Origin of the sequence: Providencia sp. PROV188 (assembly GCF_027595165.1) — a bacterium.
Taxonomy (GTDB): Bacteria; Pseudomonadota; Gammaproteobacteria; order Enterobacterales; family Enterobacteriaceae; genus Providencia; species Providencia lanzhouensis.
This window is the reverse complement of sequence record NZ_CP097292.1, coordinates 1-115,343: the sequence shown is the minus strand read 5'-3', so window position 1 is coordinate 115,343 and position 115,343 is coordinate 1. Positions and strand designations below refer to the sequence as shown.

The 115,343-nt window shown below is 38.9% G+C and carries 87 protein-coding genes and 8 pseudogenes (1 of these 95 running past the window's edge); 66 read left to right on the top strand and 29 right to left on the bottom strand.

Features of this window, described 5'->3' with window-relative positions:
* The 11 genes from traC to M5X66_RS18315 form a co-directional block, all read left to right on the top strand.
* Positions 1 to 2,416: the 3' portion of a type IV secretion system protein TraC gene (traC, locus tag M5X66_RS18365; protein WP_270104043.1), read on the top strand. 296 nt of this gene lie to the left of the window's left edge; the window shows 2,416 of its 2,712 coding nt (coding positions 297-2,712); its start codon lies off the left edge, out of view; the stop codon is at positions 2,414 to 2,416.
* Positions 2,392 to 2,817 carry a type-F conjugative transfer system protein TrbI gene (trbI, locus tag M5X66_RS18360; protein ID WP_051422748.1) on the top strand — a complete coding sequence of 142 codons (426 nt, stop codon included), beginning with the start codon at positions 2,392 to 2,394 and terminating at the stop codon, positions 2,815 to 2,817. The genes traC and trbI overlap by 25 nt, the downstream gene beginning before the upstream one ends.
* A gap of 8 nt (positions 2,818 to 2,825) precedes the next feature.
* Positions 2,826 to 3,458 carry a type-F conjugative transfer system protein TraW gene (gene traW, locus M5X66_RS18355; protein WP_036954356.1) on the top strand — a complete coding sequence of 211 codons (633 nt, stop codon included), beginning with the start codon at positions 2,826 to 2,828 and terminating at the stop codon, positions 3,456 to 3,458.
* The gene (gene traU / locus M5X66_RS18350) at positions 3,458 to 4,444 is read left to right on the top strand and encodes a conjugal transfer pilus assembly protein TraU (RefSeq protein WP_154599523.1); all 987 of its coding nucleotides are present in this window, start codon (positions 3,458 to 3,460) and stop codon (positions 4,442 to 4,444) included. The genes traW and traU overlap by 1 nt, the downstream gene beginning before the upstream one ends.
* A gap of 15 nt (positions 4,445 to 4,459) precedes the next feature.
* The gene (gene trbC / locus M5X66_RS18345) at positions 4,460 to 5,194 is read left to right on the top strand and encodes a type-F conjugative transfer system pilin assembly protein TrbC (RefSeq protein WP_051422746.1); all 735 of its coding nucleotides are present in this window, start codon (positions 4,460 to 4,462) and stop codon (positions 5,192 to 5,194) included.
* A complete protein-coding gene (locus M5X66_RS18340; RefSeq protein ID WP_036954350.1) occupies positions 5,191 to 7,032 on the top strand; it encodes a conjugal transfer protein TraN in 1,842 nt (613 codons plus the stop codon). Before trbC ends, M5X66_RS18340 begins: the two co-directional genes overlap by 4 nt.
* Positions 7,032 to 7,817, top strand: a complete 786-nt coding sequence (gene traF, locus M5X66_RS18335; protein ID WP_036954346.1) for a type-F conjugative transfer system pilin assembly protein TraF — start codon at positions 7,032 to 7,034, stop codon at positions 7,815 to 7,817. Before M5X66_RS18340 ends, traF begins: the two co-directional genes overlap by 1 nt.
* Before the next feature lie 10 nt (positions 7,818 to 7,827).
* Complete coding sequence (locus M5X66_RS18330) at positions 7,828 to 8,130, top strand: hypothetical protein (RefSeq protein ID WP_036954342.1); 303 nt, start codon at positions 7,828 to 7,830, stop codon at positions 8,128 to 8,130.
* On the top strand, positions 8,127 to 8,663 hold the full coding sequence (gene trbB, locus M5X66_RS18325; RefSeq protein WP_036954339.1) for a type-F conjugative transfer system pilin assembly thiol-disulfide isomerase TrbB: 537 nt from the start codon (positions 8,127 to 8,129) through the stop codon (positions 8,661 to 8,663). Before M5X66_RS18330 ends, trbB begins: the two co-directional genes overlap by 4 nt.
* A gap of 79 nt (positions 8,664 to 8,742) precedes the next feature.
* Complete coding sequence (locus M5X66_RS18320; protein WP_036954335.1) at positions 8,743 to 9,021, top strand: type II toxin-antitoxin system RelE/ParE family toxin; 279 nt, start codon at positions 8,743 to 8,745, stop codon at positions 9,019 to 9,021.
* The gene (locus tag M5X66_RS18315) at positions 9,021 to 9,335 is read left to right on the top strand and encodes a HigA family addiction module antitoxin (RefSeq protein ID WP_036954329.1); all 315 of its coding nucleotides are present in this window, start codon (positions 9,021 to 9,023) and stop codon (positions 9,333 to 9,335) included. The genes M5X66_RS18320 and M5X66_RS18315 overlap by 1 nt, the downstream gene beginning before the upstream one ends.
* Positions 9,336 to 9,532: 197 nt before the next feature.
* On the opposite strand, the pseudogene M5X66_RS18310 reads toward M5X66_RS18315, so the two are convergent.
* Positions 9,533 to 9,885: pseudogene (locus tag M5X66_RS18310) on the bottom strand (transposase); the annotation flags it as partial.
* Between the two features lie 411 nt (positions 9,886 to 10,296).
* Here M5X66_RS18310 and traH point away from each other — a divergent pair.
* From traH to M5X66_RS18255, 11 genes are all read left to right on the top strand, one after another.
* Positions 10,297 to 11,673, top strand: coding sequence for a conjugal transfer pilus assembly protein TraH (gene traH / locus M5X66_RS18305; protein ID WP_036954325.1), 1,377 nt, complete (start codon positions 10,297 to 10,299; stop codon positions 11,671 to 11,673).
* A 5-nt stretch (positions 11,674 to 11,678) separates the two neighbouring features.
* On the top strand, positions 11,679 to 14,570 hold the full coding sequence (gene traG, locus M5X66_RS18300; protein ID WP_270104042.1) for a conjugal transfer mating-pair stabilization protein TraG: 2,892 nt from the start codon (positions 11,679 to 11,681) through the stop codon (positions 14,568 to 14,570).
* Between the two features lie 41 nt (positions 14,571 to 14,611).
* The gene (locus tag M5X66_RS18295) at positions 14,612 to 15,109 is read left to right on the top strand and encodes a hypothetical protein (protein WP_036954320.1); all 498 of its coding nucleotides are present in this window, start codon (positions 14,612 to 14,614) and stop codon (positions 15,107 to 15,109) included.
* An 87-nt stretch (positions 15,110 to 15,196) separates the two neighbouring features.
* Positions 15,197 to 15,403, top strand: coding sequence for a TraR/DksA C4-type zinc finger protein (locus M5X66_RS18290; RefSeq protein ID WP_036954316.1), 207 nt, complete (start codon positions 15,197 to 15,199; stop codon positions 15,401 to 15,403).
* A gap of 57 nt (positions 15,404 to 15,460) precedes the next feature.
* Entirely contained in the window at positions 15,461 to 15,853 is a 393-nt protein-coding gene (locus M5X66_RS18285; protein WP_036954313.1) for a hypothetical protein, read from the top strand.
* 63 nt (positions 15,854 to 15,916) lie between these two features.
* Positions 15,917 to 18,157, top strand: coding sequence for a type IV conjugative transfer system coupling protein TraD (gene traD, locus M5X66_RS18280; RefSeq protein WP_051422742.1), 2,241 nt, complete (start codon positions 15,917 to 15,919; stop codon positions 18,155 to 18,157).
* A complete protein-coding gene (gene traI / locus M5X66_RS18275; RefSeq protein WP_270104041.1) occupies positions 18,157 to 23,283 on the top strand; it encodes a conjugative transfer relaxase/helicase TraI in 5,127 nt (1,708 codons plus the stop codon). The genes traD and traI overlap by 1 nt, the downstream gene beginning before the upstream one ends.
* 408 nt (positions 23,284 to 23,691) lie before the next feature.
* The gene (locus M5X66_RS18270; protein ID WP_270104040.1) at positions 23,692 to 24,630 is read left to right on the top strand and encodes a RepA family replication protein; all 939 of its coding nucleotides are present in this window, start codon (positions 23,692 to 23,694) and stop codon (positions 24,628 to 24,630) included.
* 706 nt (positions 24,631 to 25,336) lie between these two features.
* Positions 25,337 to 25,906: a ProQ/FINO family protein gene (locus tag M5X66_RS18265; protein WP_051422737.1), complete on the top strand. Its 570-nt coding sequence runs from the start codon at positions 25,337 to 25,339 to the stop codon at positions 25,904 to 25,906.
* Complete coding sequence (locus M5X66_RS18260; protein WP_051422736.1) at positions 25,903 to 26,523, top strand: DUF2913 family protein; 621 nt, start codon at positions 25,903 to 25,905, stop codon at positions 26,521 to 26,523. The genes M5X66_RS18265 and M5X66_RS18260 overlap by 4 nt, the downstream gene beginning before the upstream one ends.
* 548 nt (positions 26,524 to 27,071) lie before the next feature.
* Positions 27,072 to 28,019, top strand: a complete 948-nt coding sequence (locus tag M5X66_RS18255; protein ID WP_036954304.1) for an Rpn family recombination-promoting nuclease/putative transposase — start codon at positions 27,072 to 27,074, stop codon at positions 28,017 to 28,019.
* 2 nt (positions 28,020 to 28,021) lie between these two features.
* Here M5X66_RS18255 and M5X66_RS18820 read toward each other — a convergent pair whose 3' ends face one another.
* Both M5X66_RS18820 and M5X66_RS18245 read right to left on the bottom strand, forming a co-directional pair.
* The gene (locus M5X66_RS18820; RefSeq protein ID WP_036954300.1) at positions 28,022 to 28,216 is read right to left on the bottom strand and encodes a hypothetical protein; all 195 of its coding nucleotides are present in this window, start codon (positions 28,214 to 28,216) and stop codon (positions 28,022 to 28,024) included.
* 83 nt (positions 28,217 to 28,299) lie between these two features.
* Positions 28,300 to 29,505: an IS91 family transposase gene (locus M5X66_RS18245; protein WP_230086699.1), complete on the bottom strand. Its 1,206-nt coding sequence runs from the start codon at positions 29,503 to 29,505 to the stop codon at positions 28,300 to 28,302.
* Positions 29,506 to 29,590: 85 nt separating this feature from the next.
* On the opposite strand from M5X66_RS18245, the gene M5X66_RS18895 reads away from it, so the two are divergent.
* The 7 genes and pseudogenes from M5X66_RS18895 to M5X66_RS18215 all read left to right on the top strand — a co-directional run bounded on the left by M5X66_RS18895 (position 29,591) and on the right by M5X66_RS18215 (position 36,667).
* Positions 29,591 to 29,872 (top strand): DUF6216 family protein, encoded by a 282-nt coding sequence (locus tag M5X66_RS18895; protein ID WP_222859988.1) that lies wholly within the window; start codon positions 29,591 to 29,593, stop codon positions 29,870 to 29,872.
* Positions 29,842 to 30,318, top strand: coding sequence for a DUF6216 family protein (locus M5X66_RS18240; RefSeq protein ID WP_222859989.1), 477 nt, complete (start codon positions 29,842 to 29,844; stop codon positions 30,316 to 30,318). Before M5X66_RS18895 ends, M5X66_RS18240 begins: the two co-directional genes overlap by 31 nt.
* Positions 30,319 to 30,585: 267 nt before the next feature.
* A pseudogene (locus M5X66_RS18235) lies at positions 30,586 to 31,178 on the top strand (Fic/DOC family protein).
* A gap of 573 nt (positions 31,179 to 31,751) precedes the next feature.
* Complete coding sequence (locus tag M5X66_RS18230; protein ID WP_051420265.1) at positions 31,752 to 32,477, top strand: tyrosine-type recombinase/integrase; 726 nt, start codon at positions 31,752 to 31,754, stop codon at positions 32,475 to 32,477.
* A gap of 862 nt (positions 32,478 to 33,339) precedes the next feature.
* Positions 33,340 to 34,554 (top strand): AAA family ATPase, encoded by a 1,215-nt coding sequence (locus M5X66_RS18225; protein WP_222859990.1) that lies wholly within the window; start codon positions 33,340 to 33,342, stop codon positions 34,552 to 34,554.
* Complete coding sequence (locus M5X66_RS18220) at positions 34,544 to 35,518, top strand: ParB family protein (RefSeq protein WP_036954288.1); 975 nt, start codon at positions 34,544 to 34,546, stop codon at positions 35,516 to 35,518. Before M5X66_RS18225 ends, M5X66_RS18220 begins: the two co-directional genes overlap by 11 nt.
* A gap of 210 nt (positions 35,519 to 35,728) precedes the next feature.
* Positions 35,729 to 36,667 (top strand): RepA family replication protein, encoded by a 939-nt coding sequence (locus M5X66_RS18215; protein WP_051422734.1) that lies wholly within the window; start codon positions 35,729 to 35,731, stop codon positions 36,665 to 36,667.
* 1,675 nt (positions 36,668 to 38,342) lie between these two features.
* Here the strand turns inward: M5X66_RS18215 and M5X66_RS18210 are convergent.
* From M5X66_RS18210 to sicP, 10 genes are all read right to left on the bottom strand, one after another.
* The gene (locus M5X66_RS18210; RefSeq protein ID WP_036954285.1) at positions 38,343 to 39,059 is read right to left on the bottom strand and encodes an ADP-ribosyltransferase; all 717 of its coding nucleotides are present in this window, start codon (positions 39,057 to 39,059) and stop codon (positions 38,343 to 38,345) included.
* Positions 39,060 to 39,945: 886 nt separating this feature from the next.
* Positions 39,946 to 41,019, bottom strand: coding sequence for a DUF3491 domain-containing protein (locus M5X66_RS18205; protein ID WP_036954281.1), 1,074 nt, complete (start codon positions 41,017 to 41,019; stop codon positions 39,946 to 39,948).
* A 63-nt stretch (positions 41,020 to 41,082) separates the two neighbouring features.
* Positions 41,083 to 41,340, bottom strand: coding sequence for a hypothetical protein (locus M5X66_RS18200; protein WP_148444773.1), 258 nt, complete (start codon positions 41,338 to 41,340; stop codon positions 41,083 to 41,085).
* 344 nt (positions 41,341 to 41,684) lie between these two features.
* On the bottom strand, positions 41,685 to 43,061 hold the full coding sequence (locus M5X66_RS18195; protein WP_230086698.1) for a hydrogenase: 1,377 nt from the start codon (positions 43,059 to 43,061) through the stop codon (positions 41,685 to 41,687).
* A 17-nt stretch (positions 43,062 to 43,078) separates the two neighbouring features.
* The gene (locus M5X66_RS18815; protein ID WP_230480614.1) at positions 43,079 to 43,573 is read right to left on the bottom strand and encodes a TcdA/TcdB catalytic glycosyltransferase domain-containing protein; all 495 of its coding nucleotides are present in this window, start codon (positions 43,571 to 43,573) and stop codon (positions 43,079 to 43,081) included.
* Positions 43,549 to 44,319 (bottom strand): TcdA/TcdB catalytic glycosyltransferase domain-containing protein, encoded by a 771-nt coding sequence (locus M5X66_RS18810; protein WP_336432857.1) that lies wholly within the window; start codon positions 44,317 to 44,319, stop codon positions 43,549 to 43,551. Before M5X66_RS18810 ends, M5X66_RS18815 begins: the two co-directional genes overlap by 25 nt.
* A 153-nt stretch (positions 44,320 to 44,472) precedes the next feature.
* Positions 44,473 to 44,802 (bottom strand): hypothetical protein, encoded by a 330-nt coding sequence (locus M5X66_RS18185; protein WP_036954271.1) that lies wholly within the window; start codon positions 44,800 to 44,802, stop codon positions 44,473 to 44,475.
* Between the two features lie 930 nt (positions 44,803 to 45,732).
* Positions 45,733 to 46,875 (bottom strand): EspG domain-containing protein, encoded by a 1,143-nt coding sequence (locus tag M5X66_RS18180; protein ID WP_036954268.1) that lies wholly within the window; start codon positions 46,873 to 46,875, stop codon positions 45,733 to 45,735.
* 94 nt (positions 46,876 to 46,969) lie between these two features.
* Positions 46,970 to 48,661, bottom strand: coding sequence for a type III secretion system effector BopA family protein (locus M5X66_RS18175; protein ID WP_036954265.1), 1,692 nt, complete (start codon positions 48,659 to 48,661; stop codon positions 46,970 to 46,972).
* Between the two features lie 29 nt (positions 48,662 to 48,690).
* Positions 48,691 to 49,062, bottom strand: coding sequence for a chaperone SicP (sicP, locus tag M5X66_RS18170; RefSeq protein ID WP_036954261.1), 372 nt, complete (start codon positions 49,060 to 49,062; stop codon positions 48,691 to 48,693).
* 642 nt (positions 49,063 to 49,704) lie between these two features.
* Between sicP and M5X66_RS18160 the strand changes: the two are divergent.
* Positions 49,705 to 49,885: pseudogene (locus M5X66_RS18160) on the top strand (IS3 family transposase); the annotation flags it as partial.
* A gap of 85 nt (positions 49,886 to 49,970) precedes the next feature.
* Positions 49,971 to 50,765: a hypothetical protein gene (locus M5X66_RS18155; protein ID WP_080684238.1), complete on the top strand. Its 795-nt coding sequence runs from the start codon at positions 49,971 to 49,973 to the stop codon at positions 50,763 to 50,765.
* 667 nt (positions 50,766 to 51,432) lie between these two features.
* On the opposite strand, the pseudogene M5X66_RS18890 reads toward M5X66_RS18155, so the two are convergent.
* Both M5X66_RS18890 and M5X66_RS18150 read right to left on the bottom strand, forming a co-directional pair.
* A pseudogene (locus M5X66_RS18890) lies at positions 51,433 to 51,550 on the bottom strand (IS3 family transposase); the annotation flags it as partial.
* A gap of 49 nt (positions 51,551 to 51,599) precedes the next feature.
* Positions 51,600 to 52,716, bottom strand: a pseudogene (locus tag M5X66_RS18150) (IS3 family transposase).
* A 569-nt stretch (positions 52,717 to 53,285) separates the two neighbouring features.
* Between M5X66_RS18150 and invF the strand changes: the two are divergent.
* From invF to M5X66_RS18055, 19 genes are all read left to right on the top strand, one after another.
* Entirely contained in the window at positions 53,286 to 54,047 is a 762-nt protein-coding gene (gene invF / locus M5X66_RS18145) for an AraC family transcriptional regulator InvF (RefSeq protein ID WP_154635822.1), read from the top strand.
* Positions 54,037 to 55,764, top strand: a complete 1,728-nt coding sequence (gene sctC, locus M5X66_RS18140; protein WP_036954466.1) for a type III secretion system outer membrane ring subunit SctC — start codon at positions 54,037 to 54,039, stop codon at positions 55,762 to 55,764. Before invF ends, sctC begins: the two co-directional genes overlap by 11 nt.
* Positions 55,754 to 56,863 carry a YopN/LcrE/InvE/MxiC type III secretion system gatekeeper gene (locus tag M5X66_RS18135; RefSeq protein ID WP_036954254.1) on the top strand — a complete coding sequence of 370 codons (1,110 nt, stop codon included), beginning with the start codon at positions 55,754 to 55,756 and terminating at the stop codon, positions 56,861 to 56,863. Before sctC ends, M5X66_RS18135 begins: the two co-directional genes overlap by 11 nt.
* A gap of 34 nt (positions 56,864 to 56,897) precedes the next feature.
* Positions 56,898 to 58,994, top strand: coding sequence for an EscV/YscV/HrcV family type III secretion system export apparatus protein (locus tag M5X66_RS18130; RefSeq protein WP_036954252.1), 2,097 nt, complete (start codon positions 56,898 to 56,900; stop codon positions 58,992 to 58,994).
* A 17-nt stretch (positions 58,995 to 59,011) separates the two neighbouring features.
* Entirely contained in the window at positions 59,012 to 59,419 is a 408-nt protein-coding gene (spaK, locus tag M5X66_RS18125) for an SPI-1 type III secretion system chaperone SpaK (protein ID WP_154635821.1), read from the top strand.
* A complete protein-coding gene (sctN, locus tag M5X66_RS18120) occupies positions 59,416 to 60,702 on the top strand; it encodes a type III secretion system ATPase SctN (RefSeq protein WP_154635820.1) in 1,287 nt (428 codons plus the stop codon). The genes spaK and sctN overlap by 4 nt, the downstream gene beginning before the upstream one ends.
* Positions 60,689 to 61,144 carry an SPI-1 type III secretion system protein SpaM gene (spaM, locus tag M5X66_RS18115; protein ID WP_154635819.1) on the top strand — a complete coding sequence of 152 codons (456 nt, stop codon included), beginning with the start codon at positions 60,689 to 60,691 and terminating at the stop codon, positions 61,142 to 61,144. The genes sctN and spaM overlap by 14 nt, the downstream gene beginning before the upstream one ends.
* Positions 61,132 to 62,007, top strand: a complete 876-nt coding sequence (locus M5X66_RS18110; protein ID WP_154635818.1) for a SpaN/EivJ family type III secretion system needle length determinant — start codon at positions 61,132 to 61,134, stop codon at positions 62,005 to 62,007. The genes spaM and M5X66_RS18110 overlap by 13 nt, the downstream gene beginning before the upstream one ends.
* The gene (locus M5X66_RS18105; protein ID WP_154635817.1) at positions 62,007 to 62,912 is read left to right on the top strand and encodes a YscQ/HrcQ family type III secretion apparatus protein; all 906 of its coding nucleotides are present in this window, start codon (positions 62,007 to 62,009) and stop codon (positions 62,910 to 62,912) included. The genes M5X66_RS18110 and M5X66_RS18105 overlap by 1 nt, the downstream gene beginning before the upstream one ends.
* 2 nt (positions 62,913 to 62,914) lie before the next feature.
* Positions 62,915 to 63,583, top strand: coding sequence for an EscR/YscR/HrcR family type III secretion system export apparatus protein (locus M5X66_RS18100; protein WP_036954242.1), 669 nt, complete (start codon positions 62,915 to 62,917; stop codon positions 63,581 to 63,583).
* A gap of 32 nt (positions 63,584 to 63,615) precedes the next feature.
* Positions 63,616 to 63,876, top strand: a complete 261-nt coding sequence (locus M5X66_RS18095; RefSeq protein WP_154635816.1) for an EscS/YscS/HrcS family type III secretion system export apparatus protein — start codon at positions 63,616 to 63,618, stop codon at positions 63,874 to 63,876.
* A gap of 3 nt (positions 63,877 to 63,879) precedes the next feature.
* On the top strand, positions 63,880 to 64,653 hold the full coding sequence (gene sctT / locus M5X66_RS18090; protein WP_154635815.1) for a type III secretion system export apparatus subunit SctT: 774 nt from the start codon (positions 63,880 to 63,882) through the stop codon (positions 64,651 to 64,653).
* A 4-nt stretch (positions 64,654 to 64,657) separates the two neighbouring features.
* A complete protein-coding gene (locus tag M5X66_RS18085) occupies positions 64,658 to 65,716 on the top strand; it encodes an EscU/YscU/HrcU family type III secretion system export apparatus switch protein (protein WP_036954235.1) in 1,059 nt (352 codons plus the stop codon).
* 142 nt (positions 65,717 to 65,858) lie between these two features.
* Positions 65,859 to 66,359, top strand: a complete 501-nt coding sequence (gene sicA, locus M5X66_RS18080) for a type III secretion system translocator chaperone SicA (RefSeq protein ID WP_154635814.1) — start codon at positions 65,859 to 65,861, stop codon at positions 66,357 to 66,359.
* A gap of 2 nt (positions 66,360 to 66,361) precedes the next feature.
* On the top strand, positions 66,362 to 68,140 hold the full coding sequence (gene sctE / locus M5X66_RS18075) for a type III secretion system translocon subunit SctE (protein WP_154635813.1): 1,779 nt from the start codon (positions 66,362 to 66,364) through the stop codon (positions 68,138 to 68,140).
* A 24-nt stretch (positions 68,141 to 68,164) separates the two neighbouring features.
* Positions 68,165 to 69,397 (top strand): IpaC/SipC family type III secretion system effector, encoded by a 1,233-nt coding sequence (locus tag M5X66_RS18070; protein ID WP_154635812.1) that lies wholly within the window; start codon positions 68,165 to 68,167, stop codon positions 69,395 to 69,397.
* Positions 69,398 to 69,490: 93 nt separating this feature from the next.
* Positions 69,491 to 70,564, top strand: a complete 1,074-nt coding sequence (gene sctA / locus M5X66_RS18065) for a type III secretion system needle tip protein SctA (RefSeq protein ID WP_154635811.1) — start codon at positions 69,491 to 69,493, stop codon at positions 70,562 to 70,564.
* Positions 70,565 to 70,584: 20 nt separating this feature from the next.
* Entirely contained in the window at positions 70,585 to 77,010 is a 6,426-nt protein-coding gene (locus M5X66_RS18060) for a hypothetical protein (RefSeq protein WP_270104059.1), read from the top strand.
* 96 nt (positions 77,011 to 77,106) lie between these two features.
* A complete protein-coding gene (locus M5X66_RS18055) occupies positions 77,107 to 77,361 on the top strand; it encodes an acyl carrier protein (RefSeq protein ID WP_154635913.1) in 255 nt (84 codons plus the stop codon).
* A 36-nt stretch (positions 77,362 to 77,397) separates the two neighbouring features.
* On the opposite strand, the gene M5X66_RS18050 is transcribed toward M5X66_RS18055, so the two are convergent.
* Complete coding sequence (locus M5X66_RS18050) at positions 77,398 to 77,907, bottom strand: hypothetical protein (RefSeq protein WP_154635912.1); 510 nt, start codon at positions 77,905 to 77,907, stop codon at positions 77,398 to 77,400.
* A gap of 424 nt (positions 77,908 to 78,331) precedes the next feature.
* Here M5X66_RS18050 and M5X66_RS18045 point away from each other — a divergent pair, with 424 nt between their 5' ends.
* The 11 genes from M5X66_RS18045 (at position 78,332) to M5X66_RS17995 (ending at position 86,658) form a co-directional block, all read left to right on the top strand.
* A complete protein-coding gene (locus M5X66_RS18045; RefSeq protein ID WP_154635911.1) occupies positions 78,332 to 80,020 on the top strand; it encodes a HilA/EilA family virulence transcriptional regulator in 1,689 nt (562 codons plus the stop codon).
* On the top strand, positions 80,021 to 80,476 hold the full coding sequence (gene iagB, locus M5X66_RS18040; RefSeq protein ID WP_270104058.1) for a type III secretion system invasion protein IagB: 456 nt from the start codon (positions 80,021 to 80,023) through the stop codon (positions 80,474 to 80,476).
* Between the two features lie 78 nt (positions 80,477 to 80,554).
* Positions 80,555 to 81,172 carry a hypothetical protein gene (locus M5X66_RS18035; protein ID WP_270104057.1) on the top strand — a complete coding sequence of 206 codons (618 nt, stop codon included), beginning with the start codon at positions 80,555 to 80,557 and terminating at the stop codon, positions 81,170 to 81,172.
* A gap of 415 nt (positions 81,173 to 81,587) precedes the next feature.
* On the top strand, positions 81,588 to 82,793 hold the full coding sequence (locus M5X66_RS18030) for a PrgH/EprH family type III secretion apparatus protein (RefSeq protein ID WP_154635909.1): 1,206 nt from the start codon (positions 81,588 to 81,590) through the stop codon (positions 82,791 to 82,793).
* 19 nt (positions 82,794 to 82,812) lie between these two features.
* Positions 82,813 to 83,061 (top strand): type III secretion system needle complex protein, encoded by a 249-nt coding sequence (locus M5X66_RS18025; RefSeq protein WP_154635908.1) that lies wholly within the window; start codon positions 82,813 to 82,815, stop codon positions 83,059 to 83,061.
* 25 nt (positions 83,062 to 83,086) lie between these two features.
* Positions 83,087 to 83,398 carry a type III secretion system inner rod subunit SctI gene (gene sctI / locus M5X66_RS18020; RefSeq protein WP_154635907.1) on the top strand — a complete coding sequence of 104 codons (312 nt, stop codon included), beginning with the start codon at positions 83,087 to 83,089 and terminating at the stop codon, positions 83,396 to 83,398.
* Positions 83,395 to 84,144: an EscJ/YscJ/HrcJ family type III secretion inner membrane ring protein gene (locus tag M5X66_RS18015; protein ID WP_154635906.1), complete on the top strand. Its 750-nt coding sequence runs from the start codon at positions 83,395 to 83,397 to the stop codon at positions 84,142 to 84,144. The genes sctI and M5X66_RS18015 overlap by 4 nt, the downstream gene beginning before the upstream one ends.
* Positions 84,137 to 84,739, top strand: coding sequence for a type III secretion apparatus protein OrgA/MxiK (locus M5X66_RS18010; protein ID WP_195848309.1), 603 nt, complete (start codon positions 84,137 to 84,139; stop codon positions 84,737 to 84,739). The genes M5X66_RS18015 and M5X66_RS18010 overlap by 8 nt, the downstream gene beginning before the upstream one ends.
* A complete protein-coding gene (locus M5X66_RS18005) occupies positions 84,696 to 85,385 on the top strand; it encodes a hypothetical protein (RefSeq protein WP_154635905.1) in 690 nt (229 codons plus the stop codon). The genes M5X66_RS18010 and M5X66_RS18005 overlap by 44 nt, the downstream gene beginning before the upstream one ends.
* The gene (locus tag M5X66_RS18000; RefSeq protein WP_154635904.1) at positions 85,382 to 85,819 is read left to right on the top strand and encodes a hypothetical protein; all 438 of its coding nucleotides are present in this window, start codon (positions 85,382 to 85,384) and stop codon (positions 85,817 to 85,819) included. The genes M5X66_RS18005 and M5X66_RS18000 overlap by 4 nt, the downstream gene beginning before the upstream one ends.
* A gap of 350 nt (positions 85,820 to 86,169) precedes the next feature.
* The gene (locus M5X66_RS17995) at positions 86,170 to 86,658 is read left to right on the top strand and encodes a hypothetical protein (RefSeq protein ID WP_270104056.1); all 489 of its coding nucleotides are present in this window, start codon (positions 86,170 to 86,172) and stop codon (positions 86,656 to 86,658) included.
* A 156-nt stretch (positions 86,659 to 86,814) separates the two neighbouring features.
* Here M5X66_RS17995 and M5X66_RS18885 read toward each other — a convergent pair whose 3' ends face one another.
* The 7 genes from M5X66_RS18885 to M5X66_RS17965 form a co-directional block, all read right to left on the bottom strand.
* Positions 86,815 to 87,204, bottom strand: coding sequence for a cycle-inhibiting factor (locus M5X66_RS18885; protein ID WP_412033818.1), 390 nt, complete (start codon positions 87,202 to 87,204; stop codon positions 86,815 to 86,817).
* A protein-coding gene (locus M5X66_RS17990; protein WP_442959379.1) for an IS3 family transposase occupies positions 87,200 to 88,308 on the bottom strand; the annotation gives its coding sequence in 2 pieces (ribosomal slippage) (positions 87,200 to 88,056 and positions 88,056 to 88,308; 1,110 coding nt in all). The genes M5X66_RS18885 and M5X66_RS17990 overlap by 5 nt, the downstream gene beginning before the upstream one ends.
* 35 nt (positions 88,309 to 88,343) lie before the next feature.
* The gene (locus M5X66_RS17985; RefSeq protein ID WP_154635916.1) at positions 88,344 to 88,850 is read right to left on the bottom strand and encodes a hypothetical protein; all 507 of its coding nucleotides are present in this window, start codon (positions 88,848 to 88,850) and stop codon (positions 88,344 to 88,346) included.
* A 606-nt stretch (positions 88,851 to 89,456) separates the two neighbouring features.
* On the bottom strand, positions 89,457 to 89,765 hold the full coding sequence (locus M5X66_RS17980; protein ID WP_036950977.1) for a hypothetical protein: 309 nt from the start codon (positions 89,763 to 89,765) through the stop codon (positions 89,457 to 89,459).
* Between the two features lie 371 nt (positions 89,766 to 90,136).
* Positions 90,137 to 90,949, bottom strand: a complete 813-nt coding sequence (locus M5X66_RS18800) for a prepilin peptidase (protein ID WP_270104054.1) — start codon at positions 90,947 to 90,949, stop codon at positions 90,137 to 90,139.
* A gap of 338 nt (positions 90,950 to 91,287) precedes the next feature.
* Positions 91,288 to 92,691, bottom strand: coding sequence for a cytochrome c peroxidase (locus M5X66_RS17970; RefSeq protein WP_154635915.1), 1,404 nt, complete (start codon positions 92,689 to 92,691; stop codon positions 91,288 to 91,290).
* Between the two features lie 734 nt (positions 92,692 to 93,425).
* Positions 93,426 to 93,944: a cytochrome b gene (locus M5X66_RS17965; RefSeq protein ID WP_036950982.1), complete on the bottom strand. Its 519-nt coding sequence runs from the start codon at positions 93,942 to 93,944 to the stop codon at positions 93,426 to 93,428.
* 364 nt (positions 93,945 to 94,308) lie between these two features.
* Between M5X66_RS17965 and M5X66_RS17960 the strand changes: the two genes are divergently transcribed.
* A protein-coding gene (locus tag M5X66_RS17960; protein WP_410431369.1) for an IS3 family transposase occupies positions 94,309 to 95,417 on the top strand; the annotation gives its coding sequence in 2 pieces (ribosomal slippage) (positions 94,309 to 94,561 and positions 94,561 to 95,417; 1,110 coding nt in all).
* Positions 95,418 to 95,631: 214 nt separating this feature from the next.
* Here the strand turns inward: M5X66_RS17960 and M5X66_RS17955 are convergent.
* Positions 95,632 to 104,574, bottom strand: a complete 8,943-nt coding sequence (locus tag M5X66_RS17955; protein ID WP_080675625.1) for a TcdA/TcdB catalytic glycosyltransferase domain-containing protein — start codon at positions 104,572 to 104,574, stop codon at positions 95,632 to 95,634.
* Between the two features lie 1,124 nt (positions 104,575 to 105,698).
* Here M5X66_RS17955 and M5X66_RS18880 point away from each other — a divergent pair.
* Positions 105,699 to 105,921: pseudogene (locus tag M5X66_RS18880) on the top strand (IS3 family transposase); the annotation flags it as partial.
* A 727-nt stretch (positions 105,922 to 106,648) separates the two neighbouring features.
* Here M5X66_RS18880 and M5X66_RS18620 read toward each other — a convergent pair.
* A pseudogene (locus M5X66_RS18620) lies at positions 106,649 to 106,954 on the bottom strand (RNA-guided endonuclease InsQ/TnpB family protein); the annotation flags it as partial.
* 119 nt (positions 106,955 to 107,073) lie between these two features.
* On the opposite strand from M5X66_RS18620, the pseudogene tnpA reads away from it, so the two are divergent.
* Positions 107,074 to 107,463, top strand: a pseudogene (tnpA, locus tag M5X66_RS17950) (IS200/IS605 family transposase).
* A gap of 868 nt (positions 107,464 to 108,331) precedes the next feature.
* Here the strand turns inward: tnpA and M5X66_RS17945 are convergent.
* Positions 108,332 to 109,180 (bottom strand): hypothetical protein, encoded by an 849-nt coding sequence (locus tag M5X66_RS17945; RefSeq protein ID WP_036950991.1) that lies wholly within the window; start codon positions 109,178 to 109,180, stop codon positions 108,332 to 108,334.
* Positions 109,181 to 109,606: 426 nt separating this feature from the next.
* Positions 109,607 to 110,989, bottom strand: coding sequence for a hypothetical protein (locus M5X66_RS17940; RefSeq protein WP_270104053.1), 1,383 nt, complete (start codon positions 110,987 to 110,989; stop codon positions 109,607 to 109,609).
* Positions 110,990 to 111,005: 16 nt separating this feature from the next.
* On the opposite strand from M5X66_RS17940, the gene M5X66_RS17935 reads away from it, so the two are divergent.
* The gene (locus tag M5X66_RS17935; RefSeq protein ID WP_154635827.1) at positions 111,006 to 111,464 is read left to right on the top strand and encodes a hypothetical protein; all 459 of its coding nucleotides are present in this window, start codon (positions 111,006 to 111,008) and stop codon (positions 111,462 to 111,464) included.
* Between the two features lie 927 nt (positions 111,465 to 112,391).
* On the opposite strand, the gene M5X66_RS17930 is transcribed toward M5X66_RS17935, so the two are convergent.
* Both M5X66_RS17930 and M5X66_RS17925 read right to left on the bottom strand, forming a co-directional pair.
* The gene (locus M5X66_RS17930) at positions 112,392 to 113,414 is read right to left on the bottom strand and encodes a ParB family protein (protein WP_036954454.1); all 1,023 of its coding nucleotides are present in this window, start codon (positions 113,412 to 113,414) and stop codon (positions 112,392 to 112,394) included.
* A 5-nt stretch (positions 113,415 to 113,419) separates the two neighbouring features.
* Positions 113,420 to 114,664 (bottom strand): ParA family protein, encoded by a 1,245-nt coding sequence (locus tag M5X66_RS17925; protein ID WP_270104052.1) that lies wholly within the window; start codon positions 114,662 to 114,664, stop codon positions 113,420 to 113,422.
* A gap of 332 nt (positions 114,665 to 114,996) precedes the next feature.
* Between M5X66_RS17925 and M5X66_RS17920 the strand changes: the two genes are divergently transcribed.
* The gene (locus M5X66_RS17920; protein WP_262362068.1) at positions 114,997 to 115,131 is read left to right on the top strand and encodes a DinB/UmuC family translesion DNA polymerase; all 135 of its coding nucleotides are present in this window, start codon (positions 114,997 to 114,999) and stop codon (positions 115,129 to 115,131) included.
* Positions 115,132 to 115,343: the final 212 nt, after the last annotated feature.

Here is a 115,343-nt window from a genome sequence, read left to right as displayed (position 1 = left end):
GGCCAACGATAAAATAGTGGACGCGTTGGATTACTTTTTACGTAACAAGCTACCGCGCAAAATCCCGCTCACGGTGTTATTGCTGGGCAGTAAATGTGTGAGCAATCTTCTCGATTACGGGCTGAAGGACTTTGGGTGGCAGGGGGAGATGGCCTCTCAATTTAACCATATCACTCGCGCTTTCTATGAACGCGGTGCATTGCAAGGCTTTAATAATAAACTCGATTTGCCGTTATCGTTGCGTAATTATCGTTTGTTTATTATCTACGCGGAAGAGCACAAAAAAGCCGACGCCATTACCTTGCAAAAGGTCAATCAAACCCTGAGTGTGGTACAGCAATCACTGGCGGCGGCGGAACTGTATGCCAATCAGTTGAATGAAAAACAGTTACTGCAAGTGGTTCGTGAACTCAGTAACTTTAAGCATGACCAGATTGCCTTGCCGAGTGCCGAGGTTGACCCTTACGAATCCTTGAATGAGCAATGTGCAGACCGCTCTCTGACGTTGGAAATTCGACCCGATGCCATTCATCAGACACTATCGACCGCGCGAGGGCAAAAGAGTAAAACGCGCATTTTAAACTACATGCTGGAGAAAAACCCGACCCAGTTTGCCTTGTGGCAAGCGGGGGATAATCTTAGCAATTTGCTTGACCCCGCATCCACCGTTGCATGTCCCTTTGCCATCAGCATGACGGTGTATGTGGAAGATTTGGTCAAAACCCAGAATGAGGCAAAGAGTAAATTTGTCGCCAATAACGGGCGGGCCAACTCCAAGTACGTGAACTGGGTGCCAGGGGTGAAGAAAAAAGCCAAAGAGTGGGGGGAGTTACGTGAAGGATTGGACGCCAATCAAATTGCCTTAGCGCGTTTCAGTTACGGTATCACCTTATTTTGTGAGGATGATGATGACAAAGCGCTGAAAGCCGAAATGGCGTTAATGAACACCTACACTACCAATAAGTTAACCTTGTGTCCCCCGACGTTCATGCAACTGCGTAATTACCTCGCCATGTTCCCCTTTGTGATGCAAGAGGGGTTATGGGGGGACATGGTGCGCTCCGGTGGCACCTTGCGGGCGAAGACTTTTAATGTGGCCAATTTAATGCCCGTGGTGGCCGATAACCGAATTTGTCAAAGTGGTTTACCCATACCGTCGTACCGCCATCAGTTGTCCTACTTGGATATCTTTGATCAAACGTCGGGTCTCGGTAATGACAACTACAACATGGCGGTGTGCGGAACGTCGGGAGGCGGTAAATCGTTTTTAATTCAAGCGATGATCCGCCAAGTGTTGGACAGTGGGGGTTGGGCGTATGTGCTGGACATGGGGGATTCGTACAAAGAGTTATGCCGCAGTTTAGGTGGGGTCTATGTTGATGCTCGAGATCTGAAATTCAACCCGTTTGCTGGCGTGGTCAATATTAAGGAAGCGGCCGAAAGTATCCGTGACTTGTTATTAGTGCTCACCAACCCGTCAGGGGATATGGATGACACCTCTAAATCCATCTTACTGAATGCGGTGCAAGAGGTGTGGGAAGGTAAAGCGCCGAGTGGTCACAAAGGCAATGAGGTGCTGATTGATGATGTTCAAGCGTATCTTAAGGCCCAAATCGATGGCGCTTACTTTGATCCACAAAGTACGGTGCGCAATAAAATGCAAGAAATTGTGGTCTCCTTGCAGAAATACACCACCCAAGGGATTTACGGTGAGTATTTCAACAGTGATAAACCCGCACTGAATGAGCAGGTACGTTTTACGGTACTGGAAATGGGCGGCTTACAAAACAAGCCTGACCTGCTTGCCGCAGTCATGTTCTCGATGATGATCTTCATTGAACAGCGTATGTACCTTTCTCCGCGTAACGTGAAAAAAGTCGCCATTATCGATGAAGGCTGGAAATTGCTGGATAACAAAAGCAGCTTTGTCGGTGACTTTATTGAAGGCGGTTATCGTACCGCCCGTAAATACTACGGCGCGTACATTACCATCTCGCAAGGGATTGAAGACTTTGATGGGGACATGGCCAGTGCTGCTGCTAAGGCGGCGTGGAGTAACTCATCGTTCAAAATTATCTTGCGGCAAAACATGGAAGCCTTTCGAAAATACAACCAGAAAAACCCTGACCAGTTCAGCCCCGTGGAGCGTGCGGTAATCGAAGGTTTCCCGTCCGCCAAAGATGCGCATTTCAGTGCCTTTATGTTGCGAATTTCGGGACGTTCGTCGTATCACCGGCTCATTACCGACCCGATTAGTCGTGCCTTGTTCTCCACCGACGGTAAAGACTTTGAATTCCGTGAAGAAAAAGCCGCTGAAGGCTTGAGTCAACAAGCATCCTTATTGGCATTAGCTAATCATAAATTCCCGCAAGAAATGGAGAGGTTATCTCAATGGCAAATTCAAACACGGCATTAATCGAAAAGCCCGCCACGGCAATTTCACCTCGCCGCAAGCGTCGTCAACGCGAATGCCTAAAAGCGGTGTGCTTTTTTATGTTAATTGGACTGGGGCTCAGTGTCGCGGTGTCGGTGTTCGTGATGCGTACCTTATCCCCCGTCACGGTCACGTTCGATATGACCGATACCGTCAACCAATATCAGCAGCAAATGGCCCAGCAATTTAATGCCGAAAACCCGCTGAGTGAACAACAAATCGCGCAAGCGACACAGCGATTTCAGGTGGCGTTAAGTGAAAGCCTGTCTGAATACCAAGTGCAGCACCGCGCCCTGATTTTAGTGACGCCCGCCGTGGTGATGGGCGCGGACGATATTACCGTCGATATTCAGGCGGCGATAGCCAGCAAAATGGCGCAATAGGGGGGGGCATGAAGCGATTACGGCAATTCTCTCTTGCGCTCTTGCTGTGCGTTCCTTGCATTGGGGGGGCAAAGGATTTAGGCGTATGGGGTGATGTGTATCCCGTGCAAGAACAAAGTATGTTGTCGTTTATTCAAGGTCGCCTCAAGCAGTTGGAAGCGACAGGGGAAATGGCTCAAATGCAACACGATTTTAAGGAACGGGTGATTGAAAACACCTTGCGACCGCCCCCGGTTGAGGGATTATTGACAGACACACAGCCACATACCCTGTGGTATGACCCCACTTTTACGGTGCAAGGGGATTATGCCGATCACCAAGGAACCGTATTTGCCCGTCAGGGTGACCGGATTAATCCGCTAAGTCATGTCGGACTGGGGCAAACGCTTTATTTTCTCGATGCCGATGATCCACGCCAAGTGGCCTGGATGAAGGCACAAACCCCACCGACGCTGCGCTACAAAGTCATTCTGACGAACGGCAACATCAAAACCGCGACACAACAGCTCAATACGCGCATTTACTTTGACCAAGCGGGCAGCTTAACGCAGCAACTTGGTATCCGGTACATTCCTGCCGTGGTCACACAGGAAGGCGATAAGCTGAGAATTGTCTCTGCACCGATGCAGGAGGGGCGTTAATGAAAGCTTGGTTAACCAGTTTATGTTTATTCGGGAGTATTTTCCTGTCTCCCCCCGTGAAGGCAGATGCATTGTGTGAGGGGAATTTTGTCAATCCGATCACCGATATTTGTTGGGATTGTCTTTTTCCGATGACCATAGGGAAAGTGCCTGTGTTTCCAGGCATTGCCCCTGACACTGAAAATCCGTCCATGCCGATTCAAATTTGCCCGATGGGCATACTGTATCGCGTGGGATTGGCGATTGGCTATTGGGAGCCGTTTGCCATGACCGATGTGACACGGTCACCGTATTGCATGGTGAATCTGGGGGGCTTTAACCTCAATGTGGGGAAAGCGGGAGGTGGAAAAGGGACACAAGATGAGCCTGCAACCCAAGGGGCATTCTACCATGTGCATTGGTACAAATACCCGCTGACATATTGGTTGAATATCATCACGTCGGTGGGTTGCTTAGAGCGAGGTGATATGGATATCGCCTATTTATCGGAGCTAGACCCCTTGTGGAATGACAGCTCGTTATCCTCCATCATTGCCCCTGAAGCTTTTGTGTTTGCAAATCCCATCGCGCAAGGTGCGTGTGCGGCGGATGCGATTGCCAGCATTGGCAGTAAGCCGCTCAATGCCCTTTTTTGGTGTGCCGGCTCTCAGGGCAGTATGTATCCGTTTACGGGCTATACCTCGAATCAATTTAGTCCACAGGCCGCCTCCGTTTTATTGTCTGAACGCATGGCGTTCAAACTGCATCGGCAAGGGTTGGTGATGAACAGTGTCGGGAAAAATCAGGAAGTGTGTTACACGTACCCTTCTCCGATTATTCCCAAAGACCGCTATCGGTATCAAATGGTGAATATGCATCCTGATACCGCGCAGTGCCACCCGTTTGGTCGCTCGGTGATGCGTTGGCAAGCTGGCTATGCATCGCCCAACAGTCGCCAAAACTTTGGGTATCTCATCTGGCGTAAACGTAACTGCGTTTTCCTCTAACGCGAGGTTCTTATCATGAAATCCCTTTTATTTTTGTTCGCAAGCGTTCTGCTTGCGCCGACTTGTCATGCCTTAACGGATGACCAACAGTTCTTAGAATCTTTACGAGACCAAAGCGTGAGTGCGCTTGAAGGCGCTAGCGTATCACCGGATGATCAGGCGTTTTTAGAGACGTTGCGTGCGCAACCGTCTTCGGTGGTTGCACCGCAGAGTGAGCCTCAGCGACTGGATTTACCGTCGCCATCGATACCCACGCCACCGCCTGCGGCACAAGTTAACGGGATATCGGCAAAGAACCAAGCCTGGATCAACGACATTCTGGCGAAACAAAAACAGTCGCAACAAGAGGCTCAAAACGAGGCACAAGTAAAAGCGCAACAAGACAGTCCGTTTGTGTATTTTGTCTCGTTTTCCATTCCTGAAGCGGCACTCAAACAGATGTTACCGGAAGCCAATCGACTGAATATTCCCAGTGTCATTAATGGCTTAATCGATAATGACTTTCGAAAAACGGCCAGTACGGTGTTTGAATTGACCAAAGACAGCGGGGATGGCGGGGTGCAGATTGACCCTAACGTTTTTGCTCAGTATGGCATTACGCAAGTGCCTGCACTGGTGCTTCGGTGTGAGCAAGGGTTTGATGTGCTGTATGGCAACGTGCACCTTCGCACCGCGATTGAACGTATGGCGTCATCGGGCGATTGCCAGCAAGTGGCACAACAGTGGCTTCACGCCCAGGAGACGCCATGAATCTACGATTGATAGTACTCAGTTGCTTATTATTGACTGCCCTCAGTCCCGCTGCGGATGACTATAACGCGGGCTCGCAATTTGCCAGTGGGCTGAAAAATCAAGGGGCAAACACCCTCAGCAACACTAAACCGAATGAGATTATCCCCAATTATACCCCGAACCCGTCAGAGAGTGGGTATTACGGGGGCGTGACCTCGGGAGCCGCGTCGGGGTTGGAAAACGCGGGCATGAAAGCCATGACGGGATCGGATGCCGGTAAAACCACCACGGAAGTGATGAAACATCGCCCGCCTGACAAGTTGGATTTGGAGGCACCCTTTTTGAAAGCAGGGTTAGACATGCGCGATAAAGCCGAGTCGGAAAGTGGTCACATTACCGTGCCGTGTCAGGATGTGACGGTGGATAAAACGGAAATCACCACCCATCAATGCGAGCGTGTCCCCGCTGCCAGTTTAGCTTGTACGCGTACGGCCAAAATTACGTGGGAAGAGGTAGAAAGGTGGGAGACGCGTACCGTGACAATTTTGCCTCATCAATTTGTGTTTCGAAAAGGTGGAGGTAGTCGAAACAGCTATTTTACCTTTGAATTTCGTTCTCCGATAAGCGGGGTTATCCAAACAGGGACACTCAATATTTGGGTTCAAGATGGGACGTTGTTTAACCGGATAGGGGAGTTTATGAAGACGTCCATCAAGTTCTGGAAAAGTGAAATCAAAACACTGAATGCGCACGGAATAGAGCTGCAGGAAAATACGGTGGTGTCGAGCGGGCAATTTTCGGGGAGCGGTGCGTGGGCGGGTAAAATTACCGATGCAATAGTGGGCCGTTTTCAAGGTAGATCGGCAACGTTAACATTGACCTTGACGGTATTGGTGAAGACAAAAGTTCCATCGCCAAAAATTGAATGGGTAGAGCATTGCCCGTTTGATAAGTCTGAAGAAGTCAAAATTGAGAGCCAATGTACTGAAAAAGGCGGTACAAAAACGGTCACGGTGGGCGGTAAACAGTACGATGTGTACAGTGAGTGTTGGCAATACACCGATTATTACGCCAAGCAAGCGGCTGACAGAGGCAGTTGCGGGGAGTATATGGACAATCCGGCGTGTACAGTGGTCAAAACGGTGTGTACGGAATCAGTCGCTGGAACGTGTTTGCGTGAACAGGCGGTCTTTTCCTGTCAAAAAGGGTTGAGTGGTACGGGGAAAATGTGCGGCGTCGAACTCGTTTGTGCCAGTGGTGAGTGTGACCAAATTAAGAACGACAAGGCCAACAGCTTTCAAAAAGCGGTGTCGGCGTTAGCCGCGGTGGCCGCCGCCGGTGAAGATGTGGCCGAACTCAATGATGTGAATGTGAGAGCCTTTACCGGAAAGCGGACCACTTGCCGCAAAGCGGCGGCAGGATTTAATAACTGCTGTAAAAGTGGCGGGTGGGGAAGCGATGTCGGTTTGGCACATTGTGACAGCGAAGAAAAGGCGCTCGGTAAAGCCAAGCAGAGAAAGCTCACTGTGTATGTCGGGTCGTATTGTTCCAATAACGTATTGGGCGTGTGTCTTCAGAAAAAAGAAGCCTACTGTTTGTTTGATAGTAAGCTGGCCAAAATTGTGCAAGAGCAAGGGCGGGCGGGGCAGCTGCGTATTGGTTTCGGCAGTGCCAAAAACAGCGATTGTCGGGGCATTACCGTCGATGAATTGCAAGCGATTAATTTTGACCGTCTGAACTTTGCTGATTTTTATGCGGACTTGGAATCCGGCTCAACCATTCCGGCCGACCAAGAATTGATTGACCGTGTGAAAGACCAGATAGCCAATAGTCTTCAAGGGCAAGGAGGTCAATGATGAAATGGACAATCTGTTATCTCACGCTGGGATTATGGGTGTCATTTCCGATAGTCGCGGCTGAAGTATCCACACAGACTCATACCTATGTGGATGAACCGATTGTCGGGTGGCACTGGTATAACGAGCCTCAACCGGAAGACGAGGACGAGGAGCCGCCACCCGAGCAAATCCCAGTTGCCAGTTTGTCGCCGACTTTGCAGAAAAAAGTGATGCAAGCGTTGACCCAAGAGGCGTTAGATACAGCCATCATGCAGCCGTCAGCGGAAAATGCCGCGAAATACATGGCGCTACAGCGTTTTTGGTTAGACCAGTCTGGGTTGTTTGAGCGTTCAGTGAAAAAAGCGCTGCTACACACGCCTTCCCTGGATTACAACTTAGAGCACAGTCATTACAACAGTACCGTGCCGTTACAGCTGTCACAGTTACAAGGAAAAGAGCGGGCGGCCATTACCCAACTGTCTGCACAATACGGTTTATTTCTGTTCTATCGCGGTAATGATCCTTTGGACAATCAACTCGCCAGCGTGGTTGATCAGTTTGCAAAACAGCACGATATCACGCTCATTCCGGTGTCGGTTGACGGCGTTCGCAGTCAATATTTACCACAAACACGACCCGATACGGGGCAGGTTGCCAAAATGGGGATAACCCATTTTCCGGCGTTATTCTTGGTTGACCCGAAAAGTGAGCAATATCAACCGTTGGCGTATGGGTTTATGACACAAGATGCGTTGACCCGCCGGTTCTTAGAGATTGCCACTGACTTTACCCCTAATTATTAAGGAACACACAATGACTCAACCCACGTTTAAAGAACGCCTTATTGAGAACAGCTTAATTTATATCGGCATAACATTAATTTTTGCCTCCCTCATTTTTTACGGGTTGCTGCAGTATTTAGTGGCGATGCGCCAAGCCCTATTCAGTGAATCGACATTACAAACCCTGCAATTGATACAAGAAACGGGCATGGTGTTCATTTTTGCCTTGGGGGCGGCGTGCAGTTTGGCAGGCATGGTGTATGCCGTGGTGAAAGCCTGGCAGCGAATTAAAGCGCCCTCTGACTTTTCCGATGATGAGGTAAAACATTCATGAGAAAAGCCTTTCTATTAATCAGCTTATTGTGCTCAGCTGTCGTCAATGCCAGTGTGTTAGATGAGATTAAGGAACTTGAAGCCCATAAAGGTAGTAAGGTGATTGAGCAACCCTCTGTTATATCAGAAACGCCTGAACCTGTTGTTCCCATTACGCCAGAGGCGCGACCTTACCAACTCCCGAATGGCAAAGTGGTCAATTTGAATGATTATACCTTAGTACTGTTTATGCAATCACAATGTCCTTATTGCCACCAGTTTGACCCGCAGTTTGCCTTATTGTCTGCTCAAATGGGATTTAAGGTATTTCCTTATACTTTAGACGGACAGGGGGATATGGCCTTTCCCAATGCGATACCAGCCCCGCCAGAAGTGGTTCAAACATTTTTTGGAGGCGGATTGCAGGTGTTGACGCCGTCGGTTTTTTTAGTGGAGGTCAATACGTTAAAAACCTACCCACTGTTACAAGGACTCACGGATATGCAGGATGTAGTAAACCGTGTAAACAGTAACTTAATGTTAGCCACACAATGAATAAGGGAAAGTTGAAGGGTATTGCATGCCGTGTAATGCTAATGTAATATATTACACATTGTGTAATGTGGTGAATTCAATGATTAAATCGTTTAAACATAAAGGGTTGAAACAACTTTTTGAAAAGGGGAACACATCCGGTGTTCCAGCTCAAGATGCTGAACGGATCAACGACCGTTTACAAGCAATAGACACCGCTAACGATATTCGTGAATTAGACCGCCAAATTTACAAATTGCACCCACTGAAAGGTGACAGAGAAGGTTATTGGTCAATCACAGTGCGAGCGAATTGGCGCATTACTTTTCAATTCATCAATGGTGATGCTTACATCTTAAATTATGAGGATTATCACTAATGAGACAGTTTAAAATATCTCACCCAGGTGAAATTATTGCACGAGATTTGGCTGATATGGGGATCAGTGGTCGACGTTTTGCATTAAATATTGGTGTAACGCCAGCAACAGTTTCCCGTTTTTTATCAGGTAAAACGGCATTGACTCCCGCATTGGCAATCCGTATTGCTGCGGCATTAGGTAGTACGCCTGAATTTTGGTTACGTTTACAAAGTGCTTATGATTTACGCCAATTAGAAAATAAAATTGATACGTCCGATATTATCTTGTATGAAGAACCATCAGATAGCTCCGAAGGCATATCGAAACATTAAGGACGACCATAATAGCGTCGTTGTTCTCTTCTTTTTAATCTTTATTAATTAACCCACAATTCAATATAGTATGACAGGCTCCTTGTTTAATGAGCCTGTCAATAAATTCGTCTACATATTGGCAGTACAACAAAAAAGATATCTATTGACTGCTCCCCGCCCTAAAGGACGAGGATTCCCAATTCACAGAGTCCAATTTAAGCCGCGCTAAGCGATTTAGGAACCACTGACTCTCCAAGGGCTAACACTGCTAGACCAGCAGCTTTTATATTTCTGGCAGCGTTAAGATTTCGATTATATTCAGCCTCACACTCACGTTGCAGGACAATTTGTGCAAGTTATCCATTCGGCAATCAGCAATTTTTGCGTGGAGTTTTGCGAGTTTTAGTTTTACTTTAGCGCGGTTACTTGAGCTTTTTTTCTTTTTGCTCAATCTCCGCTGTAGCAGGGCTAAACGTTTTACATATTTCGCAGTGTGGCGGGGATTGCTAATTTTTAATCCGGTATCAATGACGAACAAATCTTTTAAATCAATATCAATGCCTTCTGTCTTTGTATCCTGTCAAGGACATGGTTGCCCTGTAGACTACTGGAAGCCCTATATTGCATTTATGTCTACAACAGAATACGCAGCGAGACTTGAAAAACTATTGCGGGAGGATATGGAGTCACCGTTACCCAAGCTTAATTAGGGATGGATGATTTTTCCGCTATCGAAACAATGATCATTGCGGAGTTTGGAACGATTATACCAATCAATTAATTCTTTTTTATTCGTTATCTCACGTTTTATCTCACTTTACTATTTCAATGCCAATACGCTAGCACCTAGCGGGTAATGGCGCTCAATGAGGTTTCATCATAATGACGTATTTATTCAACCGATTTCCTTTGCGGAAAGCGGCGATGCATTTTGCCTGTTTGGCGTGTTGGTGTCGGGTTCAACCAGGAGGTATTCGCGATGCGTAATCAGATGGTTGTCGGACTTTGTGTGTCACTGCTTGTTAATCCAATGACGATGGCCAGCGTGAACAGTGACATGAATAGTTTCTTTAATAAGTTAGGCTTTGAAGGGAATGCGACTGCAGCGCAGGCATGGCAAGGGCAAGCTGCAGGGTATGCCACAGGCGGAAACTTATTTCTGCGTAGCCAAGTGAAACAGTTACAAATTGCGTCATTTACACCGCCGTCAATTAATGCCGGTTGTGGCGGTATTGATGCTTACTTAGGGTCGTTCTCCCATATCAACAGTGAACAGCTCCAGCAATTTGTGAAGCAGTTAATGACGAACGGGGCGGGCTATTTCTTTGACTTAGCGCTGCAAACCACTGTACCCGAGTTGAAGTCAGCGAAAGATTTTTTGCAAAAAATGGCGTCCGATATTAACAGTACCAACATTTCATCGTGTCAGGCGGCACAAGGCATTATTGGCGGTCTATGGCCGACCAATACCGTGCAATCACAGAAAATTTGTCAAGATATTGCGGGCGAAACCAACATGTTTGCGGACTGGGCCGCTTCGCGCCAAGGTTGTACGGTTGGCGGTAAGATGAATGATGCGCTTAACCGCGCGCCGGAGAACATGAAAGACCAGGTCATGAAAAACAAAAATCTCATGTGGGAGATTTTAACCAAAAATGATTTTTTGAAAAATGACACGGAACTCAAAGAGTTGGTCATGAACTTAACCGGCACGTTGATTTTTGATGCGAAAGGCAATGTGAAGGCCCTAATCCCGAAAGTGAATCGCCAAGACATTATTAAAGCGTTGATGGAAGGGGGAACCATTACGTTAGAGGGATGCGTGTCGACCGTCGATTGTTTAGATATTCGCACGAAAAAAATCACCATTGACGCTAAAAATGGACTCAATGCGATGACGAAAACGATGGTTGAACAAATCCAAGGCAAGTTAAGCAGTGATACAGCGTTGTCAGCCAAAGAAAAAGGCTTTATTCAAAGTACCTCTATCCCCATTTTACGTTACCTCGTTGACCCAATGCAGCTCAATATTAAAGCCAGTTTATTGCCTGCACTCGCGGACTACATCGCTTACGACATTTTACTGCAGTATCTGCAGGAGCTCATCGACCAAGCGAAAGTCGCCATGGGTAGCCGTAACTACCCGGAAGAGCCGTTAAAAATCTTGCGTGAAAACGTGTCAGAAGCCTCACGCCAACTGGAGGCCCTACAGCAGATGGTCAATACCAAAGCCAATGTGTTGATTGAACTGGAGCGACAAATGAGTTTTTTACGTCAGCAAACCTCCAGTCAGTTGCAAGAGCGTTTTCAGCAGAACTACCGTTTCCACATCGTTAACCCAGAGCAAAAAGGATAGTTCCTATGGCCACCATTGATACAGTGTATGTCTTGGGCGGCGGTGAATACATGATGAATGTGTTCAATGGTGTTGCTGCCCTCATCGGTTCAGATAGTTGGACTTCTATGTACCGCATTGCGTTGACCTTATCCGGTGTTGCGGTGTTGGTCTCCTTTATGAAAGCTCATGACCCCAAAGAGTTACTCAAATTTGTGGCGATGATGGTGTTGATGTCGAGTATTTTATTGGTGCCAAAACACACGGTACATATTATTGACCGCGCCAATCCGACCGGAGTGTATTTGGTGGATAATGTCCCTGTGGGGTTGGCTGTACCTGCACGGTTTATTACGTCCATCGGCACCAGTTTAACGGAGGCGTATGAAACGGTATTTCATACGCCGGATGCCCTGACCTACAGTAAAACAGGAATGCTATTTGGTGCGGATTTGGTGGGGAACGTCAGCGATATTCTGTCCGTGGATGGCGATTTGGCTGAGTTGATGGGGCTTTACACCAAAAACTGCGTGATAGGCGATATTTTAATTAATCATAAGTATTCCTTCCAAGAGCTGATGAACAGCCGTGACCCCTATACCTTGATTTTTCAAAAGCCCAGCCCGCTTCGCGGCATTATTGTACCCAATGGTAACAGTGCGGCAGTGGGCGCCAATGGCGCAGCGCAAAGCGGTTTTTGGACCTGCGAGGATATGGCGCGGCGTGTCTTGATGCCGAAGCTGAATTTAGACACCACCACGGGCGGAAAAACCTGGAATTATACGGTAAAACAAATCTTTGGTGGCCGACCGGATGCGAATGTGCTGTATGCGTCGATGTTGGGAGACAGCTACAACTTTTATTACCAGGGCGGTGAAACTGCGAGTCAACTCATGCGTTCTTCTGTGGTAATGAATGCGCTAAAACAAGGTATCAGTGGCTACAGTGCGCAAAGTGGGGATACGGCCAGTTTGGTGAATTTGGCGTCAACATCATCGTACAACAAAATGCGGCTCAGTTGGGCGACGTCATCACAGGTCGCGGTGGCGTTTGTGCCAATACTCAACACCATTTTATTATCGTTGGTCATTGCGCTATTCCCTATTTTTATCTTATTGGCTGTCATTCATACGCTAACAGGGCGAATGTTGTTTAATTACATTATGTCGATTATCTACCTGCAATCTTGGCCACCGATGTTTGCCATATTGAACTACGCGACCAGCTTTTATTTGCGGGGCAAAACGGGCGGTATGGATTTTAATTTGGCAAACCAAGCCAGTATTCAGCAAATGCACAGTGACATTGGACTCATTGCCGGTTGGTTGTCCATTTCTATCCCGTTTATTGCCCTGGCAATAGTTAAAGGGTTAGGCCCTGCAATTGCACAAGCGGGGAACTACTTGGGGACGGCAATTAACAGCTCGGCGACCGCGACGTCGTCACAAGCGGCGGACGGCAACTGGTCATTCAATAATATGCAAACCGGTAATGTGTCTGGGAATAAATGGGACACCAATGCCAGCTTCCGTGACGGTCAAATGACGCGACAGTTATCGAGCGGGGCAACCAGCACGTTAACCAGTAACGGGCAAGAAGTGGTCGATACCAGCGGAGCAATGTCGCGCATGGCCGTGTCGATTAAGGGCAGTGATGCGATGGTGAGCTCACTCCAGCAAAGTGCGCGTCATGCCAAAGCGACGGCGGCAGCATCAATGAGCGCCTATCAAAGTTCGGTCAACTCGGCTTGGAATCAGGCTAGCCAATTTAGCAAACAGTATGGCAACAGCGCCACGGATTCGACGACAACGGACTCAGGTGTCAGTAGTTCGCAAACGGAAGGGTTCAAAAAGCTCATTAATGCCACGGAAACGCGGGCGAAAAATGACAATATCTCGAATGAAGAAGCTTTCTCGAAACTGGTTAGTGAGAATTTGGATGTGTCCAGCACAATAGGCGGAAAAGCCGAGGGCGGATTCTCTCTCCCTGTCATTGGGGGCGCTCAAGCATACACTGATGGTAATACCCGAGATACCGACAGTACACAAAGCAGTGTTCAAGAACGTGGCGCAAGACATAAGGATGCTCGAAGCGAAGCCAGTTCACAAACGACGCGTGACTTTAATGAAGCGTTGGACATGATCAACAACAGTAAACTGTCTGAAGGGACGAATCGACACGATAATCAGGCAAATTCTGAGGTGGAGCAATTTGGTGCGACATTAAATATTGCGAAGAATCAGTATGAACAGTATTCCCGCAGTACTACAGAAAGCCAAGAGTACAGCGATATGGCCAGCTTTGCACAAAACAACAGTGCGCAGATTGACCGTAACTTAGACCAAGAATTTGCTAGCTACGTGAGGCAAAAGGCCCCGAGTGACGCGGATGAAATTCTGGGTAACACCAGTGATATGCGGGTTGCAAAAGAGCGTGACGCCTTGGCACAATCGTTCGTTAAAGAACGGTTATTGCCGCAGTTGGAAAGCGATTATGCTCAAAATCGTGAGAAAATTGATGCCAAAGACGCGTCAATGTCGACAGGCCATATTCCATCATCCAGTGATTTAATCTCGGAATATCAGTCGAATGATAACCGCATTAAAACCATGAGTACGGATGCGGACATAAAACATGACACAGCTCAAACTGTGCAATCAAAAGAAGCGTTAAATAAAGAGAATATTGCTAATATTAAAGATAAGATTGAAAAAGGAAAAAATGATGTAAATCAGCGTAGAGATGATTTGGAAAATAATTATCATGATGAGATTAGAAAACAAGAAACAAAAATGATAGAGGAACAAGATAAAAAGAAAAAAGCAGGACTTATGGTCGATGATAGTCCAGTGGAAAAAAAGCCTGGCTCCAATGGCATTATGGATCCTAATGATTATTATAAAAAGAATAGTGATTGATAATATGGGTAAAATTAAAATGTATTAAATAAGGAATTAATATGTTGAGAAATTTCTTTGTGATTGCATTAACTTTTGTTTCATTTTTTTCCTATTCGGAAGTTAATGTTATAGGGTTAACAATTAATCAGGATACCAAAAGAACGGTTTCCGAAAAATACACAATAAAAAACAATGAATCTCAGTGGAGATGGGATTTAATTCCAAGTGAAATATTGATTGATGAAATTAAAAAAGCTGATGTTTCATTTGATGGAGAGACTCTAAAAGGTGTGTGGTTAACATTACCTAAAGATAAATTTGGTTTTTTTTATGAAATCCTCCGAAGTAAATATCCATTAGATGATGAAAGTATACCATTTGTAGGTGATAAATATGCCATTTTTGAAAAAGATAATGTTCTTATTTGGATTCAAGCAAAGCATATGTCATTTGATATGAGTGTTGTATATATGGATAAAAAATTCAAAGAAAAACTAGATAAGGATATTAACGAAACAAAACAAAAACATAAAAATAAAGTTATGAACCAATTATAAAACTAACGCGCTTCGCTTGTTAACATTCCGTTCCCCCAAATAATGAATTTTTCAGGGGAACGGAACGTTTCTTCTCAAGAGGTTCCCATGGCTGATGAAATTGATATCTCTCAAGCTGAGAGTGATTTTTTGCTGTCTTTACGACTGAGTCAACGTGCTCAGTATCAAGGTCAAAGTGCTGAGGCCTGTATGGAATGTGGTGAGCGTATTCCACTTGCTCGACGAATTGCACTACCAGGTGTGAAACACTGTGTTGGCTGTATTGAACGACAAGAGCTGTCTCGCACAAAATAATCAATAATTGAATTAATCCTGCCTAAGTTATACATCGACTTATAATTTGAGGTTTATATGAAAAAAACAACACGGAATAAAGTAGGGGTTGCTTTATCTTTATTTTTGGCGACCCAATTTTCTTTTGCTTCCACGTTGAGTGGAAAAAATGACGGATCGTTATGTTATCTTGCTCAACGAGATGTGATAGTTGGCTGTAGCCAATATGTTGTTGGTTATCAAAATCCGAGTCAATCCAATCAAAAAAACGTGAGTCAATATTTAAATCACATGGGTATTCTCTCTCCTAATTTAGATGTCATTCTTAACGAACTCAATAAAATGGATTCAAAAAAGATAAGGGTCGATATTTCTGAATATATTAAAATGAACAATTTGAGTCGAGCGCAAGGGATCATATTTTGCGCGCTTAAATCTAAACAGTCAGTCGATGATATATTAATGCAATAAAATCGATTTATTCATCTCTTCTTATTTATTCTCTATTCGTTATTTCGACGGAGTATTCTTATTATGAGTTCAACCAAGCATATTACGCAGGGTGGGCAGGTCTTTAGCTATATGCTGGGCATGTTCATGCAAGTGAATAAGCGAATATCCTTTTGGCTTATTCTATTCTTCTTACTTATTTTCCCTGTTATTTTTTATTTTAAAGTTCCCATTCAAGAAATGAAAAATGGGGGATTATATTGGTGGCTCTATTTTATGTCTGGCGGGGAACAAGCCCTTTATCGTGTGCCACCTATTTATGACGTCAGTTTTGATGGACAACTCTATCGTTTTACCTCCGAGGCCATTCTCAAAGACGATTACATGATCTATGCCGGGAATATTGTCTTACAAGAATTGGGCTTATCTGTTTTATGGGCCATTATTTTCGTCATTGGTTTGGCGTTTATTGTCTACCGTTTTTTACATCGTTTGGGGCAGCGCCAAGCTCATAATGATGTTATCGGCGGGCGAACCCTGACCGACGATGTTAAAGCGGTCCGAAATATGCTGCATGCCCGACGCGAAGCTTCGCCGATCACGTTTGATGGATTACCACTGAAACTGAACAGTGAAGTGCAAAATATCTTAATGCACGGCACACCCGGTTCAGGAAAATCCAATGCCATTAATAAGCTGTTAATTCAACTGCGTAAACGCGGTGACATGGTGATTGTGTTTGATAAAGGTTGTTCGTTGGTCAAAAAGCACTACAACGAAAATATCGACAAATTGCTCAATCCCCTGGATGACCGCTGTGAAAATTGGGATCTGTGGCGTGAATGCTTAACGACACCCGATTTTGACAGTATGGCGAATACACTCATCCCTCAAAGCACCTCCGAAGATCCCTTCTGGACTGGGTCTGCGCGAACCATTTTTACCGCCGTCGCCGCTAAGTTAGGGGGGGATTCGAATCGCAGTTATAACAAATTATTACGGACTTTATTAGCCATTGATTTAAAAACGTTACGTGCGTATGTGGCAGGCACGGAAGCCAGTAACTTGATGGAAGAGAAGGTCGAGAAAACCGCCATTTCTATCCGAGGTGTGTTGACGAACTACGTCAAAGCCCTGCGCTACCTTCAAGGGATTGAACGTAATGGCAAACAACCGTTTGCTATCCGTGAGTGGATGAAAAGTGTTAATGAGAAAAAAGAACGTCACGGGTGGCTGTGGATCACCAGTAATGCCCGTCAACATGAATCCTTAAAACCGCTGATTTCCATGTGGTTAGCCCAAGCCGCTAACTGTCTATTAGAAATGGGGGAAAACCCAGAGCGGCGAGTGTGGTTCATTTATGACGAGCTGGCCTCTTTGCATAAGTTGCCGGAGTTACCGCAAGTATTGTCAGAGGCCCGTAAGTTTGGTGGGTGTTTTACGCTGGGTTTTCAGAATAAACCGCAGTTGGACTACACCTACGGTCGGGATTATGCCGATGCCATGATGGATTTGCTCAATACCCGTTTTTTCTTTCGTTCACCGGATGAAAGTGTCGCGAAATGGGTGCGAGATCAACTCGGGCAAGAGCGGATCAGGCGATTTAATGAGCAATACAGCTACGGCAAAGAGACGGTGCGGGATGGGGTCTCGTTCAGTAAACAACAAGAAGACAGTGACTTAGTTAACTACTCAGATGTTCAGTCTTTACCCGATCTGACGTGTTATTTGACATTACCCGGTCAATACCCCGTTGTCAGGCAAGCCATGAGTTATGAAAAAATTAAGCCAGTCGCCGCTGAATTTACTCCGCGTAACATCAATGACAGTTTAGACCAAGAAATTGAAACGGAAATTGAGTTGCGACTGAAGCACGACACTTTACCCGCCAATGTGGGACGTTTTATTGATGGTCTCATTAGCGGCAAACCCGTTGACATTCCTACCGAAGTGAGTGCTACCACGACGGTAGAAAATGCGGTGTTGAACGACAGGATGCCTGAAGAGCTTTTACCCGCCATGCCCTCAGTCTCAGACACGTCATCGCCCAAAGTGGACTCCAGCGAGACACAAACCGATCCATTGACCAATATAAATAGCACGAGTGGTAGAGAGGTGGTGATGGAGGGACTCACTGTGAATACTGAAACGGGTGAGGTTTTAGGTGCCGCCGTCGAATCAGAAGAAAACCCCCAAGACCTGTATGAAAGCTATACGCGCATGCGACAGGAAGAAAAGGAAATTTTGGGGGATCCCCATGTAAAAAATGTGAGTTCTTCACCTGATTTAGAGCGTGAACACGATAACGGTTGGGGGAAATGGTAATGATGACAGTTGCACCGATTGCCAATAATGCGGCAAATTATTATACCCATGAAGACAATTATTATTTCCTTGGCAACCTTGAAGCCCGTTGGATGGGCGAAGGTGCGAAATCGCTTGGACTGGAAGGCGAAGTTACTAAAGACCAACTGGGGGAAATCCTGGAGGGGCGCTTACCCAATGGCCAAAGTCTAGAGCGCAGGGAAAACGGTAAAAACGTCCACCGCGAAGGGCAAGATTTAACGTTTTCGGCACCCAAAAGTGTTTCTGTATTAGGGTTAGTGCTAGGTGATAAGCGCATGATTGACGCGCACAATCATGCGGTCGAGGTTGCCCTAAAGGAAGTGGAGAGCCTCGCGTCAACGCGGGTGATGGTTGAAGGCAAAACCTCGCTGGAAATGACCAAAAACTTGGTTATCGTGGCATTTAACCATGATACATCCCGCGAGCACGACCCTTTAGTCCATACGCATGCCCTTGTGATGAACATGACCAAACACAATGGCGAGTGGCGCACGTTATCCAGTGATACACAGCAAAAAAGCGGCTTCAGTGAGGCTGTTTATGCATTGCAAGTGTCATTAGGGCAAATCTACCGCCATGCTTTACGTGAGCGCGTAGAAAGCTTTGGTATGCAAACTCATGAAACAGGAAAAAATGGGTTATGGGAAATCGTGGGTGTGCCCGTTGTGCCTTTTTCTCAACGCCATGCTCAAATTATGGATGCGGTGGGGCATGAAGCCTCACTCAAATCCCGTGATGTAGCGGCGCTCGATACTCGTCAAGCTAAAACAACCCCTGAAAAAAGTGAGTTATTAACCGACTGGTTTGACCGCTTGGATAAAAATGGCTTTGGTCCTGAAGAACGTAAAAAGTTTTATGCCGACGCAGAGCAGCGCATGGCTAAAGGGGATACGGGTTCCATGCCTCGGGAGATCCTGCCGGATATCACACGCGCTGTCACCGATGCCATCGCGCTACTCAGTGATAAGCAGCTCAGTATGAACTACAGCCAAGTGCTCGCTAAATCGCTTGGGGGATTGGAAGCTCGTGCGGGCATGATAGCGCAGGTGCGTGAGGCTATCGATGTGGCGATTGAACAGCGTCAACTTATCCCACTGGATGAGAAAAAAGGACTATTTACCTCGTCTATTCATTTGATGGACGAGCTGAAGCTACAACAAATTGCTACCGACATGAAGCAACATAACCGTACCATCAGTTTTCAGGCGCGGACAGAAACCCTCGCACCAGTCATGGAAAAAGTGGCAGATACGTTACCCAGTATTGCAATTGTCGCTAGTCAAGGACTCGGTAAAGCGCAACGAGACGGGGTATTAGACGGTGTCACGATGGCTCAATCACAGGGGCGTGACGTAGCGGTGATGACCCTTGATACGACTAGTCGTCAAGCCTTTGCCAATGATAAGCGTTTTGCTTATGTGCCGAAAATGACCCTGAGTGACAGTCAACCGCTTAAACCCAACAGTACCTTGTTGGTTGCCAATGCGGAAAAACTGTCATTGAAATCCGCCTTATCCCTACTTGAAAGCGCCCAATCTGCCAATGTGCAAGTGCTCATGATGGACAGTGGTGGGCGCAAAGGCACGGGAAACGTATTGGCGACGTTGCAAGATGCAGGAGTGCCACGTTTTCAAGGTGAGGCTTCAGCTGTCTTAACGGTGAAAACGGCACATATTCCCGATAAAAATCATCGTTATGCGGCACTGGCGGCGGATTATGCACAGCTGCACAGTGACATGAAACCCGTGGTCGCACAGGTCAGTGGCGTTCGTGAGCAAAAAATTGTCACCGACACCGTTCGGCAAACGCTCACCGAGCACGGCATGCTCAGTGAAAAAACGGTGACGGTGACACAGCTTAAGCCCGTGTGGCTCGACAGCTATTCACGCAAGCAAATCGACAGCTACCGTGAAGGCATGGTGATGGAGCGTTGGAATGCGGACAAAAAAGAGGTTGAACGCTACACCATTGACCGTGTGACGCCTGAAACCCGTTCGGTCACGTTGCTCGATGACCAAGGGCAAAAACAGGTGATGAAGCCACAGCAATTTGATGGCCAATGGAGTGCCTATCAGCGCCAAACGATGGACATCAAGCAAGGCGAGCGGTTAACGATACTGGCGAAGCAAAATAAACTCTCTGCACGTGACGCTGTCACGGTTTCCGGTTTTATGCCAAACGCCATCATGATTAATTTCAATGGGAAAACGCATCGTATTGATGTACGGGAGGGTGTCAAAGCCGATTATGGTTATGTTACCGCCCCAGGGCAACAGGCTAACGATACAGGGACGGTGTTATTGGCCGCATCTGCACGGGATACACAGCCGACCTTACTCAATACGGCGGCACGCAGTGGTGAGCATATTACCGTGTATACGCCACTGGATAAGATGGAAACCGAGCGTCGTTTATCGCGTTCTCCAGTCTATCAGCAAGCGCGTCAATTGGTTGGAGTAGAGGGGCAGGATGCGAAAGCCATTGAGCAAGCCGCTGATAATGCGGCACACGCGCTATGGTCTAAACCCGAAAAAGCCTTGCAACAAGGGATGGGGCTAGCGCAAGAGAGCCAGGTTTTTTTCTCGCGTATCGATGCGATTGCCAAAGCGTTGCCGTTACACGCCTCGCTCGACAGTCAATCGGTGGGAAACGCTTTTGACCGCTTAGTTTCCCAAAAAGCCATCATCCCCGTGAGCAGTGGCAAGGGGGCAGCCCAACAACATTATGTGGCCGCCAGTACGTGGGAGATGGAAAAACAAATTCTCACAACGATTTTAGCGGGTAAAGGTACACAAACACCGTTGATGGCGTCTGTGCCAGAGGCGCAACTGGACGGATTAACCTCGGGACAAAAAGCGGCAACTGAGCTGATTTTAGGCAGTCGTGACCAATTTGTCGGCATCCAAGGCTATGCTGGGGTAGGGAAAACCACGCAATTTACTGCCGTTCTCAAGGCGTTGGATACCCTCCCAGCAGCACAGCGACCGGAAGTGATAGGTCTTGCGCCTACTCACCGTGCCGTTGGGGAAATGGCCGATGTTGGTGTGAAATCGCAAACCTTGCATGCCTTTTTGATGGATGCGAATCAACGCCAACAACAAGGCGAAACGCTCGATTTTAAAAATACGCTATTTTTAGTCGATGAAAGCTCTATGGTCGGCAACCGAAATTTAAGTGAAGTTTTGCAGATCATCGCGCATGGAGGGGGGCGAGGCGTGCTCAGTGGGGATACGGCCCAGCTATTATCGGTGGACAGTGGAACGCCCTTTGCGCTTGCGCAAGAACGCTCAGTCCTTGATACCGCCATTATGAAAGAAATTGTTCGGCAAAGACCCGAACTTCGTCCGACCATTGAAGCCATTATAGCAGGCAATATTCAAACTGCTATTGACACGATGAATCGGGTGACACCGGATGTGGTTTCCCGTCGAGCGGGGGCGGAATTACCCGAACAGTCGGTGATAAATTCAGGTGACAAGGTCATTACACATATTCTCGATGACTATCGCGGGCGAACGGCTGAAGCGCAAAAAGAGACACTGATTGTGGTGCAAACCAACCGTGATAAAGATGAACTTAATCGCGGTATTCATCAAATCCTAGTCGAACAAGGGCAACTGCAAGGCGGGAGAAACGTACCAATCTTGGTGCGTGAAAGCACCCGCACCGAAGCCTTGCTCTCAACGGTTGGGATGGCGGCACATGTCGGTAAGATTGCGCTGATTCAAGAGCAGTATTATCGGATTGCGGTGACGGAGACGGGAGTGAGTGAGGGGGTTGTGACCCTGGTTGATGAAGAAGGTAAAGGGCATTTACTCTCGGCTTTTGAAAGTAGCTTACGGGATATCGGTATTTACCGCCAAGAAAGCCGTCATATCGCGGTTGGCGAGAAAATTAGCTTTACCCGTACCGACAAAGAGCGCGGACGCGTGATGAACAGTGACTGGACGGTCAGTGAAGTCAGCGAAAATGGGAAAATCACGATCACCAAGGGCGATGAGTCACGCGAGCTTGACCCGAATAGGGCATTGACTGACCAACACGTGGATTACGGCTATGCCGGTACGGCTCATAAAGCGCAAGGGACCAGCAGTCAGTTTGTCATCGTCCTTGGTGGCGTGGCAGGAGACCGACGCTCTCTGGCGACCTTGCGCGATGCATACGTGGCGTTATCTCGTACGAAAGCGCATGTGCAAACCTACAGTGATGATTTGGATAAATGGACCAAAGCCATCGAGAACCCAGGGAACCGGCAGACGGCGCATGATGTGCTATTGGCTGAACAAGACCGCGCCGCCAAAGTCGGTAATCAACTGTTTGACCATGCGAAACCGCTTAATGAGACAGCGATTGGTCGTGCATTAAGCCGCCAAATGGGATTGGGTGACACCCATGAAGGGAAGTTTGTTTACCCGTCCACTAAGTATCCCGAACCGCATGTCGCGTGGCCGGCTTACGATGTCCACGGTAAAGCTCAAGGTACGATGTTACAAGCGATTGAACTTGACGGTGATAAATTGCAAGGACTTCGAGCTGAAGGGCGTTTACTGGGGAGCGAACAGGCACAATTTATCGTGGTGAAACCCAGTCAAAACGGGAAAACCGTGATTGTGAACAGTTTGGATTCAGCCTTTGGGGCGATGGCGCAACAACCCGAACAAGGTGTAGTCGTACAACTCTATCCCGATGAACGTTTACACACGGCCATGATTGAGAAAATCACGCAAGGGGAAGTGGATAACGCCTATGCGAATCCGAATGCCACGCAAACCGATAAAGCAAACAGTGACCCGAAATCCCTGCAAACCCCCGAGGAGCAGGCGATGGATAAAGCCTTAAAAGAGGCTGAAGCTGCCCTGCGTCAACAAACCAGTAGTGAGTCTAAAACCCCTGAGCTTAACGAGGAGGAATTGAAACTGGTGATGGCTCAAGAGCGTGACAGCTTACTCAAAGGCGAACATGACTTCATGGAGGCGAAAGAGCGTGTCATTGAAAAGGCTGTACAGTTTGAGCGCCAACATCAGCAACAACAACGAGAGGCATTGCGTCAGCAAGAGCGTGAAATCGTGATGGAAAAATCTCGTGATCGTGAGTTTGGTGATTAAGTCTCTGTTATTTCTGTTTTAACCCGCATTGTCGGCGATTTCCGCCAGTTTCTTTTAGTTTTCTCTCGCGTCGAACCTCAAGTTTTATCATAAATTATTGTGAATAAATCGCGTCTTGACGTGAAGACGTTGCTTGGATGCGCATAGAATGCTAGATTAGCCGACAATTGATGTGGATTTTGTGGTCGCCACGCCGAAAGGTGGCAAGAGATGGGATGTAACACACAAAAATGTGCTGTGAACCCAAATAGAAAACCCCTGTAATCTTCTTCATTCTTGGCGGGACGAAAAGATTATCAGGGGTCATCAGAGTAATTCCGCAAGGGGTATGTTGTACTCCTTGAGGGGAGTATAGAATTATGCGCAACAAAATTCAACTCCTTCCGTACAACATAAGTGCGGAGAAACATGAATAATGCTACCTCAAATTCGGCAGTCCCTTGTTCCGTCGGTAAAATTCATCGGCATTATGCACCCAAATTTTTAGGGCAATTACCGAAATTAGTGCCGGTGCGTCGCTTTGCAGCCGCGTTAAAATGCCACGACTGGAACCGAAACCCCCATATTTACCAACTGCGTTATAGTCGAAAGCAGCGGATATCCGTGCGTTCAGAGCGTCGGGAAACCTTTGACGCGTTAGCGATGGCCATGATTGCCTATGCCGATTATAACCCTGAAAGCGACGCGCTGTTTGAAGTGATGTGCTCCGTGGAGAAGTTAGCGGAATTGTGCGGTCAACTGTATCGCTATGACAGTGGTCGTAAAAGTTACGATCCGATATTGCATGCGCTGCGTGACTGGGAACACGCTAACCTCATTGTGATTGACCGCGATTTTGATATCGAGGCCAAACAATACAAAGCGATGCGCATTTGGATTCGTCCGGAGTTTTTCCATGGACTCGGGTTTTCTGCATCGGAACTGCGCGAAGTCGTATCCAGCTTTAGCCGCTGGATGGAAAAACAGGGATTAAAAGAGAGCTACCAAAAACGCTACGCCCAACATGTTTTGCGGCTTGCCCGCGCGAACGTGGTGTCACTCGACACTAAGCATAAACTTCGCAACCTGCTCAACAAGCTCAAAACGCTCGTGGTTGGGAAAGATGAAGCGCTCAAACAAGAGAAGAAACATTTAGCCAAAGCCCTAAAGGAAAAGAAAGCGTTAGCCAAAAGTTTGGAAGCGCCAGAAAGCGCCGAACATGCTGCATGGCGTCGTTTCGAATCATGGAAGGTGACGCAGCCTATTGCGGCGGTCATGGCCTTTGAGCGGAAAATGAAAGCCTTGTATCCAAGTATTCAAGGGCAGGCTATCTATCTGCATTACTTGGAACACCTGCCGGACTCCTAATTCACCCCTTTAAATTTACCGCCTTGACTGGCGGTGGTCTCGTTCGCCCCAAATCTGTAGAGCTTGTTTTTTGAACAGAAAATTCGTTGATTCAATCTCTGCATTCATCTCAACGATGATAGCTCGACTATTTTTGTGTGATATTTACCCTATTAACTTCGAATGCATTTATTCTCTGCAATTAACTTCGAATCAGTTTGGTGTTTTATCGTTAAATTCGTTTTTAGATTCTGAACTAAACGTCCTTTTAAATAAAAGGAGTTGCGGCTCTGCTTTTTCAAGCCGCACACTCTAAAGAGACAAACCCAATAAAGCCTTCGCTTACACGCCATACATGGCGGTCGCTCAGATAATGGTGTCAGCATAGTGCCATTGCCCCCGTAAAGCTGGCCTATGGCCACCTTAACGCGCAGCTACAGCCGTTCATCGAGGCTACGCCTCTCGCCCGTCTCACTGCGTTTTCCAAAGGGTCAAATAAACAAAATAACGGTGTTAATTTTAATTGGCTCAACCAGGACGAGGGGCGGATTGGGGCATTAAACAGTGCGTAACCGCTAACGCGGGTCTCGACGGCCCTGACCTTAATCTGTTCTCTGTCACTCTATTTGCCGTCTACAGCCCTTCGGGCTGGGTGATTTTGGTGAAATTTCATGATAATCTGCTAGTAATACATTGATGATAAAAGCGATTTTGGTGTGAGGTTGAAATGGAACGCAAAACACTGACGTTAAAACGTCCGACGATAGAAAAAGAGTCGGAAAGTACTGAACTGGTTATTCAACGTCGCCGTAAACAGGTCGTGGTCAATACACAGCGTAAACCCCATAAACCCGCCAAAACAGTGCAACCGCAACCGTCTAAAAAAGTGCCCCCTCCGCCGGCGAAAAAACAGAAAGCGGTTGTCATCCGGTTAGAAAAAAAAGTGATCCCGCCGACGCCGCCAAAAAAACATCTCCCTTTAGAGGAAGCTATTTCGAATCTCTCAGCCTATTGGCCACAGCTTTTTCCCAATGGACAACTTCGACCGATGGCGGTTGGCACACGTGAAGCCTTATTTGCGGATAAAAAAGCTCGTGAGTTGCCGATTTCAACTAAAAAGCTGAAACGCAGCCTTGCGACCATTAGCCACAGTGTGAAATACCGCACCACGATTATGCCTGGCGCGGCACGTTATGATAAAGACGGTCAACCGAATGGCACTGTCACCGAGTTGGATGTCGCCGATACGTTGAAACGTATTCAAAAACTGGCTAAACAACAATCACGAATCGTATGACCAAGACTTCTAATTCCCCGATTACCGTTGAAGAAAAGAATCGTTGGCTGGGTAAATTAGCCTTTGCCGCTTTAGTCGCGCTTAAACTGGCCCAATGGGATGGAAAAGCGGCTCGAAACGCCCAATCTGAAAATCTTTTTCTGCTTCGTTGGCTACAAACAGCCCTGAAACAAAAACGGTTTCATCGCTGTGTCGTCCATGATTTTGAATGGCTTATCAACCTTGGTCAACAACGGTTAATGACCTCAAAACTGAAATCGCGGTTAGAATATCTGTGGCGTTCGTGTTGTTGTGATATTGCCTGCCAAAGTGATTTATTTCGCTTAACCTACGCGACTGAGCTGCTCAAAGATTTAGGGTGGAATAGTGTAGTACTCAGTGATGACCGTTGGCAAAAACTGATCACGAAAAAACCGATGCTAACCGGAACCACCACCTTCTATGTCACTCAGACTGCCTTAACCGCAGGGTTTAGTGATGATGGAAAACAGGTTAACTCGGTGAATTTTTGGGTGCTGGGTGATAAAGAACAATTTAGCGAGGTCATCAAACAACACCATCTTTGCGGCCAGTTCGATGAAAATTTACCACACTATACGTTGTTGCTATCTCGGTAGAAAATGAATGTTAGCTCCGATAATGTACATCCGTCAGAGGAGTTAAGTGTGTTTATTATTTTGATGACGACGCAAGTTATTGTGTTTTGCTTGATGTTATTTGTGTATCTGCATTCACGTCTTCATGGCGGGTCGGATAAATATCTAAACACGTTGGTCTTTTGTTTTATTTTATTAACCGTGACACTGATTATCATGCAATCGCCAGCTCCCCGATTATGGAATGAAATGTAAAGCCAGTCTGCTGAATGGTTTATCACTTAGACATGAATAAGTGTCAATTTTGTTGAATCACCTGACCGTTTGGTGAATAAGGTTAACATTTTACGTGATTTGATTGACATGATGACCTGGACGAAAAGGAATGTGATTTATTATTTATCGTCCATGAACTTACTAATTCATTGAAATCGTATGATTAAATTCATTAAATGTATGGGCGAAAAGGCAAATTGGGCTTAACGTGAACATTGAGCGTCGAAAAACGGACTGAAAATCGATTCTGCGTTATGATGTACAGTCTTTAGTGAGGAGTGAGTGATAGAATAATGAAACCTAAGCACACGCCGACGGCACATGATGCGGCTTTTAAAGGGTTTATGACGCAGGTTGACAGCGCAAAAGATTTTTTTGACATTCATCTGCCTGAGCATATTAAAGCGTTATGCGATTTCAGTACGCTGGCACTCACAAATTCCTCGTTTATAGACAAACAGCTGCGATCTCGATTATCCGATGTGCTCTATTCGGTGCAAACCACCGAAGGTGAAGGGTATATTTACCTTCTCGTCGAGCACCAGTCGACGCCCGATAAACTAATGGCCTGGAGACTTATGCACTATGCTTTCTTAGCCATGAACCAACATCTTCAGCAAGGGCATAAAACGTTACCGTTAGTAGTGCCGGTGCTGTTTTATCATGGTGGTCGTTCACCCTACCCCTATTCTCAATTGTGGACCGATTGCTTTCCGTTACCAGATATGGCCAATGAATTGTATACCCAACCTTTCCCGTTGGTTGATGTGACGGTGATTGATGATAATGAGTTGGTCAATCATCGTAAAGTGGCCGTGATGGAGCTGGCGATGAAGCACAAATATTTGCGGGATGAATTTGATAAGGTTATCCCCCTATTGGCACAAGCGCTCAATCAACAGTATAATGATGATAACGACATCGTCACTATCCTCAATTATCTGTTCATTGCACTGGACTCCCCCAACTTTGAACATATTGTCCAGCAATTGAGTGAACAGGCAGATAAGCATCAGGAGGTTATTGTGAATATAGCACAACGCTTACAAGATAAAGGCCGTCAAGAAGGCCTGCAGCAAGGCATTGAGCTTGGTATCGAGAAAGGTAGAGAAGAAGAACGACTGCTTGCACATCAGCGTCAACTGGATATGGCGCGTAACTTGCTCAAGAACGGTGTTAGCCTTGATCTTATCATTGAGAGTACCGGTTTAAGCCGCGAAGAGCTCATTTCCCTGCAGTAGTCTCACCCTATTTCCTTTGTCATTTTTGTGCTTAACGCAAACGTCGCTAGCTCAATGAGTTTAGCGATGTTTTGCGCTTTTTCATAACGTTTGTAACTTCGCACGCTCACGCCTAGTTCTTCAGCCGCACGTTCATGGTTAGGAGACTGAATGTCACTTTTGCCTAACCATTGCCCGCTATGCAGATGACAGATCATCTATTTTATCGATAAGTTATTCCCTGTATTTTCATTATTTGGATGTTTAGTATACGATTAACTGAATTTTAAGCGGAACATCCCTATGCCGCTTGTTGTAACCATCGCTCAGTTTTAAATTGTTGACGACGCATGTCTAATAACGCTTCGGCTCGAAGCCCCGCCTCTGCACAATTAAAAACCATTCGGCTCCCACACAACACACATTGGTATGGATCCACATTCGTAAATTGCTTCATCAGTGATGCAAAGCCCGGTTTTTGTGGCTTAGCTTTCACTATCATCCCCTGCGCTTCATACACTTTCGGTAATAAAGCCCCCCGCTTTCGATAGGCCAGAAAGCCGTAATATCGGACCATTTTAAAATGGCGAGACTGGATATGACTGATATAACGCCATAGCATCTCTTCCTGACTCAGTCGTTGTGTGCGATGGCGCCCAGTTCGGTGGTCAAAATAATGATGAACGACCGCCCCCCGGTGTAATGACGTAATTTTGAAGCGGCTATCGGCGGTCGTTTCAGGTAACGGCCAAGATAATTGACGTTTTGGCGGGGGTTTCGAGTTTTTTTTAGCGAAGTGAATTTTCCAGCGTCGCTGGTACTGAGCTTCAATAAATTGGCACCATTCGCGGTAATCACGGATGTGCTCGAAGCCAGTCATTGGTAAATTCAATGTTGCGTAGTTTTCCCGTAATAAGGTAATGATGGCCTGACGCCAGTAACGCTCAACGATTTTCTTTTTGAAGAAAATGGGGCGCCAGATGCCGTGTTTGAGGCAGAGTCCCCCGCGAGTCACCGATAAATGAATGTGAGGATGTTGGTTGAGTTGACGACCGTAAGTATGAAGGGCGACAAACAAGCCGATTTCGATACCGAGTTTTTTTGCCCATTTCAACAGGGTATTGGCGGCGCAGGCGAAAAGTTGGTTGAGTAGTGGCCAGTTGTTGGTAAAAGCCGGCCAGAGTTTGTCGGGCATGGTGAAGGTAATATGTTGCCATTCACAGTCGGGGAGAATGTGTTGTTGCTCGGCAATCCATTGTTCTGTGGCCTTCATGCCACAGGCACTACATCCTTTACTTTTGCAGCTTTGGCAGAAATATTTTGTATGAGAGCAGGCAGGCGAAGCGCAACAATAACGGTGAACGCCCATAGCCCCTGTCCCGCAAGCGAGCATCCGTTCGATGACGAGCTTAGTCCACTCGGGAACGGCATGACCGTTTTTAATGAGTAATTGATCCCAGCCATCATCAATCTGAAAGAGAAGTTTTGCGGGTCGTGGTATGTGCATTGAGGGATTATAGCGAGTGAAGTTGTTTGAATAAAGTGCTACTGTGACAGAGTCTTAGCTCCCGCCATAGGCGGGCAACTGTTCTATTTGGTTTATAAAAAACAAAGCAAAATCAGGTTTTTCGATATCAGATAGATTTTTTAGATTTTGGACTGGACATAACGTTGAAAGTAATGATGATTTATTATCTGATATAAAAGAAGTTGAAAAATTCAATTATGATTATAATATGAATGCAATATCGAAAAGGCAAAAATATAAATTTGAATCGTGGGTTAAAATATATGAATTAGACTTTAAAGTTATTTCAAAGCTAAGGTTTTGTTTTTCTATTGAATATCTAAAGGTAAAAAAATACACATTCTGATCCCATTCAGTATATTTTTTCTATTAATTATAATAGCGTTTTTTTCTACGAGCACTACAATAGCAGTAAAACCAGCTGGGTTGATCAAGTTTGATGACACTGGGTGCTTTTGGTTTAATAGCCATGAGGCGGTAGAATATAATTTTATCAAAAATGATGCTAAGGATTGGCACATTACCAAAGAACAATGTGATAAAGATGAATTTTCAGTGAGGTTTTCAAAAAAATCAGTAGATTTAGTTTTTGATGCTTTTAATGATAAGGCTTCTATAGATTACATTAATAATTTAATAAAAAAACAAAGATGGTTTTTTGGTTTTATCAGTGCATTTTTATCTTTAGTACTCTTTTATTTATTTTCAAAAATAATTACAATATTAATAAGTTATGATGCAAGAAAAATGATTTATTTGAAAATGAATAAATATAGAAAAAATAGAAATTAAATTATCTATAATTATTCTTAATGAAAAATATAGGGCGAAAGATTTTCTAGGGTTAGAGATAAAGCGATGACTATTTTATGTTATACTTACTTTATCTTATAATTCTAAGGAATATTTTGAAGAGGTGAGCGATGAGAACGACGACATTTGTGACTAAAGCTAAGTTTTCTACGTCTTTGGAAAACTATCGAGTGAGCCTTTCATATGAAGGTATTGTTTTGAAAAATAAGGAAAAAAAACTTTCCATTTCAGAGCTAAAACGCAAATATGCGCGATAAATATGGCATAGGCCAGGATTCCTATTGTTATCTTGGCACAGATATTCTTATCAATGTTCTAAATATACAAGATATAGAGCTTCTTGAAGAAGCTGAAATTGCTTTTACAACTGCGCGATTCCTTTCATATCAAAGTGAACTATCGCTCCTTTCACAATTCGATTTTTCTCATTTAAAGTTTTTGCATTTTTATCTCTTTCAAGACCTATATGCGTGGGCAGGTAAGGTTAGGGATATCGATATTTCAAAGGGTAATACCCGTTTTTGTACTTTTTCAAGAATTGAACCTGAAGCAATAAAGCTTTTTAATACCATCCCAAATTTAGAATGCCATTCAAATCTTGCTGATTTAATTAAAGATTTAGCCCATTTATTTTGTGAGCTTAATCTACTTCATCCTTTTCGAGAAAGAAATGGGCGGACATTACGTTTCTTTTTTGAAGAAATGCTTTTTGTTTAGGCTATGACATAAAGTGGTCTGCCATTTCTCAACAGCACTGGATAGATGCAAATATTGCGGGTGTTTATCTTGATCTTAAGCCATTGATTGCGATTTTTACTTCGGCGGTAAATCCTCGGTAGCGATATCAATCGTTCTTTCATGTTTTTCCTGTCAATCATCTCAACCGGTCTTTTTCTTCGACTACAATCAGGCTGTTCACAAGTTAACACCTCAATTTCTTCAAAAGAAGTCTTACATAGCTAAATCTTCCTATAATCGATTTTAAGCCATTTTTGCCATTATTTAATGAAATACATTAGAGGTGGTTAGATATCCTCTCTTAATAAGTCCTGTGAAGTCTATTTTTTAATCAATTATTCGTATTTTTTATTATTGCGCTTTACCGTCATTCTCCGCAAATAACGTGTTTCGCATATTTTCCCTTATTTAGTGTAATCGTTGTAAGGATCTTCACTATATCTTGTTTATTTGAATGGGCGATATTTTCCATGTTGTGTAACTTATTGCGGTTTAAGGGAAAAAAGACAATAATACCTAAATTCAGCAGAGGCAAAAATCGGCCCAAAAGATGAAAGGATCTGATGAGCGTCAGGCGCGAGTGCGCGATCTTTTGTTACCGCGTCTCATTTGGTTTTAATGGGTGATAATATTAATTGTAATTATTAGAGTGGTGATTATTAAGGTGATGTATTATGTCTGCTTTTTTTCCTGTCAGTCCTGAAAGTGGTAAATCAATTTTGCAGCGCCAATCTCAAGCCCTTTTACAAAAGGGGCATTTAGAGCGTGCGCGGCAATTACGAAATTTGGCGATTGCGGCAGAGCTCGATTGCCCTAAATATTTATTGGCACCAGAAATCAATCAACTGTTGCAATTTATTCCGGATCTGCATCAGCGTACGTTAATTGAGACTTTATGGAATACGGGAGCGCGCATTCATGAAGCATTGGCATTGACGAAAGGGGATTTTTATCTTGATGAGGACACGCCATTTGTGGTGTTACGTACGTTAAAACAACGTGAACCCAAAAATATCATTACAAAAAATAAAGTCAAACCACGAGCTAAACGCGTGGTGGCTTTGTTTGATCCCGACTATGTGCAGTTAATGAAAAGCTATTTTGCGACGATGAGGTTAAAAAACCAAAGCCAGATTTGGCCGATCCAAAGTGATAATACGGTTCGTAATTGGTTGCGCGCTGCGGTTGAGCAGGCGGAAGCCAAGGGGATTTCGTATGTTGTTGAGCCGATCACGTGCAAAACCTTTCGACACAGTTTTGCTATGCACCTTATTTTTAATGGGGTCCCCCTTAAAGTTATTCAGGCGTATTTGGGGCATAAAAAATCCAGCTCAACGGATGTTTACACCAAAATTTTCACCTTGGATGCAATGCTGCATTTTGATATTTCATTTAGGTAGATAAGATCAAGAAGACGTTAAGTGTTTATCATGATGGTGATTTCAAGTTGAAATTAATCCATGTTTAATCATTAACCTCTTTTAATTCAGTTGGTTACTGAATTTATTAAATGGTGAAATTACTGATGTCATGTGTCCGTTTTTAGTTTAACTGTCTTCTATCTTCTATCTTCTATCTTCTATCTTCTATCTTCTATCTTCTATCTTCTATCTTCTATCTTCTATCTTCTCTCGGTCCTCCTGTGACCTGATCATATTCTTCTCAGCGTTTATCCGGTTTTTGGGAGTATTACTATTACGCGCCTATTTTGTGACAAGGATGCCTATATTCCATTTTTATCTGAATTTATTTTTTAGTGACAACAAAAATTAATTTTGTTAAACGGAGGGGAGGAGAGGGGAGCGAATGATTCATCGAGATGTGCGGTGGCTAGTCTCAATATTACAGTATGTCAATTTTTTTAGAACCATTTTTTTTTACTTTAGATTTCCTGAAAAGAGATAACCTACCTGTTAAAATAAAAAAATATATTTATTCTCGTCATGAAATGCCTTTCTCTGCGTGACTTCTTATTCATCAATAGATATTAATATAATTATTTGCCTATTGTTTTTTAAGGTAGAATAATCGAAAAGAAAACATTTAATCTTTCAATTGACTGATGATTATTTCATTCTTAAATATTGGTGATTTCAACGTGAAACCCAAGGTGAACGATCTTATTTCTCCTTAAAAATCAACTATGTATGTTGTTTTTGTGCGGTGGTGAATAAATTTTTCATAAATAATGTTTACAAGGCGTTCAGTATGTAGGAATATTAGGTTAAATCTAAAATGCTGCATAAAAAGGAACTCTAGGTGATTAAGCAAAATAATCAATTTAATAAAATTGCTGGCCGTTCTATAAAATTACTGCAGTCTTTAACTACTCAGATCCAATCTCAAAAAGAAGAGTTGAATGAAACGACATATTATCAAGTATTCTCCAAAGCGGCAGTCGCTAAATTACCAAAATTGACTCGTGCCAGCGTCGATTATGCGGTGAATGAGATGGAGGCGCTTGGCTATGAGTTTGAAAAAAGACAGGCGGGGACATCATCGAAATATGCGATGACTATCCAAAATATTGTTGATATTTATCACCATCGTGGGATCCCAAAATATCGAGACCGATATTCCGAAGCGTTTACTTTTTTTATTGGTAATTTAAAGGGGGGGGTATCGAAAACGGTAAGTACGGTATCTCTTGCGCATGCATTGAGAACACATCCGCATCTTATATTTGAAGATTTAAGGATCCTTGTTATCGATCTCGATCCTCAAGCATCAGCAACGATGTTTTTAGACCATATGCAGTCCATTGGCTCTGTTGAAACAACGGCCGCTCAGGCTATGCTTCAAAATGTGACTCGAGACGAGTTGCTTAGTGAGTTTATCTTACCGTCTGTGGTTCAAGGTGTTGATGTCATACCTGCATCGATTGAAGATGCCTTTATTGCTTCACAGTGGGAAATTTTATGTGCGGAATATTTACCCAATCATAATTTCTATACGGTTCTTCGCGATAACATTATCAATAAAATTAAGCATGACTATGATTTTATTTTTATTGATAGTGGACCTCATTTAGATGCATTTTTATCGAATGCGATTGCTGCAGCTGATATTTTAATGACGCCAGTACCTCCTGCACAAGTTGATTTTCATTCTACGCTGAAATATTTAACGCGTTTACCTGAGCTTATCGACTTAATCCAGTCTACAGGCGAGAATGTTAAATTGATTAGTAATATTGGGTTTATGTCTAAACTTGCAAGTAAAACAGATCACAAACTATGTCATAGTTTAGCGAAGGAAATTTTTGGTGGTGATATGCTCGATGTTGCATTGCCTCGCTTGGATGGATTTGAACGTTGTGGAGAATCATTTGATACCGTGATTTCTGCAAATCCTGCAACGTATATAGGAAGTGCTGAGGCTTTAAAAAATGCTAAAAGCGCAGCGGAAGATTTCGCAAAAGCGGTCTTTGATCGTGTAGAGTTTCTTCGAATAAATCGAGGTTATTATGCAAGCTAAAAGAAAAACAATTGGCAGAACGTTAAGTGCGACTTCATTTTCTCATTTAGCAAATAACCAAGAGCATACTCAGCGATTTATTCTTAAATCAGGAAAGTCTGCTGTTTTCCATTTGGAACACATTGCTGCAGATGAGATAGAAGAAAAAACATTTGTTCGATTTGCTGTTAACGGTCGAGATCAACGTGCATTGACGCCGGAATCATTAATTGATATCACTCGCACAATTAAATTACAGCAATTTTTCCCGGTTATCGGTTTCAGAGCAAATGGAAAAATTGAAATATTAGATGGTTCGAGACGAAGAGCTGCTGCGCTAATTTGTCATGTTGGACTCATGATCCTTGTTACTGAATCCGAAATTAGCAGTGAGGATGCAAGACAATTAGCGGCGGATATTCAAACTGCGAAAGAACATAATTTAAGAGAAGTCGGTTTACGTTTATTACAATTACGAGAAAAAGGCTATTCTCAAAAAGATATCGCAAAAATTGAAAATCTATCAGAATCAAAAGTAACGCGAGCAATACAGGCGGCTTCCGCGCCGGATGATCTGGTTGCATTGTTCCCCGTTCAAGCAGAATTGAATTACAGTGATTATAAGTTACTATTAAACATCGAGCAGATCATTCAAACCCACAATTTACTCAGAAATGACATATTCGAATATGTCAATGAGCATGTTGCTCACCTAATTAGCACTAATCAGATAGCCTCTGATGAGCTAAAAAAAGAAATTTTATATGCACTAAAAGATATTACTGATAATTTGAGTGCCAAAAATCAACACAACCTTGCAACAGTCAGTCCGCTATGGGCTTTTGAAGATAAAAACACATATGCGAGAAAACGAATGAAAGGGCGAGGGTTTAGTTATGAATTTAATCGCGTCCCTAAAGAGTTACAAGAGCTACTTGATTCTAAAATTAATGAAATTCTGACAAGTTTTTATGAAAACATGTGAATAGCATGATACATCTGGGGCTAGAGATGAATTATTTTATCTCTGGAAATGCAAAACCCCCTGCTATCTTTTCTAATCTTGGCGGATGCGAAAGATAAACAGGGGGGTAACTGGCAATTCTGTTAGGATATTGTTGAGTTCCTATCAGGGAGTATAGAATTATGTGTAAAAAAATTCAACTCCTTCCGTACAACATAAGTACGGAACCTTATGGCTAATGCTGAAACCTTACCCACAACATCTTGTTTTCCAAGAAAAGTTCATCGTCATTATGTACCAAAATTTTTAGGTCAATTACCGAAATTGGTGCCTGTGCGTCGCTTTGCTGCGGCGTTAAAATGTCACGATTGGAACCGAAACCCGTATATTTACCAACTGCGTTACGCCCGAAAGCAGAGGATCTCCGTGCGTTCAGAGCGTCGAGAAACTTTTGATACTCTCGCGATGGCGATGATTGCGTATGCGGATTATAACCCGGAAAGTGACACCCTCTTTGAAGTGATGTGCTCGGTGGAAAAGTTGGCTGAGCTGTGTGGTCAACTGTACCGCTATGAAAGTGGTCGTAAAAGTTACGATCCCATATTGCATGCGCTGCGTGATTGGGAACACGCCAATCTGATTATCATTGACCGCGATTTTGATGTTGAAGCGAAACAATACAAAGCGATGCGTATCTGGATACGCCCTGAGTTTTTTCATGGGCTAGGTTTTTCGAAACAGGAATTGCGTGATGTTGTGACCAGTTTCAGCCGTTGGATGGAAAAACGTGGCTTAAAAGAAAGCTACCAAAAGCGCTATGCACAACATGTGTTACGTCTCGCTCGAGCGAATGTGGCATCGCTGGATGATAAACATAAACTTCGAAAACTGCTCAACAATCTGAAAACATTAGTGATTGGGGAGGATGAGACGCTAAAACAAGAGAAGAAACATTTAGTCAAGGCTTTGAAGGAAAAGAAAGCGTTAGCCCAAAGCTTGCGCGTACCTGAAAGTTCAGAGCGGGCGGCATGGCGTCGTTTTGAAGCCTGGAAGGCGACTCAGCCATTAGCGGTTGTAATGGCCTTTGAGCGTAAAATGAAAACCTTGTATCCAAGTGTTCAAGGGCAAGCACTCTATTTGCATTACCTTGAGCACCTGCCTGACTCTTAATCCTGTTATTTTAAATAACCGCCTTGACTGGCGGTAGTTTCGTTTGCCCTAAACTTGGATAGCCTGTTTTTTTAGCGAAAAATGCTTATCCCAGTCCCTCCGTTCTTTGCTGCGAGGGGGGGGGACGAACATGTTCGTTCTTTATTTAGACTATTAACTTCGAATGATTTTATTCTCATCAATTAACTTCGAATCGTATTGGCGTTTTAGCGTTAAATTCGTTCTTAGGTTCTGAACTAAACGACCTTATAAATAAGGAGTTGCGGCTCTGCTTTTTCAAGCCGCCACTCTAAAGAGATAAAAACAATAAAGCCTTCGCTTACACGCCATAAATGGCAGTCGCTCAGAAGAAGGTGAAAAGACCGTGCGATTGCCCCCGTAAAGCTGACCTTCGGTCACCTTAACGCGCAGCTACAGCCGTTCATCGAGGCTACGCCTCTCGCCCGTCTCACTGCGTTTTTCAAAGGGACAAAAAACTATACAATTGTTTTAATTCCTCTAGGCTTAACCAGGGCGGGGGAGGGATTGGGGTATTTATCCGTCCGCCACCGCTAGCGCGGGTCTCGACGGCCCTCACCTAATGGTATTCTCTGAAACAGCTTTTGCCGTCTACAGCCCTACGGGCGGGTGATTTCGGTGAAATTTCGTGATAATCTGGTATTAATACATTGAGAAGAAACATAATCTGGAAGTCCGCATTATATGGAATGTAAACATAGACCTGAAAACAACTGACTCAGAAAAAAATTGAAAAAATCCATCGCAGGTAATTTATTCTCGTCGTAAATCTGTGGTGGTCAATACCCAGCACAAACCGAATCTCCTCTCAAAAGTACCACCATTCGATTTTCCCTAAATCAAATATTGTCTTGCTTCCATAAGCCACCGTGTAACATACCGGATCACGATTATGCTAAGGGCGACAGTTAAGCGGATGATTTAATTACAAATTCAATGTGACTGACACGTTAAAACACCGTTCAAAAATGGGCTAAACAATAACGAACAATATGATAACAACTTCATATCCTCATTTTGATTTAAGAAAAAATCATTGGTTCGGTACATTCTGTTTGCTGACGTAGTAGCTCTTAAACTGGCGTAGAGAGGATAAGGCGGCTCTAAACGTCCAATCGGAGAATCTATTTACAAACCACGCTGAAACAAAAACATTTTCAACGGGGGGATGTTGAGTGACTTATTTACTTTGGTTAAACATCGAATGATTGACGTGCCTGTTGCAATGATATTGTGCACCAACATGATTTGTTTTGTTTCACTTCCGAGACTGAACAGCTCAAAGATTTAGGGTTTCCTTGACACTTTATTTATTAGAGGTACACAATTTCTAGTACTAAGTAAAGAATGGCAATCTGGATTATGGTAATAAATAACTATATCGGGGCTTTCTTATTTCTGGCTCTCACTAAATGCTTGAAGCAAAGAGGAGCAAGCATCCACAGCAAAATTGTCGTAATTGTTATATGAGTACATTAGTCAATTTATATGCATCAACGTATCACGCTAATTTTTTCTTTAGGGGGCTCATAGAGGATATTAAGAAGTGTAATTTTACAAGAGTCATTTTGTATGTAAGGCAAGCCCACCCCATTTCTTTCTCAAACTCTTGCTGATACCAGACCGACAGTCGTCCACACTAAAAAGTAATATTGATTTAACGGGATTGATTTGCTAAATCTAGTGCATCAACTAAAAGAGGGATATGCCCGCAGCCTTCTGATACCGAGGCTTCTTCTAACACTCGGTACTCTCGTTTTTGAACCGTATGACGCAGCAATAAACGCATTGCCGTGTTTTTGGGATACAGAACTTCAGCTTCAATTGTATCTTTGTTCACAGGTACCATATCAAAACCTGAACACCCAAATATGACGCTCCAAAGAGAATATTTATTCTCTTCTGCAAATTCACGTGCGATATTGGGATCTCGTGAGGTAGATAAATAAGCTGGATCCTGCCCAACTTTGCCCTCAGCAATCGAACCCAATGCATCTGTTACTTGTGAGCCTCTATAGGTTTTTGTCAAAATATTCAATGAGGATTTTGCCAGCGCTTTTGATAAAGCAATATCAAGTAATTGTTCCGCAGACGTCATAGTTTGCCCTGACCTTAATTTACGATTCAGTGGTTTATACGCCTCTCCTGAATAAAGTTTCACTGCTACTATCTCTGCAGTAGAAAGAAGGCTAACGGACTGACTGCTAGTTGTTATATTTTTAATGGCTAAAGCTAATGGGAAGTGGTTCTTTAATTGATCAAGTAACTCCTCTTCAGATAAGGATGTCCACACAGATTGAATCCGATTTGTACTCGATTCATCATTAGTTCCTGGAACATTCCCTGTCAAGCTAATCCCACTACCAATATTCATCTCAATCACCTATTGACTCAAATTGTTCATCATTATGCAAAAAGGAAAACAATGGTGAAATTATTCTACCGCAAAAGTGCAAAGGGATATCATATGCACACTAAACAATGAAAATGTTATAGTTACCCTTGAGGCGATGGATGAGCACAGTGAACTACTCAGCAATCTCATACATCTTAAAAGTATGTCGTTTCCTGTCAATCATTCCTCTTTGCTTTATCGTTCGCTAATTAATCTGTATCTTATTCTTTCTCATTGATTCTGCTATTTAAGCCGCATGAAGGTATAAGTTTCATGCGGCTTAGCGTGTTTAAAGGGATTTAAAAAGCATTTTCAGCCCCATCAATGCATTAACAATTTACAGTTCGAACTTAGTGTTTAATTACATTCAAATATTAATACATTTCCTTGAGATGTACTTACTAATTTATAAATATCCAATAATGTTAAATATGTTGAGTTAGAGAACTCTAGTCTTGATAAAGACGAATCCAATTTAGATGAGTCAGAACTCAACAACGTATACTCTTTTTGATGACTCCCTTTATGTACAGTAATTATTAATTTACTTCCTGAAACTTTAGCATATACAGCTATTTTTTCACCACTCACTGGAACTAATAATGGAGATATATCTATATGTTCTATTTTAGATGCTGAATTTTTTAAAATGATGGTTGTTGGTTCGCTGTTAATAGCATTTTATATATAGTGAACCCCTGATTCACCATATGTTATACTAGAATAATTTGTTGGAACATTAAATGAAATATCAGGTTTATTGATAATGCACTCAATATTTTTATTAGTTACAAATATTTTCATTAATTAATCAAAGAAAATGCAAGTGTTTTTTTGCAATATGATTCATAGAGAGAGTTGATAATTAACTCATAATCCAACTCATTGTTTTTATGATGTTTTTCCAGGATTTCATATTCGCACTTTCCAATGTGAAAGTTTTTTTATCTTCCGTTAGTTTTAAATTCAATCCATCTTCAGTTGAAAATACTAATTTATTAACATACTCTGAAATATCACCATCTTTATGTGCATGAATTTCGATTCTTTTTGCATCTAGATTTCTATTTTTATCAAAAAACAGATAAATACTATCATCATTATATGTTATATGGTCTATATCATTGATTCCACCTTTGTATTTAAAATATTGCATGCCAGAATTAGGTGATAAATGTATACTTGTTCTATATACTTTAGTTTTTGTATCTGGGACAGGTATTTCAACAACATTATTGCCTCCCCCTAGATGAACAGTTCCACCAATAGCCCCAAGAGTGAAATGGTTATCATATTGATTTCCTATAAAGGTATCGTATCCATAGTCAGAACCTATTAAAGTATTAATGTTATTCTGTATCAAATCCATCATTTTTGAGGAATGATGGGTAAGATATGGCAGTAACGAACGCACTACAGTTTGTCGGCTATTTTGATTTAGATTAACGTGAACAGAAAATCCTTGTCCAAGATTTTTAAATGATAAAATGTTTTGAGTATGAGGTTGACCTTGAAAGTCTACGTTTCCTATACCATTTGTTTGTAAAATCATACCATTTTTTCCTCCTTTCAAAGTAAACCAAGATTCTTTCATCGCATGTAAAATATCTTGATTTTTAAGTAAAAATAGTTCTTTTTCTAATGGAGGAATAGCAAATGTAGTAAAGTTATCCGAACAAGTTATGATTGTTGATTTATGATCCTTATGCATTAATACATGATCTGTTCTCGCTAACTCTTTATAGGTTCCGTCATTCATTCTTTTAGCTTCTGTATAAGCTATAATACGAGCACTATATCCGAGAATCACTGTTGTATAATCCCCTTTAGGGATCACTGGAAATGTTGGCTGCCACAAACGATTCGCATACCCTTTAGCTAATTGATACTCATGCTTTGCGTTATCATTACAAATAACTTTATCTATGCTTCCAACCAAATGAATTTCTGGGATATCGAGTGTACTTGTGCAAGCTTTTGCATACCCACTACTCTCTTTAACTTATTGATCACTCAAATGTGCATGATTGCCAAAGTCTCTCCCATCATTGTAAGAGCGATAGGCATTGAATGTAGGTGGAGAGACACTCAAATCAATAGTTACTCCGCCTAACAATTTATTAGGTGATAAATCAAGTAATTTTTTTTCTGGCTTTGCTAAGATAGTTAATTTGGAAGACTCGTTTAAATAATGCTCTAAAGACAACCACGCCTTTCTTCTCATATCAATATGATGATTATGTCTTAATAGATTTTTCACTTCCTGTTGAAAAAATAAATAGGAATTGTAGACAATGCTAACGGGGGAAAAACGGTACCTAATAAGGCCAAAGAGGTATAAGTAGTTGCAAAACCAATGTCAATACCAGCCAAGAGTCGTTCCTTACTGCTGATATTTGGATTTAAGTAAGTTTGGACAGCATCTCCTAATGACCATAGGTTAAGAGCAGTATCAAGGAGTGGTAGCTTTATCACGGTTGCAGCTTTGGTCAATAAACTTCCTGTTGCACCTCCAAACTTTGTAGCTATCCTTTTGAGGAATTATTCCATCCATTCTATAATGAGAAAATAATGAACCACTCTTATATTTATTGGGGTCAAATTTTATTTTTTTATTTTATTTTGTTTTTTTATTGGTTTAGGTTTTGACTCAAATATTTCAACGTTTAATATATCTTGTAATGACTTATCTTTATGGCTTATTTTATACTTTGCCAATGCATCACCATTTATAGAAATAACGCGATTAAACATTAATTCATTATTTTTACTATCTATTTTTAGTTTGTATTTATTCCCTTTGTCTAAACCTTCTTTGTTAAATACACTTAGGAAGTATTCTCTAAATTTATTTTCATCTGAAAACTCAACAACGCCTCCATTTGCATCATAAAATCCATGGATACGAATATCTCCGTTATTAATAGACCATGCAGCCATAGCATGACCGGGAGCCTCCAATTTTAGCAGAACGGGTTCAGTACTCTTGTTATTCAACATACTTAGAACTTCGTTTAAAGGTATATTTTCTTTTTTATTCTTCCACACAATATTGTATGTTGAATGCATGGGGTTTTTGGCATGCAATTTAGATAACGTCAATAGTAATTGCTTAGCATTTGCTATCTCTATTTCAGTATAATGAATCGGCTCACTTAATACTGACGCCGCTGAATATAAATTCTCAAATAATTTTCCAGGCGCTTTTTGTTGATTGGTACTCTGTAAATGTTTTTCTGCCAGAATTAACATCGACAATGGGTCACATCGACCACCAAACCCATCTCCAGATAGATTTAATATTAATAATTGAGGCATCAATTTTTCTGTTGCGAATTTATCAATATTACCACTTGATGTAACTTTATCGAAAAGTTGATGATATTTTTCTAGCATAGGTTGAAACGTTATAGATAAAGCTCGACGTTCAACTTCATACGCTAATTCTCCCATTTGTTTATCATTAAGTTGCGATCTGTTTTTTTTCATGAGCTCAACAATTTCTTTTATATTCATTTCACTTTTGAATCCAGTAATGTTGCGGATTGCATCTGCATCGCTATATCCTTGTAGAAAATCATTGGAGGTCCTAATATCTTTGACGACTGGTCCTGTTGTATCAGCTTTAAGTAGCTCTCCATATTCTTTAAGATATTTCTCTATTTTTTTTAACTCTTCTTTTTTTCTGTTTTTTTGATTATTGCTATCTAATCCTGATACAAATAATTTTGCTTCAACCTTTTCACGTCCACGCAATGGTTCGTGGTGTTTAGTATTATCTTGGTTGTAGTAATAACGTTGTTCTCCTATTCCTTCAAATCTTAATTGTTCTCTTATTCCAAGAAGTTCTCGATATGTTTTTTCTTGATCTGAAATAATAAAATCCAGAACTTTGCTTCCTTTATGAGTAACAAGGAAGTTATTATTACCTCTTTCATTCCAACCTTTTCTATTCCCCCACCATTGATGGCGTTTAGACATAAGAAGTGAATCTCGTATTACTTTAGTTTGTACTGGAGAAAATATTTTTTTTCTTTCTTTATCTCATTGAGAATAAGCTCTAATCGTTGTTTATCTTCTATAGATAATTGATTTTTAGTTCCAGCACTTGGTTCTTCACTCACTAATGATAGTAGTTCATCAGTCATTGCACGACGAAGTGGTTCCTGTTCTAAAAAGTCAAAGTTTTTACTATTATCTTGAAGGATCTGATAAACGTTTGACGTATAGGCAGGGGCTATATCATAATCTGAATAAATGCCACCATGATTTTTTAATATGATTGCGCGTAACATGTCAGTTGCTGCTGCATAGTTTCCTCTAAGAATAAGCTCTCTTTGGTAGTATTGTTTGCTATGCACTTGTTTCATTTCTGGTAATTCTGTTACGCTATTTATATTTAATTTATCTGGTCCGAAAATAGCAATTAATTTATTCTTTGTTTCTTCTAGCTTATCTTTATTATATTTTAATTTTTTTTCAAAGGATTGAATTTTTTCCTCATCATAGTGCAGACCTCTTTTAAAAAAGAGATGCGGTTATTATCATTAAATGTTAGCAATCCCTTTGTATATGCATAATTCATTACAGCGTCTTGAAGTTGTAATGTTGATTTAAATAGATAATGTTCAAAATTATCTTTTAATTTTATATTGAATTCCGGCGTTAAATCAGTTGTTGTTTGTAATGTTTTCAACTCTTTTTCGGTTAATAGGTTAATCACCTCACTTTTAGCATTTTCAAAAGCTATTTCTTTAATCTCTTTATTAAACAAATAAGCAAGCATAGCATTTGGGTCTATCCATAAATTAAAAGTAAACTCAGGATATGCATTTTTATATGCGTGTGCATATTTTGTAATACTTTCAGGTGGAGCACCAGCAACCCAAACTACATGAATGAGTTTTTCTATTTCAACTTTATGGGACATATATTCATTTTGAATCTCATGGATTAAGTTTAAAATATTACTTCTTTCATTTGAATAGTTTTCACCATTACTTTTTTCATTTAATTTCTCATGGAGTTTCTCAAGCAAATTAGCTTGTTCTTTTAATAATTCTATTCCTTTTCTACTGTTTTTTTCACTTAAACTATTATAGTTATTTATGCTTTCTTTTAATGGTTTAAGCAATAAATGGTATGGTTTTTTTGGGGGGTGACTATTACGAAATACTTTATCTTCAATATTATCTTTAGATAAAGAATATTTTACATTATTGTTATTATTTGTTTCCACGTTATTTTTTTCAATATTATCAAGGCTTCTTTTTTTTACTTTTACATATTGAACTGATGAAATAGATGTTTTTGAGCTTTGTTCATTATAAGGATAATGTACGTCTACCGAAAATGGTAGACTAGATGCTTGAGGAATAACTGATGTGAATTTTTATTGATTGCTATCACTCAAGGATATTTGAGAAGAATCACCAGACATTAATAATCCTATACGATGTATAATCGCTGATTTCCAATTTCCAGTGGTCGAAACAGGAGGCGGGCTTGAAGGGTTAATTGTTTTTCTTATTTCCTCTTGAATTAATTTACCAATGGCTATGACTTCATCAGTTGAAGTATTTTTAACCTTTGTTATTCTATTGATGAACGGTTCATGTGTTATTTTTTCCTCGTTGTTTCTATTAATAGAATTAGGTATATTTGTTTTTTCTACTGGATTTCTTTCTTGTTGTGAGGGAAGGGGGATTGTATTAACTCTCATATATTACCTTGACTAAATTCAGTATGATTTTTATATTGATAATTCAATCAATATAAAGAATAGAGATTTGGTGTATGTGTTTGATATTATTTAACTTTTGTCTGAAATGGTATTTTTAGATGATAATGACAGTACCCATTAATATGTTAACTAGTTTGTATCCTCAGCTCTTATTTATAAATAGTGAATATAAAATAATCCGTTATAGTATCGATGATTTAATTTTATCCTCTAAGCTAATAACTAAGGAGGATATAGTTTTCTATATTCAAAAGTATCTTGTCAATAATTGAAAACTATATTATTAATTACTCAAAATATGAGGGAAAGTGCCCGGAATTAATATTAGGCTTACTTTTCTGAATTAAGCTGAAAAAATCTATGCCTATGAAGATGCTTGGTGTACGTATATCAATGAGAAATTTAACCAATCAATGAAAGAAATGGATATTATGTATGCAGGATTATTATTGAGATTATTAATTTTATAAATTGCGTGGGATTTAGTGGAGCAATCTCATGTATGCATGTACCAAAGATAGTGTGCTTTTTCTGTACTTTTTTATTGGGTTAGAATGACAATAGTATGACAAAATTGAGGTTTTCCCCCTTCTCTTACGTGTTCTTTGTATTGACATAACTAGCTTCTAAGCATTGACCTGTCACTGATATCAAGTTTGCCAGTGAACTTCATTCATGTATATATGTCTCATTGAGGAGTATTTGAACCGTATTAAATTTGAATTCAGGAGCATAAACAGGTTTTGATGTTTTAGCTTTTAGACTCTCTATCCCATGTAATTGATAATTCAATTCATGGGCGGAGCATAGCATGATTAACTTTAAACACTAGAGTATAAAAAAAGCACCCTTCAAATTAGACTAAAAGAGTCCAACGTTTAGGGAGCACTTCACTTTAGGGGGAGGGGGTTAATCTGTAAATATAGTTGAACCACTATATTCAGGATGAATACAAGCCTGCATCGAGGAAATATCGCATAGCATATTATTAGGTATAGTATATTCTGTTCGACAAATTAATAACCCGAGTTTATTTGGATGGTTTGGTGACATTGTGGGTAAGCCTGTATTATTGGTGATAAGGAAAGACCCATCTTGACTCGTTGTAGAAATGTTTACACTCATACATGAATTAGGTAAATTCATTCCATGTTCAGCCGAATGCATAAGTGCCTTATTAACCTGTTCTTGATTTAAGACTAAAACGGGCAATGGATATAACTGAAAGAAAGCGGAACACAGTGCTGTAATCCCTGATGAACATGTAAGCAGCTCATACAGATTATTGGTTTGTTGGTCGGTTCCATCACATAGATTTACAACTCGCATAGCTTCACTGGGCGTTAATGCACTTACTATATCGTTTGATTTTTTAGAGTCTAGCTTTAAAATTTGTGATAATTCGTTCTGGGCTTCAGTTGGAAGTGCCATTCCATCGACATGAATACTTACATTCCCGAATGCTCGATGGGCATCGATAAATACACTATTAAATGGTGATGTGCCTGCGAGCAGATCTCTTTCTGAAGAGTGAGGCGTCACAATTGAGGTTGAATGTTGAGTAGCTATTTTGAGTAAATTTCTCATAGAGTTTGGATTTGTTATTTCCATATCATGAGGTGCATGGTGTTTCATAAGATAAGGCTTATGAATACTAAATGGTAAATTGTGTTTTATTATTTCGGATTTTTCTCCATCAAAATGATGGACTTCTTCTTTGCCCGAACCATAGATTATACTTGCAGTGATATCTTCTCCGGGGCTAAGAGATATAGATAGTTTTGTTAAATCTTCAAATGTACCCTCTACTCGTGCTTTTTCACTTGCCATCGGCTGAACAGGGGTCATTTTACTTATTATATCTCTGGCTTGAGCTTGCTGTTCTTGTGAGTACTTAGGAAACCATATACCAAAAGACAGAATTTGTAGTGCTTTTTCTGCAAAAGTCATACTAGACCATGATTTTTTACCATTACTAGATGTAATCGTTGCCGCGTCTAAGATAGTTTGTGGAGTTAAATTGTTCGTGGTATTTATGCTTGTTATATTCATCGTTTAGTTCACTTTGCTCTTCTATTTTTTGAATAAAAGCACCTATCCAAATAGGTGCTTTTTAGCTAAATTTAACTTTTTTATTTAAAATATTTTATAATAGAGTGCTTACGAAATTTTTCGAAACTAACATATGTTCTAATTGGCGCAGTTGCAGCTGTTGGGGTCTGTCTTCTACCATTTTTTTGTTACGAGTCTCCCTTAAGTCTGTAATGATTTTCTCACTAGATAAGCTTGGATTTTTGATTAATTCCATTGCTGTAATTAACGTTCCTGTACGACCAACCCCGCCAAAACAGTGAACCATTGGTACGCTTGTAGTTGCTCTCGTATTTTCATAAATAGGTTCAATTGCATTGGACGTTTCTAGAGTTATTTGCGCTAATTCCAGTAATTGAGATGTACTTTGTAGAGCCTGATGATCTTTCCAACTTTGAACATGCATGACGGGGAGAGTATAGGCATCAGTCTCAGAGCTTATTTTTAAGTGATAATTATCAATTTCAACTCCACTTGGCGTTAGAACACCAGCTTCTTGGGTTACTTGAATATTTATAGAGCCAACGGTACCCGGTTGCCTGAAGTAATCAGGGAGTTTTTTAGCTCTTATTTGATCATCCCCAGTTAATATAACGAGGCAGGAAGGCTTTTGTTCGAGTATCATTCGCAGATGTGATTCTATACCACTTAGCGTTCCTTTTGGGTATGAGCAAGCTATAGCGACAGGAACTCCACCTGTTGACATAAGATTAGCCGGCATAGGGGTTTTATCCTGTAAATGAATTTGGGTATTAGGATTCACAGGAATATTACCGAATCGAGGCAAGTTTAATTTCGGTAGTTCTATCTTAACCGGACGACCACTTTGATGAGCTAGCAGTTTTTCTTTTAATGCCATCACATCTTTTGTTATTCCTTGGATTCGTTCTGCCGCTAATGATAGGTCATTATGAGAGGCTGAATTTACCCATGCTTCTACGGAACTACCAGTAGTTCCCCATTGAGAAAAAGGACTATTACCAACTAAAACACTTTTTAGTGTATTCTGAAACTCCTCCATTCCAGGAATACCGGACAAGTTAGATAAATTGGTTAGTAATGTTTGTAATGTTCTCAATGCCCCGCTACCTTCTGATAGTTTAGAATACTTTGTTTGTAATTCTTGACCTGAGAGCTTTTGTAATTCTTCTATTCGAGTCAAGCTAGTTAAGGCTGATGCAAGAGCGGCTTGTTGTATGTTTTTTGCCAGCGCTTCAACGGTATTATAATCTGGCGGGATCGTACCTTCAGTAACAATAATACTTGCTTTTAGATTATTTTTATTGGAGCCTGCAGAGATAAAGTTACTCATTGTTAAAGCTTGTTGAGCAACATTCGGACCATATTTTTGCTCTAATTCGTGGACAAATGACTCTTTAGCTTGCATCATTTGCGCTGCAGGAAGAAGAATTGTTTGAATTTTACGTTGTGTTAAAGGTGTATCACCAGAACTTAAGTTATAAGCTGAAATAACTTTATCCGCAGTGTTGGCACCATAGGAATTTGATAAAGCCTCTGCAAATACCGCTACGGTGGCTTGATTTGCTGTTTTGATATTTTCAATATGGGTTTTTACTGCACTTATGTTTTTAAAGAGTGGAAATTGACCTAAGAAACTTAAAATTCGACCACAAAATCCTTCACTTGCAGTGGTAATGGTTGATTCGTTGGAGGTGTTACTGATAACTAGACGAGCATCTTGACTTCCAGATACTTGCGAAAAATGGGATAAACTAATATGTTGCATAAAACATCCTCGCAATTAATGTTGATTACTTAGGTTAATCTTTCTTTAAAATCATCTAACTTATTTACAAATGATTCTATTTTATTAAGGATATTATCCTCACTTAAATTTGTAATTGAATCTAAATAAAGTAGAGCTTCTGATGTGGGTTCATAGCCGATTGTTCCCAAATTTTTTTCGGCAAGAACCCTATTTAAAATCATGAGATCGCACCAAAGACTGCAATTTTCTTGCTTTATCTTTGATATCAATCCATTTAATAACCAATAATGTTCATTAGCCTGTATAGATACTAATAAGTCATCATCAAGCAATAACATACATTGTTTATTATCATCAAAGGATAGTGGGATACCTAATTTATTACCGATAGAATTTAAAATATTTTGGTGTGATTTCATTTTTATACCTTTAATATTATCTGGTTATAGTATAATACTGGCAGGAATGTATTTTAATTGTTATCCGATGAACTCTTTTGCTTATCCTGCATATGTTTTTTGTTGGAGTGCTTTCTATGTTATTGTGAAATCTGTTTTAATAGTCTTTTAATGTTATTTTCATAAAAAATCTATTCTACTTTTGTTTTTATTTTAAATGTTATTATGTGTGTTTTAATTTTTTATTTCGCTTGGATTGTTATCTTGCTATTTATATTTAAATATATAAGGTTGAAATCTTTGATTCTAGATATTTTTGATTCAGATTGGTAGTGGAAATAAAATTTTAATTTTAAAATGGTATTTTATTGTGATATAACGTTATTTTTTTGCTATAAAAGTGATTATTTATCATTTTTATTTCGATAATTTAAAATTTAGTTTATATAGTTTTTAATTATGAATTAAATTCATAAATTTTATATATGATTCATGTATTGAGTGATAAATAATATCAAAAAATGCTCATCCTACCTGTTTGGTGTTATTACAATAGGTTGTCTTCATGCTTTTTATCAGATGTACCGTAAAACCATGTTCTTCAGGACGGGGATATAAGGCGTGATTTTCCAACTAACTTAGTGTGTACTGTTGTTCAATGTATTGCCGTTTGTAGGTGAGCGTTGTTTTGTAAAGGCTTAACAAGAAATCATCCGCTACATTATTGGATATTATAGCCAGTTCAGGTTGCATCAGAATAACAGCAGGGTAACGCCCAGTGAGTCAGAACGATTGTATTGGGAAATCTCTAAAAACCGTGGTCAATTTTAGTTTAGCACTATAGAGGGTAAATATTGTTGGAATAAAGTATTAGAATAAGGTAAGGATACGCTTTATTCATTGATGATAAGGATTATAGGGGGAAGTGGTTGATATGTGATTTAATTGTTTGTTTTTTGTTATCTGCATTGGTGGAGGCATTATCAATTTTTTTTGTGCGCTGGTATTATTTACATTTTGATTTTTTTATTTTAGATTTACGCATGTTTTTATATGGAGTTGTGAGGGTATTGATTATGTTTAGTTCTATTGGGCAGTCAACATGTAGAATGGTTAATAATCCGTGCATTAGAGCAGCAGCAGAGATCTCTTTTAAGCAGGAAAGAAATAGCGGGGGAATGTTGGACCGATTATTCGGAGTGAGAAGAGAGTCGCTATCTGTTCAGGTAAATAATCGGATTACATGTATAAGTTTAACAAAGGTAAATAAAGAAGTCGATAAGGCCATCTTACGTTCTGGTGTATATAAGCCTTCTTGGGTCTGTCAAGAAACAGTAACTCATCTATCTGCTGAGGTTAATAAAACTATTGATCGTATCTGTCACCAACAAGCGAAAAATATAAGTAACATTCAAAAAGATCGTATTTTTGCTCACCTCTCGAATAGATTGGGCTCTGGGGTTAAATTAGATTCTAGGTGTACACAGAGTTCAATTGGGCACATATTAAGAAATAACTCATATGTTACTAATAAGCTTGAGAATTTAGTATCTAGTAGAGATATGAGTAGCCACGAAAAAAATGAAATAAAAAATATTGTTACAAGTAAATTAACTGATATTGTCTTTGAAGATAAATTCGGAGGGGTGAGTGTAGAACAGTTAAGGAAGGATGCTACTCGAGAAGTAGAGACTCAATTAAAACGGTATTCTGCACCTTTTTAATTGAAAGTGATTAATTTAGTCGCTTTCAATTAATAGGATGTTTCCTGTGCATTATGGGATTTATTTCATTACTCGCTTCGGTCAAATTAAATAGTATGTTGATATAATACTATTTATTTTTTAGTCGGTGTGAGTTGCGTGACTCAGTATGCATTTATTTATGAATGCCAGTATAAAAATTGATATGTATATAAAGATTTTTCTGGGGGAGGGGGAACTAAATTGTTTGACCTTTAGTGTTTAGCTCTTATCCCAAGCGGGATTGTCAGATAATAAATGGCAAATCAGCGATAAGCTTTGGGATGCATCATTGACTACGATGATAGTTATTCCTGCTATGAATGCCATCTTCTTTGTACTCAGAATGGGTTGACAATGGAATACCCTAAATGCCACAAAAATATGATCGTCAAGCCAGCTCACTGCAGATTACAGGAGTGGCGGGATCCTATGCATGGTTATTACTCATTTGCTAACAACAGGATACCATAGGCTTCTCCTGGCTAACTCTCGATTGCTGCATGACTAAATCGCCACTGGGTGTTTACAAAATATTCAGGAGCCTACAAGTAGGGGAAACAAGGCGTAAAACGTAGTTCGGGGTTGACTGATAAACTGGTCTCTTTTAATGATTGAGCTCATCGTTTTTTCTCAGGTCATTACCAACCCTTTTGGCGAAAAGCTCCTTCATTGCATGATTTTTAAGATTGACTTCAGCAAACATTTTTTAGCTTAGTATTTTCATCCTCAAGCTCTTTTAATTATTTAATATCATTAGTTTTCATACTAGAATCAGTGAGTATTGAAAATATTAACGATCTTGTCCACTTCCCTTTAATTGAGACACACCAACTTAGAGTTTTCTAACTGTTTTCGATATGTCTCCGGTGGGAGATTATTTAAACTTTCGTGAGTTCGATTGTGGTTATAATCTTGCAGCCAAAACCATGCTAATTCTCGAACTTGGCTCAACGATTCAAATAAATACTCATTTAAAAATTCACGACGGAACGAACCATTAAAACGCTCGATAAATCCATTTTGTTGCGGTTTTTCCGGTTGAATATGGCACAACGAAATTTGATTATCTTCACCATAATTCAATAAGTTAACTGAAATGAGTTCAGAGCCATTATCGACTCGGATCTGTTTCGGCAACCCTCTTTCGGCTTTTAAACGTTCAAGCACCCTGATGACGCGTTCAGCCGGTAATGACGTATCAATCTCAATCTCCAAGCATTCACGCGTTCCTTCATCAATAAGATTGAGAGTTCTGAAGGGCTTACCGCAATATAAACTATCGTGCATAAAATCCAATGCTCATTGAATATTCGGGACTTTTTCTATCACTAATGATTTTTTCACGTTTCGGAAGCACTTTTTTAACCCGTTGTTTCAGGTTCAATCCTAATTGACAATAAACTCGTTTATGATTAAAAGGATAGCCTTGAAATCTCAGTCGGAAATAGCATTTCCAAAATCCCGATTGTGGCGATTTAGCTAACACAGATTATTACCACACGGTCTTTTTGCGCCAATCTATTAGCTGACGGTAAAATGTGGCGCGTGCCAATGACGTCAGCTCACAAGCCTTAGTGACTGATAAACCAGCCTCTTTTAATGATTGAGTACAGGCTCTCTTTTCAGCCACTACCAACTCTTTTTTGCGAAAAGCTCCTTCATCGCATGATTTTCAAGGCTAACTTCCGCAAAGAGCTTTTTCAGTTTTATGTTTTCCTCTTCAAGCTCTTTTAATCGTTTAACATCATTAGCTTCCCTACCACCATACTTTGATTTCCAATTATAATAAGTGGCATTACTTATCCCATTTTGACGGCAAATATCTTCTACTTTCATCCCTGAATCAGTGAATATTGAAAATATTATCGATCTGAGTTTCAGTAAGATGGGATTTTTCATCATGACTTCTGCAACTGTTACAGCAGAAAATCTAATTATAGTTGTCTCATTTTTTTTGGATAGTTTTTTAGTCATCTAAAATAATTTTATTATTTATTTTATTCATAACTTGCTGCAATTTTTTTTGCTAATTTATTGATAGGAAGTGGGGATTTAATTTCAAACTTAATTAAATTTTTTATGATGTTGTTATTCTATCATCCGATTAGATGTTTTTTATTCTTAAATTTTGTGGTGAGATAGGGTATTTTAGTGTGATACATTTTTTCATGATTTGGTTTATGGAAGAGTTTTGTTTTTTGCGGATTATAATAATGAGATTTTTTGTGTGATTTTATTAATTTTTATTGGATTGTTAATTTAACGTTATTCTATTCTTATTTTTTAACTACCCACTGTTTTGGTATTGATATCTTATCAATTATATTAATGTGATATGGGATTTTCAAAAAAGTAAACCGAATAAAAGTTATTTGTTAAAAATACTTATGATTTTAATTAGTAATAATTGTAGGTGTAGTCATCATTTTTCCATCATGTTTTTTTTGGGTAATTAGGTGATCCTTATTACCTAATTATAATTACGTTGAGTTTAATCATATGCTAAATCCTGTTGAATGTTTAAAAAAAGAGGATGTTATAAAGGTATATAACTCAGAGGTTTGGTTATTAACGCCAAATCAAGGAGAGCGTTTTGTTTTTGATATTCATCAAGATAAAGCATATGAACAGTGCGAAATTGTAAAGAGTTCTTTATTGATTTTAAATCGTGTCTCTGTCCATATAAAAAGCGAAAGTGTTATTTTTAGGTCATTAAAATTAGCGCGTTTAAGTAAACTTCTTGCATTTATGGATATGGCTTTTGGGAAAAATTTAGCCAAAGTGAAGCCTCCTCACTGGATGGTGCTTGAGTTAAGTAATCCTGAGATATGTGAGGATATCAAAAGCTGTGAGCGTTGGTTTTTAAAACAATATATGACTCCAACAGAAGAGTTCACTTTTTTTATTTCTATGTTACGTCAAATGGAAAGTTATTGTGTCATTCAATTTCTTTTTAACCAATCAAAAAGTGGTAATACTTTGATTGAGTTAGGTGAGAATTATGGTGTTTCTTACTCGCATTTTCGTCGATTATGTAATCATGCATTGGGCGGTAAAGTAAAAAATGAATTGAGGATCTGGCGGATGGCTCAGTCGTTGCTTGAAAACATAGAAAAAGAAGGCAACTTAACTCAATTAGCCCTTAATAATGGTTATGCCTCATCATCTCATTTCTCTAATGAGATTAGAGAAATGATGGGGGTATCTCCTCGTGATTTATCAAATATTATTAGATTGGCTTCTATTCAAAATGAAAACTAAAGTTATTTTTTCAGCGTTGTTTTTGTGTCTGGTGTCATATGGGATTACTGCGCCTCAAGCCGCCGAATTATCTGTGGAGTTAAATGCGAAAGGTGATCATGGTTACGTTGCAAAAGATGATAGCTTACGTAGCTTTTTTGAAGCTATGGCTGCCAAGCTTAATGAGCCCGTGATTGTTAGTAAACTTGCTGCAAGAAAAAAAATCACAGGGACTTTTGATTTCAGTCGACCAAAAGAGCTATTAGATAAGCTTTCTTTCCAATTAGGATTGCTTTGGTATTTTGATGGGCAAGCTATTTACATTTATGATGCGAGCGAAATTCGAAATGCTGTAATTTCATTACAAAATATCTCATTGACGTCATTTAATGATTTTCTTCGTAAGTCAGGGCTGTATGACCAGCGTTATCCTTTAAGAGGTGATAACAATAGTAATACGTTTTATGTTTCAGGTCCTCCTGTTTTTGTTGAGTTAATTGTTAATACGGCTACCTTAATTGATAAAAAAGATGAAGGTATTCAACTCGGAAAACAAAAAATAGGTGTTATTAGATTAAATAATACTTTTGTTAATGATCGTGTATATAAATTACGCGGTCAGGAAATTGCCATTCCTGGAATGGCGACAGTTATTGAGAATTTATTAGAGGGAGAAAAGCAACCTTTAGCTAATAATATTCTGAATAAACAAATTACTGAAATGCCTGATTTTGTTTCTGAAATGAACGGAACATCATCTGGTCCATTGAATTATAACTCTAACGTTAGTTTACCAGAGGCTTTAAAGCAAACCGCAGCTGCCGGTGATATTAAAGTTATTGCTTATCCTGGAACAAATAGCTTATTAGTTAAGGGAACTGCAGAACAAGTTGATTTTATTGAGTTATTAGTTAGAACGTTAGATATTACCAAACGTCATGTTGAATTATCTCTTTGGATTATTGATTTAAATAAAAGTGATTTGGATCAATTAGGTGTGGTATGGAGCGGAGGGATCAATTTAGGCGACAAATTAAGTATGTCTTTTAACCAGTCCACACCAATAAGTACGTTGGATGGCGGGAAGTTTATTGCTTCTGTGTATGCGCTTGAGCAAAAAAAACAAGCAACCGTTGTTTCCCGACCCGTTATTATGACGCAGGAAAATATTCCAGCGATTTTCGATAATAACCGAACATTCTATACCAAGCTCATTGGCGAGCGGACTTCCAGCTTAGCCGATGTTACTTATGGGACTTTGATTAGTGTTCTTCCTCGATTTGCTGCAGATGGACAAATCGAAATGTTACTGGATATTGAAGACGGTAATGAAGCGAGGACGGCTGATTATAGCAATGAAGAGAATGTTGATGTTTTACCTGAAGTTGGAAGAACCCATATCAGTACGATTGCTCGTGTCCCACAAGGTAAAAGTTTATTAATTGGAGGGTATACGCGTGATGCAAATTCTCAAGATTTACAGAAAGTTCCATTTCTAGGTGATCTTCCTTTTGTTGGCGGATTATTTCGTTATAACAATCAGAATAAGAGTAATACTGTTCGCGTTTTTTTAATTCAACCTAAAGAGATTGTTGAACCATTAATGTTTGATGCGAACGATGTTGCATTAAAGGTTACGAAAGAAGGCGGAGCTGATATTACCGATGATCCGTTACATAAATGGGTTATTAGTTTTTTAAATCGCGACACTGAATTAGAGCTGAATAATGGCAATTAATGTTTCCCCTGGCGGATTAATTTCTGCGAAAGTTCTTGCAAGGCAGGCTGCGCAGCAAGAGGTTAATCGACATAATGATGCTCGTCAAGCTGAGGCTTTGCAGACAGAGGATACTTCTCCCGGCGCTGAGATACAAAGATTTGTTCAATCTACAGATGAAATGTCTGCAGCGATGGCGCAATTTCGAAATCGACGCGATTACGATAAAAAAGCGGGAGAATTATCGAGTAGTTTTGAACGGGTTTTAGATGAGGATATTCTTCCTAAAGCCCAGAAAATACTGCAAACAGCCAAGCTTCAGAATGTTACTGCGGATGAATTATTACGACAAGCTCAAAAACTGTTTCCTGATCCGAGTGATTTAGTTTTAGTTTTAAGAGAATTGCTAAAACGAACTAAGTTAAGTGAAGCTGTACGTAAGAAATTACAAGTTTTATTGAAAGAGGTTGAAGCTCAAGCTGATCCTAAAATGCTTAAAGCAGGGATTAACTGTGCTCTTAAAGCGCGTTTGTTTGGTAAGTCGATGAACCTACAACCTGGGTTATTAAGGGCTAGTTATAGGCATTTTATTCAAAGTGAGTCTGACGAAATAGATACGTATAGTGATTGGGTAAGTAGTTATGGTTATCAAAGACGTTTAATTGTTTTGGATTATATTGAAGGTGCATTATTAAGCGACATTGATTCTTTAGATCCAAGTTGTTCTCATTTAGAGTTTGGATATTTATTAGGTCGATTAAGTCAGCTTAAATCACTACGTTCTGCGGATCTTTCTTTTATAGGGAAGCTAGTATCAAGCTCTTCTATATCGAGTTTTAACGTCGCAGAATCAGTTTGGTTATTGTTGATGTTTTCGCTATTAAAAGAACCCCATGCGGTTGATGCAATATTATCCGATATTCTTGGGGATGAGATTTTATTAAAAAGTCATAAAGAACATAGTGTGTTGCTATATGAATTATATATCGCCAGTAAAACATTACCGTCAACGTTATTTTTTGACCCAAGTTGGCGAGAGGATTTACTAGATTCTTTACGGAATATGGCTGATATCGCTTATCGAAATGAATTAATTGAGCAACGCCGTCGAACTAATTAATGATATTTTACCTATTCTATCAGGATAATTCATAGTGTTTAACTCTCTGCTTAATGGTGTCAGGCTTCGTCCTGAATTAATAATTTTGTTATTAATGGTAATGATAATTGCAATGTTTATCATTCCATTACCCACGTATTTAGTAGACTTTTTGCTCGCATTAAATATGGTTTTAGCCATATTAGTGTTCATGGGCTCTTTCTATATTGATCGGATTTTAAGTTTTTCTACCTTTCCAGCGGTACTATTAATCACCACGCTTTTTCGTTTAGCTCTTTCAATTAGTACGAGTCGTCTGATTCTAATTGAAGCAGACGCCGGGGAGATTATTGCTACGTTTGGGCAGTTTGTCATAGGAGATAGCTTAGCTGTTGGTTTTGTTGTGTTCTCAATCGTCACTATTGTTCAGTTTATTGTTATTACCAAAGGTTCTGAACGTGTGGCTGAGGTTGCAGCTCGATTTTCTCTTGATGGGATGCCGGGTAAACAGATGAGTATTGATGCGGATTTGAAAGCTGGGATCATTGATGCTGATGCGGCTCGAGAACGACGCAGTGTTTTGGAAAGAGAAAGCCAGCTATATGGTTCTTTTGATGGTGCAATGAAATTCATTAAAGGGGATGCTATTGCTGGGATTATTATCATCTTTGTTAACTTTATTGGCGGGATCTCCGTTGGAATGACTCGCCACAATATGGATTTTTCTGGGGCTCTTTCTACCTATACGATGTTGACCATCGGTGACGGTCTTGTTGCTCAGATCCCTGCTCTATTAATTGCGATCAGTGCTGGATTTATTGTGACTCGTGTTAATGGTGATAGTGACAACATGGGTCGTAATATTATGGGGCAGTTACTCGGAAATCCTTTTGTTCTAGCGGTAACCGCAGTACTGACGATTGCTATGGGGACATTACCTGGTTTTCCTTTCCCTGTTTTTATTATTTTATCTACTGTATTAGGTATTCTGTTTTATTTTAAATGGCGCTCAAGTAAATCTTCAGATTCTTTAATGAAGAAAGGGAGTGATAAACCTATATCTCGATTTGGGGACGCCAAAGGAGATACATCGGCTACTAATACGAGTGCTCAAGATAATTCGTCATTGGGTTTAATTACAAACCTTGACAAAGTCTCAACTGAAACTGTTCCATTAATTCTTTTGGTACCCAAAAATCGATGTGCTGCATTAGAGAAAAGTCAATTTATTGAGCGTTTACAGAGCCAGTTTTTTATTGATTATGGTGTGAGGCTCCCTGATATGCTGTTACGTGATAGCAATCAAGAGTCGATGGATAATACGGTTTCGTTACTCATTAATGAAATTCGCGTTGATCAATTTGAACTGTATTTTGACTTAGTTCGTATTATTAATTATTCGGATGAAGTGAACTCTCTTGGGATTGACCTTACCTATAGTCATTACGGGGCTAGCACCTGTGTATGGGTTCATCCGTCTCATAGCGAAATATTAGAGAAACTAGGTTATCAATTACGTTCCGCAACAGATGAACTGTATCATTGTATTTCTGTGTTATTAGTTCGTAATGTCCATGAGTATTTTGGCATACAAGAAACTAAACATATGCTGGACCAACTCGAAGATAAGTATCCTGACTTGCTCAAAGAGGTTTTACGACATGCAACGGTTCAGCGTATCTCGGAAGTGTTCCAACGATTATTAAATGAAAGAATTTCTATTCGTAATATGAAATTAATAATGGAAGCTCTCGCACTTTGGGCTCCGAGAGAGAAAGATGTTATCAACCTTGTTGAGCATGTTCGAGGAATGATGGCTCGCTATATTTGCCATAAATTTGCGTATGGCAGTGAGTTACGTGTAGTCATGATCTCATCCGAAGTAGAAGATATTATTCGTAAAGGAATTAGGCAAACATCAGGGAGTGCATTCCTTAATTTAGAACCTGAAACGATGGACAGTTTAATGGATCTATTTTCTTTAGGTCTTAATGAGTTACCGATAGCACATAAAGATATTGTGTTATTAACATCTGTGGATGTTCGCCGATTTATTAAAAAATTAGTTGAAAATCGTTTTCCAGATTTGGAAGTAGTCTCTTTTGGGGAGATAACAGATAGCAAATCTGTAAATGTTATAAAAACAATCTAAATCAAGGTTAATTATTTATGAATACGTTAGACATTGCACAATTAGTCCGTTCTGCTCTGGAATCTCATGGCTGTGATCCCTCATTAATTAGCGATATTGATAATCATTCAACAATTGTTCTTGATTTATTTGATTTACCAAGTATTTACATTAGCGTTGTTGATGAGGATGTTTGGTTATGGGCATCTCTGTGTGATTATTCTGATTCTGTTCTTGATCAACGTGCTTCTGGATTATTACGCGCATTAATGGCGGGATGCTCATTTATGAGAACAGGGCAGTTACAGTTAACGAATCAAGATAATGCATTAGTATTACAAGGATTAGTTCATCAAGATAATTTATTGGATAGTGCAAAATTTGCAGAGTCATTAAATGAATTCTTTAATCAATTAGAGCATTTTTGTCAGTCATTATTACGATGAAATCACTTCGTTTACTTCAAAAGTTAGCACACCCTCAGCGAATATCTGGACCAATATTAGAAGCAGAGTTACCAGATGTTGCAATTGGTGAGCTGTGTAATATTCGAGCTCATTGGCAAGATGACTCTGTGATTGCGCGTGCGCAGGTTGTGGGATTACAACGTGACTGTACTGTTTTAAGTTTAATCGGTAATGCTAATGGATTAACGCGTAACGCGGTTATTGTACCGACAGGACGAGCATTATCCGTCCCATTAGGTAACTTTGTTTTAGGCTCAGTTATTGATCCTACGGGACGAATTGTTGAGCGTTTTGCATCAGAAATTCCTTCTACTAAAGAAGAGCGCATGATTGATGTTGCTCCTCCGGAATATTTTTCTCGTGTAGGGGTGAATGAACCATTAGTTACAGGGATCAGGGTGATTGACGGTGTTCTCACTTGTGGTGTTGGTCAACGTATCGGAATTTTTGCATCTGCTGGCTGTGGTAAAACAATGCTGATGCATATGCTTATTGACCAAACGGAAGCCGATGTTTTTGTTATCGGATTAATTGGTGAGCGGGGGCGTGAGGTCACTGAATTTGTGTCAACGTTACAAGGATCACCAAAAAAAGATCGCTGTGTTTTGGTGTTTGCAACTTCTGATTTTTCCTCTGTTGATAGGTGTAATGCTGCATTACTAGCAACCACAGTTGCCGAGTTTTTTAGGGATCAAGGAAAGCGAGTTGTTTTATTTATTGATTCAATGACTCGTTATACTCGTGCGTTACGTGATGTTGCACTTGCTGCGGGGGAAGCCCCCGCTCGCCGTGGTTATCCTGCATCTGTTTTTGACAGTTTACCTCGGATACTTGAGCGTCCTGGCGCAACAAACAAAGGAAGTATCACCGCGTTTTATACTGTTTTATTAGAAGGTGAAGATGAGCCCGATCCAATGGCGGATGAAATTCGTTCGATTCTTGATGGGCATTTTTATTTGAGCCGAAAATTAGCAGGACAAGGTCATTATCCTGCTATCGATGTTCTCAAAAGCGTTAGCCGGGTCTTTGGTCAAATAACGACGGAAGAACATCAATCGGTCGCCTTCAATGTTCGAAAGCTAATTACGAAGCTTGATGAGTTGCAGATTTTTATTGATCTTGGTGAATATAAACACGGCGAAAACTCTGAAAATGATTTTGCTATGAATATGAGAGAGCCATTGAAACGATGGTTATGTCAGCCAATAAATCAATATTCGTCGTTCTCAGATACGTTACGGGGAATGTATGCCCTTTCGTAAGAAAATTAGGACATTGATTCATCGTTGCCAACTATCACAATCACGTTGTGATGTTCAGATTGCGGGATTATCTCGTGAAATCCAAGAATTGATGTCATCAAAAGAGTCTATCCAGGTTCAAATTGAGGGATTAAGGCAGTTATTAAAAACACAACGAGTAAATGCCGAAACGTTAAATCGAGAGCAATTAAATGCCATGTTGCGTAAGCAATCTGTACTTAGGCGTAAGATATACGAGTGTAATACGTTGATAAGTCAAATTATCGAGCAGTGTAAAGAGTTAGAAGAAAAACGGGTAGCGTTACAACAAAAACGACAATATTGGTTGCGAAAAGAAGAAAACTATAACCGTTGGTTATCAAAGCAAAAGCAACAAATCTATTTATTTAATTTACGTCAAGATGAAATTGAACAAGAGGAAAGAATACAATGGAATCTATAGCATTTTCTAACATTGGTGAAAAAACGGATATCGTTTTGCAGGAAAATGTGGAAAGTCTTGATGAAATTTTACGTTCTAAAGTTGAGGATAAGTCTAACTCTAACTCAGAGGAGCGTGAAGATGAGATGCTTTCTATGGAAGGATTCCTGGGGGCTCCATTAGCGATGTTATCAACAATATCTACTAAATATCAACGCGGTGTTCAGTCTCAAGAGCAAAAGAATAAAAATGGAATGGGGAATTTCCGTAATGACAATTTGCTTTCATTGAAATTAAATAACACGAAATCAATACTGAATGTAGGGGAAGGCAAAGCTTTAGCTAGAGGAGAATCTGCATCGGTTAAAAATTCTGAACCCCTTGATGTTATTAGGCAAAAATTAATTAGCAGTGAAGAAATATCAACGGATGGCGAAGATAGTCTTCTATCATCATTGAAAAAAGATAATGTTTCAACATTCAAAAGTGCTGAAGGCGGTGCGTTGTCTATGACAATGTTATCGGCATCAACATTATCATCTTCATCTGTCGTCGATGCAAAAATGAACGCGAGTTTATTACATAGTTCGACTTTAGAAGCCAAGATCCAGGCTGCGGTAGAAAATAGAAAAACGTTGGATACTTCAAGTATGGACTCAAATTCATTGACATATCGCTTTCAGCGTTGGGGAGGCGAGTATTCAGTGAATATTCAAGCTCAAAGTGGCTCAATGATGCTATCTCCTTCAGATGCGCTTGTTGAACAGAAATTAAATGATAATTGGCAATCCGGAAATCCTCATCGTTGGCATTTAGTCCAAGAGGACAATAGAGATGGGCACCAGTCTCAAAATCAGCACATGACTGATGATGAGGAGGATTAATGTCATTTCGGTTAAAAAAAATAGCTCAAAATGAGCTTCTTCTTTCCAGTGCTGCGGCTATTTGGCAGCGACAAGGTGAGGTGGCCTCGATTGGTTTCCCCCCCAAACATGGTAAATGGGTTAAGTGTGGTGATTCTCAACGTCTTTGGGAAGGTTGGATATTATTAACTGATTGGCTTGAAGCGATTTCTCCTGAGTTAGCAAAATTGGCTGTCTCTGCAAAAGCAGAAAATCAGATTATTCATTGGTTGGTCTCTAAAGAGCGACCATTTGAATGTCCTATGCATGAATTAGGCTATCAACGGCTATGGTTTAGTGATGTGATATCTGGAGAACATTTACCTGATAAAGCATTGTTACGCATATTGAGTAGTCATGGGCCTATATGGCTTGAAAAAGTCCCCAAAATTGGACCAAAAAAAGTATCCATTGTGCCCTCTAATTTATCTTGGCCAATATCGTTAAGTCTAGGATATAGCAAGGTTCAATTGAAGGTGTTAGAACAGATTGAACTTGGGGATGTATTACTCATTCAGACAAAATTATCTGAAGTATTTTGTTATACAAAAAAATTAGGTCTTTTTCAGTATGTTGATGAGGGGGTGATTATGGAAGTACAAGATCTTAATAATACCGAGGAGATGCATAGTGATGCCTCAAGTGTTGACTCTATTCAGAAGATGGATGCAATCCCAGTTAAGATGGAGTTTATTTTACATCGTAAACATTTAAGTTTATTGGAACTACAATGTTTATATGAGGGTCATGTTTTTCCGTTACCAAATGACTCCGAATCTCGTATTGAAGTTCGTGTCAATGATGTTTTATTGGGATATGGTGAATTAGTTCAACTGGATGATTCATTAGGCGTTGAAATAACTAAGTGGTTAAATGAGAGTAAGTAATAATGACTAATGATATTTCGTTGATTGCTATATTAGCATTTTTTACATTATTACCATTTATTATTGCTGCGGGTACTTGTTTTTTAAAGATTTCAATTGTTTTTATTATGGTACGGAACGCATTGGGCTTACAGCAAGTTCCATCTAATATGGTGCTCAATGGAATAGCATTATTACTTTCTTTGTTTGTTATGTTACCGATTACACAAGAAGCTTATGATTATTATAATGATGAAAATGTCAATTTTAATGATGCAACATCGCTGAGTCAGTTTGTTGATAATGGGTTAGTTGGTTATCGTGAGTATTTAACTAAATATTCTGATAAAGAATTAGTTAAGTTTTTTGAAAAAATACAATTAAATCGTATTCAAGAAGGTAATGAAACGACAGTGACAGATGATGATTTAGATGAACCCTCTATTTTTTCTTTGTTACCAGCATATGCTTTGAGTGAAATAAAGAGTGCATTTAAAATAGGATTTTATATTTATTTGCCTTTTGTTGTTATTGACCTTGTTGTGTCGAGTGTTTTACTCGCGTTGGGTATGATGATGATGAGCCCTGTCACCATATCAACACCAATTAAATTGATATTATTTGTTGCATTTGATGGATGGACCTTATTATCTGAGGGACTCGTTATGCAATATATGGAATTAGCTAAGTGAGGATGATGGAATATAGGTGAAATGGTGTATATATGAATGATTTAGTTTTTGCTGGAAATAAATCACTGTATTTAGTTTTAATTTTATCTAGTTGGCCAATTATTATTGCGACAGTAATTGGTTTACTCGTTGGTTTATTTCAGACGGTAACTCAATTACAAGAACAAACATTACCATTTGGTCTCAAATTACTTGGGGTTTGTTTGTGTTTTCTATTACTTTCAGGTTGGTATGGTGATGTGCTTCTTTCCTTCAGTCGAGAGGTATTAAATTTAGCTCTTATTAAGGGATGATGAATGTCATTTGACCTATTTTTTGAAGCTCATGCATGGGTTTATACGGCATCATTGGGGCTTGCTCGGGTGTCTCCAGTCTTCTTTATGCTACCATTTTTAAATAATAATGTGCTAACTGGCGTTGTTCGTAATTCAGTAATCGTTATTGTTGCTGTTAGTGTATGGCCGTATGAAGTGTCTTCAACAGAATTACCGAACACACTTCCAGCAATAGCCGTAATCGCTCAAGAAGTCATCATTGGCCTTATTCTTGGTTTTCTCGTTGCGTGGCCTTTTTGGGTTATGCATGCATTAGGTAATATTGTTGATAACCAAAGAGGTGCAACATTAAGTAGCACAATTGACCCAGCTAATGGTATTGATACTTCTGAAATGGCAAATTTTTTAAATCTATTTACTGCTGTGATTTTTTTACAAAATGGAGGATTACAGATGATGGTAGAGACTTTCTATGAAAGTTATCAATTATGTAATCCTACGGAGTCATGCTTTCCTTCTTTACCGCCTGTACTCAGTTTTATTAATACAATTACAGCGCAATCATTTGTTTTAGCGAGTCCTATTTTGGCAGTTTTATTATTATCAGAGGTTGTTTTAGGTTTACTTTCTAGATTTGCACCACAAATGAATGCTTTTGCAATTTCGTTAACGATTAAAAGTGGTCTTGCTGTACTTATTATGTTGTTTTATTTTTCACCTGTTTTTCCAGATAATATATTAAAATTATCATTTACGCCTGCTTTACTAGATACTTGGATTTCAGATATTAAGTGATCTTATGTCATCGAACAAAACAGAACAGCCTACACGGAAAAGACTAGAAGAAGCGAAAAAAAAAGGACAGTCATTTAAGAGTAAAGACTTTATTGTCGCATGTTTGACGCTGGGTGGTATTTTATATCTCGTTTCTTTTAGTTCTTTTGATGAATTTATGGGGATGATTAGGATATTTCTTCAGTCTGAAAACCCCCAGAGTATTACGGACTATTCTAAAGCTGTGTTCATGTTAGGAATGAAGTTTCTTCTTCCTTTCATTGCATTGTGTGTTTTTATATCGGCATTACCTGCATTATTGCAAGTCGGGTTTGTTTTAGCTACCGAAGCACTGAAACTTAATTTATCAGCATTGAATCCTGTTCAAGGTGTTAAGAAGCTGTTTAGCCTTAGAACTATTAAAGATACGATTAAAACTTTGCTCTATCTTTCTTGTTTCATTATCGCTATTACTATCGTCTGGAAAAATAATAAAGAATTATTATTTTCTCAAGTTAATGGTGATTTATTCGGTGTGGCAATTGTTTGGGAAAAGTTATTATTTTCTTTAGTCATTATATGCCTTGGTTGTTCTCTTATTATATTATTATTAGATGCACTCGCTGAATACTTTCTTACCATGAAAGATATGAAAATGGATAAAGAAGAAGTTAAACGAGAAATGAAAGAGTCTGAGGGAAATCCAGAAATTAAGGCTCGTCGACGCGAAATTCATATGGAAATATTATCAGAGCAAGTTAAATCTGATATTGAAAACTCTCGACTTATTGTTGCTAACCCAACACATATTGCTATCGGTATTTACTTCAGGCCGGATTTATCACCAATTCCTTTAATTTCAGTTCGAGAAACTAATCAAAAAGCATTAGCTGTTCGTGCTTATGCTGAAAAAGTCGGAGTTCCTGTTATTACTGATATTAAATTAGCTAGACGGATATACAAAACTCACCGTCGTTATGATTTTGTTTGTCTTGAAGAGATTGATGAGGTATTGCGTCTCTTGGTGTGGTTAGAGGAAGTTGAGAATGCAGGAATAGGGGAGTCAGTAAATAAAAGTGAGTGATAGCTATTTAAATAGAATACTGCATTTTTGTGTGAGCGATTTTTGAATGTAGTCAGTTTAGTCTTAAGTTTAAATATAACCATAAAGCTGAGTCAGTCATTTTCGTAAATGTGACTCAGCGATATAAAAACGGAGATTTATTATGAGTGTTGATAAAAGCGTAAATGATGAAGAGCGTGTTATTGAGATGCTATGGGATGCCATAAGTAATGGCGCCACATTGAAAGATGTGCATGGCATACCTGAAAATATGATGGAGGGGTTATATGCACACGCTTATGATTTCTATAATAAAGGGCGCTTGGATGAAGCCGAAACATTTTTCCGTTTTTTATGTCTTTATGATTTTTACAATCCAAATTACACCATGGGATTGGCGGCTGTTTGCCAGTTGAAAAAACAATATCAAAAAGCTTGCGATCTTTATGCCGTGGCTTTCGCCTTATTAAAAAATGATTATAGACCTGTTTTTTTTACGGGGCAGTGTCAGTTAATGATGAGTAAAGCCGCGAAAGCAAAACAGTGTTTTGAATTAGTGTATGAACGATCAGAGGATGAATCTTTAAAATCAAAAGCCTTCATTTATTTGGAAACACTTAAGGAGGTTGCAGATAATTCATCCAATAAACCAAAAGAGGAATAGGTATGAATAACTCAGGTATCACTGGTGGTCTTGGGGGGCGCATTGACCCATCATTAGCGAGAGCTGCGTTTGAGCATGTTCGTAAGGGCGATAATTTTGTTCAGGCAGCAGATGAGGCATTAAAAGCTGTTTTGGCGTCAAAAGCAAGTGAAACCGATGCTGTATCACCCACGAAGATAGATGCTAATGGTTTAAAGTCTGTTCCATTAACACCGCCTTCAGCAGAGGCGAAAGAGGCATTAAATTCCGAAGGGACTCTAACGTTTCTATTAGGGCAATTGATGGCATTGATGGGCGAGGTTTCTATCTCTCAGTTGGAAGCCCGTTTAGATGCATGGAAAGCGATGGTAGAGGCTAATAAAGCCTTGAGTGACAAAATCTCATCTGACTTTCAATCTGCAGCAGCTGATGCTGAGAAAGCGATGGATTCCTACCAGGATGCTCTTGAGGAATTAAGAAATATTAAACAAAAGCAAGAAGCTCAGTCCAAAGTTTTACAAAGTGCCCAAGAGAAGTTGTCAAAGCTAAAACCAGGTGATTCAGGTTATCAAGAGGCTTTGGCTAGTGTTGAACAAGCGTCTAAAGAGGCTGAGTCGCTACAAAAACAATCCGAGGCTGCTGAACAAAAAGCCATGAGCGCCCATGCGGATGCGACTGAGAAAGCAGAAAAAGCGGATAAAATTTTAACGCAATCTCAAGGTTTAAACCTTCCCCGTAGCCAAAATGAACAAAATGCTGAGGATAACCTGACAAGTGTTGCCAGGATGACGATGCTGATGTCAATGTTTGTTCAATTAGTGGGTAAAAATAGTGAAGAATCTTTAAAAGCTGATTTAGACATCTTTAAAGCTTTGCAAGAAGGTCGCCAAAAAGAAATGGAAACTAAAGCGGCTGAGTATGCAAAAGAAGTCCAAAAAGCCGAAGAAGTTAATAGGATCATGGGCTGTGTGGGGAAAATTGTTGGTGCATTATTAACGATTGCTAGCATAGTTGGTGCGGTATTCTCTGGGGGGGCTAGTTTAGCATTGGCCGCGGCTGGTGTGGCGTTAATGGTGGCTGATGAAGTTACGAAAGCTGCTACTGGTACCTCGTTTATACAGCAGGCGCTTAATCCGATAATGGAAAATATATTGAAGCCATTGATGCAGGCCATAGGTAAGGCACTTTCAGACGTATTGGGTGCTTTAGGGGTAGATAAGAAAACGGCTGACTTAGTCGGAAGTATTTTAGGGGCTGTATTGGCTGCTGTTGCGATGGTTGCCGTGATTGCCGTCGTTGCGGTTGTCGGTAAAGGGGCTGCGTCAAAGCTTGGCGATATGATGAGTAAGTTGTTGGGAGAGTCAATCAAAAAACTCATGCCAACGGTTTTACGTCAGCTTGCTAGTAATGGTAGTAAAGTATTATCGCAAGGAATGCAGCGCCTAACGAATGGGTTAGGGGAGCTCGGCGCTAAGGCGGGATTAAAGGCTGATGCATTATCTAAAGAGCTGATTGGTAATACAATTAACAAAACAGTTTTAGGTCTGGAAGTTGCCCATACCGGTGCTCAGTCCACAGGTAATATTACTCAAGGGGTATTTTTAAAGAACTCCACTGAGGCACTTGCCGACTTTACAGTAGCAAAAGCATCGAATGAACAAATTCAAATGTGGTTACGTGAGGCTGTTGAGAAATTCAGTAATGACTTAAAAGTGACACAAGAATTACAACAAATGTTATCAGCGGCAGCACAGAACAGTGCTGAAACTGCTCGTGCAATATTACGCCAAAGTCGTGCATAAATTTTATTTAATAGGGAGAATAATATGTTACCAGTTAATAGTACTCATGTTCAACCTGCAGGTTTGACTAATTACGCAACACAAGATACTCCAGTTACTGGTGCTAAAGTGGGGATCAGCGCGGCTGATTTATTACCGATTTTAGCTAGTGTTGGAAAGAATGATATCGCAATTCAATCTTTTTTTACTGGTCCTGAGTTAGCCGCACCAGGAAAAGCGCCTTCACCAGAGGTATTAAGTGAGCTAGTCTTGTTTTTACAAGGTAAAGCGGAAGACCCTGAATTTTCAGGTGATATCAGTAAGCTCCATTCAAAACTGTCTACTCAGGTTGATGAGCTGATTCAAAGTAAAATGAAAGAAACTGGACTTGAAGAAGGAAAATTCCTCGACATTTCAGGCTTTTCTTCAAGGGCGGTGTCGTTGTTAGTGGCTGCAAATATTTTGATGTTGTCATTAAGTCAAGCAGAAACTCACTTGAGCTCTAAGTTATCATTAGTGAGCTTTGAAGCAACAAAAATGACGGCGGCTTCTTTGGTTAGAGAAGGTATGGATATGCTTTCGGGGGCGATTTCACAATCGGCCTTGCAGTTAGGTATTACAGCTGTTGGTGCTAAAAAAGAGCATTCTGGTATTCAACATGAGCGTGGTGCATTAAAGAATAATGCGGCAAAGATTAATAAGTTATCATCTGAAGCAACCGGTATTCAACGCACGTTGACTGAGCACCACCGAGTTCAGTTAGGGGCTGATAATGTTGATGGTTTAACATCATTAAATTTAAATTCTCCGAATCCAAGAGTGAATGCGGGATTATCAGGGGTAGATGTTGTTGATGGTGCTGCTTCAAGCTCGATTGAATTAGGCGCAAGCAATAAGACTTTATCTGCTGAGCATAAGGCTGTTTTACAAAAAAGATTAGAATCAGTTAATCACGATGTTGCCAACGAAGAACTTGCATTAGGTGATAATAAACTCAAGGCCAGAAATAAGCAAATGGTCGGTGGGGCTATTATGAATTCGGGGGCGAGTGTGGGCGGCGTTGCTGCATCTGGTGGACAGTATGCTGCAACGATGGAACGTTCTGAGCAACAAATTAGTACAGCAAGTAGCCGTCTGTCCGGTGAAGCTTCAGATAATACCAAAGATGCGGCTAAAAAATCCAAAGAATTATTGCAGGAATTATTGCGTCTTATGAATGAGATCAATCAATCGAAGAGTGCAACAGCTTCTGCTATCGCAGGAAACATCCGCGCTTAATCTCGATTGGTAATTTCTTCATCACTTCACCTTATTGGTTATTTTCATTTCCCCATGATGTCGTTAACGTCGTGGGGATTATAGGGGAATTTTATGTTTAGCATTTCTAATACTTCTACTCCTCGAACTTCTCAGCTAAATCCTACCGAACAATCCCAAACCAATGTATCGACAGAGGTAAAGCAAGAAGCAGGGACCGAAAAAAAAGAGGTAGGACATCATGGTTTGCACTTTTCTGCTTTGCAATATGCTGACTTAAAAGTAAAACAACTGTTAAGCCTAAATGGTGAGCGACCGACATTAGAGACAATGAATGAAAAAATTAATGAGCGGGTTTTAACAAGACAGCATGTTGAGGGGGCATTAAAAAGTTTAGCAAGTAGCCATGTAGTATTGACTGAAGAACAAAAGCAACAATTACAGCAAGGGTTTGGAGAGAATTTACCTAAATTACTGATGTTGAACGCCGGTGATAATACTATCTCCGGGCAAGTCATGATGTCTGATGCTGAATTATGGGAAAAAATTTCTGAGAGTATCGGTGATATCAATGACAGCTATTTAAAAATGTATGAAAGTACGGTGGCGGGATATACCTACTTTTATCAAAAGTTTAGTGAAAAAATATTGGCTCAAATGGGCTCATGGGTTCAGCCGGGTAAAGATGGTAATTCAGTAAAGCTCTCAGCAAGAGCTATAACAGATACACTATGGGGTATTCTTAATGCTTGTAAGGGGGAGAAGGGCACTGAAGATCCTTCATATGTGCTACTTCCTCCTCAATCAGGTGGTTCACCTGTTGAGACGTTTACTGAAGATGAGGCAAAAATGTGGGCTGCTGAATTGGGTTTGCCATCCAGTTGTGTTCAACCAAGAAATGGCGGTTATGTTGTTCTTCCGGATCTGACGCCTTTAGAAACGATGCTAAATGAACTTGAGGAGCTTAAGCAGGCTTCGAGTAATGGCTCTGTATTAGAGCTTGACAACGCAAAATATCAAGCTTGGCAAGCCGGGTTTAAATCTCAGGAAGAAAATTTAAAAACGACGCTTCAGACATTGACGCAAAAATACAGTAATGCAAATTCACTATACGATAATTTAGTTAAGGTTTTAAGTAGTACAATAAGTAGTTGTTTAGAAACAGCAAAAAGTTTTTTACAAGGTTAAGTTTTTAGGAGAGTGATATCATGAATCCTGCTGGTTTGTCGAGTGCGGTATCGCTAGGTAATCTGGCTCCAGATATGAGCAATGTAAATAACATTCAAACGCCATTAGGGGGCAGTGTTCGCGGGGTTGAAGGGAGTCGAATACAGCGGAGTCACTCCTGTCCAGATTTGTCGGGAGGAAAGCTTGAGCTTTTCGCTGCATTTCAGCGTAAAGCGAATTTGGATGCCTTAATTGATACTGTTAAATCTGAATCTGCTCAGCAGAAGTTACGTGATATCTTAACTCAATCGCCTAATGCTTCAGCTAAGCATGAAGTTGAGCGATTCGCTACCGTTTTTCGTCAATTAAAGCAAAATCCAGACCTTACCCCAGCTCAACAAGGTCTTCTTTTAGAGCTTGCAGAACAATATGCTGAAAAAATTATCGCGGATGGTTTAGGCAGTAAATCTGCATTTGGTCCATGGAATGGATCGAATCAAAAGGATTTTAAAAAACGCCAAGAATTAGAACATAGATTAGCTAGTTTAGTCTGTGAATGTACTCAAGGTGATGGTCTGGCGTTGGGTAATCACTTTGCACAAAAAGAAGTTTTGCCATTTATCTTATCTTGCTTACAAGACCAATTTGGTTGTGGGCTCAGTGACGAATCAGCTCAGCAAATAGTGCAATTAGTTGACAAAGCGGCAATGCAGGCTTTAGAAGCTATCCGTCACCGCTATCTTGACTTGATAGATGAACAAGGTATGGGGGTTGGTAAACAGGCTCGTGACCTTGAGACTATCGGGATGATGCCTTTGCTTTTAAGAAATATATTGGCAACTATCCCTAAAGATTTATTACCCGATGAAGTTGATGCAACAATACCACGACAACCGAGAGATGCTGAGCCTGCTGGGCCAGCTGATCCCAATGCCCCTACTGGTCCTACAGACCCATTAGACAGAGGGATAACCATTAATGTTGGTGGGATTAGTATTGATAATCGTAGCTATCATTATGATAGTCATGATATTACGACCACTAATAACACCAATGGAAACGATCCTCTGGTAACGAAAGGGTATGAGGATGCTAGCACATCAACGGATGATGATCTTTCTGCAACTGGCGGTCGAGAGGCCACCGGTGGTGGTCATGGTGGCGATATCACCTCGAGTGGTGAAGGTCGTGACGCCATTTCTTCAGGCAGTCAAACCCCGGATGATGATCTTTCTGCGACTCGGGGTCGAGAGGCTGCCGGTGGTGGTCATGGTGGCGATATCACCTCGAGTGGTGAAGGTCGTGACGCCATTTCTTCAGGCAGTCAAACCCCGGATGATGATCTTTCTGCGACTCGGGGTCGAGAGGCTGCCGGTGGTGGTCATGGTGGAGATATCACCTCGAGTGGTGAAGGGCGTGACGCCATTTCTTCAGGCAGTCAAACCCCGGATGATGATCTTTCTGCGACTCGGGGTCGAGAGGCTGCCGGTGGTGGTCATGGTGGTGATATCACCTCGAGTGGTGAAGGTCGTGACGCCATTTCTTCAGGCAGTCAAACCCCGGATGATGATCTTTCTGCGACTCGGGGTCGAGAGGCTACCGGTGGTGGTCATGGTGGTGATATCACCTCGAGTGGTGAAGGTCGTGACGCCATTTCTTCAGGCAGTCAAACCCCGGATGATGATCTTTCTGCGACTCGGGGTCGAGAGGCTGCCGGTGGTGGTCATGGTGGTGATATCACCTCGAGTGGTGAAGGGCGTGACGCCATTTCTTCAGGCAATCAAACCCTGGATGATGATCTTTTTGCGACTCGGGGTCGAGAGGCTACCGGTGGTGGTCATGGTGGTGATATCACCTCGAGTGGTGAAGGTCGTGACGCCATTTCTTCAGGCAGTCAAACCCCGGATGATGATCTTTCTGCGACTCGGGGTCGAGAGGCTGCCGGTGGTGGTCATGGTGGTGATATCACCTCGAGTGGTGAAGGGCGTGACGCCATTTCTTCAGGCAATCAAACCCCGGATGATGATCTTTCTGCGACTCGGGGTCGAGAGGCTGCCGGTGGTGGTCATGGTGGCGATATTACCTCGAGTGGTGAAGGTCGTGACGCCATTTCTTCAGGCAATCAAACCCTGGATGATGATCTTTTTGCGACTCAGGGTCGAGAGGCTTCCGGTGATGGTCTCTATTATGGGGTCTTACTTAAAGATAATTTACGCTCTTCTGAGTTACCGAGTGAGACGGTGGCTCGCGGGGTAGGATTTGATCCGGCGCAAGCGTTACTGTCTGCCACCCGCCGTGCTTTAGAGCAGAAGGACAATCAACGTTCGGATGAGGCGAAAGGCTTGGAGCAGCTGCGTAATGCGCTATTACCAAGTTCATCGACGGAGAGACATGCAGCCTTGCAAAGCACGAGTGATGCGCCGGAATATCATGAGCAACTGAATACGTTGACCAATATCTTGCAAAATCACCCGGGGTTAGAGCGTAATCGTCCGGTATTGCAAGGGTTTGCGATGATGTTAAACCGAGTCTCGGGACTGTCTGAGCAAACGCCAAGCAGCCCATTGTTGGGGGCTATCCTGGCGGGATTGAATGTGCCGGCAGCGGGCGGTCATGGCGGTAATGCCGCGAACGCGTCGACGGTGACGGATGCCAACGGACATTCGGGCTCTCAAGGTGATAATGCCGGAACGGGGCTCTCTGACACGCAACCAGGGGCATCAGGCTCTGAGCGCGTGAGCCGCGGGACGGATTCAGGCATGCCTTCGGACGGCAATGGTGATGTCACGCCAAATGGTCGTGATGGAGCGTCTGGGGGGAATGGCCGTGGTGACGTCGGTCACTCAAGTCACGGTGGCGCGTCCGGTGAACAAGGGGGCAATGGCGTCTCCGGTGGCAATGGTCAAGGTGGCGCCGCGGGAAATCCGGGGGCGGTTGCTAACGACGGTATTAATCCGGTTTCACCATCGGCTAACGGGGCTTATGAGGGGGTCTTACTTAAAGATAATTTACGCTCTTCTGAGTTACCGAGTGAGACGGTGGCTCGCGGGGTAGGATTTGATCCGGCGCAAGCGTTACTGTCTGCCACCCGCCGTGCTTTAGAGCAGAAGGACAATCAACGTTCGGATGAGGCGAAAGGCTTGGAGCAGCTGCGTAATGCGCTATTACCAAGTTCATCGACGGCGAGACATGCAGCCTTGCAAAGCACGAGTGATGCGCCGGAATATCATGAGCAACTGAATACGTTGACCAATATCTTGCAAAATCACCCGGGGTTAGAGCGTAATCGTCCGGTATTGCAAGGGTTTGCGATGATGTTAAACCGAGTCTCGGGACTGTCTGAGCAAACGCCACACAGCCCATTGTTGGGGGCTATCCTGGCGGGATTGAATGTGCCGGCAGCGGGCGGTCATGGCGGCAATACCGCGAACGCGTCGACGGTGACGGACGCCAACGGACATTCGGGGTCTCAAGGTGATAATGCCGGAACGGGGCGCTCCGACACGCAACCAGGGGCATCAGGCTCTGAGCGCGTGAGCCGCGGGACGGATTCAGGCATGCCTTCGGACGGCAATGGTGATGTCACGCCAAATGATCGTGATGGAGCGTCTGGGGGGAATGGCCGTGGTGACGTCGGTCACTCAAGTCACGGTGGCGCGTCCGGTGAACAAGGGGGCAATGGCGTCTCCGGTGGCAATGGTCAAGGTGGCGCCGCGGGAAATCCGGGGGCGGTTGCTAACGACGGTATTAATCCGGTTTCACCATCGGCTAACGGGGCTTATGAGGGGGTCTTACTTAAAGATAATTTACGCTCTTCTGAGTTACCGAGTGAGACGGTGGCTCGCGGGGTAGGATTTGATCCGGCGCAAGCGTTACTGTCTGCCACCCGCCGTGCTTTAGAGCAGAAGGACAATCAACGTTCGGATGAGGCGAAAGGCTTGGAGCAGCTGCGTAATGCGCTATTACCAAGTTCATCGATGGCGAGACACGCAGCCTTGCAACGCACGAGTGATGCACCGGAATATCATGAGCAACTGAGTACGTTGACCAATATCTTGCAAAATCACCCGGGGTTAGAGCGTAATCGTCCGGTATTGCAAGGGTTTGCGATGATGTTAAACCGAGTCTCGGGACTGTCTGAGCAAACGCCACACAGCCCATTGTTGGGGGCTATCCTGGCGGGATTGAATGTGCCGGCAGCGGGCGGTCATGGCGGTAATGCCGCGAACGCGTCGACGGTGACGGACGCCAACGGACATTCGGGCTCTCAAGGTGATAATGCCGGAACGGGGCACTCCGACACGCAACCAGGGGCATCAGGCTCTGAGCGCGTGAGCCGCGGGACGGATTCAGGCATGCCTTCGGACGGCAATGGTGATGTCACGCCAATTGGTCGTGATGGAGCGTCTGGGGGGAATGGCCGTGGTGACGTCGGTCACTCAAGTCATGGTGGCGCATCCGGTGAACAAGGGGGCAATGGCGTCTCCGGTGGCAATGGTCAAGGTGGCGCCGCGGGAAATCCGGGGGCGGTTGCTAACGACGGTATTAATCCGGTTTCACCACCGGCTAACGGGGCTTATGAGGGGGTCTTACTTAAAGATAATTTACGCTCTTCTGAGTTACCGAGTGAGACGGTGGCTCGCGGGGTAGGATTTGATCCGGCGCAAGCGTTACTGTCTGCCACCCGCCGTGCTTTAGAGCAGAAGGACAATCAACGTTCGGATGAGGCGAAAGGCTTGGAGCAGCTGCGTAATGCGCTATTACCAAGTTCATCGATGGCGAGACACGCAGCCTTGCAACGCACGAGTGATGCACCGGAATATCATGAGCAACTGAGTACGTTGACCAATATCTTGCAAAATCACCCGGGGTTAGAGCGTAATCGTCCGGTATTGCAAGGGTTTGCGATGATGTTAAACCGAGTCTCGGGACTGTCTGAGCAAACGCCACACAGCCCATTGTTGGGGGCTATCCTGGCGGGATTGAATGTGCCGGCAGCGGGCGGTCATGGCGGTAATGCCGCGAACGCGTCGACGGTGACGGACGCCAACGGACATTCGGGCTCTCAAGGTGATAATGCCGGAACGGGGCGCTCCGACACGCAACCAGGGGCATCAGGCTCTGAGCGCGTGAGCCGCGGGACGGATTCAGGCATGCCTTCGGACGGCAATGGTGATGTCACGCCAATTGGTCGTGATGGAGCGTCTGGGGGGAATGGTCGTGGTGACGTCGGTCACTCAAGTCATGGTGGCGCATCCGGTGAACAAGGGGGCAATGGCGTCTCCGGTGGCAATGGTCAAGGTGGCGCCGCGGGAAATCCGGGGGCGGTTGCTAACGACGGTATTAATCCGGTTTCACCACCGGCTAACGGGGCTTATGAGGGGGTCTTACTTAAAGATAATTTACGCTCTTCTGAGTTACCGAGTGAGACGGTGGCTCGCGGGGTAGGATTTGATCCGGCGCAAGCGTTACTGTCTGCCACCCGCCGTGCTTTAGAGCAGAAGGACAATCAACGTTCGGATGAGGCGAAAGGCTTGGAGCAGCTGCGTAATGCGTTATTACCAAGTTCATCGACGGCGAGACACGCAGCCTTGCAACGCACGAGTGATGTACCGGAATATTATGAGCAACTGAATACGTTGACCAATATCTTGCAAAATCACCCGGGGTTAGAGCGTAATCGTCCGGTATTGCAAGGGTTTGCGATGATGTTAAACCGAGTCTCGGGACTGTCTGAGCAAACGCCAAGCAGCCCATTGTTGGGGGCTATCCTGGCGGGATTGAATGTGCCGACAGCGGGCGGTCATGGCGGTAATGCCGCGAATGTGTTGACCGTAACTGAGACGAAGAATGGTGATTCAAATTCAGCATTAAATGCAGCTGCATCAAAATTGGCAACCGCACTGGATGTCAATACAAATCAAAATAGTGATTTAATTGGTGCCGCGAAGCAAACAATGCGAGCAACTGAAGAGGTATTGGCTAATCTTGCCGGACGATCCCAAAATTCAAGTTCAGCATTAAATGTAGCGGCATCAAAATTGGCAACCGCACTGGATGTCAATACAAATCAAAATAGTGATTTAATTGGTGCCGCGAAGCAAACAATGCGAGCAACTGAAGAGGTATTGGCTAATCTTACCGGACGCTCCCAAAATTCGAGTTCAGCATTAAATGTAGCTGCATCAAAATTGGCAACCGCACTGGATGTCAATACAAATCAAAATAGTGATTTAATTGGTGCCGCGAAGCAAACAATGCGGGCAACTGAAGAGGTATTGGGGAATCTTACAGGAAGCTCAGTACAATCGAGCTCAGTATTACGGGAGGCTACATTGAGATTTACCAATAATATAAATATTGAGTCGTCTCGTCATCATGATGTTGTGGATGCGACAAGGAAGGTTCTTGAAAAGACGCAAGAGTTATTAAGTAAATCAACATTGAGTAGTGATAAAAGTAAGTAAGTTGAATTGTTAGGAAATAGTAGCCATATAATTTTATATGGCTACTTTCTGTTATGTATATCTAATGAGTAAAAATATTAATGATAAGAGATAGGCATGAGAGATAAAATTGAAAATGAAGTTAGAGATGTTATATCGTCATGTATCATTACTAATGATACAACAATAGAGCTAAATACTAATTTGGTTGAAGATTTATACGCTGATTCATTAGACCTTATTGATATCTATACAGCCTTAAGTGATAGATATAATTTAGACATAAAAGTATTTGATATTCCAGGGATAGAGACGTTTGGGGACATTTGCAATATAATTGAAAAAAATCAACAGATAAACCATCTTAGCTAATGATTTTTATCTAAGATGGTTTGGTTTTATAAAATTTTATTTTTTCGCACTGCCATTGCCAATATCGTCATTATTTGCGATATTGGTTTTTATTTTGTTATCTATTAATGTGTTGCTTGGGGGGGGGGGCTCTATCGTGTTGTTGTTTTTTTTGAGATTTATATTGATATCATTCAAGCTTTTGTGGGCGATAGATAGCGTTTCATACATGGTGATGTTTTTATTTTTTTTTAAAATTTTTAAATATTCATTAAATAGATTGTTTTCTTTTTCTTTTGATTTTAAATATTCAGGGTGATTTTTAAAAAATAATGCTATTTCACTTTTTGCTTCAGTATATTTATTGCAAAATAGATTTTTTTCACTGAAGTTATTGTTTTCTTGTTTACCTAACGTACTCATATCTAAATAATTTAAGCATTCATCCATACTTGTTATGCTATCCTCAGAGTTAATAGGGTTATTGAGACTCTTATTCGTGTTAACGTTGGTTTTTGTACAACCAATAAGCAATGATAAGCTTATTAACATAGTGATTAGTTTCATTTTATCTCCATGAATGTAATATTTTCATATTAGTAGTATTCCATAAAATTTATTTAGAATAAATAGAGTAATGAATTTTAAAGCTTGACGGGTGGCTCCTTAAGTGAAATTTGATTTATTAGTAAAATGAGCATTTTTTAAAAGTATTAGTGATTATTTATCATAATAATGAAATTCAAAAGCTGATTTTACTTTCACAATATTTTAACTTTTCTTACTTAAGGTGAGGGGATAAGGTACATATATAAGGTATTTATGAATATAAAGCGAAAGTAAATCCGAGTGTATTTTTTATTGATAATTATTGTTTTTATATATAGGGTTTATTTATAATAATGCAATAATTTTTTAATGTTAGTTATTCATTATTTTTGCATTGTATTATTAGTTGTTATTTACTTTTAAATTATAATGTATTCTTGTAATGTTACAGTTAAATAAAAACTCCTCTATTGAAGGTCGATTCGTTTTTGAAAATTTCATATTAACTCTAGATGGTGTTCTTATTCGAGATAAAAAAAGAATAAAATTACCACCTAAAGAGTTTGCCGTTTTATCTCTATTATTAGAATCTGCAGGTAAAATTGTTAGTAAAGATGTGTTGTTAGATCTTGTTTGGGGGGATATAGATGTAACAGAGGAATCTTTAACTCGTTGTGTTTACTCCCTTAGACGAATTTTATCGACAGGGAAAGATAGTCGATATATTGAAACGATCTATGGAAAAGGATATCGTTTTAACCAGCCTGTTTTTTCCATTTCTAAAAAAGATAATAAAAAAGTAAATTTATCAATAGCGATTTTCCCATTTCAAACTAATACAGAATTAGATATTTCAGAGATACATAATGATTTAATAAAGGGTGTATTTAAATATTCAAAATTGGGATTAACTGTATTACCTTCAGCCGTGACTCAGCATTGTGTTGATGTTAATAGCTTACTGGAACTGACTAGTAAATTAAAACCAGACTATTATTTGGCAGGTAAAATTATACCTTTAGAAAATGCATATAAAGTTACAATTGAACTTATTAGTACTGAAGGACATTGTTTGTTGTATCATGATAGTTTTAATTTTGTGAATGACCAATCTATTAATTTATTACAATACTGGATTTCCAATATAATATTACAGAATATTCCTGAATTACAAACCTGTCCATCTGAACTGAATTCATTGGATTCATTAGATTCTGCAACTATCTATTTAAATGGTATACATATGCTTTATAAACATACCTCTGATAGTTTACAGCAGGCAGCTATTCTTTTTCAAAAGTGTATTAATCGTTATCCAGAAAATATACTTTCTTATTACTCTTTGGCTGAGACTTATCTATGTTTAGCCCAATTTGGCTTTTTTGATAAGCAGCATGCGATTGATTCTGCTTATAAAATTGTTGAGGAAGTAACTAAGTTTAATAATGATAGTCCAAGAACATTAGGATTACTTGGACTAATTAAAACTATCAAGTCTGATTTTATTGTTGGTGAAATGTTGTTGAACCAGGCATTATTAATTGGTGGGAATGGTTCTGATATAAATTATTATTATGGATGGCATTTATTTTTAAAAGGGGAGTTACTTTTAGCGAATAAATATTTCGATCGGTGTTTAGAAATTACACCGACTCGTACTCCTGCAAGTATTCTAAAATTATGGATTGTATATTGCACGAAAAGCCTTGATGAATCAATTGCTTATTGTGAGTTTGTGTTGTCTCAAAACTTAAAGAACAATCCCGTTTTGAATAGTATGCTAGCACTTTTTCTTGCATTAAAAGGATATTTTGATAAGGCTAGATTAATTATTGAAGAAAGATTAAGTCATGGAGAAAACTGTGGTTTTGTTGAAGTGAATATTCTTTATGCTAAATATTGTATGAATAAAGATGATGAAATTGAAAATATAAATTCTTTTGTGAAGGAAAATATTGATAATATACCAAGCGCTATTCTATTGCCTTTGATTTATATTTCTATGGGAGAATGTAAGGCGTTAGAAGTATTAAGTGAACTAAAAGAAAAAAATGATATTTGGTTGAATTTATGGGGAAAAGATCCCCGCATAATTGAACTTGATAAAATCTTGCCTGGAAAGAGAGCGTGAATGATAAAGTTAATAATTTTATTATTTTTTCCTTTGGGGGGGTATGCGAATTGCTGGCAGCATGCAGCTTCAATTTATGGTATTGAGCCTGAATTGTTGTATGCCATAGCTCAACAAGAGTCGGGGCTTAAACCATATGTTATTGGAAAGAATAAGAATGGAAGTAAAGATCTGGGGGTGATGCAGATAAATAGTAGTCATTTACCAAGGTTAAAAGAATTAGGCGTAAACGAGAAGCAATTAGTAGAGGATCCTTGTTTATCTGTGGTTGTTGGTGCATCTATTTTATCTGATATGATGAAAATATACGGTTATTCATGGGAAGCTGTTGGGGCTTATAATGCAGGGATCTCTGAAAAAAGAAAAGTTGCTAGAATGCATTATGCAGAGAAAGTATGGTCTCATTATAAAAAAATTAAAGAAGAAAAATTGATTGATGAATTAGATGTGGAGTGATTATTTTTTGCAAGAACTGATACTGATATTATTTGAAAATAATATTCCATTAGAATAGTCTTAATAGGGTAAATATTTATGAATGTACATGGTATTGGTTCATTGCTTTATAAAGCTTTTTCTCAGGGTATTGGTGTTGGGGTGAAAGCTCCAGCCGTCAATTCGCTTCAGTTATCTAATGTTCTTGGACGTGTTGGTAATTCATCTGCAACATCACCGGCAGCACAACTTGCTAGGGGGGCTTCGGGTGTAGGTAATGGCTCAGCGGGTATTGTAGAGCATCTGTCTGGTGTGAGAGGGGAGGGAGTAAATCCTGCTTCTTTAAATATACCACCGATGGCACAGAGGGGTGCTGCGGCTTATTATAATGCTAGTATGTCGAAAGGAGCTAACTTAACACCAAGCGATGCGTCTCGTAATGTTATCCCATCTGGAAATATGGATGGCGAAAATGTAAATACAACACAAAATAAAAATGAATACTGTGGTGAATTACCACCTATTGCTAAGCAATTGATGGCTGAAATCGCAAAACATGAAGAGAGAAAATCAAATAATGGTTCAGTGGAACAGAATAGCAATTTACCGCCGATTGCTAAGCAATTGATGGCTGAAATTGCACGACATGAAGCAGGAAAAAATAATCGCGGTCCAATAGCACCAGATAGTCCAATGGGTAAAGAATATGGTTTCTAATTTTGAGAAGTTGAGATCTGGTACCCTATAAGATAAAACCGGTTTGAAAGAGGAGGTGGTAAACTCAATATTTTGTTAGTGTATTGCTTAGTTTGTGTGAATTTTTTGTTTGTATGCCTGTCGTTATGATTATTATTTTTAGCCTATCATTAATTGATAGGCTTTTTTTATTTATAGGGGGAGAGTTCTTTAATTTAAAAATAAGTTTGTTTTTAGTAATATTTTGTTACTAATAGTTTAGTTGTTGTATTTATTATGTTTTATTATTTTTTGCATTATGGAGTAAATGGGATTTTTTAATGTGTATCTGTCTGTTGATGGGAATATTATTGTTTCATTATTATTTCATCATGATTCTTTATGCGCGTGATTGTAAAGTATGAAAAAATTTGCCTACTGATGTTTTGATACTCAAATGATAATTGAAGATAAAGATAACAATCAGAGTATAACGAGTTTTGTTATTCGGCTGCTAAACAGTCCTTTAAGGGGGTGTGAGTTTCCTTTACCTCAAGGAAAGACGCTTTTTATCGTTAAAAATGAGGAGGAACTAGTTAATTTTGAGGTGGCTCCAGCATTACCTCTTGATACTATTTATATTCCTTTAGCTGAGGGAGGTATTAACTTTGAGATAAGAGTTAATCAAGAAGCCGCTGTGGATGAGGAGACAATTTTATTATCTGAGTTGAATGAGTCTGGCTCTTCTATAGATCGTACTATTTATTTCAATACGCCTATGAATATAGGTGAATTGAGCATTGCTATTCGGGCTGAAAATGAAGAATGGAGCACTGAAGTCTTATCGAGTGAAAGAGATCCTAAGAATAAGTTAAAGAATGTACCTAAAAAGAATCGTTTTTCATTATTATATAAATTTACCGTTTGTTTGGTGATTGCGGTAGGTCTTTTTATGGCTACCTTTTGGATGTGGAATGCACCGCAAAGACAAGTTGCAGAGCTTAGTTCATTGCTAGGTGTTGAAAAACAACAATTTCAAGTTTTATTAGGTCGAGATAACATTTTTTATATTGTGGCTAAAGATGAACGTAGTCACCTTTGGGCTCGTCAAGTCATAGCTCGAGGTGGATATGAAAAAGAGGCGCTAGTCGTTGATAACGAAAATGAGAATAAACGATTGACTGAGTGGCTTTCCAATAATTATCCTTCTATGCCATTTTATCGATTACATTTAAATAATCCAAAGAATCCTCAGTTTTGGATTAGCCGTCAGCGTACCTCGTTGGATCAAGAACAAAGAAAAAAATTGGTCGGTGAGTTAATGAAGGTTTTTCCTTATGCTGAATCTATTGATATCGTTTCTATAGACGATAATGTGGCAATCAGCCAAGCTGAGAATGGTTTAAAATTACAAGCACTACCTTATACAATCAATAAGGGAACACATAATTACACCTTTTTAATTAGAGGTTCTTTAGATGATGGAGAGATTCTACGTACTCGACAATTTGTTAATGAATATACCCAAAAATGGGGAAGTAATTATGTTCAATTTGCTATTGAATTAAAAGATGACTGGTTAAAAGGACGTTCTTTCCTATATGGAAGTGATGGGTATATAAAGAAAAATTCAAGCCATTGGTATTATCCAAGTCCGTTATAGTTACAAGAAGGAATATATTATGCTATTAAATAATATTTGGTCAGGATATTTAGATGATGTTTCTCTTACCTTTGATCAGGGAGTAAAGGATTTACAAAAGCAAATTGATGAGGCATTAAAGAATCTAGCTACTAGACCATCAGATCCTGAATTATTAGCACAATATCAAAGTAAATTATCTGAATATAATTTATACCGCAATGCGCAATCAAATACCGTTAAGGTATTTAAAGATATAGATGCTGCAATTATTCAGAACTTCCGTTAGTAATCGATAGGATTAAGAGGGCGTTATGTCGATTGTTATATCTAATATTTCTGCTATTAATGAGCTATCAAGTAGTGTGAATGGTATTGAGAGTTTAGAACCAGGTGTTATATCTTTAGAAGATAGATTGTTACGTAGTTTTTCTAGTACGGCGGTAGAAATGGGAGGAGAAAAAAATTCTATTTTAAATAAAATTGAACACCCTAATGCGGTAACAAATCCTGAAGAATTATTTGATCTACAGGTTCGTACATCTAATTACAATTTGGAGGTTTCTCTGCTGAGTACACTAACTCGTAAATGTGTTGGGGCAGTTGAAACGCTATTACGCTCATGATATTTCGTTGTTTATGTGCCATTTTAATGGTATTGCTTTTGAATGGATGTAAGGAAAAGAATTTATTTAAAGGATTAGATCAATACCAAGCAAATGAAGTTATTGCTGTATTACAAATGCATAATATCCAGGCAGATAAAGTTGATAATGGTAAAAGCGGATATAGTATTTCTGTTGCTGAACCTGATTTTACAGCGGCTGTTTATTGGGTTAAGGTGTATGAATTACCTCCGCGCCCTAGAATGGAAATTGCTCAAATGTTTCCAAGTGATTCGTTGGTATCTTCGCCTATAGCAGAGAAAGCCCGACTATATTCTGCAATTGAGCAGCGGTTAGAACAATCATTGCAAACGCTAGAGGGAATAGTTTCTGCTAGGGTTCATATTAGTTATGACATAGATTCAAATGAATCTGGAAAAGGTAGCAAACCCGTTCATTTGTCTGCTTTGGCTATTTATGAGCGAAATACTCCGTTAGGCTTGCAAGTCGGAGATATAAAACGATTCTTAAAAAATAGTTTTGCTGATGTTGAATATGACAATATTTCTGTTGTTTTATCAGAACGAAGCGAGGCTCAATTGCAAGCACCAGTACCAATTATTAAGCCTCAAGGATTTAACTTTGTATGGATAATCCTTTTGGTCTGTGTAATCACTTTAATTTTTGGAAGTATTCTTTTCCTGAAAAGAAAGAATGATTTTTCATTCATTAAAGCTAAAGATAAGAAAAATCAAGGTGATGAATAAAGAACCAATATCGGTCATTTTACAGAGGATATTGTTTAACCCATTATCGTATATTCATCCTCAACGAATTCAACATCTTCTTAGTGTGGAGGATTATTCTAGTAAGGAAATATCTGCTGTTAATGAACTATTATTGTACTCATTAAATTTAGAATACGATGATTCAAATATAAAATTATCGTCCTTAATGCAGAAACTGATACGTCAATGGAATCAATTACCTCAAGTTGCATATTTGATAGGTTGTCACGCATTGAGAAAAGAATTGACATGGAATGGTGCTTATCTTCAGCTACCTAGCTGGGTACGCCGTTTCATGTTGATCGATATCCCAAATCATAATATTACAGCAAATCCAATTATTAAAGGTAGAGATGCATTATGTAATAATTACATCATGAATTTGGGATATTCTTTTTTAGTTTATTGGGCCCATGAATTACCCAAGTCAATTTTTCAACGTATGCAGCTTTTATTTCCGTTTATAGACTATCCTGTAGTATTTGAAACTAAAGAGGTAAAACCTTTAATTTTAATACTGGCCTTACAATATGCTAAAACGTATCCAAACTCAGTCCCATCAATCTCTAATTAATGGAGTATTGATTAAAAATAAAATAGTAAAAAGTAGTTACTATATTGATAAATTAGAAAAAGATGCTCAAGAACGCGCGAAAAAAATTTTAAAGGATGCTCAGTCGGAAGCTGAACTTTTGCAAGAGCAAGCTTATTTTGATGGTTATAAACAAGGAATGCTCTATGCATTGAATCAAACAATATCATTTTTTACTCACCAAAGTGATATTGTTTTAAATTTACAAAAACAAGTAGATTCATATGTTAGAGATATGCTATTTGAAATAGTGAATAATCCTGAGACATTATTTGTAGTTTTAGATGAGTGGTTAGCAAACATACATTCAACGGAACACAGTCTGCTAATTACTTTACCTAAAACAACGAAATATTCAGATGTAAAATTGACTGAGTTTATTGAGAAACGGTGGGAAGGGAATGTCAATATAAACTACCATAATCACAATCGTTTTATTTTTCATTGTGGGAGTTATATTGCAGAATTCTCTCCGGATAAAATTATTGATTCTGGATGTATGACACTACAGAAAAAGTATTTATCTGAATTATCGAAAAAATGTAAAGTGCTTTCTGATGAGATTATGGATAGTTTTCTTCGTCAGAAGTTTGCTGATGAGTTAAGTCATGGTGGTGATGTATTATGAAGATATCACTGGATATTTATAATGATAAGTATACCCTTTCTTCCGGTTATAAAAATGATGTGGTTTCTTTAGATGAGCGTATCTTGGCATTGTCATCATTAAAAACTAATAAGGCTAATAGTTTTGAACAGGATTTTGTTAATTCTATATTAAATTTATCTGATTTGAATAGTGTTAGAGAGTATTCTGATCATATTAGCAGGTTACTTTATGGTATGGAAGATCCTGCAAATGGTAAAAAAGTGTTTGAAACATTTGAAAAACAAAAAAAAGCATTACAAAGCGCTCTTGAGTCTGTAGATCATAATTCAATGATGGGGGAAGGTATTATGGCGGTATTACTCGGCGTGACTAATGCTGAATCTCAAATGACGAAATGGATGCAGGATATTGTTTTATCTGGAGGAGAAATTAAGGAATTTGAAGAGTGGTAGTCATTTATAAATATGTGAATGAATTAGATTGATTTTATTTTTATCTAAGTTTTTTCTATTGTAAAATTTTTATGTTTTTTTTGATGTGTATTTGAATATCCTCTAGATAAAATAAAAAATAAATTTTGTGGAATTACGTTTCTAATTATAATATAATTATTCATATCTACGGTGATTCTATTTTCAATACATGTTGTATCACAAACCTCTGCCCCTATACCCATTTTAGGGGCTTTTTTTTATTTATATAATTTTATTTGTGTCTTTTTGATAATAAGGCATGACTTATATTAAATATCATATCTTGTATATTTATCTATATTATCTAATTACAATGGAGATTCCTGTTTATGCTAAGAAAATTCATTATTTGGTTTGTGGTAATTAGTTTTAATGTTCTTGCAAGTAATTATGATGTTTATATTGGTGATGTAAAAGATATCAATGGGGATGTAAAAGATATCAATGGGGATGTAAAAGATATCAATGGGGATGATTGTTGTTATAATCGGCATCCATCTATTGGTTTTATTAGTTCATGGGGGGATATTAATGAATATGAGCGTTATTCTTTAAATGATTTTAATTATATCTATAAAGGAAGGTTAGATAGGGAATATCATCCTGTTTTAGATGAATCCTATTACTATCTTAATGATTGCCCTCGTTTTTATTTTGACACAAAAGCTGATTTTTCTAGTTTTTTTTTGGAAAAATATAAAGATTTTGTTCCTTTTGAATGTATATCTACCCACTTAACATATGGGGAGAGTGGTATAAAATATGCTGAAATGATTTTGGGTAACGTTTTTGACTTTGGGGTTGGTTATCATTTTTAATTTATATTAATTATGCAATGGAGCCTATTATGTGAATAGGCAAGTAAAAATTTATTTTTGATTAATATAATAAAAATTAGAAGGGGGGCTTTGATTATAATTTTTCATTTCATAGGGGCTACCAAGTTACCAAAATTATTTTTTATGATAGATGTTTTAGATCGTTTTTTTTAAGAAAATTTGCTCAATATTCTCTAGAACAAGACTTTCCGTGTACTCTTTAAGTAAAAAAGTCGACTCCTTAAACGTTGATAAGCTTAATCTCTCAAATCTCAATAGGTTAGGTGATTGGTCGATGTCGAATATTTTTGCTATAAGAGTTTGATTGACAATGTTGTTATTCATTGTTTGAACGTATGATAAAAAATCATGAAGAAATAATGGATTAGGGCGTTCTGCTTGCATCCATTCAGCGGCTTTAACTTGTCGAGTAACCCCTTCACCAAGGTCTGTTTGATATAAAAAGCATTGTCTTGAATCATTTTTACCTGATGGGATATCAATAACATAAGAATGACCTAATGCTTTTGTCCACTCCCCTTTAATTGAGACACGTTAAATTAGAGTTTTCTAACTGTTGACGATAGGCCTCCGGTGGGAGGTGATTTAAACTTTCATGGGTTCGATTTTGGTTATAATCTTGCAGCCAAAACCACGCTAATTCTCGCACTTGGCTTAATGATTCAAATAAATACGCATTTAAAAACTCTCGACGGAACGAACCATTAAAACGTTCGATAAACCCATTTTGCTGCGGTTTTCCCGGTTGAATATGGCACAGTAAAATTTCGTTATCTTCACCATAATTCAATAAGTTAACTGAAATGAGTTCAGGACCATTATCGACTCGGATCTGTTTCGGCAACCCTCTTTCGGCTTTTAAACGATCAAGCACCCTGATGACGCGTTCAGCCGGTAATGACGTATCAACTTCGATCGCTAGGCATTCACGCGTTCCTTCATCAATAATATTGAGGGTTCTGAAGCGTTTGCCGCAATATAAACTGTCGTACATAAAATCCAATGCCCATTGAATATTCGGGACTTTCTCTATGACTAATGGTCTTTTTTCACGCTTCGGAAGCACTTTTTTAACCCGTCGTTTCAGATTTAATCCTAAGCGACAATAAACGCGATAAACTCGTTTATGATTAAAAGGATAACCTTGAAATCTCAGTCGAAAATAGCATTTCCAGAATCCCGACTGTGGAGATTTCGCTAAAACGGATTGTATGGCATCGATGACGATTTTATCTTTCTCGTGCCAATTTTGAGTCTTTCGATAAAACGAAGCACGAGATAGCGATGTTAGTTTACACGCTTTAATGACTGATAAACCCGCAGCCTTTAACGACTGAGCACAGGATTTCTTTTCAGCCACTACCAACCCTTTTTTGCGAAAAGCTCCTTCATTGCATGGTTTTCAAGGCTAACTTCCGCAAAGAGCTTTTTCAATTTCGCATTTTCATCTTCGAGTTCTTTTAATCGTTTAATATCATTAGCTTCCATGCCACCATACTTTGATTTCCAATTATAATAAGTGGCGTTGCTGATCCCATTTTGGCGGCAAATATCTTCCACTTTCATACCAGAATCAGCGAGTTTTAAAATATTAACGATTTGAGTTTCAGTAAAACGAGCTTTTTTCATCATGACCTCTGCAAATTTTAGGGCAGAAAATCTAATTATAGCTGTCTTATTTTAGGGGAAGTGGACACTTTATCTTGCATTCTAAGTATAAAATTTTTATCTTCGGGTAATTTGCTAATAGTATTTTTTAATTCAGTTATTGGTATGTTATCTGTATTATCGAAGGCTTCTTGAGCATTATCGAGAAATAATTTCATTATATTATTAGCAAATAAACCGCATACTGGCTCTCTGAAACCATTTATATATCCAAATGTTTCTTCTACTAACTTTGGGGGGCATCCCCATTCTTTTGATATTGAGCATATATTTTTTTCTAGCTTTTCACAGAGTGTATTGGGATCTTTGTGTCTGATGGGGATATGATATTCATCGCAGTTCATAATTGCATTAATCCCTTTGTCTTCACCCATCAACTGTGTTAGTTTTTGTATTTGGTCATATACTGGTGTTTTAAAAAAACAGGTATTAATATTACTTGCTTGTGAAATGGGCGTGATATTTATAGGTGAATTATGGGTATTTATTGATGGAGGAAGCATGTTTATTTCCGTTAAAAAGTTTGGCAGTTTCTTTGTGGCTGACGTATATTATATTGCTTGATAATTGTAACTTTCTAATCCCCGTGATCATTTAACATAATCTAGATTATGTGTACTTTCTTGTGTGAATAAATTTTAGGGGTTAAATGATCATTTAATCAGGGGGAGATTTGGAATTATGATAAATCCATAGGCATAGATTTATCATAATGTTATTTCATAATTCAATTAAACAATTGAATCTGAGCGAACAAATTGTAGAGATGATATAAATTGCATTCGCTGAAGTATTATTTCTTGATGATTGTATTTTTCTATTTTTGAGCACAATATTTGATACTTACTTTCCGATTTGATTGCCGATGAGATTAGTTTGAGATGAGCTGATTCATTTTTTGCGGTGATTAATTTGTTAGCAAAATCTAGGTGCTTATGTCCATGTCCATGAACAACCTCTTTTCGAGCTAGTTTTAAGGCTGACTCTGTACTATGGAGGAGGTGTGCTTTAAGGAAATTTAATATTTGCATGATGTTTCTCTTTGATTTGTTTGATAATATGAGATGCACGCCAAATTTTTATTTTGCGTGTTAAGTATTACTTAACTATTATTCATTGTTAGTTGATGAGCTCTTTTTTATTTCCTGTATATATTCTTTTAGGGAGCGTCGTTTTCTTTGTTTTTTTGCTCGTTGTTTTAATTGATTTTCGCGATTGTCCCAATAAAGGAGCCATTCTCCTTTTGTTAACACTTTGATGTTTAAATCTTTTGGGATGTTTTCAACTATTTTTATTTTTTCCGTTAGTATGGGATCACTATCTTCATCACTATCTAATAGTAAAGTATCTAGATCTGCAACGCTAGAATCTGGAGATTTTATATTTAGACTCGTAATGAGGTAAGATTTTTTCATCATAATTTAAATTACACTAATTAATATATGTTAACTAATTTTTACGTTACTGAGCTCAGTGGATATGATCTAAAATTAGATTGGAATGGACCTTTAGTATAAAATAAATTTATTTCTACATGTTTTTTATCTGATTTTTTAGAAGATAACTATCAAAAAATGCTCACTTTTATATTTGGATATCTCTTTTTTTTGGGGAGTTACTAATGTTGAAGATATTCTATTCTTTCACCTATTTTCTGAGACTATTCTAAGTTCCCTGCTCTTGCTCTTAATTTCCAGGTTGGGGGGGAATATAGTAATTTTTTAAGGTTTGCTATTTGGGATTTTCTGTGTGAATAATTTATTGAATGAAAAATTTTCTGTTTAAATTATTAAAATGAAATAAATCCTTGAAAGTAAACTATTGCAAGTCCGGAAATAGTTAAACATGGACTAAATGTAATTCTTTGAGGTATTCTATTAGTTATCATAATGTATAAAATACCCATTATTGCGGCTGTTAATACAAGATAAGGTAAAGCAAAAACACCAATCCATGCCCCTAATCCAGAAAAAAGAATAACATCACCCATTTTAAATATTTGTCTCCGCATTAAGAATGAAGTTATTACTTGAATTATATAAAAAGAGATGAATCCGACCGTCACTCCGTTAATTGAAGTGGATAATGATATCGGTAATATTCCAATCCAAGCAAAAATAATACCACTCCATAATATATTCTGTGTAAAAGAATATGGCAATATTTGATAATTTAAATCAAGCATTGTGGTGGTAATTAATAAAAGGGATAAATATATTACCGCTAAGCTACAATAATTGTCAGACCAAATTAACGTTGCGAATAAAAATAAAATGGAAGTAATTACTTCGATTAAAGGATAACGATGATTTATAGGGGGGAAGCAACAACGGCATGCACTTTTCGAATTTAAGCATGATAATAATGGTATATTATTATACCATCGAACTTTTTTGTTACAACCCAAGCAAGGATATATAGGTTGCACGTTTTTTAATATTTTATTTTTATTTGATGCGTTATTATTAGTTGCCGAGGGCTGCTGTAATTTTTTAGGGTAGATCCAAATAATGACATTTAAAAAACTACCAATGATTAATCCTCCTATAATTGAGATGTAAGGATGTAAAGAAAGTGATGAATATAATTCATTAATAAACATAGATATATTTTTGTTGGTTTCGTAAGTTAAGGGTTAAATATTTTTTTTGGGTAATGCTTTGATTTTAGATTGTTTTAGCCATATTATTATATTAGTAGTCGTATTTCATTAATGTTTGTTTAATATGAGTTTTCAGTGTTTCACTGATGTCTATCCCACTGAGTGATTATCGGAATTTTATATTAAGTTTAGTTCGAAGACTATTATTGTCATAGATTTATATGTTAAAAGATATCCGTTTTGAATGACTCATTGTTGATTAAATAGAATTGTTTAATATTTATGGACAATAGTTGTCATTATTGTCCATATTTTAATATATAATCCAATGTATTTTTTTACTGTAAATTCTTTTGGTTTTCTATTGAGATATAGGAACCCGTTAATGAATTTAAGAATGCAATGATATCATCGATATCTTTTTGTGGTAGGGTTTTACCAACTTGATATTCTAACATTAGTTTTACTGCTTCATCCAAGGTTTTTATATCCCCACGATGAAAGTAAGGGGCTGTTTCAGATATATTACGTAATGTTGGTACTTTTTGGCGGAAGCGATCGCGTTCATTTTTAGTTATATTGAATACCCCTAAATCTGCATTTGTTATGTTACTAAATGCAAAGTCTTTTTTGAGACCTAAAGGTTCAAATGATTGCCCTCCCAATGTTTTACCTACATGGCAGGTTGCACATTTATTCTCTTTAAACAAAGAATACCCACGTAGTTGTTGTGCAGTCAATACGTTATCATTTCCTCGTAAATATTGGTCGAATGGACTGTTTACTGTTATTAGCGTTTTTTCGAATTCAGCTATAGCGTCAGTAATTGTCATTTCTGTGAAGCCTTCAGGATAAACAGTTGTAAATTGTTTTTTTAATTCAAGGTCTTTATTCAATTTTTCAATAATTTCTTGCCAAGAACTTGATGCCATTTCTATTGGATTTAATGGCGGCCCTCCTGCTTGTTCTTGTAGATTATTGGCTCTTCCATCCCAAAATTGTTTTACATTAAATACGGAATTAAATACAGTTGGTGCATTAATCGGGCCTATTTGTCCATTAACACCGATAGAGGTTTTTTTATTATCAGTTCCCCCCATGTCTAGTTGGTGGCAACTTGCGCAAGAAATTGAATTATCCTTAGATAATCTAGGGTCATGATATAGCAAAGAACCTAAGGTAGCCTTGTCTTTTTGGGCGGGCAATGATAGTGGAATTGGTTGTATTGGCTCATGTTGCGTTTTTTCACTGGTTTTTTCAAGGGCGTAATATTTTTGACGTTCACCCTTTATCCATCTTAATACCCTTTCTTTTTCTTCTGGCTTAAAAAAACCGGACCAATGTAAACTGGTATAGCGAGCCGGGGGCATAGTATTGTGTTCTATCACCCATTCTAATTTAGATAAGTCACTTTCAGGGGGTTGCGTCCCATTGATTAAACTATTGCGGATGGGGGTAAAATCAAAAGATTTATAACCAAGATTGACATCATATTCCATTAACTGTTTTGCAATCGGAAGTTTTGAATAGAATGGTAATGGTGTTGATGGCATATGACAATAATCACAGCCAGTGCTTTCAAGGGTCTCTAATAATTTAATATTTTCATAGGATGATGAAATAGATGGTGTGACAGTTTGTATCCGCTGTTTGTCATAATAATAAATATAGCCGGACAACCCTAAGTATCCAAGAACACCAATTACTATAGAACCCCGCAGCCATCCAGATAGACTTTTCATTTTTAATGAATCCTTGAGAAAAGCAAAAATAGTCGTCTTGATAGGTGATGGAAATTAACTAAATATTAATTTTATGTTTAGTGCTTATTAATATATTAGAAATATCTATTTTTCTCATTCCAAATTATAGGAGGATAGTATATAAATTACTTTCATTTTTTGCTCATGGTAATGATATTGTGACGTATTTATAACTAAAGACTATTAGTATTAAACAATATAATTAATAATTTGTATGTGCCCTATATTTCCTGACTCATTTCTCCTCCTTGGTTGATAAGAGCGAGAGCTACTTTTTTGCGACCAGGTTCGACAGCTTTTTTAAATAGTCGATTTTTCATGGTTTTTTACCAAGCAAACTGTGTAGTTCTTTTATGAGTTTTCTTGCTGAAGCTAGCTTAGCAGTAGGAGCAACTTGTTCACCTGAATCATCGTAGTTAGTCTTTCTTCTTGATACTGCTACTGACTAAGGACAAGCCGGCTTGTCGCCCCTTGTTGGCGAGCAACCATGAAAATACGCATTACCCGCTTAAAAGCTTTACTGAACAATCGTCATTTTTGGGGCTGGTATTTTTTCTGCGTTCAGGAGCTAATATCTTGAACATATTCTTTTTAATAATTAGTGTGAAAACGAGTGTTAAGATTATCACTCATTTAAGTGATAGCAACTATCTGGAGGGTTAAGGGGTCAGTCTAATAACCCCTTTCATTATCACTAGATTAGTGGAAATTCTTCATGGTTTTATACGCGACATAATTTTGTCTTTTTTGATAAATTGATGATATAAAGCCGCTGCAATATGACCACCAATGATAGTTAAAACAATAACTTCCATTACCTCCCCATGCAACATTTTACCTATTTGATATAATGAATCGCTTTTCCCTATAAGAGATGGTACAACATCTCCTGCTAAAGTTAATGAACGCCCTTTCCCCGCAAAACGAAGATAACCACTAATTGGAATAATCAAGGTCATGAGGTAAAGAATAACATGTGCTCCATACATAAGTTTTTGCATCAAATGGTTTTTATACAGAGATACAGGTGATTTGACCGAAAATTTTATAATTATACGGGCAATTGTTAAAGCAAACACTGTAATTCCAAACCATGCATGTAAATTCAGCCAAAATACTCTAATCTCACTACCTTTATCAGATAAGGAACGTAATGAATTGCTCAAAAATAATAATACAAACAATAAGGCGATTGTCCAATGTATAATAATGATCATGCGGTTGTGCTTCATAAACATATCCTTAAAATAGTTATAGTCAAACGGTTTTAAATATCTCAGATTGTACTCGTTGAGTACTGAAGTATATTTAACATCAGTTGCTAAAAGCTATTTTTAGCTCAGAATGTGATCTAACTCAATATGGTTGATGGAGTATTTATTCACCATAGTTTTACTTTATTAAGAAGTTTATCCTTCTTAATATTAAACAGGATCTCACATGTGGTGATATAGTTAACTTGGTCACCAAGTTAGTGGTGATATTATATACCTAACAAACAGAAAGGTGACATTTATGATAAAACGTATTGTCCACTTCCCCTAAAATAAGACAGCTATAATTAGATTTTCTGCCCTAAAATTTGCAGAGGTCATGATGAAAAAAGCTCGTTTTACTGAAACTCAAATCGTTAATATTTTAAAACTCGCTGATTCTGGTATGAAAGTGGAAGATATTTGCCGCCAAAATGGGATCAGCAACGCCACTTATTATAATTGGAAATCAAAGTATGGTGGCATGGAAGCTAATGATATTAAACGATTAAAAGAACTCGAAGATGAAAATGCGAAATTGAAAAAGCTCTTTGCGGAAGTTAGCCTTGAAAACCATGTAATGAAGGAGCTTTTCGCAAAAAAGGGTTGGTAGTGGCTGAAAAGAAATCCTGTGCTCAGTCGTTAAAGGCTGCGGGTTTATCAGTCATTAAAGCGTGTAAACTAACATCGCTATCTCGTGCTTCGTTTTATCGAAAGACTCAAAATTGGCACGAGAAAGATAAAATCGTCATCGATGCCATACAATCCGTTTTAGCGAAATCTCCACAGTCGGGATTCTGGAAATGCTATTTTCGACTGAGATTTCAAGGTTATCCTTTTAATCATAAACGAGTTTATCGCGTTTATTGTCGCTTAGGATTAAATCTGAAACGACGGGTTAAAAAAGTGCTTCCGAAGCGTGAAAAAAGACCATTAGTCATAGAGAAAGTCCCGAATATTCAATGGGCATTGGATTTTATGTACGACAGTTTATATTGCGGCAAACGCTTCAGAACCCTCAATATTATTGATGAAGGAACGCGTGAATGCCTAGCGATCGAAGTTGATACGTCATTACCGGCTGAACGCGTCATCAGGGTGCTTGATCGTTTAAAAGCCGAAAGAGGGTTGCCGAAACAGATCCGAGTCGATAATGGTCCTGAACTCATTTCAGTTAACTTATTGAATTATTGTGAAGATAACGAAATTTTACTGTGCCATATTCAACCGGGAAAACCGCAGCAAAATGGGTTTATCGAACGTTTTAATGGTTCGTTCCGTCGAGAGTTTTTAAATGCGTATTTATTTGAATCATTAAGCCAAGTGCGAGAATTAGCGTGGTTTTGGCTGCAAGATTATAACCAAAATCGAACCCATGAAAGTTTAAATCACCTCCCACCGGAGGCCTATCGTCAACAGTTAGAAAACTCTAATTTAACGTGTCTCAATTAAAGGGGAGTGGACAATGTGTTTTGGGGGGAGCTGTAGTAGCTATGAATATTGGCATCATCGCTCAAAGAAGCTTTCAGCGTAACAAGAACATGAGAAATCCCCCATTATTTATAAACTTATAAAAAGCCTTAATAAAAATAATTAAGGCTTTACAGTTAACAATAATATACTATCGCGAGTTCAAATCATTCCAATCTAAAGGAAGGTTATATTGCTAGTTATTATAGATGACTACTTCATTTTCCATGTGGCTACATAATTTAAAAATATCGGATAATTGCATTTCTTTATTTTTATTAAAAATAATGTTAACGTTATACTTTTGCAAGCTTTGATTGTCGATAGAGTTTGACTTTATTATTAATGTAGAATATGTATCATTAAAGAAAAACTTTAAAATACACTTGCTATGTTTACAATAAGCAGTAACTTTAATCTTATTACTTACGCCAGACAAATTAATAGTCTCTGGATTTTCATTATCATTATGAAGGTAAATAGTATAATTGTTCCCATTATCACCAGGAAAAATATATTCACCACCTTTTGAACCATACAATACAGATGAAAACTCATTACTTAATTGTATTTTACATCCTGAAGACAACCCCTTATAAATCAAGGAGTTTTCTTCGTAGATGGCTTTGTGGTCACCATAGTCAAATTCATAAATAAGCCCCTTTAATACCCTAAATTTTTCATTTTGCAATACTTCTTTAGGAGTTAATATATGATTATATTTATGGTATTTTGAAAACTCAATCACATTTATTTTTTTTGCAAATAGCAATCCAGATTTATTGATTCCAAGCTCTAAACCATCCGCAGTGGAAATCATAAGACTATCTAAAAACCCCCCAATAAATCTTTTGTTGGGAGCATGGATCATAAGTATCTTTTCATCATAACGAGTATTATCATCAAAATAAAACAATATTTCAGAATGATAACGGTTAGCAATAAATATTTTGTTAATACCAAACCCAAATTGTAAATATTGCATTTGAGCATCATCAGTTAAATAAATATTTGCTATAAATGACTTTCCCGACAGACTAGGAATAGTGATAACATTACTCCCCCCACCAAGATAAACGTTAGCTCCAGAATGACCAATAATAAAATGGTTGCCTTGATTATTCCCGATAAAAGTATTTTTTCTATGATGGGAACCAACAACAGTATTAATATTGTCCTGAATTAAGGTCATCAACGTTTTTTGTTTATAGGGATACGAGGCTACATTATAAGTCACAACATCCTGTTTACCTGTCTTGCTAAGATCCAAGTGAACATTAAGATACTCTGGTAATTCACCAAATGAAATTGTATTTTTAGCTCCATTTTCTCCCCGAATAGTGAAATGACCTACCCCATTAGCATATACGGTAATCCCTCCAATCCCACCATTTATATCAAATGAATAATCAGCGAATTGAAGTAATTCGCCTAAATTTTGCGGGGAAAACATTGAGCGTTCTAGTGCAGGAACTATGACTCGAAAATTTTTTTCTCCTGCAATAACTTTGGTGTGTTTATGACTTTTTTCTATAGCTTGATAATTTTCTCTACTTACCTCTTGATAATCATCCCAAGCCATTCTAATTACTTCTGTATTTGCTGTAAACGTAGCCGTATAACCAAGAATGGCTGTATTATAGTCTCCAGCTGGTATTGATGGCATTTTTGAAGGCCAATTTCGATTAGCAAAACCTTTTACTAAATTCGATTCGGAAGACCGATCACGACAATGTGTTCCTCCAGAGTTGCCAAAAATGTTAGGGATATATACCTCATCTTTATTGACACATGAAATGGCATATTGACTGATTTTTCTTACTTCTTCATCTGATAAATTAGGGTTATTACCAATATTTTTACCATCATTATATGAAGGGATACCAGTGAGTATTGGTGGATTAGATGTCAAGTCTAGTTTCAAATTTCCCACTATCTGGCATGATGATAAATCTATCACTCCATTGTATTTATCTATATTTAGGATGCTTTCTGCTGCTTGATTAAAAAACGTCTCTATATTTAACCATGAAGCTCTTCTTGAATTCTCGTGATATAAATGCATTTGAAAATTTCTGATTTCTTGCTGTAGAAACATCAACGGAAAAGCAGCTAATCCAATAGGGGGAAAAGCAATACTTGATAAGGTTAATGCAGAATAAGTAGATGCAAAGGAAATATCAATCTCAGCCAACGTTTTTTCAAGGCTTCCCTCTTTAGCATCTAAATAAGATTGAACGGATTCGCCAAGAGACCACAAATTTAATGCGGTATCTAAAACAGGGAATCTGATGAGCTTAGCAACATGAGACAATACTTTTCCCGTTGAACCACCAATTTTTGTTGCTAATTGACTGATTTGTTGTGACACTATTCCTTCCAAAGATATATCACTAATACTAGTCCCAAATTTTTTATTTCCCATAAACATTAGTGTTGTACCAACAATTTTTTCGGTTACCGTCTTAATATCTGATCCTAAATTAGCGTGATCTACTGTAGAAACGTAATCACCATTATGTGTTAAGCGCACATATTGAATGATGCCTAGAATAGCCATAACTCCATCAAGGTTCATATTATCGACACCTTCAGATAGAGCATCTAACCCTTCTCGTAAAGTCATTTTTAAATCTGAAATATTAATGTCAACATTTACAACTTTGCGAGTATCTAACTCTTCTAGTGCTAATTTAATAGTCTCTGAGCTATCAGATAAGATTGTATTTTTAATTTTAAATTGACTAATTCCTGTTGATGAAATGGCATTTCTTATTCTCGAATATATATTCGAAAGCATTTGCCCTACACGCTCACTTTGGCGCTGTACTCTATGTGAAAAATGCTTATCTTTATTATCACTAAAAAATACGTCATCAAGATTGAGTTTTTTTTCTCCATCAGAAGATTTTAATGTTTCGACCAATAACTTTATTGCATCATGTTCTTTTTCTGTCAAATGATGCTCATCAATATATTTCTTTAATATTTTTTCGTTAATATTTAGTTTGTCTAGTTCATTAGAATTAAATACTGTTTTATTAATATTTTCATCAATTCTAGCTCCATTCCAATAGATGCCATATTTGTATAAATCAAATAAATTAAATTGATTATTATCAATTTTTATTATAAAATTTAAACTCTTTATTTTTTCAACTGTAGATTGATAATGATGAGTGCTTAAATTCAGTACGTCGGGGATAACAATACTTTCCCAATGATTATTTCTCACAAAGAGAATATCGATATTATCTCCTATTGCTTTTCCTGAGTACAGCTCTCGAACTTCAGGCGAAATATGAATAGAGCTCTCAACAAAATTTAATGCCTGTTCTAAATTAGTAAAATCTGCAGAACCAAAATTAGGATCTGTTACTCGACATTTATCCTCAAAGATCGAAATCACTATGCTATGAAAATTCATTGTGATTAGTAATTTTTTGATATGATTAGCTGATAAATATTCAGCAACAGTATTAACTTCAAAATCAGATAGTCTAATCTTTTCTATATTTGTTGACTGTAATAGTTTATTATTACCATGTTGTTGCGCATGCTCTATTTGATTTAGCATCGATGTTAACAAGTGTTTATCGGCTAGGGAAAGCTGAGATTGTTCGAGCAGACTCTCTTGGTATAACGCACTGGCTAACTCTAGATTTTCTTGTAAAATATTATAATGATTTTCATTCTTAACAAGAAGATACAACTCAGCTAACCCCATACAGCGACCTTCTTGGGGCGTAAGCAGTATTTGAGGATTAAATTGAACATTCTTCCCTTCAAATTTTGTTGCTGCATCTTGCCATAAGAGGGCATTTCTGCCATAAAAGTCCCCCCACTTTAATGCGTTATATTTTGCTTGAATAGATATATCATGTAACTTAGGTCCCGCAATAGGATTGGTGAGATAGTTGTCGTTACTCCCATATCCCAATCCTTTCAACGTACTTTGCTCAATCAAGGTTGAATCTGCTATTGAATATACTGAGGGTTGTTTTGAGTTTATTTCTTTTAAAAGGTTATTTGTAATACTGGGAAATTTATCCTGTGTTATGTGTAGAGCACATTCTAAAAAGCTGTTTTTACCTGTTAAGCCTCTACTAATGTCTGAGAGTGACGATTCATGATGAGTAGATGTTCCTTTTAGATATTCAAGAATATGAGCATCATTCTGTAACATAAAGCCTAGAGTATTCTGATTGAATTTAGATTTTATTAACTCTAACGTTATATCTTTACTCTTTTTAACGTCATAAAGCACCTCTAAAAAATTCCCCATTCTATCCAATACAATATTATTATTAGATAATATATCTTTCATACCGGACATCATAATGTCAGATGTTAATTTCCCTTCAACACTGGAATATCTTACTCCTAAAGCAGAGACATCTTGATTCATGACAGATAGGAAATATTTACTAAAATTATTTTTATCCAATACATCTAAAATAGATTCAAAAGTCAATCTTAATGATTGTTCATAATTGCTTGGACCAAAATGAACGATATCTTTACCAAAAAAATGGTTGTAAAGTTTTTTCAGAATAATTTTTGTATCCGTATCATTACCCCCGGTATAATCTGATATGATTTTTATCAGTTCAGTTGATGGTGCAGCTAAAGCCGGATGCCTCATCATCACCCCCGATTCTTGGCGAAGAATTCCGTGTTTAACTATGTCATTGAGGTCATCAAAACCATATCTATCATTTATCATCTTTTGGATTAAATGATTATCTTTTAAATCAGTAGAAATATTTCTAATTTCTATTTTTCCTTTACCCCACTTATTATCCGCCTCTTGCAATAATGAGTTGATTATTTGCTGTTCATTCGTAATATATTTATTCCATAATGTTATTATATCCCCTTTATAACCAATATTATACTTTAGATCATTTATATCTTTAATCTTTAAAAAATTAATTGTTTTCCCATTAATCTTAAAATTATCCTGAATAGGTAAGGATTTTATTTTTCTTTCAATTTCAATTAATTTTTTTTCTAAATTTTTATCTTGTGCAATCTTTTGTAAAACAGTAGATAGCTTTTCTTTTTCTGTAACTGAAATAGTTCCTAATTGTGACTTTCTTTTTAATCCGTAATATAGCTCCAACTCATAACCTAAAACTCCATTATACTCTTTAAATAAATTGATTATTTCATTTTCTCTTGCTTTTAATATTGTAAATTCCTTAGCCACTAATAACTTATTAATGAAATCATCTCTCCAAATTGAAATTTTTGTACTAATATTACTTGCAAGAATAGAACGAATTGATTTTTTATATCCATGAATGTCTTGACTAAGATCAGATAATAAATAATGAACTTGATTATTGATAGGTGTTTTTTTTCTATGTAGAGCATTCGTTAATTGATCAGATAAAGAAAGACCTGCCCATTTTACAAGGCTATCTTCACATGTTAGTAAGTGTTTATGTATTTTTTGATCAATATCAGATAACATATTTAAGTCTAAAATGTTTCTATCAATGAGCTTATTGTAATCATCTTCAAAATTTGGCCATTCTAATTTTAATTTTTGCACTAACTCAGATGGCCATCCTGTCTGTAGCTTTTCCAAATTTAATTTGGTTGGTGTAATGTCAAATAATATACTACTTTGTTTATTTGACTCAATTGATGTTAATACTTCTTTTATATCTAATTTCTTACCAACCCATGTACTTTCATCATCCGGTGTAATGTCATTTATACCTACTGTTTTTTGATTAATCCAATCATAGTGTTGACCTGAAGCTCCTACTACCTCTTTAAGATTCCCCATAAATGAATCATCGCCCAATCCTTTAAATTTATTATTATGTTGTTCTAAACGACACTGTCCAAGCTCTCCCAATGACTCATAATATTTTTTCATGGAGTTCATCATGGCATCCGGTCCAGTAATAGATAGTGTGCTGTATTTTTGGGGTATAATACCATCCATACGATAATGAGAAAATAAAGAGCCTTGATAGTATTTCTTAGGAGAAAACTTTTCTTTTTTCTGCTTTATTCTTATCTCGGGCTCGAACACATTAATTTTTAAAATATCGAGTAATGGTTTTTCATTAATACCTGTTTTATAATGTGCTAATTTTTCTCCATTCAAAATAACAACACGCTCGAATATAAATTTTTCTCCTTCAGTATCCTTACTTAAGTGATATTTTTTTCCTTTATCTAGACCATTATTTTCAAATATTCCATAAAAATAATGACTGAATTTCTCTATATCTGAAAACTCAACAAAACCACCATTAGGATCATAGAAGCCATATATTCTATTTTCGCCTTTGCCTACAGCCCAAGCAGCCATAGCATGTCCTGGTGCTTCTAACTTTAACAATATTGGCTCTATACTTTCTTTCTTCAATAATTCAATGGTGCTATGTAAAGTTTGTTTTTCTTTTTTCTCTTTCCATACTTGTTGATCAGTAGATAGCATTGGATTTTTGGAATGTAATCTCACCAAAGTATTTAACAGTTCTTTGGCTTTCATAATTTCAGTCTTTGTATAACGTGATGACTCACTTAATACCGCTGCAGCAGAATATAAATTTTCAATGAATTTGCCTGATAGATTTTCATTAGTTAAACTCTCTTGATATTTTGCTGACAGCAGAAGTACCGATAAAGGGTCACATCGCCCCCCAAATCCATCTCCAACCAAGTTTAATAAAAAGAGTTGGGGGATTAGTTTTTCCTTGGCTAATGGGTCAATTTCACCATTGGACTTTACTTTATCAAAAAGTTGATGGTATTCCTCTACTCTAGGTTGAAAAGTTACCGCCAAAGCACGCTTTTCAACTTCATAAGCTAATGCTCCTTTTTGTTCTTCAGATAAATTTTTGTAATTTTTTTTCATCAATGAAACAATATCGTGGATATTCATCTCTTCCTTGAATCCAAAAATATTATTTATGGCATTACCCTCTTTATATCCTTTAAGAAAATTTTGAGTTGCCCTAATATCTTTCTTTTTTACACCTTGATTTTCTACTGTAAGTAATTGCCCATATTCTTTTAGGTCCTTATCCAAACTTTTTAATATTTCTTTTTTTCTGGATTTTTTTTCATTACTTTCTAAATCAGAAACAAATAACTTAGATTCAACCTTTTCACTCCCTCGTAATGGTTCAAGGCTATCATTATTCGGATTATAGAATGCACGCTGTTCCCCTATCCCTTCTGTCCTTAACTGTTCCCTTATACCTAGAATTTCTCGGTATGTATTTTCTTGTCCCGCAATAACAAAATCCATGACTTTACTCTCTTTATGGGTGGCAAGGAAATTATTATTGCCTCTTATTTTCCAACCTTTTCTACTAAGTTGATGACTCTTATGCATCATCATTGAATCTCGTATTACTTTGGTATCAATGGGGGAAAATATTTTACTCTCTTTAACTTGTATTTTTAGTTTACTAATTATATTATCCAATTTTGTGATGTCTTCTCGAGGTAGTTTATGTTTTAATCCCGCACTAGGTTCATTGCTTACTAATGATAATATTTCGTCACTTAGAGCACGACGATGGTCTTCTTTTTCAAGGAAATCGTAATTATTACAATTATCTTGCACTATTTTATAAACTTCGGGGGTATAATTCGGCATAACATCATGGTCAGCATAAATTCCACCGTGATTTTTTAATATATAGGCGCGTAGCATGTCGGTTGCTGCGGCATAATTTCCTCGAAGAATTAGCTCTTGTTGATAATTTTGTTTTTTATGCGCTATCTGCATTTCAGGTAATTCATTAACATCTTTTATGTTTACATTTTCTTTACCAAAGATATCGATAAGTTTTTTCTCTAACTCACGTAATTTTCTGTTGTTTTCTTCAACTATTTGTTGAAATTCCTTTATTTTTTCTGCATCATAATTTAAGATTTCTTTCAAGAATTCAATGCGATGATTGTCATTAAATGTTAATAACCCTTTGATATAAGCATAGTTCATCACCGAATCCTGAACTTGTAATACAGACTTGAACAAACAACGCTCAAAAAGATCGGTTAATTTTATATTAAAACTTTCAGAAAAATCTTGTCCGTTTTTTAAACGGTGAATCTCTTCATAACTTAATAAACTAAGTAGCTCATTCTTTGCATTTTCAAAAGCAATAATTCTAAGTTCCTTATTAAAAGCGCTTGCCAACATAGCATGAGAATCAGTCCAAAAGTTGTAAATAAAATCAGGATATGCGTTTTTATACGCTTTGGCATATCTTGTGATACTTTCTGGTGGTACTCCTGCAATCCAAGCAATGTTAATATTTTTTTCTATTTCAACTTTATGTGACTTATATTCATTTTGAACTTCAGCTATCAGTTTAATAATATTATTTTTCTCGACCTCATTATTTCTAGTGTTACCATGTTTATTTAAAGAATAGTAAATATTAGACAAGGTATTCGCTTGTTGCTTTAACATCTCAATACCTTCCCTACTGTTTTTATCTTTTAAATTCAAATAACCATTTATACTTTGCTTTAATAAGCTAATAAGCTCTGGACGAATTTCATGTTTTTTCTTAGAGCCATTGTGAATTTTATCTAATATATTATTTGGTGTTAAGGAGTATTTCCCATTAGTATTTAAGTGATGTGCTTTTTGTTCCTTGCTACCATCTTCAAGGCTCCTTTTCTTGATTACTTTACTTTTCACTTCTAATTCGTGAGGTATTGTTAAACTGGGTGTATTATAAACATGCTCTAGTGGTGCCAGATTAGATATAATAGGTTCTTTAGAGGCAACTGATTCAATGTCGTTTAGATTAACGTTATTATTACCATTAATTAAAGGTGTAGAAGGCGATGCATGACCAGACATTAATAATCCAATTCGATACAAAATGGCTGTTTTCCAATTTCCACTGGTTGTTACTGGATGTTGACTTGTTGTGGGATTAAGTGTTTTCCTTATTTCCTCTTGAATGAAGCCACCAATAGCCACCACATCTTCAGTTGAGGTGTTCTTAATCTTTGTAATTCGATTAATAAATGGCTCATAAGTTTTCTCACTCTTATCACTAATGCCAATATCATTAGATGTGTTATTTAGTGCAGTTGTGTTGTTTTCTTGTGGTGAATTAAAAATCACTGAATTAACTCTCATCTATACCATCCTAATCAGAATTAATTTAAAATTAACTATTTAGATTGATTCTTATATCAAAAACACGCAGTATATTTGTAATATCGTTATAACTTTCCCGCATAACGACTAAAATACCTCTCATTTATAATTATAATATCTTCTTGAGTCAAATATGGATTGAAATATAGATAGCGTTATCCTATTAAATTATACGCCAATTTGTAATGGTCTAATGATCCCGAACACTTTGTTAGAGGAAGCAGTATCAACGAAGTGATAATTCACAGAAAAGCGTTTACCCATGAGTTTAAATAGGCATGTGTCTATCTGATTATCCTGCACAAGCACTTGATGATACAAGCTACTAAAGCAATGATTCAAGATTGTCGCGCTGGTTAGTTAGTATTGCGAAGACGTTCGGAAGGAAAAGTGCTATTACACCTAAACAATAGTGAATAGGGGAGCTTGAACAGAAAGTAAGTCAGCTTCAGAGCAACAATGACAGGTTAAAAAAATTTAGGGCTTTTTTGCTATAGAAATGAATAAGTGAAAAAAGTTGTGGTGAAGCTGAAGAAAAGCTGGGCAAATATTCAGCAGGTATACCGCTGCTTGTCGCTTACGAACAGTATGTTTTATGTCCAAGCTCTCAGTAGACAATCCCCTATTAAATCTCCAGACAGTTGCTAGCACTTAAATGAGTGATAATTTTAACACTCATTTTTACACTAATTCTTAGAAAGAATATGTTCGAGATATTGTTACAAGCCAGCTTGTCCTTTGGTCGTAGCAGTATCAAGAAGGAAGTCTGATTACGATAATCTCAGGTGAACAAGTTGCTCCTGCCTCTAGGCTAGCTTCAGCAAGAAAACTCATAAAAGAGCTACAGAGTTTGCTTGGCAAAAACATGGTTTTAAAGAAGAAGTCGAGTCTGGTCGCAAAAAAGTGGCTAACGCTCACGCTCTTATCATCTAAGGAGGGATATGAGTTAGGAAATATAGGGGTCAAATGCATCTGGTGAGTAGAACACTCGGAGCATGAGCGGGTTCTATCAAAATGAATTGGAAATATAAGCGAGGTCGATGTTCTCAAGATGACGATGATGCCTTTGCTCGTATACTCAACGCAATCGATATGCTTAAGAAGTTGATTTATTCCCTAGACATGCGGCGGTACGAAACCCACACAGTAATGGTATTGGGGAAAGCTTTGTAAAAATCATAAAACGGGATTTCATCTGTTTAATGTGAAAACCGAACGGATTAACGGCGGTCAAAAATCGTGCAGCAATCCTCGAGCTTATCATGAATAGCATCCAGTACACAGGGTTATCGTTCGCCGCGAGTGTATCTGCGGCGACGAACCTAGAATAAAATCAGTGATAAAAGTGTCTGTAAATATTGTGTCAAATACATATTCTTTTTGGTGAGCACAAAAATTTGACTAAGTAGCGTATATGAATATATATTCTTAGGAGGCTGTAAACAGGCCCGAGATTCGCAACTTGGATACCACAATGAGGGTAACTGTATTAACAGTTGTTTATAGTAACGTGCAGTCAATTTATAGTCGAAAACATCATATTGGGCATGCAAGGGAATCGAAAGGTTCGCTGGGTTCATTGTGACCAGTATTGCGAATCTTGCATGCCTTTATTTTAATATTGAGTTGTATTATAGTCTTGTGATGAGTTATCTATGAATGATATTCATGATGATGTTGCCCAAAATAAGCCAAGAATAAAATCCCACTCTAAAGGCGTAATTGGCATTTTTCCTGCATTAAGTGTCAGTATTCTTTCACTAAGAAATTTTCTATTTTAAGATAACATTCCTCGGAAGTTAAGATATGGCAACTTAGGGTTTTCTTGCCGTTTATGATAAAACTCCAGTGGGATGTGATTGAAACTTTCATGAGTCTGATTTTGATTATAATCTTGCAGTCAAAACCAAGCCATTCACTGGAGTAATTTTGTAAGGTAATCCCCGCTCTTCCTTTCTTAAGCTCTAGCTGATGCCAGACCTGCAATCGTTCATACTAAAAAGTAATACCCCTTAACGGGATAGACTTGCCAAATCTAGTACATCGACTAAAATTTACCTAGGATGTCCTGTGACTGTCGAAATTTGACCCAGCCGACACCTGATGGAAGCTTCACCTTGTGTTTTTCGAGACTGCAATACTTCTCTAAGTTAACAATACGGATTGAATCACTTCCGCCGCTTTTCTTCTTAAATACAGGTGCTTTCGCTGCCAACTTTTTATCAAAGCAACGTTTCTATGCACTATGCAGGTCTTTCAGCTTTTGTTGAAGATTATCGGTGTAGGCTTTCTGTAAGAACGCACGTTCAGGGGTTTTCTTCCATGCCGTCAGCATTCGGTTTAGTTCAAATGCTGACGGCTGAATCCAGTATTTTTTTTCGTCACCGCCAACCCATAATGTAGGCTTTGCGGATTCGCATCATAACTCAGTGTGTAGTAAATTCTTTCGTTATATTACTGTGTTTTCGGTCAGCTTCAATGCAAAAGTACAAAATTAATCGTTTAAGATATGCAGCTTTTCTTTTGCATGTTCATTTCGTTTTTGTAACGAAATATCGTCGAAAAATATTGGAGGAGTGACACTATGCAGCATTTCATCAGTATGCAACTGATGTTTGTCGTGATTTTGGTGCGGAACTTACAGAAAGTTACAGGGATATCGACCATGTTCATATGCTGATGGAGTATCCACCAACAGTGCAGTTATCGGTGCTGATTAATTATCTGAAAGCAGTAACATTTCGCCGTTTGCGTAACGAGTTTATGGATTTACGGGGTACATACGGTAAAGCTGTGTTTTGGTCTTGTTCATTCTTTGCTGGTTTGTGCGGAGGTGCGCCACTGGATGTTGTGAAACGGTACGGCTGATAATTCTACGGGCTTTTAAGACCGTCCAAATTCCCTTTCCACCTTGTATCGGTGGGGTACCCTTTGGCGGTAAATATGACCTAGAACTAATGGGAAGTAGTTCTTTAATTTATCAAACAACTCATCTTCAGATAAGGATGTCCGCATGGATTGAATCTGATGTGTTCTCTATTCATCATTCGTTCCCAGGATATTTCCTGTGAATCTCGAAACCCAATAACCAATATTCATGTCAATCATCTATTGACTCAAATTGTTCGTCATCATGCCAAAAGGAAAACAATGGTGAAATTATATACTACCGCCAAAGTACAAGGGGGCTGGGGCTACTGATATTGACCACCCCGCTTTTCCTATGGACAACTTTGACTTATGGCAGTTGGCACGCGAGAAGCTTTGTTTTAGGAGAAAAAAAGCTCGTGAATTGCCGATTTCGTATAAAAAGATGAAACGCAGTCTTATGACCATTGGTCACCGTGTGAAATAATACCACACTACGATTATACCTGTCATTATATGATAAAGACGGTCAACTGAACGTGACTGTGACGGAATTGGATGTCACCGATACGTGAAAACGCATTCAAAAAATTTCTAAACAACAATCACGAACCGCATTATAAGGTGAGACCCTATTCCCCGTTTTCCGTTGAAGAAAAAATTGTTGGTTAGGTAAATTAGCGTTTGCGGCTTTAGTTGCTCTTAAACTGGCACAATGGGATGGAAAAACAGCCCGAAACTTGCGGGCTGAAAATCTTTTCTGCTTCGTTGGTTACAAACAGCACTAAAACAAAAACGTTTTTACTGCTGCGTTATCCATGATTTTGAATGGGTTATCAACTTTGGTCAACAACGCTTAATGACTTTATTAATCAATCTCAGAGATAAACTTTTCTGATACGGTACTACGTTTTACTGTATCTTCGGGCTTATAAGTAGGGGCAGAAGGTGTAACAGTACTACGTAATGAGTGTTCTGGGAAGTTATTACCATTGTAATACATTCCTGCTCCATGGTATCCGGTAACTGTAACATTGTTATAACCAGCGTCATTCAATGCATCAAGTAGATGTGCTGCAGGGGCTTTTACTGTTTCTTCATTTATTGCTATGCCCAAAAATGTTGATTTTTTTATAAAACTTTCACTATATGTCTTCAGATCTGGATCCTTTATATTGTTGATTGGCTTCGTATCTGCAGAATAGCAGCTAGTTAATCGGATATCTTTAACTGTTTTAGGAACCCCCATATCAGAAAGAGTCTTAACCACTTCATTCATGGTGAGTTTTAGGTGGTCAACTTGTAAGGAGTTTTTTCCAGCTCCGCCATGACCATGGACATAAATTTTTTGGTTATCGTTAAATTGAAAATTACTCGCATGATATGTCGACACATTCTGTAGAGCATATATGAAATGAGAACCTACATCGTCATCTGACCGTCCTGTTTTGTGTGGGCGAATTATTCCGTATTCTTGTATCGTTTTTTCTTTATATAATTGAAACTTACTATGGGCTGCTTCAGACGCAAAAACTATCGGATATTTTTTTAGATCCTTGGTTGAATTTGAAACTCGATGAACGTAACTGCCTAATAAAGACATAAAATCGTTTTTTTGGGGAGTTCCCCCATCACCAAGATAAATATTTACTCTTTCATTTGCTTGCGAAGTTTGGGATGGGATAACTGAGGGGCTATTTAAGGGGATTCTGAACATAATGATATCCTGTATATTATCTGAGAAAATGAAGGTAAATTCATAGTTCGATTTATTTAGGTTATTTTTATATTTTGTTTTACTCAACTTTCAAGAAAAACACTATCCTTGGTAGCTATTCTATCCATTATATATAGTCAATCACATTATTTTTTAATGTGAAAGGGCTTGTTGAAAGAATTGAGGTTTCATTTGGGTGTAGAACAATGAACCCCTCTTTAATTTAAAATAAAAAATCTATAAAAAAACGCTCATTTTTAAATGTGCATTAATAATATTTTATCAAGCTAAAATTTAAGGGATTAATGCTATTTGTTCTATTATCAAATTGACAGCTACAAGCCCTTTAGGGCGCGAAGCTGTCAATGATATATTAATTACTATTATTAATCTCAGTGTTATATTTCGGTACTTGATGTTTATGCATCAAGAGTTTCTATCTACCGAGCCATATTTTTTCTCCAAAACAAGTTTCAGTTCATCCAGATATGAAGGACTGTTATTGCCATGTCCCGGTCTGTTAGGCTGCATTGGTGATGCCGGAGTCGATGTATCGGCGTTTCTTGGTGTCGAAGCATCCGTTGTATCAACTGGGCTATTTCTTTTCCCCAAAACAAGTTTCAGTTCATCCAGATATGAGGGACTGTTATTGCCATGTCCCGGTCTGTTAGGCTGCATTGGTGATGCCGGAGTCGATGTATCGGCGTTTCTTGGTGTCGAAGCATCCGTTGTATCAACTGGGCTATTTCTTTTCCCCAAAACAAGTTTCAGTTCATCCAGATATGAGGGACTGTTATTGCCATGTCCCGGTCTGTTAGGCTGCATTGGTGATGCCGGAGTCGATGTATCGGCGTTTCTTGGTGTCGAAGCATCCGTTGTATCAACTGGGCTATTTCTTTTCCCCAAAACAAGTTTCAGTTCATCCAGATATGAAGGACTGTTATTGCCATGTCCCGGTCTGTTAGGCTGCATTGGTGATGCCGGAGTCGATGTATCGGCGTTTCTTGGTGTCGAAGCATCCGTTGTATCAACTGGGCTATTTCTTTTCCCCAAAACAAGTTTCAGTTCATCCAGATATGAGGGACTGTTATTGCCATGTCCCGGTCTGTTAGGCTGCATTGGTGATGCCGGAGTCGATGTATCGGCGTTTCTTGGTGTCGAAGCATCCGTTGTATCAACTGGGCTATTTCTTTTCCCCAAAACAAGTTTCAGTTCATCCAGATATGAGGGACTGTTATTGCCATGTCCCGGTCTGTTAGGCTGCATTGGTGATGCCGGAGTCGATGTATCGGCGTTTCTTGGTGTCGAAGCATCCGTTGTATCAACTGGGCTATTTCTTTTCCCCAAAACAAGTTTCAGTTCATCCAGATATGAGGGACTGTTATTGCCATGTCCCGGTCTGTTAGGCTGCATTGGTGATGCCGGAGTCGATGTATCGGCGTTTCTTGGTGTCGAAGCATCCGTTGTATCAACTGGGCTATTTCTTTTCTCCAAAACAAGTTTCAGTTCATCCAGATATGAGGGACTGTTATTGCCATGTCCCGGTCTGTTAGGCTGCATTGGTGATGCCGGAGTCGATGTATCGGCGTTTCTTGGTGTCGAAGCATCCGTTGTATCAACTGGGCTATTTCTTTTCTCCAAAACAAGTTTCAGTTCATCCAGATATGAGGGACTGTTATTGCCATGTCCCGGTCTGTTAGGCTGCATTGGTGATGCCGGAGTCGATGTATCGGCGTTTCTTGGTGTCGAAGCATCCGTTGTATCAACTGGGCTATTTCTTTTCCCCAAAACAAGTTTCAGTTCATTCATAAATGAGGGGGTATTATTGGCACCTTCATTTTTTCCCGATACACTTTTTAGATTCTTAAATAAAGTTTCTGTATGTGGGGTTGGTGTTTCACTCGTAGAATTAGATAACGACGAAGCAGATTGTATCTGCAAGCTTTGTGAACCGCTAGTAGAATTCGGTAATGGTGGCGCAGGTGGTATCTGTGAGCTTTGTGAACCGCCAGTAGAATTCGGTAATGGTGGCGCAGGTGGTATCTGTGAGCTTTGTGAACCGCCAGTAGAATTCGGTAATGGTGGCGCAGGTGGTATCTGTGAGCTTTGTGGACCGCCAGTAGAATTCGGTAATGGTGGTGCAGGTGGTATCTGCGAGCTTTGTGGACCGCCAGTAGAATTCGGTAATGACGAGGATGATGGTCTCCCCGGGGCTTGTGTATTAACATTTCGTACCGAGAGTAATAAGAGAGAAATCCTCTGTGTAGGTGTAGTTGTATTTTGAGCTCTGTTTAAATTAACAGAGTTACTCCGGAGAGAGCTTATTAAAGAGCTACATAATTGTGGAATTTTCATATTTAAAAAACCTATATAAATAAATTGTCACCTATTATCTTATTTTTGTTTTCTTTTTTCTTTCAAGAAACGTTCATGTACCCATTCGGGGTGATATATAACTTTATATATCAACTAAAGTTTGGTTTTTATTAAAAGGAAATTATGTGTTTCTTTACTCTCCGTGTGATTGAGAGAATGTGTAATATTCTATTTTAGTATTAATGTATAACTAGTATGGGATACACATTGTTATCAAGATTTTTGTGTTTTGATTAGTATGTGAGAGAGTGATCTTTTATTTTTTAAATTTCATTTTTCTTTTTCAGAAAATAAATGAAGTTTAAGTAAAAATATACAAGATTTTCAAAATCATTACCTTAGATTGCTACTTTTTGACAATTTTAGGAGTTAAAACTAGATCATTCATAGCATGAAAATGAGATGAAGAAATGGTTATTTGCAAAACTATTAGAGTTCAATTTTTGGTGTGTAGTTTAACTATGCGAGGGGGTAACAGTATTTATTATTCGATTCATCGATAAAACCGAGTGCGATTCTAGAATGTGTCATACGGTTACACCGTATTGATAAGTTATCACTAGCCAGCTTGACTATAATACCTAATATCCTCTACTTGAATGCAAAGTTTAATTGCGTGTTGGATAAAGTAAATACTTTGTAGTTTTTGACGAACAAGGGGGTTGTTTTATTACGGGAAAATGAAAATAAAATCATAATGCATTGTTTATATTGGTTTAATTTTCTTAGTTGTTTTGGCGAAATACGGTTGGTTTCGATATGCTATTTTGCGGCATGTTACCTCTGTAAAGGAACGCCTCGCCATTTACGGCAAGACGTAGCCACATTATTCTGTTTATTCTTTACTTTTTTCTTGAACCATTTTAGACAGCTTTAGCTTTATCAAGCGTTCAAGCTCTTGAATAACGGTTTGATTAAGCCTATTAAATTCAAAACGCACTTTTCTACCGTTTCCACTGTAGCTAATACGGGCATATTGATCCTTATTATTGAATTCGACAATATCAGAGGTTTTCCATGCTGATGTGGGTTTAGTTTTGTCTGTCATCAACTCTAAAATAGTTGATAAATCGTCTAATATATTTTTTTGTGTTTCCTGGATATTGTCGATTACTAAGCCTTTACGATTATCTTTAACCTCTTTGCATAGTGCTGCTAAATCTATGCCCTCTTTATTTGCATTACTTTGGAGTTTAGAAAGACGGGCATAGAATGTATTGGGAATTCCTTCGCAGTCAGGAAATAAATTAATTAGACGCACATCAATTAATGCTGCCTGAATGCGTTTACGAACTGACTCAGTACTTATACCAATATATTGGGCTAGTTGTTCATTAGTTGTGAAGTTATTATCCTCCATTAGCTTTTGATACTGTATACCTACCTCGCGGTAAGATAGCTTTCGAGAACTCTGCGCAGCACTAATGATAGAGAAAATATCTTCATTGGATATGTCGTTTGGTAAAACCCATAATGGCAGATCGGTAGATAATTTTATGCAGCAATAGCGACGCCGACTTCCTTCAATTAAGTGGTAAATACCATCCTTTCTGACAGCAATACCTTCAGTATCCACTCCCCGTTGTTTTATTTGTTCCAGAATATCGCCCATGGAGTTCTCATCCAATGCTTCCTGGTTACGTGGATTAAGAGAATGAACAACAGTTTGTTCAGAGATTTTATCCCCTGCGACTATGATGTGTTCAGCATCAACTTTACGCCCGTCTTTCAGTGTAAAGGCTCTTTTGGGGATATTTTCCCCTTTTAAAGAGGGGAGTCCATTTCTCTGCTCAAAACGTGTTTTTTTCGAATTTCCTAAATACATATCTTTGTTTGTATCTCTTTCTACATCAGCCATGTGGATTACTCACTTTTTGCAGAGAAACTTTTGATTTCATTTATAAATTGTTGATATACTGAATTTACTGACATTTCAGCTATATCGAATTGTTTTGCAGGACATAAATCCTCTGATTTTTTGATATCTAAGATTGTCCTGCCCCTTTCCGCTGCTGCAACAAAAGCCTCTGAATGTTTTATATTAGTTGTCATGAATTTGTCTTGTACGGTACGTACAAGCTTGTTTAATGTTCGAACTTCATGCTGGCTTCTGTCATCGACATTAACAGCTAGTACCTTCATCCATTTGATATTTTCTCCCCTAGATGGCAGCTGCTGTAAACGTGCACCAATCGTTAGCATATAATTTGTTGTGGAAGCAAAGTCATATTCACGCGGCGTTATTGGCACTAGTAGTGCATCAGCAGCTTCATTTGTTGACCATATGATTGGCGAGTCTTGTGGGGGGGTGTCGATAAAGATAAGATCATAATGCTCTTTTAGAACAGGAACGACAATATCTCTAAAACGAGTGAGAAGCTTATTTCGTTCATCTTTGCTTAAACGCCAGTATAGGTCAGTGAATCTATCATCTGTGGGAAATGCTGTAATAACATCCATATTCGGAAGATGTGTACTGAATGGAATATTGGCGATGATATCTGCCTCAGAATAACCTGCGGCTATATATTGAGAATAATCACCATCAGGTTCGTATTCAGCTAGCAAAACATCCGTAATTGTCAGATAAATATCGTCATCATTAGTCGTTCGGATAAGATTATTTCCGATTGATCCTTGAGGGTCTAAGTCTACGATGCAGCAGCGGGCGTTTAGGTGTAGATCTAATGCAGCCGCTGTTGCAATTGTTGCTGTAGTTGTACTTTTGCCTGTTCCACCTTTATGGTTTTCTATGACGATGGCTCTTGGCTTATACATATCTGAGTAACGATGAGCACCCAGTTCTTCCATGATCACTTGAACGTCGAATCGAGTATAAAGATGGTTTTTATTTTGAAAAATAGGTTCGCCAATGATTTTTTTAGCCTGCATTTCAGTCACAATCTTTGAGAATGTATTGCGGGATTTTCCAAAAAAATCAGCCAAAGCTGTTTTGTTTAAACAGTGGTTATATATAAGCCGGTCCAGACCATCTACTTGTTCATCAGTAACTTTAATCGTATTTACTTCAGCGATAGATTCTTTTAGTGAAATTTGTTCAGCTTTCATCCGCTGACCAATTATTAATATTTGATCTAAAATTGACATTGTTTACCCCGTGTTTATTTTTTTATATTATTAATGTGAATTGAGCGTATAACAAGTAAATTTTTTGTTTTAATGCACAAAATAAAGTTTTACGCTTGGTTATTTGCCTGTGATATCTTGGCGAACAAGGGGGTTGTTTTTATGGGGAATAGGAAATTTTTTGAAAGGTCTGTAATAGCAAGGGATATGGTATAACTTTTTTGATATCCTCCCCCTAAAGGAAGTCGATTCTTACAAGGTTGAGACTTCAGTCTGATTCGCCTCGATGGTTTCCTGCTTCTACAGGCTGCTCCCTCCCTCCACAGGCAAGTACGGCATGTCCTATTGCTAAGATGTTACATGTCCAAATTATTTGCTTACGTTCTCTTGGTCATAAAGTGGTGGATTACGAGTTAGTTCGCCAATCGATGTGTGTGTTTGCTGAACGCGCTGCAGAAAAACTGCGTGAAGAAAAACAGTATTATTGATTAGTGACATTGTGGGGGGCAGAGTAGCCTTTTTCTCATCATAAGCCGCCTATTATTGGCAAGAACTCCAAGCACTCATTTATCCCTCACAAGATACGCAGAATATTATTTAGGTGCAGTCACTTTGTTTGACCGACTTTGGCTTCTGAATGTGAAATACAGTAAAAGTGGCATATTGCTCAGTGAATTTTCCCCTTCAGGGTAACTGAATT

Bases quoted from the DNA above. Each gene is read 5' to 3' on its own strand.
- trbI (WP_051422748.1), top strand. From the start codon at position 2,392: ATGGCAAATTCAAACACGGCATTAATCGAAAAGCCCGCCACGGCAATT.
- traW (WP_036954356.1), top strand. From the start codon at position 2,826: ATGAAGCGATTACGGCAATTCTCTCTTGCGCTCTTGCTGTGCGTTCCT.
- traU (WP_154599523.1), top strand. From the start codon at position 3,458: ATGAAAGCTTGGTTAACCAGTTTATGTTTATTCGGGAGTATTTTCCTG.
- trbC (WP_051422746.1), top strand. From the start codon at position 4,460: ATGAAATCCCTTTTATTTTTGTTCGCAAGCGTTCTGCTTGCGCCGACT.
- M5X66_RS18340 (WP_036954350.1), top strand. From the start codon at position 5,191: ATGAATCTACGATTGATAGTACTCAGTTGCTTATTATTGACTGCCCTC.
- traF (WP_036954346.1), top strand. From the start codon at position 7,032: ATGAAATGGACAATCTGTTATCTCACGCTGGGATTATGGGTGTCATTT.
- M5X66_RS18330 (WP_036954342.1), top strand. From the start codon at position 7,828: ATGACTCAACCCACGTTTAAAGAACGCCTTATTGAGAACAGCTTAATT.
- trbB (WP_036954339.1), top strand. From the start codon at position 8,127: ATGAGAAAAGCCTTTCTATTAATCAGCTTATTGTGCTCAGCTGTCGTC.
- M5X66_RS18320 (WP_036954335.1), top strand. From the start codon at position 8,743: ATGATTAAATCGTTTAAACATAAAGGGTTGAAACAACTTTTTGAAAAG.
- M5X66_RS18315 (WP_036954329.1), top strand. From the start codon at position 9,021: ATGAGACAGTTTAAAATATCTCACCCAGGTGAAATTATTGCACGAGAT.
- traH (WP_036954325.1), top strand. From the start codon at position 10,297: ATGCGTAATCAGATGGTTGTCGGACTTTGTGTGTCACTGCTTGTTAAT.
- traG (WP_270104042.1), top strand. From the start codon at position 11,679: ATGGCCACCATTGATACAGTGTATGTCTTGGGCGGCGGTGAATACATG.
- M5X66_RS18295 (WP_036954320.1), top strand. From the start codon at position 14,612: ATGTTGAGAAATTTCTTTGTGATTGCATTAACTTTTGTTTCATTTTTT.
- M5X66_RS18290 (WP_036954316.1), top strand. From the start codon at position 15,197: ATGGCTGATGAAATTGATATCTCTCAAGCTGAGAGTGATTTTTTGCTG.
- M5X66_RS18285 (WP_036954313.1), top strand. From the start codon at position 15,461: ATGAAAAAAACAACACGGAATAAAGTAGGGGTTGCTTTATCTTTATTT.
- traD (WP_051422742.1), top strand. From the start codon at position 15,917: ATGAGTTCAACCAAGCATATTACGCAGGGTGGGCAGGTCTTTAGCTAT.
- traI (WP_270104041.1), top strand. From the start codon at position 18,157: ATGATGACAGTTGCACCGATTGCCAATAATGCGGCAAATTATTATACC.
- M5X66_RS18270 (WP_270104040.1), top strand. From the start codon at position 23,692: ATGAATAATGCTACCTCAAATTCGGCAGTCCCTTGTTCCGTCGGTAAA.
- M5X66_RS18265 (WP_051422737.1), top strand. From the start codon at position 25,337: ATGGAACGCAAAACACTGACGTTAAAACGTCCGACGATAGAAAAAGAG.
- M5X66_RS18260 (WP_051422736.1), top strand. From the start codon at position 25,903: ATGACCAAGACTTCTAATTCCCCGATTACCGTTGAAGAAAAGAATCGT.
- M5X66_RS18255 (WP_036954304.1), top strand. From the start codon at position 27,072: ATGAAACCTAAGCACACGCCGACGGCACATGATGCGGCTTTTAAAGGG.
- M5X66_RS18820 (WP_036954300.1), bottom strand. From the start codon at position 28,216: ATGATCTGTCATCTGCATAGCGGGCAATGGTTAGGCAAAAGTGACATT.
- M5X66_RS18245 (WP_230086699.1), bottom strand. From the start codon at position 29,505: ATGCACATACCACGACCCGCAAAACTTCTCTTTCAGATTGATGATGGC.
- M5X66_RS18230 (WP_051420265.1), top strand. From the start codon at position 31,752: ATGTCTGCTTTTTTTCCTGTCAGTCCTGAAAGTGGTAAATCAATTTTG.
- M5X66_RS18220 (WP_036954288.1), top strand. From the start codon at position 34,544: ATGCAAGCTAAAAGAAAAACAATTGGCAGAACGTTAAGTGCGACTTCA.
- M5X66_RS18215 (WP_051422734.1), top strand. From the start codon at position 35,729: ATGGCTAATGCTGAAACCTTACCCACAACATCTTGTTTTCCAAGAAAA.
- M5X66_RS18210 (WP_036954285.1), bottom strand. From the start codon at position 39,059: ATGAATATTGGTAGTGGGATTAGCTTGACAGGGAATGTTCCAGGAACT.
- M5X66_RS18195 (WP_230086698.1), bottom strand. From the start codon at position 43,061: ATGTCTAAACGCCATCAATGGTGGGGGAATAGAAAAGGTTGGAATGAA.
- M5X66_RS18185 (WP_036954271.1), bottom strand. From the start codon at position 44,802: ATGAGAGTTAATACAATCCCCCTTCCCTCACAACAAGAAAGAAATCCA.
- M5X66_RS18180 (WP_036954268.1), bottom strand. From the start codon at position 46,875: ATGAATATAACAAGCATAAATACCACGAACAATTTAACTCCACAAACT.
- M5X66_RS18175 (WP_036954265.1), bottom strand. From the start codon at position 48,661: ATGCAACATATTAGTTTATCCCATTTTTCGCAAGTATCTGGAAGTCAA.
- sicP (WP_036954261.1), bottom strand. From the start codon at position 49,062: ATGAAATCACACCAAAATATTTTAAATTCTATCGGTAATAAATTAGGT.
- invF (WP_154635822.1), top strand. From the start codon at position 53,286: ATGCTAAATCCTGTTGAATGTTTAAAAAAAGAGGATGTTATAAAGGTA.
- sctC (WP_036954466.1), top strand. From the start codon at position 54,037: ATGAAAACTAAAGTTATTTTTTCAGCGTTGTTTTTGTGTCTGGTGTCA.
- M5X66_RS18135 (WP_036954254.1), top strand. From the start codon at position 55,754: ATGGCAATTAATGTTTCCCCTGGCGGATTAATTTCTGCGAAAGTTCTT.
- spaK (WP_154635821.1), top strand. From the start codon at position 59,012: ATGAATACGTTAGACATTGCACAATTAGTCCGTTCTGCTCTGGAATCT.
- sctN (WP_154635820.1), top strand. From the start codon at position 59,416: ATGAAATCACTTCGTTTACTTCAAAAGTTAGCACACCCTCAGCGAATA.
- spaM (WP_154635819.1), top strand. From the start codon at position 60,689: ATGCCCTTTCGTAAGAAAATTAGGACATTGATTCATCGTTGCCAACTA.
- M5X66_RS18110 (WP_154635818.1), top strand. From the start codon at position 61,132: ATGGAATCTATAGCATTTTCTAACATTGGTGAAAAAACGGATATCGTT.
- M5X66_RS18105 (WP_154635817.1), top strand. From the start codon at position 62,007: ATGTCATTTCGGTTAAAAAAAATAGCTCAAAATGAGCTTCTTCTTTCC.
- M5X66_RS18100 (WP_036954242.1), top strand. From the start codon at position 62,915: ATGACTAATGATATTTCGTTGATTGCTATATTAGCATTTTTTACATTA.
- M5X66_RS18095 (WP_154635816.1), top strand. From the start codon at position 63,616: ATGAATGATTTAGTTTTTGCTGGAAATAAATCACTGTATTTAGTTTTA.
- sctT (WP_154635815.1), top strand. From the start codon at position 63,880: ATGTCATTTGACCTATTTTTTGAAGCTCATGCATGGGTTTATACGGCA.
- M5X66_RS18085 (WP_036954235.1), top strand. From the start codon at position 64,658: ATGTCATCGAACAAAACAGAACAGCCTACACGGAAAAGACTAGAAGAA.
- sicA (WP_154635814.1), top strand. From the start codon at position 65,859: ATGAGTGTTGATAAAAGCGTAAATGATGAAGAGCGTGTTATTGAGATG.
- sctE (WP_154635813.1), top strand. From the start codon at position 66,362: ATGAATAACTCAGGTATCACTGGTGGTCTTGGGGGGCGCATTGACCCA.
- M5X66_RS18070 (WP_154635812.1), top strand. From the start codon at position 68,165: ATGTTACCAGTTAATAGTACTCATGTTCAACCTGCAGGTTTGACTAAT.
- sctA (WP_154635811.1), top strand. From the start codon at position 69,491: ATGTTTAGCATTTCTAATACTTCTACTCCTCGAACTTCTCAGCTAAAT.
- M5X66_RS18060 (WP_270104059.1), top strand. From the start codon at position 70,585: ATGAATCCTGCTGGTTTGTCGAGTGCGGTATCGCTAGGTAATCTGGCT.
- M5X66_RS18055 (WP_154635913.1), top strand. From the start codon at position 77,107: ATGAGAGATAAAATTGAAAATGAAGTTAGAGATGTTATATCGTCATGT.
- M5X66_RS18050 (WP_154635912.1), bottom strand. From the start codon at position 77,907: ATGAAACTAATCACTATGTTAATAAGCTTATCATTGCTTATTGGTTGT.
- M5X66_RS18045 (WP_154635911.1), top strand. From the start codon at position 78,332: ATGTTACAGTTAAATAAAAACTCCTCTATTGAAGGTCGATTCGTTTTT.
- iagB (WP_270104058.1), top strand. From the start codon at position 80,021: ATGATAAAGTTAATAATTTTATTATTTTTTCCTTTGGGGGGGTATGCG.
- M5X66_RS18035 (WP_270104057.1), top strand. From the start codon at position 80,555: ATGAATGTACATGGTATTGGTTCATTGCTTTATAAAGCTTTTTCTCAG.
- M5X66_RS18030 (WP_154635909.1), top strand. From the start codon at position 81,588: ATGATAATTGAAGATAAAGATAACAATCAGAGTATAACGAGTTTTGTT.
- M5X66_RS18025 (WP_154635908.1), top strand. From the start codon at position 82,813: ATGCTATTAAATAATATTTGGTCAGGATATTTAGATGATGTTTCTCTT.
- sctI (WP_154635907.1), top strand. From the start codon at position 83,087: ATGTCGATTGTTATATCTAATATTTCTGCTATTAATGAGCTATCAAGT.
- M5X66_RS18015 (WP_154635906.1), top strand. From the start codon at position 83,395: ATGATATTTCGTTGTTTATGTGCCATTTTAATGGTATTGCTTTTGAAT.
- M5X66_RS18010 (WP_195848309.1), top strand. From the start codon at position 84,137: ATGAATAAAGAACCAATATCGGTCATTTTACAGAGGATATTGTTTAAC.
- M5X66_RS18005 (WP_154635905.1), top strand. From the start codon at position 84,696: ATGCTAAAACGTATCCAAACTCAGTCCCATCAATCTCTAATTAATGGA.
- M5X66_RS18000 (WP_154635904.1), top strand. From the start codon at position 85,382: ATGAAGATATCACTGGATATTTATAATGATAAGTATACCCTTTCTTCC.
- M5X66_RS17995 (WP_270104056.1), top strand. From the start codon at position 86,170: ATGCTAAGAAAATTCATTATTTGGTTTGTGGTAATTAGTTTTAATGTT.
- M5X66_RS17985 (WP_154635916.1), bottom strand. From the start codon at position 88,850: ATGCTTCCTCCATCAATAAATACCCATAATTCACCTATAAATATCACG.
- M5X66_RS17980 (WP_036950977.1), bottom strand. From the start codon at position 89,765: ATGATGAAAAAATCTTACCTCATTACGAGTCTAAATATAAAATCTCCA.
- M5X66_RS18800 (WP_270104054.1), bottom strand. From the start codon at position 90,949: ATGTTTATTAATGAATTATATTCATCACTTTCTTTACATCCTTACATC.
- M5X66_RS17970 (WP_154635915.1), bottom strand. From the start codon at position 92,691: ATGAAAAGTCTATCTGGATGGCTGCGGGGTTCTATAGTAATTGGTGTT.
- M5X66_RS17965 (WP_036950982.1), bottom strand. From the start codon at position 93,944: ATGAAGCACAACCGCATGATCATTATTATACATTGGACAATCGCCTTA.
- M5X66_RS17955 (WP_080675625.1), bottom strand. From the start codon at position 104,574: ATGAGAGTTAATTCAGTGATTTTTAATTCACCACAAGAAAACAACACA.
- M5X66_RS17945 (WP_036950991.1), bottom strand. From the start codon at position 109,180: ATGTTCAGAATCCCCTTAAATAGCCCCTCAGTTATCCCATCCCAAACT.
- M5X66_RS17940 (WP_270104053.1), bottom strand. From the start codon at position 110,989: ATGAATGAACTGAAACTTGTTTTGGGGAAAAGAAATAGCCCAGTTGAT.
- M5X66_RS17930 (WP_036954454.1), bottom strand. From the start codon at position 113,414: ATGGCTGATGTAGAAAGAGATACAAACAAAGATATGTATTTAGGAAAT.
- M5X66_RS17925 (WP_270104052.1), bottom strand. From the start codon at position 114,664: ATGTCAATTTTAGATCAAATATTAATAATTGGTCAGCGGATGAAAGCT.
- M5X66_RS17920 (WP_262362068.1), top strand. From the start codon at position 114,997: ATGTTACATGTCCAAATTATTTGCTTACGTTCTCTTGGTCATAAAGTG.